The sequence below is a fragment of the Desulfobacter sp. genome (genome assembly GCA_028768545.1).
In the GTDB taxonomy this organism is placed as follows: domain Bacteria; phylum Desulfobacterota; class Desulfobacteria; order Desulfobacterales; family Desulfobacteraceae; genus Desulfobacter.
Window position 1 is genome coordinate 444,702 of the sequence record CP054838.1, and the last position, 113,155, is coordinate 557,856.

The following is a 113,155-nucleotide window of genomic DNA, read 5'->3' on the forward strand; positions in this document are numbered from 1 at the left end:
TCACCGCCCCCAAAGGCTCTCCCGGGGTGCCCATTATCCAGCACCCGGATATCCGGCGGATTTTGCTCAACATGAAATCCCATACCGAGGCCATGAGATCCATCCTCTATTATGTGGGATACATGGAAGACCGGCTCAAGGTGGCTGACAATGATGAAGACCGGGCCCGGTTCCAGGGCATCATTGATGTGCTCATCCCCGTGGCCAAGGGCTATATCACGGACCGGGCCTTTGAACTTTGCTCGGACGGGGTCCAGGTCTTCGGGGGATACGGATTTATCAAGGAATATCCCCAGGAGCAGATCCTGAGAGACTGCAAAATCACCCAGATTTACGAAGGCACCAACGGGATCCAGGCCATGGACCTTTTGGGCAGAAAACTGGGCCTGAACAAAGGAAAAGCCTTTACCGACCTTATCGGCGAAGTCTCCGCCACCATTGAAACCGCCAAAAACGTGGCGGGCCTATCCCCCCAGGCAGAACTTCTGGAATCCACCCTGACCCAACTCATGGAAACCGCCAAATCCCTTGGCAGCCTCATGGGAGAGGGTAAAATTGAGCAGGCATTTTCCCATGCCCATCCCTTTTTGGATGTAACAGGCGACGTGCTCATGGCCTGGATGCTCTTGTGGCGGGCCGTGATTGCCTCAGAAAAACTTGAGGCCAAACCCAAGAAAAAAGACAAGGCCTTTTACCAGGGAATCCTGGCCTCGGCCCAGTTTTTTACCGCATCAATACTGCCCGTGACCCAGGGCAAAATGGCGGCCATCCAGGCCTGCGACAATGCCGCCATGGAGATAGCAGACGAGGCGTTTGCATCAAAATAACTGAACTCAACCTAAATGAAGGAATACAAAAATGAAAGACGTTGTGATTGTATCGGCCTGCCGCACGGCCATCGGTGCCTTCGGCGGCACCCTCAAAAATCTGAACGGCGCCTATATCGCCAGTATCACCATGAAAGAAGCCATCAAACGGGCAGGCATTGACCCTGACATCATTGACGATGTCCGCTACGGCACCTGTGTAGAGCACCATGACACCCTCAACACCACACGGGTGGGGGCCCTAATGGCCGGCATCCCTGAATCCGTACCTGCCGTGACCATCAACCGGGTCTGCATCTCGGGCATGGAATCCGTACTCTCGGGCATGGCCATGATCCAGGCCGGCATGGCCGATGTCATCCTGGCCGGCGGGGTCGAGCATATGTCAGGGGTTCCCTATACCGTACCCAAGGCACGCTGGGGCTGCCGCCTCCAGGACACCCAGTTTGTGGACGCCATGATCCACGCCCTTCACTGCGGCTCCCATGTCATGCCCTTTGATGAGACCACCCCGCTCAACACGGCTGAAGCCCCGGCCTCTTATTTCATGGGCAAGCCCTATATCATGGGCCATACCGCAGAATTTGTGGCCCAGCATCTCAATATTTCCAGGCAGGAGATGGACGAGGTGGCCCTGCGCTCCCACAATAATGCGGAACGGGCCACCAATGACGGCTCTTTTGCCGATGAAATCGTTCCCATTGAAGTGCCCCAGCGGAAAAAAGATCCTTTGATCTTTGACAAGGACGAACATTTCAGACCCGGCATGACCATGGAAAAACTTGCAGCCCTGCCCCCGGCCTTTATCCCCAAAACCGGTAAAGTCACGGCAGGCAACTCCTCGGGCATCAATGACGGGTCCACAGGACTTGTGATCATGTCTGCTGACAAGGCAAAGGAACTGGGTCTTGCCCCCATTGCACGGATCAAAGCCTCTGGCATGGGCGCCTGCCATCCCACGGTCATGGGAATTTCCCCTGTGCCGGCCGTAAACAATCTTCTGGACAGATCCGGCCTTAAGATAAACGATTTCCAGCTCATGGAAGTCAACGAAGCCTTTGCCTCCCAGTATCTCGGGTGTGAAAAAGAACTCGGCCTGAACCGGGAAATCACCAATGTCAACGGCTCGGGCATCGGCCTTGGCCATCCTGTTGGCAGCACCGGCGCAAGGATCATCACCACCCTGATCTATGCCATGAAAAAACGGGGCGACTCCCTGGGCATGGCCACCCTCTGCGGCGGCGGCGGGGTTGCCATGGCCTGCGCCATTGAGATGCTTTAAATTGGTCCCATCCCTTATCCGCCCATAATCCAGGCCGGAATAAACACCTTGATCATCCCGGTCATCCGGACCGGGATGATCGGGCGCCACACGGCAGAGGAGACCTAAAATGACCGTTGCAGACATTATACAAAACCGCAGTTCGGTAAGGGCGTTCACAGATATAGCAGAGCAAACAATTACTTGAACAAGGATTTATACAACTTATATTTTCCCCATGAGATATTCATCAGATTTACGCAAACGCGTTATAGATTTTGTAGAAAATGGAGGAAGCAAGACGGAAGCTGCCAGTCAGTTTAATGTATCCCGTGGAAGTGTTCACAACTGGACGTCTGCCGAAGATGGTTTGTCATACAAGAAACCCGGTCCAAAAGGACCACGAAGTTTGGATCTGGAAGCTTTGCGCCTCCATGTGGAGACAAATGATGACATGACACAATCGGAAAGGGCGCAGCATTTCGGAGTATCCCGTGCCTGTATCTGGTATAATATGAAACAACTCGGAATCACTCGAAAAAAAAGATGAGGGAATGTTCAGAATTCTGTGTCACGGTTTCGGTTCCCGGATCTGCCTCAGCGCCAGCGGAAGTAAAAGTCAGGTCCGAGAATGGGCCTTCAATCAGCCACGTCGGAGGAGTTGACTTTTGCTGGAGTGGAGTTCCTGGAACCATCTTTTCCATCTGTAAATAAATCCCTATCAAATTCCCAGCTCTTTATCCAGCCGGCCTTCAAAGAAAATTGCCAACTGGGAAATTGTCAGTGACCAATTTTGAATCGGCATTGTCCATTTTTTACTGGCGTTCTGGATCCCCATGTAAAGCAGCTTTAACAGGCTGTCCTGGTTCGGGAATGATCCCTTTGTTTTGGTCAGTTTTCGAAACTGTCGATGCACAGCCTCAATGGTATTTGTGGTGTATATTATCCGTCGAATCTCTTCTGGATATTTAAAGAAATGACTGAGGCGTTCCCAGTTGTTCCGCCAGGATTTTATCACAATCGGGTATTTGTCATTCCATTTATTTTCCAAGATATCCAGTTCTTCTTCGGCCAGATCCTTATTGACCGCTTTATAAACACGTTTTAGATCTGCCATAAATTCCTTTTTATTTTTGGAACCAACGTATTTCAATGAATTTCGGATCTGGTGGACTACGCAGACTTGAACTTCTGTGTCCGGGAATATGGTCTCAATGGCCTCGGGAAAACCTTTTAGACCATCAACACAGGCAATCAGGATATCTTTTACCCCTCGGTTTGAAAGGTCTGTTAACACCTGCAGCCAGAAGTTCGCACCCTCATTCTCGGATATGTACAGCCCAAGAACCTCTTTGCGGCCCTCGATATTCACCCCAAGAATTGTGTAAACGGCTTTGCTGCCGACCTTTCCGTTTTCTCGTACTTTATAATGTATGGCATCAAGCCATACGATTGGGTACACATTTTCCAACGGCCTGGCCTGCCATTCTTTGACGGTATGGATGATTTTATCGGTAATGGTGCTCAGAGTGGCATTTGAAATCTCAAGTCCATAGATTTCCTGTAAATGGGAAGCCATATCATTATAACTCATGCCCAGGCCGTAAAGGGCTATTATCTTTCTTTCAATTTCATCGCTGAGCGTTGTCTGATGTTTTTTGACGATCTGTGGAGAGAAGGTTCCGGCCCTGTCACGCGGGGTTTTTAGCTCAAATTTACCATCCAGGGATTTAATGGTCTTTTTGCTTTTTCCATTACGGCGGTTGGCAGAAACTTCCTGCCCGAGATGGGACTCCAACTCTCCTTCAAGAGCAGCTTCAGCAAGATTTTTGATTAATGATGTAAGGACGCCGCCCTTACCTGTGAAGGGTTTACCTTCCTGGATGCCTTTAAGGGCTTTTTGAAAATCAAATTCGGTGTTTTCTTCGGTCATGTCAGTTCTCCTTATTTAGCTGAGTATATCAGCTTTCATTCAACTGACACAGAATTTTGAACGCCCTCGTCATGAAGGGGTCTGTCAAACATCATTTTGGCATAGAGTTTGGCATAGACCACCTTGGTCATCAGGTTTTTTCCTTTGGACAGATCAATGGCTTTTTCAAAATAAATTTTTCCCTGGTCTGGTTTTCCGCCTAACGCCGGAGGGAGAAAGGTGGACAAGGTGCCAAGATATAGATAGGCTGCCCCGTCCCTGAATGTTTCATCCACACGGATCACATGCGCCATGATGGCCTCGATACGTGATATTTCAGCCAGAGCATTAAAATCGTCTTTATTGGCCATAATCCATGAGGCCGCAGGCATGGTCATTGGCCTGACACATGGCATTCTGGGCATAGTTGTTTAAAATACTTTTGGAAAGATGGTGCATCATATTGGACTTGACTGAACAGCCCTGGGCAATGAAGGTGACCAGGAAAGGCAATATCCAGAGCAGGGGCACAAAATAAGCCCTTTTGTGAATCAACGTCCTGAACCTGAGCAGCATAAGAGATTTTGTCCTTAAAGAGTCTTCAGTTTAGATATTTTATGACCAACAATTTTAATTAATTAAGAATAAAAAATAGCCTGTTTTTTAAAAAAATGCAACTGGATTCACATGGCCCGGGCGTGGGTTTTTAAGATAAATGAATTTATTATGGGTTGAATTCAGCCCAATCATGATATAATGCCTATACAATAGTCCTTAACTAAAAATTTTTCAGTTTGGAAAAGACCGAAATCATGATGCCAAAACCCAATTTTTTTGCATTTTTGATCCTCACCCTGCTGGCGTCCAGTTTTTTGCCTGCAGCCGCCAGCCCCCCTGCTTCAAAGGTTTATATCATTCCGGTTTCCGGCATGGTAGAGCCGGGAATGGCCGCCTATGTCAAAAGGGCGATAGAGGAAGTTGAACATGATAAAAATGCCATTTTAGTGTTCAAGCTGGACACCTTTGGTGGGCGGGTGGATGCCGCGTTTGAGATTGTGGAGACCATATCTGCGGTGCCAAAGGAACGGACCATCGCCTATTTAGAAAAAAGGGCGATTTCCGCAGGCGCCCTGATTGCCCTGGCTTCAGGCACCCTGATCATGAAGGAGAACACCCTGATCGGTGACTGCGCTCCCATTATTCAGTCCAATGAAGGTCAAAAGGAGGCCGGGGAAAAGACCCAGACCGTTCTCAGAGCCCAGTTCCGGACGCTTGCAAAGAGGAACAACTATCCTGAGGTCCTGGCTGAGGCCATGGTGACCAAGTCAATGGAGGTCTATTCCCTTACCCTGGATAACACGACCCAATACATGGACAAAACAGCCTATGATGACCTGTCAGAGGCTGAAAAGAAAAAGGTGTCGGGAAAAAAGACCATTGTGGCCAAAGGCGAGCTTTTGACCATGGATGATACGGAAGCCAAGGATCTTGGGTTTTCTAAAACCAGTGTTAAAAATTTGGATCAGGCTCTGGCCTTTTTAGGGGTTCAGGCATACCAGCGAATTGAAATTTCAGAATCCTGGTCCGAGAACCTGGTCCGGGTGCTCCAGCCTTTTTTACCTTTGCTCATGCTTTTGGGGATCGGGGCGGTGTACACGGAAATCAAGGCGCCCGGGTTCGGCATCCCCGGCATCATTGGCATTTTTTGTCTGGGCCTGGTGTTTTTTAACCAATACCTGGTGGGGCTTGCCGATTATACTGAGCTGCTGGTTTTTTTCATCGGGTTTCTTCTGTTGGGGGTTGAGGTCTTTGTACTGCCCGGATTTGGTGTGGCCGGCATTTCCGCTCTCATGGTCATTGGTATTGGCCTGGTCCTTTCTTTTCAAAATTTTGTGTTTCCGGACCCTGCCCTGCCCTGGGAAGCCCGGCTCATGCTTAAAAATGTCTCTTTTGTCATGGGCAGTTTTCTCGGGGCCCTTGTGGTCTCTTTTTTGATGATCCGTTTTGTTTTGCCCCGAATATCAACCCTGATCAAAGGGCCGTATTTGTCTGCTACTCTGGAAGACGCCCGTGCAGATTCAGCACAATCTCTGGAGGTCAGCCCGGGGGAAGCCGGGATTGCTCTGACCCAGCTTCGGCCTTCGGGCAAGATCAGGATTAAAAACAAGAAAATAGATGCCATTACCCAGGGCGACTTTATTGATGCCAATGCGCGGGTCCGGGTGCTGGAAATTGTTCACAACCATGTGATTGTAGAAAAACAGGAGAACAAGGAAGATAAATGAAAGTTTATATACTGCCGGTTGTATTTCAGATATTCGGAGTTCTGGTTGTGGTGGCCGAGGTCTTTATTCCGTCCATGGGACTGCTTACGGCCATTGCCCTGGGACTTATCGGTTATTCCCTATATTTGGCCTTTACCACGATTTCTTCTGCCGCCTTTTTTGTTTTTCTCGGGGCTGACCTTGTGGTTCTGCCCCTGGTTTTGATATTGGGGTTGAAAATCTTAGCCATTTCCCCCCTTGCACTTAAGAAGAAGCTTTCATCCGGGGACGGGGTGGTGTCCCAGGCCCAGGGTCTGGAGAGGTATTTAAACAAAAAAGGCCGGTCCCTTACGGTGCTTCGGCCTTCGGGAACTGCCGTGATAGACGACGTCCGTCTGGATGTGGTGACGGATGGGGAGTATATTGAGGCTCAAGTACCGGTTCAGGTGACAGGGGTTACGGGAAACCAGGTGGTCGTGGCAAGAATCGGTTAGACAAAAGTTTACATAAAAGTTGATCAAGGCTTAGTCAATTATATTTAATATTTAAGGAGAGGTGGTTATGGATTTCATGTATATCCTGCTCATTGTTGCAGGTATTATCGGCCTGGTATTGGTGTATTTTGCATTTTCCTATATTGGGCTGTGGATTCAGGCCCTGGTATCCGGGGCTACGGTGGGCCTGTTCAATATTATTTTCATGCGGTTTCGGAAGGTGCCGCCCAAGCTTATTGTTGAATCTAAAATTATGGCGGTCAAGGCCGGTATTGAAATTGCCACGGACAGCCTGGAATCTCATTATCTGGCAGGCGGTAATGTCTCCCGGGTCATCCAGGCCCTGATTGCAGCGGACAAGGCCAATATCGAGCTGACCTTTAACCGGGCTTCTGCCATTGACCTGGCAGGGAGGGACGTGCTGGAGGCGGTGCAGATGTCGGTGAATCCCAAAGTGATCGAGACCCCTCTTGTGGCTGCCATGGCCAAGGACGGTATTCAGCTCAAGGCCATTTCCAGGGTCACCGTCAGGGCCAATATTGACCGCCTGGTTGGCGGGGCAGGTGCCGAGACCATCCTGGCCCGTGTGGGTGAGGGTATTGTTACCACCATTGGATCTGCCGTGACTCACAAGGAAGTTTTGGAAAATCCGGACACCATTTCAAAGACCGTTCTTTCCAAAGGCCTGGATGCGGGGACGGCCTATGAGATTCTCTCCATTGATATTGCAGATGTGGATGTGGGCAAGAATATCGGGGCAGAGCTTGAGACGGACAGGGCTGAGGCAGATAAAAAAATTGCCCAGGCCAAGGCCGAGGAAAAACGGGCCATGGCCTTTGCCCAGGAGCAGGAGATGAGAGCCAGGGTCCAGGAGATGCGGGCCAAGGTGGTGGAAGCTGAATCCAAGGTGCCCCTGGCCATGGCCGATGCCTTTAGAAGCGGGAACCTGGGGATCATGGATTATTATAAGATGCAAAATATTTCCGCAGACACCAAGATGAGGGACAAGATCGCCACTCCGGGATCCGGGCCTTCCCATGAAGAATAATCCAAGCTAAAACCCGTAAAAAATGGGGATAAGCTCTGATGGAGAATAGGGCTGTCCCCATAAAATAGGAGACGTCATGGAATTTGGCGACCTGGTGACCTATATTCTGCTTTTTTTGTTTTTTGTTCTTCCCTCTATTCTAAAGAAAAAGGGCAAGAAAAAAGCAGGGACACGTGAGACAAAGAAAAATGCCTCTGTTTTTGATAAATTGGGACAAACCATCCAGAAATTTGTCAGTGACCTGGAAGATCAAGCCAGACAAGCCCGGGCCAAGCAGGAAGAACAGGGATCGGCCTGGGATGACATTGATGATAGTGCGTCTGGAGTGTCAAGCGCCACCCAGAGGCATGGGGTAGAAGAGGAAACATTCATCCCCCATGAAATTACCCGGGAGAAAACGGAACACGCCCCTTCCCCCATACCGGCCCATTATGATCCTGACCATCCTTTTTTGGCACCGGAAAAAGTGCCAGTGACAAGGGAGCCCAGGTTAAAAAAAAAGAGGCCGGTTGTTGTCTGCTCCCCTGTTTTTCCTGGAATCGAGCCAGGAATGCTGGAAAATCCATTGCAGCAGGCCGTGGTCTGGTCGGAAATTTTAGGAAAACCCGTGGCCCTGAGGGACGAGTGATTTGTTATTTGAAATTGTTAAAGACTGATAGTCTCCCAATGCCTTGGCCCTGGGAGACTAATTTTTCATATAGGTGGTAAATATCTGTTCATGGGAAATGTATTTTTCCCTGTCAGGATCCACAAGATACATGCGGATGGCATTAACCCTTCGTAAAATTTCCTGTTCCGCCCTGTTCCGCCCTGTTCCGCCCTGTGTTTTTTTGTCTGGATAATCTCTTGTTTCAGATCCAGGGTGGGCTGGGTGGCATAGTATTTTTCCGTTTTGTATGCGATCCGTTTTTCTATGAGATTTTCGCGCATCTCATTGTGGTCATCGTCCAGAAACAGCACTTCAGGCATGAGATCGGCAAAATGGGTCACAGCAATGATATCCTTTTGTCTCTGCCAGTATCCAATGAGAAATTCAGGCTCTAAATCCTTGTAATTTTGCAGGGGCATATACATCCGCCGCAGATACAGCAAGACTTTTTCTGTTTTTTTTCTGTGCCCGCCGATGATGACAGATCCTCCGACCTCGTCTTTTCTCACCCCTTTGGTCCATGGGGCCCCGGTAATCCCGAAATCAATGCAGAGCGGAATTCGCAGCAGTGCGGACATGGTGTTCAGGGCCAGGGCATAGCCGGCAGAAGAGCCGCCCACATTGTAAGAGGCTGACAAAAGCTGATGATGGAGGGAGTAGCGTTTTAAAAAATCTCCAAACAGCCAGGGGATGCTGATATCAGGGGAGAGTTCCTGGATATAGTTTTTCACCATGGTCAACGCTTCCTGGGCAGACTGCCAGGGCTCACGCATGTAAATATTGTAAAGTGCCTATAGTTTTGATTGGTTCAAGTATCATCCAAACATAACTTCCTCCAGATATTTGATATCCATAGCAGCATTCAACCTTTTGGTTTTTACACTCCCTTTAAATGTCTTATTGTTCCGTAATAAATTTAATGCAATGTGCCGAATCGCTGCAAAATTCTCAGGAGAGTTCCCCTTTCTGACTCTGCTTTCGTCTTCACGGAACGCAATATCCAATGCACTGAATTTTCAATTCCCCAATGCCTCCTGACAGCATTACCAAAAATATTGGGGTCGCTATCCAGGCTCGATATATAATATCGCTTTTCATGACTGATCTGGCCGTCCATTTCCCGGGTGGATTCAATCATTCCAATACTTTTCAAACCTTTCCAACTTTTTTTATCTTCAAACCAATCAATATCAGAGGTTATCACAGCCCTGCGCGTTTCGACTCGACCGTGCCCTCCGTCAACACTGGTCTGTTCATTAAACTGGTACCCCTGATTTTTCATTTCTTCCATTTTATTGAAAAAAAGTACCGCTTCATCATGCAAGGTTTTATGATTTTCTTTCAGGGCAAGGACATAGTCACACCCTTTGTTTATTATGGTTTCAGCGATTTTCTTTTGAGTGCCCATGGCATCAATGGTTATAATGCAGCCCGAGATATCTAAAAGTTTTAAAAGATTTGGAATGGCCGTAATTTCATTTGATTTTTCTTCGGTTTTTAATTGCCCTAAAACCACTTTATTAGACGAAGCCCACGAACTGATCATATGAATGGCTTTCTTATCATTGGAGGTATCGTGTGAACGCCTTAGAGTTTTGCCGTCGATTGCAATGACTTGACCTTTGGTCATCTTTGCAACCGACTGAACCCAGTGCATAAAACTGCTCTGAAATTCATTCGGGTTCATCCTTTCAAAAATTCTGCCAAAGGTGTCATGGGAGGGTATCCCATGGGGAAGGCTTAGAAATTTTGACAACCACCTTTTTCTCTTTTTGCCAAAGTTTTCAATTTGCTCATAAGTGTCTGCGCCAGCAACTACCGCACAAATTGCGATGATGACGACATCAATTAAATTATGAAGCTTATTGTGGTGTCTGGGGTCCTGAATATTGTCAAAAAAAGTTTCAAGAGATTTTTTTTCGTTCATTGGCAACTCCTTGTGTTTATTGCCATATATATCGTATCTGTGCAGCGATGTCTAGGAAAATTTTGTTCGATGCTCATATACTATAGCAAGCCAGGAGAGCCAGGCTGGGATAGGGTGAAGGGGGTGGAGTGGCGTAAATGAGCGGCCCGCCAGGACGGCATAGGTCCGATCATTTCCGCTTCTTAAGCGGTCAGGACGACCGCTTAAGATTTAACGGAATCCCCCTCACCTATTCCAGCCGGGTAAGGACGAATCTTAATAAAAGTTACATGCGATGACCCTGCATCCTCGTCCACATTCGCCCGAACAGCCAGGAAGTTGGGCTGGGCAATGGTTTGGATTTTTTGGGGCTGATTGGGATAGGTGCCGGCCGGGATCAGATAAGGGCTCCAGAGATTGAGGCCGCCATCTGCCGCTGCCATCTGCTCGTCTGTAAAATTTAAAAAGGTCAGGTCCTTGCCCATGGTGGCGGCGGCCCGGGTCACAGCGCCTGTGGGCACTCCTGCCGGGGTGGAAATGGCGACCACCTGTCCGTTCTGAAGGGCATCGACGCTGGGTCCGTATCCCAGGTAGACCAGTTTAAAGTTCCGGTCCGGGTTAAAGCCGAGGTTGGAGAGTAAAAACGTGTTTGAGCCCAGGGTGCCGGAATTTTTTTTGCCCAGGGCCAGGTGCTTGCCCAGGGCTTGTTTGAGATCATCGATGGTGCCTGTTTGGGCATATTTAGACTGGATGGTGAACTGTTCTACATTCTGCCAGAGCATGGTAATGGATCTTAGATTTTTCTGGGGTCCGGCGGACTTGACCGCTCCGATACCGTTCCAGGCCCAGTAACCGTAAAGTCCTTGAAGAATAGCAAACTGGGCCTGGTTTTCCCTGAGCAGTTTGACATTTTCACCGGAGCCGGCTGAATTGATGGCGGACATGCCGATGTTGTGGCGGGGCTGAAGTTTGACCTTGATCAGGGTGGACAGGGCCACCCCGACCGGATAATAGGTTCCGCCGGTGCTGGCCGTGGTCAAAAGGTAATTGCGTTCAGCAGGTTCGGCCATGAGGGAAAATGGATGGGTGAACGCCGCCAGAAAAAGGAGGGTCATGGTCGCCAGAGAGATACGCATTCTTTTTTTCATGGGATTTCCTTGCACTCTTTATATTATAAATATTCAGCCTGGCCTTATCTTAGCAAGGAATGCCCCTGGGGTTAAGGTGTTTTTTTGTGCCCGGCAAAGGCTCTGGAAGAAAGATGAAACAGGTCATGGGCCATCTGCCTGATTTCAGGCGAGCAGTCCGCCCTGCGAAATTGCCTGTCCGAGGCAAAGGATTTCCAGAACGGGGGGAGCTGATCCATGCGGGTGACCATGCCGCCCTGCTCATCTTCTTCTACATAGAGCACGGTTTTAATTCCTGAATTGATGATTCGGGTCAAACACATGGGGCAGGGCTCCATTGAAGAGATCAGGACCAGATCGGGACAGTCCCTGGGATCGGCCCCGCTTTCAGGGGATCGTTTTTTTTTCATCCGGTTTTCGTACCGGTTGAGCAAATCCATTTCTCCGTGGAGATCGCTTCTGAAATACCCGTCATACTGTCGGTTTCTTCCGGTTTCCACCACCTGGCCGGTCTGTGCATTTACCAGGCAAACCCCTCTTTTGCCACGGCCAGAACCTCCGGCATCAGATGGATATCCGTGGGAAGGTCCAGATCCGGCTGGCTTTTTTTAAACATGGAGATCCATTGGTCCCGTGTGACCAAACGTTCCATGCCGTTTAACCCCTTTAAAAAGTCAAGATCCCCCGGGCCGGGATCGTGGATGCCGCAGTATCTACAGGACCATTTGGAGGCAATGGCCAGCCCCTTTAACCCGGAAAGATCCATGACCCCGGACAAAGGGATCATGGGGCCTGTGCCCACGATTATCGGGGTATAACCGGAATCTTTGACAAAGCTCAGGGCCTCATCCATGGCTGCTGACAGCAGATCATGGATATTCTGGAAAGAAAGGTCAAGGTGGCGGATGGTAAAGAACTGCTGAACATAGGAGAGACAGACCAGGGAGGGATCATAGTTCTGGATGAGGTCCATGGCCGTCTGGGTCACCCAGGTGTTGGCCAGAGGATCTGTATCCCCAGGATAGGGGTGGTCTGCCAATATCTTTTTGACCATGGGGGCCAGGCCATGGGTTTTTTCTGTTCTGGCACCGGTTTCAAGATCAAACTGGTTCTGCCATTCCCTGGCGTCAATGATGACCAGGCCGCCTGTTTTTTGTCGGTCCTTTTTCGGGTTTTTCGTCTCCGGTCCTTTCTGGGGGCAGGTTTCCGGGGGCTTTTTCTTCTGGTTGGCATTCCAGGGAACGCGGGTGCCCAGCAGACCAATGGGTTCATTGCAAACGGGACAAAGATTATCAGGGGCCAGAAATTCATCCAGCCGGTCCCCGGAGCATCCCAGGCTGAAGCGTTTGATCACGGTGTGTTTGCACGAGGGGCAGAGGGTATTGACCCAGTCGGATCCCACAAAGTTGTGGAAATAGACATAGGCCAGTTGGTCCCGGGCCGTTTCCAAGGCCTGGTTCATGGCCTGGATATCCGGGTATTGGGCATTTTTCATCATGTGTTCGGGCAGCAGGCGGAAGACATGCCAGGGAATCTGGGGATTAATATCCTTAATAAATCCTGAAATATCTGTGAATTCATGGTCATTGACATTCTGGATAATGGGTGAGGCAATTTCCACATGGCATTGCTTGGCAAAGGTTTCAATATTTCTCAGCACAGGGGCAACAGAGGGTACGCCCACATATTTTTGGTAAAATTGATCAGAAAAACCCTTGAGCCCGATGTGGACAAAGGAGAAAATTTGGGCCAGTATCCCGGTGGCCTCCGGGGTGGTATACCCGTTGGTGAGACATCCCATGGGAATGCCTGCCTTTTGGGCCGTTTGTTTTACCGCCATGAGGCTGGGCAGGGAGACCGTGGGCTCGTTTACATTAAAGACAATGTTGTGGCAGCCCAGTTTCTGGGCCATTTTGACCAGATTTTTGGGGGAAAAATCATAAAAATCGTCTTTGAGCTGTGCCGGATCCTGGCAGGCAATAAAGGCATTGGAGCAGTATTTGCACCTGAAATTGCATCCGGCCGAACCAATGATCATGGATCTGGACCCGGGATAGGCATGGTAAAAGGGGACCGATTCCACCCGGGAGGCAGAATAGGTGGACCATTGGTGGGCAAACAGCTGTTCAACCTTTCCATTTTTTTCATAAAACATACCGCAGATGCCTTTGCCTGAGCCAAGGTCGCATCGGTGTTCACAATAGGGGCAGATCATAAATTCTCCTTTTGGCCGGGTTTGGGGGTGACCACAAAGACCCCGGCCCTGGTATGGTCGCAATGAATTTCTTTTCCCAGGACCTGTTTGAGCACCGGGGGAGTCATCACCTTTGAAACAGGCCCCTGTGCCGCCACCCTGCCCTGGTGGATCATGATGGTCTCATGGCAGTAATAGTGGGTGAGGTTGGGGTCGTGCAGGGTGATGACCAGGCAGAAATTCTTTTTTTCAGCAAGGGTTTTCATCAGGCGCATGATCCTGTGCTGGTTGGGAAAATCCAAATGGGCTGTGGGTTCGTCCAGCAGCATGACCGGAGTCTTCTGGAATATGGCCCGGGCCAGCATCACCAGCTGGCGTTCCCCCCCGGACAGGGTGTTGAAAGACCGGCCGGCCAAATGGGAAATTCCCGTTTCCCCCAGGGCATCCAGGGCCTGGATCTCCATTTGTCTGTCCGGGCCGGCCCAGGGCCGTATCCGGGATGCCCTGGCCATGAGAACCATGTCCAGACAGGAAAAGTCAAAGGGGGTATGGCTGACCTGGGGAACCAGGCTTACGATTCTGGCGGCACTTTGCCTGGACAGTCCATGGATGTTTTTTTCAAGGATGGTCACCCGGCCTGAGAGGGGGGGCATAAGGCCTGCAATGCATTTGAGCAGGGTGGTCTTGCCGGAACCGTTCCTGCCCATAAGCCCGCAGACCTTTCCACAGGGCAGGTCCAGGCTGACCCCGGAGACCACCGGGGTTTTATTATAGCCAACACAAAGGCCTTCAAGCACCAGGGTCAAGCCGCCTCCTTTTTTTCCCGGCACGGATGACCAGAAACCCGAGAAAGGGCGCATCCACCAGGGAGGTGACAATGGAGATGGGAATTTCCGAAAGCATCAGGCTCCTGGCCAGGCTGTCCATGACCATGAGAAAGATGCCCCCGCCCAGGGCCGTGGCCGGGATGAGCCGCCGGTATTCAGGACCTGCCATGAGCCTTGCCATATGGGGGACGATGAGGCCCACCCAGGCAATGGTGCCCACAGAGGCCACGGCCGAGGCCACCATCAGGGTTGAAACCAGGATATAAAAAATTCTAAACCCCAGGGTGTTCATGCCCATGGTTCTGGCCTCGTCATCATCCAGGGTCATGAGGTTGAGCCGCCAGGCAAAAAGAATCATGAGAAACAGCCCGGGCAGAATAATATATGAAACCATTTCAAGCTTGGCCCAGGAGGCGGTATGAAAGCTGCCCATGGTCCAGAATACAATCTGGGTCAGCTGGTCATATGGATTGGCCAAGTACATGATAAACGAGAGTCCGGCCCGGAACAGGGCCGAGACCACGATGCCGGTGATGACCAGAACCATGGGTGAGGGATCCCGGCTTAAGCCTGCCAGGGCCTGGGCATGGACCACCCAGGCGGCCGGGGATAGCACCAGGATGGCCAGGGCGGCCAGGCAGCAGGCCGCGGCCAGCAGGTAAGAAATCCCCCGGCGCCGGATCATGGCAGTTTTCCTCCCATTTCTTCAAAGCTGTGGCCTAAAAAATTTTTATAAAAGGTATTGGCCAGGGTCAGGATGTCCACATCTTCAAACAGGTTCGGATACAAGGTCTTTGCCGACCAGACCACGCCCAGAACCGCGTGGGGCGCCGGATAATCCCACCACCCGATGTTGGAGGGAAAGGTATAAATTTGCCGTGTCTTAATGGCGGTTACTGTGGAAAAATGGGGATTGGCAAGGATTTGATCTTTGCCAAGGGTATTAAAGGTGGATCCCATGAAGATCACCTCCGGGTCCCAGGCCGCGATCTGTTCCGGGGAGACATCTGCCCAGAATCCCTTTACCCCCTTGGCCACATTCACAGCGCCGGCAGACTCCAGGATCTCCGTCTGGAGCATATGGCCGGTGGCAACGGAATAGATGCTTTTAGGCCCTGTAAACAGTACCCGAACCGGGGCTTTGCCGGTTCTGCCCTGATGGATCCTCTGGGCCACCATCTTTAAGAGGTCTTTGCAGGCCCGGATATAGTTTTCCCCCTTTTCTTGGCATTGGAGGACCTTGGCCATGAGGCGGACAGCCCCATAGCTTTGTTCAAAGGTTTCTCCTTTCACCCCGATCACCGGGATGCCGGCCCGGGTGTAAAGATCGATTTCCCCCTGGTCCCCGGAGGCGTACAAAAAGACCACCTGGGGTCCCCGGGAAATCAGCCCTTCCACATTGTGGGCATGGCCCTGGATGGATTCGGGCAGTTTAGCAAAGAGTTTATCCACCTTTGCCAGGGCCAGGGCTTTTTTGCCGTAGATGCTTTTTTCCACCAAAAAGGGGTCCTGTTTCAGGGCATAGGTGATCTTGCCCCCAAAGTGGTGAAGGGCGGCTATTTTTGTTATTCTGGCCGGCAGCCTTACCTTGCGGCCCAGCTGGTCTGTGACCATCCGGGAATGGGCTGATTGGGGCGGAGATGTGCCGCACCCCATGGCAATGGCCAGGACAAGCCCCCCTGTAAAAATCATTTTTGAAAACATTCGAATGCCCGGGCTTTTTGGGGGGGCGGGGTAAAGGCACCTCATTGGGAAACCTGCCAATGGACCAGGGCGGACCGGTTGCCCTGTGGCCAGACCCATTGATCTTGTTTTTGAATCAGGTGGGCGTCCAGAAGCCCGGACAGATAATCGTCATGACAAGGCTCGTCTTGTATGCCCAGCCGGTTTTTTACCTCTGCCAGGGCCAGGGCCAGGGTGTCATGGGACCAGACCTGCCAGGCGTCGGCATCCTCCATGATCACGTCAGGATAAATATCCATGGCCAAAAGGCAGTTATAGGCCACCTGGAAATTGGGGCTGTCATAGGGCTGACCCAGGACCCGGGTACTGGCCTGTGACATGAGAGAGTCTGCAAACGGGGCCCGCAAGACCAGGATGCATCCTTTTTTTGCACTTGTGTTCATCTGGGATACAAAGGCCTTGAAATCTCTTTGCCCGTACATGGAATGGGAGGCCAGTATCCAGTCATGGGCTTTGATTTTTGGATCCGGCCAGGTTGAATCCAGGATGCTGATATTGTCTGTGTTTTTAATTTTTTCCCTTAACACCGACTGCATGGCCTTTGAGGGTTCTAAGGCCGTGATTTGCCCGGCATAAGGGGCGGCCAGCAATGACCACTTGCCCGTGCCCGCCCCGATGTCCAGGAGACTGGATCCGGGATTGTTTTTAAGGGTGGTCACAAGAAAATCCCTTGAGGAATCCGGTTTTGCCCAGCGCTGGTCCACCATTTTATCAAAGGCCTTGGCCCGGTCTTTCCAGAAATCCTGGTCTTTGTCTTTTTTCTGCCTTGTAAAGGCAGCCGCCTGGATTTGGGACAACTCTTCCCATAGTTTAAACCAATTGGTGATTTTTTCCATAATTCTCCTTGAGCAAAGGGATACATATTTTTCTGTTGTCAAGCACCTTGACCACCTTGACATTGATGCCGTAAGCCGCCTTGAGCGTCTCATCGGTGAGCACCTGTGAGGGGGGACCGATCTCTTGGAATACCCCGGATTTGAGTATGGCGGCCTGGTCCGCGCTGATAAAGGCATGGTCAGGAAAATGGGTGGCCATGATAATGGTGATCTTGTCCCTGGAAAGTCCTGCCACGGTTTCTAAAATTTTGATCTGGTTCCCAAGATCCAGATGGGAGGTGGGTTCGTCCAGAAGCAGGATTTTGGGAGACTGGGTCAAGGCCCTTGCAATGAGGACCAGCTGCCATTCCCCCCCGGAAAGCCGGTTGCAGGGCCGGTTGGCCCTGCCCATGACCACAACATCTGCCACATAAAAGGGAAAGGCTGAGACCAGGTTCTGGGGGACAAACCCCAGGAGCATGGCAATGTTTTGGAAGGATAGGCCTGACAGGTTTTCCCCGTTGATTTTTACCTGGCCCGTGGTGGGGGGCAGCAGCCTTGCCACGGATTTGAGAAAGGTGGATTTGCCCGATCCGTTGGGGCCGAGCAGGCAGAAGACCTCTCCCTGGTCCAGGTCCAAATTTATCCCTTTGAATACAGGGGTGGCTGTGTGGTAGCCAAAGCTTAGGTTGCGGATACTTACCTGGGCTGCCATTATAGGGTTTCTCCTGGGTTTTGCTCAACAGCAGGGCAAAGACCGGGGCCCCGAATATGGCGGTAAGGATGCCGATGGGGATTTCCGTTACCAGGGCGGTCCTGGCAATGGTATCCACGGTGGTCAGGTAGGCTGCGCCGATCACCATGGATACGGGGAGCAGGTATTTATGATCCGGACCCACCAGGAGCCTGCCGATATGGGGGATCATGATACCGATCCAGCCGATGATGCCTGAGATGCATACGGCCGAAGCCGTGGCAATGGTGGCGGATACAATGATCAATGCCTTGAGCCGTTCCGTATTTACCCCAAGCGATTTTGCATCTTCCTCGCCCATGGCCAGAAGATTGATCCGCCACCGCACCGAGATGAGGATAAAAAGACAGAGGATAAAAATGGGGCCTGTCAGGGTCAGATCTTTGACCGATACATGGTTTAAGGAGCCTAGAAGCCAGAACACAATGGCCGGCATTTTGTTCATGGGGTCTGCAATGTATTTGAGAAACGAGGTCATGGCCGAAAATAAAGACCCGACCACAATGCCTGAAAGCACCAGCATGAGGATGGGGGTCATTTTATAGACCCTGGACAGGCCATAGGTCAGGCCCACAGCCAACAGGCCTGACAAAAATGAGATGAGATGGATGAGGATGAGGCTGCCCCGACCAGGATCCCTGCCATCACCCTTGGCAGGCGGACATCCATGACCACGGAATAGGCTGTCTGGGTCCAGTCCGGTTCCATGGGGATCAGGGAGGAAAAAAGTATTTTCATGACCTGGGTGACAGGAATGTCCACCCGGCCAAAGCTTAAGGCCGCAATGGCCGTGACCAGGAGCAAACCGGTCAAAAACCGGATTTTAGCCTCGGCAGAGAATCGTTTCTGATGTTCAGGACCATGGCCGGCCTTATTGACCATGCTTTATCCCCTTCATCATTTTAAACTCATAATGCCCCTTTAAAATATCCTCAGCCTGTTGGTCTGAGAGCTGAAAGTCCATGATTTCCCTGTAAAATTGTTTGACAATCCCCGGCAGGTCAACATCCTGGAATCGTTTTGGATAGGCAATGCTGGCCAGCCACAATGGGAAAATCACGGCGGACTCTGCCGTGGGCCGGTTAAAGATAAAGATTCTGGCTGGCTGGGCATGGATATGTTTTTCCCTGACCGCCCGGATATGGCGCCATTGGGGATCTGCGTAGACATCTTGGGGGCTGCCGAAGTTGATGATCAGGATATCCGGGTTCCAGTCCAGCACCTGTTCCATGGAAACCTCTCCCAGGCCTGAGTGGAGGCCTGTCCGTTTTCCAATGGTGGTCACGGATTTGGCTGCATTGAGGCAGCCGGCCATTTCTATGCGTTCCTGCATAAAGGTGTCCCCGCCCAGGGTGACCAGCCGGCTGGGGCTGTACCCCTGGAATACGGTTTTGCGTTTGTTGTCCGGGATATTTCCTGTGCGGTCCAGAACCAGGGCAAGGATTTTGTCGAGAAATTCAGTATAGGCCCTGGCCCGGTCCTCAGCCCTGAACAAATATCCGTAAAATTGGATTTCCCTTTTAATGTCTTTTACGCCCTCGCCCATGCTGTCGTCGAGAAAAGCCACGGGTATCCTTGTTTTTTCAAGGACGATTGAGCCGTCAATATCCCCTGTCACAACAATCTGGGGCCTTGACTGGATGAGTTCTTCAATATTGATATTGCCGGCGGTGGTTCTGGGTCCGGGCAGATCCGAGATGGGGGGATAAATTTCTTGGACCAGTTTGGACATTCTCAGGGTGTTGGTCATGGCGCACAGCCGGTCCTGAATTCCCAGAATAAAGGCCATCTGGCCTGTGGGCCCGCTCAAAAGTCCAATCCGGTCCAAGGGATCCTGGACCCGAAAGCATCTTTGCTTCATGTCCGTGATGCTGCGGGTTGATATGGGGGAGGCTTCAGGGAGTTCAGGTTTTGGGTAAAGCCAGTGTTTTGACACCAGGGCCAGGGCTGCGACAAGAATGATGCCCAGATATTTTTTTTTCATTGGTATATACCCCCGGGCAGGGCCCGGGGGGTCCTTGTTCCGGGTTAAAAATTAAAGGAAATGCCTGCCAGAAAATTTCTCCCGGGCATGGGGCCTGATCCCTCTTCATAATTTTCATCAAAGAGGTTTTTAACTTCAATGAAAATGTCCGAGGAGATTTTTTCCGTAAAGGAAAAAGCCTGGTTCAGCTTTGCATTGACCACTGTAAAGTCGCTGATGGTGTATTTGTCGCCTGAGTTTTCATACTCGTACTGCTCGCCGGTATAGACCAGTTGGAGAGCGGCGGTGAGGCCGAAATCGAAAAAATACCGGGCATCCAGGGTGAACTTGTGATCCGGGATGAATTCAGCATCTGTTTCTTCACTTGTGGCACTGTCCTTGTCTTTGGCCGTCATATAGGTGTACCCCAAACCCAGGTCCAGATTCCAGGGGGTCATGTACCGTAAGGTGGTTTCAAGCCCCTTGATATCGGTTTCCCCGACATTTTCATACTCCCGGCTGGCGTTTCTGATAATTCTGTCTTTACATCATTGAAAAATCCGGCGGCCGTCAGGGTCACAGAATCGCCAAACTGCTTGGACCCGCCGATCTCATAGGCAATGGTGGTCTGGGCATTGAGTTCGGAGTTACCCCCGGCAAGGTTGGAGTAGAGTTTCTGCATCTGGGGAAATCTTGTTTTTTTGCCCACGGATGCGTAGAGGTTGAACGCCTTTGAAAAATCATAGGCAATGCCTGCCTGGGGGTTCCATTCGCTGGTTTTGTCCCTTGTGACGCCGCCGTACGCCTTTTGGGGATCATGGGTGTCGTAGCTCACACCGGCTTTGAGGGTCAGTTTTTCAAAGAGACGGATTTCATCTTCAATCCCAAAGGAGTATACATTTGTCTCATACTCTTCTTCCGGCTCATAGCCTGTGTCCATCCAATAGTCGGTCTGTTTATTGTTATCTTTCATATAAGATGCGCCCAGCTTTAAAAGGCTGATGTCCCCGAAGTCAAGATAGGCGTGGAGCTCGCCGCCGACCGTGTAATCGTCATAGGAGCTTTCATCAAACCATCTGCCGGCCGGAAAATTATGGGCCGGGCGGTTGTCCCAGTTCAGGTCCTTGAGGGTGTCCTCGTGGTCTACATAATAGAGTCTTGCCTTCATGGTTAGGATTTCTGTGAAGTCATGCTCTCCCACCAGGCTGGCATTCCATTGTTTCCATTCGTCAAATTCCCAGTACCGCGGATAGTTGAACCGGCCCCCGCCTTCTGTGGGGCAGCCTTTTTCATTGTCATGGTAATCAAAGGAAAAGTAGATCTTTGAGTTGTCGTCAAAATCATACCCGAACTTGGTGTTGAGGGTGTTGTTGGTGTAATGGCTTAAATCCCTTGTGCCGCCGGCTTCATTGTATTCGCTGCCAATTCCGGTTCTGGGGTTGTTGGGATCAAAATCGCTGGAAAGCTCAAACCCGTCGCTGGTTCTATGACTGGCCGTTACCCAATAGTTGAATTTGCCCTTGGATCCCCCGTGGTTGAGAATATAATTCTGGGTGGCGTTCTGGCCAAAGGAGGTGGTCACCTGGGTATAGGGCTCTGCCCCGCCTTTTTTGGTGATGATATTGATCACGCCGCCCAAGGTGTTGGGGCCGTAGAGAACCGAAGATGCGCCCTTGATAACCTTGATCTGGGCAATGGCATCCACCGGGATCTGGCCCAGGTCAACGGATCCGTTATAGGATGAATGGGTAGGAACCCCGTCAATGAGAATTTTTACGTCCTGCTGGTCAAATCCCCGAAGTTTAATGCCGTATTGGCCTTTCCCGCCGATCTGCACATCCACCCCCGGGAAAAGGTCCAGGGCATCTGCCACATTCTGGGCACCCTGAAGCCGGATATCCTCGGCAGAGACCACATCGGTGGTGGTAATTTTGTCTGAACTCTGGGACTTGTCTATGACCAGCACCTGGCCCAGGTCAAAGACCTGATCTCCTGTTTTTTCTTCTGCCAGAACAGGCCCTGTTCCGGATAAAATAAAGAGCAGCGCAACGCATATGAACACATTACCAAGTTTCATCATCGCCTCCGTTATATTAAAATTAGCCTGCTTTATGGGAGCAGGTCGAAAAGTAGTTTATTATAAATATCGTTTATAATTGTCAATATTTGTAATAATTATTAATTAAATTATAGATTTAAATGTTTTAACGAACTGTTACAGACTATAAATAACCCTGTGATCGGGAATTCTTGTTTTGTTTTTCCTCTTTTTTTCCAACACCATTTTTAAGTTGCATCCCCGGGCCCGGATATTATATCCTTGCCCAGTTTATGCGGTTTAAATATCAAGGCGGAAAATACTAATAATGGAAGATCCAGCAAAGATAACCCTGGTGATCGGGGGGTGCCGGAGCGGCAAAAGCCGGTATGCCCTGGACATAGCCAATACAATGGCAAGGGATAAAAAAATTTATCTGGCCACCTCTGTTCCCGAGGACGATGAAATGGAAAAACGGGTGACCCGTCATCAGGCGGAAAGGGGAGCGGACTGGGAGACCATTGAAGAGCCTGTTCTGATCCACGAGGCCATTTTAGGGGCAGCAGACAGGGCCCAGGTTCTCCTGGTGGACTGCCTGACCCTGTGGACCTCAAATCTTTTGTTCAAAGGCGAGGATGAACACAGGATCATGGCAGGGGTGGACAAGCTTAATTCTACATTATACCAGTCGGCTTGCCCTGTGATTCTGGTCTCCAATGAAGTGGGATACGGGATTGTTCCTGAAAATACACTGGCCCGGCAGTTTCGGGATATGGTCGGCCTGGTCAACCAGAGGGTGGCAGCTGCGGCAGACCGGGTGATCCTGACCGTGGCGGGAATTGATGTGCAGATTAAACCCGGGCCTGGGGGGATGAAATGAAATACCGGCATTTGTTCGGGCCTGTGGCCTCCAGGCGTCTGGGGGTGTCTCTGGGGGTGGATCTGGTGGTTCACAAGGTCTGCAGCCTGAACTGCCTCTATTGCGAGTGCGGGAAGACCACGACCCCTACCATGGAAAGAAAGGACTGGGTCCCCTTTGACCGGGTGCAAAAAGAGTTGGATCATTATTGGGCCGCCAATGATGACCCGGATTATATTACCTTTTCAGGATCAGGGGAACCTTGCCTCAACATCCATCTGGGCCGGGTGATTGCCTATATTAAGGAGAAAAAACCCAATATCCGGGTGGCGGTGCTCACCAATGCCACCCTGCTCACGGATCCTGGGGTCAGGGCTGAATTGTTAAAGGCAGACCTGGTGGTGCCGTCCCTGGACGGGGTGTCAAAAGAGGTGTTTGACAGGATAAACCGGCCCTGTGTTCCCATGGACCCGTTAAAAATAGTTGAGTCCATCCAGGCCTTTGTCCGGATGTTTAAGGGTCAGGTCTTTTTAGAATTATTTATCCTGGCCGGGATCAACAACACCCCCGAGGAGCTTGCCCTGTTCAAGGATGCCATTGCCCGGATCCGGCCGGATCTGGTGCAGCTCAACTCTTTGGACCGGCCCGGGACCAGTCCTGATGCGGTTGCTGCCAAAAGGGCGGACCTTGAAAAAATCAAAGAAATTCTGGGTCCTGACCGGGTTGAGATCATTGCAAGAAAGCCCAAGACCACCCCGGCCGCCAATCCAAGGTCAGGGTCGGATCTGGCCTCTTTTGTGGTTGAGACCATTCATCGGCGGCCTTCCACCTGTGAAGATCTTTGCACCATGCTCGGGGCGGAGATGGAAGAGGTTCAGGCCATTTTGGATGATCTGGCTGAAAAAGGAGAGGTTGAATTTCAGACCCAGAACCGGGGCATTTTTTATCAGACCTGCAAGACAGGATCAAATTGTGGGGATACGCCTCAATGAACAAGAGACCCTCTTTTTTTTATGACCTAAAGGCCTGCCTGGCATTTATCACCATTTTGCCCACAGGAAAAGAGATTGCCTATTCTCCCATGGGCATGATTCGGTTTTTCCCGGTGGTCGGTCTGATCATCGGCCTGGCTTTGGTGCTGGCCGATCAAATTGCCTCTTTTTTCTGGCAGAGTCCTGTGGCCGCATTGATGGATCTTCTCTTTTTGATAGCCGTTACCGGGGCCTTTCATCTGGACGGGCTCGGTGATACGGCAGACGGAATGTTCAGTCATAGGGGCCGGGATCGGGCCCTGGAGATTATGAAAGATTCCAGAACCGGCATGATGGGCCTTGTGGCCGTGGTCATGGGCCTGGCCCTGAAACTGGCCGGGATATGGTCGGTGAAAGAGAGCTGTTCCCCTTTTCAGCTCATGGGTATTCTGGTTTTAGTGCCGGCCTATGCAAGGGTGTCCATGATATTCGGGATCAAGTTTTTAAACTACGGGAGAAAGGGCCATGGCACGGGCAAGGATCTTTTTGACGCCCCTGTGACGGTCAAGGATTTTGCCTATTGTCTGATTCCCCTGTTTTTATCCCTGTTTTTCGGGTATAAGGGCGTGATTTTAAACCTGGGATTTGGGTTGGGCACACTGGCCATTTTATGGTTTTATAAAAAAAATATGAACTGCATTACAGGAGACATGTTAGGCGCCATGACAGAATTGATGGAAGCGTTCTTATTTCTGGCTGCCGGCATGGTATGGATCTGATAACAGGAAAGAAAAAATGATTCTGGGACACGGGGGAAATAAACAGCAGCTGGCAGACCGTCTGGGATGCCCCACAGATGAGATCATTGACATGAGCTCCAACCTAAACCCTTTGGGCCCGCCTGAAATGATTCACGGACTGATCCGGGAAAAAATTCATAGCATCCATGCCCTGCCCGAACCTGCCGGAGATGCCATGGCAAAAGGGTTTGCCCGATACCACGGCATTGATCCGGGTCTTGTGATTCCGGGCAACGGCACCACTTTTTTTATTTACACCCTGCCCATGGCCCTGAATCCTGAAAAGGTTTTGATTTTAGGGCCTACCTATTCGGATTACCAGGATGCCTGCGCCATGCACGGCATTGAATATTCTCTATCTCCTGCAAAAAAGGAATCGGGTTTTCACCCGGACCTGGATCTTGTTTCAGCCCAGGCCGCCCAGGCAGACCTGGTCTTTGTCTGCAATCCCAACAATCCCACCGGGGCTTTGATTCAAAAACAGGATTTGCTGGCATTGATCAAGGCCCATACAGGGACCTGTTTTGTGGTGGATGAATCCTATCTGCCCTTTGTGGATGATGCCGATGCGCTCTCCTTTGTGAAAGATACCGAAATTGCCAATTTACTGGTGCTCTCTTCCATGTCCAAGATTTTTAGAATCCCCGGGCTGCGCACAGGATTTTTAAGCGGGGCCAAGCCCCTGGTTGACAAGGTCATGGCCTATTACCAGCCCTGGAGCGTCAATGCCCTGGCCCAGGAGGTGATCCAAAAGATTTTTAGCCGGCCCCAGGAGATTGACCCGTTCTACCAGAAGACCCGGGACTATATTAAAGAAGAAAAGGCAAAATTTATTGCCGCCCTGGCAAATGTCCCGGGCATCCGGGTATTTGATTCTCCCACCTATTTTGTTTTGGCAGAACTTGAAACCATGACTGCTAAACTATTTTGTGACCTTGTGGGCGAAGACAGGATACTCATCCGGGACTGTGGAAATTTTCAGGGACTTTCAGAGCGTTTTGTCCGGTTTTCCCTGAAAACCGAATCCATTAACCAGGCCCTGGTCTCCAGCATCAAAAAGGCATTGACCCATGATTAACCTGCTTTCTTGGAGACCTTGCTCCCATGTTTGAGATTTCATGGCCCGTGATCGCAGGGGCATTTATCCTGGATTTTTTGGCAGGGGATCCTAGAAACCTGCCCCATCCCATTGTGTGGATGGGAAATGCCATCTCTTTTTTTGAACCCCGTTTCAGGCGGTGGATCCGCTCTCCTTTTTGGGCCGGCCTGGTCTTTGCCCTGGTCCTTGTCTTTTTTACCTTTGCCATTGCCGGCCTGGTGGTTTATCTGGGGATCAGGATTCATCCTTTGGCCGGAACCGGGATCCAGGTGGTGATGCTCTATTATTGTTTTTCCGCCCAAAGCCTTTTCCGGGCCGCCATGGATGTGGCCCGCCCGCTTATGGCAGGGGATATTTCCAGGGCCAGGATGATGATGGGATATATCGTGGGCAGGGAAACCCGCACCCTTGACCGGGAAGGCATAGCACGTGCGGCCTGCGAAACCGTGGCTGAAAATTTTGTGGACGGGTTTTTATCTCCCTTGTTTTTTGCCCTGGTGCTCGGGGTGCCCGGGGCCATGGCCTACAAGATGATCAATACCCTGGATTCCATGGTGGGATACAAAAACAAGACCTATATCCTCTTTGGCAGGGCCGCTGCCCGGATAGATGATATGGCCAATTATATTCCGGCCCGGCTTTCAGTTCTGGTGATTTCCTTTTCCGCCGCCCTGTTCGGTCCCCTTCATGGGAAAACCGCATTTTTAACAGCCCTTTTCCAGGGGAAAAATCATAAGAGCCCCAATGCCGGATTTCCCGAGGCTGCATTTGCAGGCGCCATGCAGATGCGAATGGGCGGGCCCAATATCTACCACGGCCGCATGGTGGACAAACCCTATATCGGCTCAGAGTTTAAGGACCCCGCCCCGGACAGGATACAAAAGGCCTGCGAACTCATGATGATCTCAGCCCTTGTCTCTGTTGTTGCAGCCTCTTTAATCCTATGGGGCATCAAAGGTTAGTCCATGGAAAAAAATCTTAAGCCCAGGCCTTTTAAGCTGGGCACCACCTCTTTTATTTATCCGGGTCATATCATCCCCAATGTCAGGCAGATCGGTGCTTTTTTTGATGAAATCGAGCTTCTGGTTTTTGAAAGCCTGCCTGATGAGGTCCTGCCCTCAAAATCGGATGTCAGGGTGCTGGCAGAACTGGGGCAGGATCTGGATCTGAGCTATAATGTTCACCTGCCCACGGATGTCAGCTTGACCTGCGACTCCCGTGTGGAAAGGCAAAAGGGGGCTGATGTCCAGAAAAAAGTGGTGGAGCGGTTTGACCTGCTCTCTCCGTTTACCTTTACCCTTCATCTGGACATGGACCGAAACCTTTCAGGGCCTGAGCCGGTCAAGGCCTGGAAAGCGCAGGCAAGACAGGGTCTGGAACTTTGGGTCCCCGGCCTTGGGGATCCTTCGCGGGTTTCGGTTGAGACGCTGTGGTATTCGCCGGACCTGTTTTTTCCCCTGGTCCGGGAGTTTGGCCTCGGTGTATGCGCCGATGCAGGCCACCATTTTAAGTACGGGTATGACCTGGCCCATACCTTTGAGCGGTTTAAAGATGCCATCACCATTGTTCACCTTCACGGGGTGGATTTTTCAGGAAAGAATCCAAAGGACCATGTCGGCCTGGACCGTCTTCCCAAAGAGATGCTGGATCAGGCCATGACCCTTGTTGAATTTTTCCAAGGCACCCTTTGTCTTGAGGTCTTTAATTTGAATAATTTAACAGCCTCTTTGGCGACATTGTCCCGGTATTTTAAGGATATTCCTTTACCACGAACCATTCCTGGGAGTCTTGACAAACAACAGCCTTGATTTGCATCGTGCATTTGGCGACCCGTCAGACTGCATTTATCCCCCCAAAAAAAAATTGACAAAACAGAGTTTCATCTCTATATTGACTCGAAATTCAATATTTAACTTTAAAGTCATTGTTTGAGATTGATAGTCAAAAGCGCTGTTTCCTGTCCCCAAAATTGGGCGAAACTGGCAGGAGACCCTTATTAACACTGGGATTTATCAAATGAAGAAAATCAGCAAGAGAAAAGAACTCATGGACAGGCTGATAAAAGAAGAAGTGGTTAAAACCGTGATTGACCTGATCCAGAACGACCGCCAGGTGACCATGGACGAGGTTGCCCTTTGTTGCGGGGTGGCCAAGGGGACCCTTTACAATTATTTTAAGAACAAAAAAGGGCTGCTGGCCTTTGTCCATGAATCCATGATTCTGCCCATTAAAAAAAGTTCCCAAAAATTTTTTGAAGCACCCATCAGTCCCCGGAAAAAAATATACGCCTTTGTGGACAATGTCTTTGACTTTCATAGAGAGTACCCCCTTTATTTTAAGTTTATCCAGAGCGAGCGCTCTGGCGCGGAATTAATTGACGAACGGATGTCTTTGGCCATCCTCCCGTTGATCAAAGTCTGCCAGGAAGGAATTCAAACCGGCCAATTTCTGGATGCAGACCCTTCAGTCATGGCCAATATGATTTTCGGCACTGTGATCGGCACCATGGAATCCCTTCCCTACCGGGAGGCACCTATTTTAGATATGGAAGATCTTAAGCAGGACATTATCAAGCTTATAGACAGAATTATACTCAAGGAAAAAGAAAAATGAACATGAAACGCTTTTTGTCCGGATGTATTTGCGCAGCTTTTCTGGGCGGTATTTATTTTTATTTTACAGGCCAATTGCAATGGCCCCCGGCCCTGGCCCAGAACCAGGCATCCTCCCCGGAGCAAGATTCGGCAAAAAAACCATCCATGCCCTTGGCCCAGGTAACGGTCTATACGGTCAAAAGTCAGGACCTTGTATTTACAAAGGATCTCTCCGGAAGGACCTCTGCCTTTCAGGTGGCTGAAATCCGTCCCCAGGTGACCGGTATTATTTTCAAACGGCTGTTCAACGAAGGCAGTTTTGTGGAAAAAGGTCAGCAGCTCTATCAGATTGATCCGGCCACTTACCAGGCAGCCTATGCCTCTGCGGCTGCCAGGCTGAAAAAGGCCATGGCCGATGTCAAGGCCGTGGCGCCCAAGGTGAAACGGTATACCCGGCTGGTGAAAATGGGCGGGGTGAGCGGGCAGCAATACGATGACGCCCTGGCGTCCCTGGCCCAGGCAGAGGCCGGGATTGCCGTGGCCAAGGCCAATCTGGCCACGGCAAAAATTAATTTAGACTATACAAAGGTCATCTCCCCCATATCCGGCCGCATCGGCAGATCCGCCGTCACCAAAGGCGCACTTGTGACTGCCAACCAGCCGACAGCCCTGGCCGTTGTCCAGAATCTGGACCAGATTTATGTGGATGTGAATCAGTCCAGCCAAGATCTTATTGAGCTGCGCCGTCACATAAAAGACAGGTCTGCCCCTCCCATGGCCGCCCTGTTTATGGGCAAAGAGACCACCCCCTTTGGCCTTCAAGGGCAAATCCTTTTCTCGGATGTGACCGTGGACCAGGGCACGGGCATGGTGCAATTAAGGATATTGTTCCCCAACCCGGAAAAGGAACTGCTGCCAGGGCTTTTTGTACGGGCCCGGGTGGAGCAGTCCAGGCATGGCAACGCCATTACCATCCCCCAGCAGTCCGTGGTCCGCAGGGCTGACGGCTCTGTTTCAGCATGGGTAGTTGACAGCACAGATACGGTCATGCCCCGTGAGATCAAAGTATCCAAAGTGGTCGGGGACCAATGGCTTGTGACCTCCGGTCTTGCTCCCGGGGACCGGGTGGTGGTTGAAGGCCTCCAGAAAATCCGTCCCCAGGCAAAAGTGGCCACCGTTGAAATGACCTCTGCCAAGTCTTAAATGATACCTCTTATGATTCTTTGAACAAAATCCTGTCCATATGCAGGGCGCACCTTCAAGGTCTGCGCCGGGCAATGCAATACCGGAGCGTACCATAAGCCCGGATGATCGACTTTTGGCAGGGGTGTTCAGCAGCACAAAAGAGGGATGAGTTTTCATTTAATCAATAAATCAGGATAAAAACATGTCCAAATTTTTCATAGAACGACCCATTTTTGCGTGGGTCATTGCCATCGTTATCATGCTGGCCGGGCTCTTTGCCGTGCTCACCCTTCCGGTGGAGCAATACCCAAAAATTGCTCCACCCAGCGTGCAGATCTCCACAAGCTATCCCGGGGCCTCGGCCCAGGTGCTGGAGAACAGCGTCACCCAGGTGATCGAGCAGGCCCTCACCGGTATCGATCATTTAAGATATTTTTCCTCTGCCAGTGAATCCAGCGGCCAGCTGACCATTACCCTGACCTTTGAGCCGGAAGCAGATCCGGATATCGCCCAGGTCCAGACCCAGAACAAGGTGGCCACCATCACCAACCTTCTGCCCTCGGAGGTCCAGCAGCAGGGGATCACCGTGAAGAAAACCAGCAGCAGCTTTCTGCTTTTAGTGGGGCTGTACTCCAAAGACAATACCATGACAGACCTGGATATTTCCGATTATCTCAAGTCCAACATGGCCGATCCGCTTTCCCGGATTCAGGGGGTGGGGGATCTTGAGGTTTTCGGTGCCCAGCATGCCATGCGCATCTGGCTTTCCCCTGAAAAACTTCACTCATTTTCTCTCATGCCCGCAGATGTGATCAGATCGATCAAAGCCAGGAACGCGGACGTCACCTCCGGCCAGCTGGGCGGTGCCCCTGCGGTTCAGGGCCAGCAGCTCAACGCCGTGGTATCGGTTCAGTCCAAACTCAAGACGGTAAAAGATTTCCAGCAGATCCTGGTCAAGGTCAATTCCGACGGATCCCAGGTGCGGCTTAAGGATATTGCCCGGGTTGAACTGGGATCGGAAAATTACAGCATCCGTTCCCGGTACAACGGCAAACCTGCCGCGGCCATGGCCATCACCCTGGCCACCGGGGCCAATGCCCTGGATACGGCAGACCGGGTCAAGGCCAGGGTTGGCGAGCTGACCCAATTTCTGCCTGCAGGGCTTGGGGTGATTTTCCCCTACGATACCACCCCCTTTATAAGGCTATCCATTCACGAGGTGGTCAAAACCCTGGTGGAGGCCATTTTTCTGGTCTTTTTTGTGATGTATCTGTTTTTGCAGAATTTCAGGGCCACCCTCATCCCCACCATTGCCGTTCCGGTTGTGCTTCTGGGCACCTTTGGGGTGCTGTCGGCATTCGGGTTTTCCATCAATGTGCTCTCCATGTTCGCCATGGTCCTGGCCATCGGCCTTCTGGTGGACGATGCCATTGTTGTGGTGGAAAATGTGGAAAGGGTGATGACCGAAACAGGCCTTCCCCCCAAAGAAGCCACACAAGAGTCCATGGGACAGATCACAGGCGCCCTGGTGGGCATTGCCATGGTGCTTTCGGCTGTCTTTATCCCCATGGCCTTTTTCAGCGGATCAACCGGCGCCATCTATCAGCAGTTTTCTTTGACCATTGTATCGGCCATGGCCCTGTCCGTGGTGGTGGCCCTGGTTCTGACCCCGGCCCTATGCGCCACCATGCTCAAGCCTGTGGCCAAGGGGCATCACCACGGAAAAAAAGGGTTCTTCGGCTGGTTTAACCGCAGCTTTGATTCAGGCAGGTCCATCTACGGCAGCAGTGTGAAATACACCACGGCCCGGGTCTTTCGTTTTCTTCTCATTTATGCTTTGATCATTGGCGGCCTGGTTTATATGTTCAAAGGCATTCCCACAGGATTTCTGCCCGATGAAGACCAGGGCATGATGATGACCATGATTTCCGCCCCCCCCGGTGCGACCCTGGAACGGACCGGAGAATCCGTCAAAAAAATGGAAAATTATTTTTTAAACCAGGAATCTGAAAATCTGGAAAGCATGTTTACGGTGACCGGGTTCAGTTTTGCCGGCCGCGGACAGAACATGGGCATGGGATTTGTCAACCTAGAAGATTGGGATAAACGGGGACGGCCGGATCAGAAGGCCGCAGCCATTGCCCAGCGGGCCATGCAGCACTTATACGCTGTCAAGGATGCCTCTGTGTTTGCATTTATTCCCCCGCCCATCACTGAGCTTGGCAATGCAACCGGGTTTGATTTTCAGCTGGTGGACTCCGGGGGCCTGGGCCATGAAGCCCTGATGGCGGCCCGCAACCAGATGCTGGGCATGGCCTCCCAGAATCCTGAACTTGTGGGGGTCCGGCCCAACGGGCTCTCTGATTTACCCCAGTACAAGTTGAATATTGACTATGAAAAGGCCGAAGCCCTGGGGCTGTCCACCGACAATATCACAAGCGTCCTCCAGGCCGCCTGGGGATCTGTCTATGTCAATGACTTCATGGACAAAACCCGGGTTAAAAAGGTGTATATGCAGGGATCTGCCGATTCAAGAATGGTCCCCGCTGACATTGACCGGTGGTATGTACGGAACAATACCGGCGAAATGGTGCCCTTTTCTTCTTTTTCCGAAGGAGAATGGTCCTTTGGCTCCCCCCGGCTGGAACGGTACAACGGTATCTCATCCATGGAAATTTTAGGAGCACCTGCCCCGGGGGTCAGCTCGGGTGAGGCCATGGGCCTGGTTGAGGATATGGCAGCCAAGCTGCCCAAGGGCATCGGCATTGAATGGACCGGCCTTTCCTATGAGGAACGGGCTGCAGGGTCCCAGACCGGCCTGCTCTACTCCATCTCTCTGCTCTTTGTTTTTCTCTGCCTGGCCGCCCTGTACGAAAGCTGGTCCATCCCGTTTTCAGTCATGCTCATCGTGCCCCTGGGGGTCATCGGATCTGTGATTGCCACCCAATGGGCAGGATTGAACAATGACGTTTATTTTCAGATCGGCCTGCTGACCACCGTGGGGCTGGCTGCCAAAAATGCCATCCTTATTGTGGAATTTGCCAAAGACCTTTACGAAAAGGGAGAGGACCTTGTGACCGCCGCCGTAATTGCCTCGGAACAGCGGCTTCGGCCCATTCTCATGACCTCTTTTGCCTTTATTCTGGGGGTCACGCCCCTGGCCCTGTCCACGGGTGCCGGCTCAGCCAGCCAGAATGCCATCGGCATCAGTGTCATCGGGGGGATGGTGGCTGCCACATCCCTGGCCCTTATTTTTGTACCCCTGTTCTTTGTCCTCATTGAAAAAAGAAGCAAAAAGAAAAAACAAAGCCCCAGTGCCCAAGGAGAATTGGTCAATGTTCAGTAAATTATTCAATACGGTTGTTACGGCTGCCATTGCCGCCAGTCTGGTGCTCACCCAGGGCTGTTCTTTTATTCCCGAGTACCAGCGGCCGGATCTGCCCGTTGAAACGGCCTGGCCCAGTGAAGACCAGATCCGTGAAGGCCAGCCCAGTCAAGATCAGGTCCGTGACGATGGGGTCAAAGCCCCGGCCCAGAACGGCGCAATCCAAAAGGATCCGGTGTCAAGGGATCTGGCAGATAAGACCGCCCCAGCCGGATCCAAAGAAAAAGAGGCTCTCATGCCTGCAGCGAAGATTGGCTGGCAGGCCTATTTTCTGTCCACCAACCTGCGGCAGATCATTGCCCTGGCCCTGGACCACAACCGTGATCTTAAAATTGCCCTGCTCAATATTGAACGGGCAAGGGCTGCATACAGGATAGAAAAAGCCGATACCCTGCCCGTGATTGCGGGGAGCGCCGGTGCCTCCCGCCAGGGCGTGCCCGAAGACAGCAGTGCCGCCGGAACGGCCTATACCTCTGATACCACTCTGAGCGCCAACCTTGGGCTGACCGCCTATGAACTGGACTTTTTCGGCCGGGTAAAAAGCCTGAATGAAAAGGCATTGGAGGTCTTTCTGGCCTCTGAAGAGGCGGCTTTAAGCACCCGGATTGCCCTCATCGCCCAGACCTCCGATGCCTATGTCACCCTGCTGGCCGATCAAAAACTGCTGGTGCTTGCCAGGGATACATTCAAGGCCCAGAAAGAGACCTATGATGTGATTAAAAAACAGTTTGAGGTGGGCTCGGCCACCCGGCTGTCCCTGGCCCAGGCCGCAACTTCCGTTGAAAGTGCCCGGGTGTCCATTGCCCAGTACACACGGCTGGTAGCCCAGGCGGAAAATGCCCTTATTCTGTTGGCCGGGCCGCAGGTGAAAGATAAGATAACGCCCGAAGAGACCATTGATGATATCAGGTTTTTGGAAAACCTGCCCCCGGGAATGCCCTCCCAGGTCCTGCTGGCACGTCCCGATATCCGGGCGGCCGAACACAGGCTCAAGGCCTCAAATGCAGACATCGGAGCGGCACGGGCCGCCCTTTACCCGACCATCAGTTTGACCGGCACATTGGGATTTTCCAGCCAGAGCCTCGACGCTTTGTTTGATGTCTCCGACAGCCTTGCCTGGGGATTTGCCCCCTCTTTGTCCATTCCCATTTTCAACCGGGAGGGGCTGAATGCCAGCCTGGAATCTGCCCGGGTCAGTGAAAAGATTGCTGCTGCAGAGTATGAAGATGCTGTCCAGACCGCTTTCAGGGAAGTGGCAGACCAGCTTGCGGCCCGGAAAACATACAAGGATCAGCTTGACGCCCAGAATGCCTTGGTCTCGGCCACCCATGAGGCCTTTATTCTGTCCAAAGCCCGGTATGAAAACGGGGTGGACGACTTTTTGGCCGTCCTGGACTCCCAGCGTTCCCTGTTTGCAGCCCAGCAGGGGGCCATTGCGATCAGGCAGGCCTTTTTAAGTAATTTGATCCACCTTTACAAGGTCATGGGCGGAGGACAGATCGACGGCGGGGAGTAGCCCGAAATATCCGGGTTGACCAACGTGGGGCCGGCCAATTTCACCAGGGCGATTTTTATTTAAAAACATAGTAAAGTATTTTGTGAACCATACCGATTCTCTGATGTATATGCGTGTGTGGAAAAAGAGATCAAGGCATCGCTTTTTTTCAACTAAGGTCAGCCAGATCACCTCAAGGAGGATCAAATTAATGAAAATAAATACCTCTGAAGTTCATTATGATTCAATTTCACAATCCCGCCTCAGCCAAACCAGCCGGGCTTCGGCCTATTATCAGACCCGGGGTAAGGATACCGTGGAGATTCGGGATGAGGCCAGGTCAGAGTGGGGTTCCCGGACAAAAGTGCAGGGGACGGCGGTGGATCTGGACGATGATCTGGAAAAAAATATCTATTTAAGCTCTGTTTTTTCCTGGGCCGCCGATACCATTGATCTGCTGGTGTCGGAATTTCAAAGCCAGGGTCAGAAGGATCTGACCCCTTCTGGCTCCCGGCAGATGGGACCGGGTGAAAACCTAAATCCCGGCAATGCCACGGCAGACACGCTTGAGGATCAGCAGATTGACTTGTACCGGGAGATGGCTTTTCAATTCAGGAAAAAGGCAGATGCCCTGAGTCCTGTGGCACGGACGGATCAGGCCTCTAAGCTGAAAAGAACCTGGCAAACGGAAACTCAAAATACCCTTGTCCGGGCAAGGGGGGTGGTTGAAACCCAGGACGGCCAGACCCTCAATTTTTCTTTGGATGTGGCCATGGAAAGAGAGTCTGCTCGTTTTTCCTATGAGACCATTCAGATGGTTGATCCCCTGGTGATCAATTTTCAGGGAACGGCTGCGCAATTGAGCGACCAAAAAATGGAATTTGACCTGAACGGAGACGGAGAGAGACAAACCATTGCCCGGCTGAAATCCGGGAGCGGATTTTTGGCCCTGGACCTGAACAATGACAAACAGATCAACAACGGCAGGGAATTGTTCGGCCCGACCACAGGAGACGGGTTCCGGGAACTGTCTTTTTACGACCAGGACCAGAATCACTGGATTGATGAAAATGATGCGGTTTACGAACAATTGATGGTCTGGTCCATGGACGCCCATGGAGAAGATGTCCTGACCAAATTATCTGAGTCAGGCATTGGCGCCATTCACCTGGGAAACGTCTCTTCCGATTTTTTACTTACGGGCAGTGACAACAGCGCATTGGGACAGGTTTCTTCTTCGGGTGTCGCTCTCACAGAAGAGGGGGCTGTCAGGTCCGTCCAGCAGATTGATCTTGTGGTATAAGAGGCCATGAATTTAAAATCACAGCCTTTTTTATGACAGCTGTTTTCGTGCCCGCAGCTTGGCGTCGATCAAATCTTTGTGACCTAAACGAAGAAGGGTTGCAAGTTTATGGGCAAAGTGATCTTCATGGGCTTCAAGGTGATTGTTCAGTAAAATAATGCGCCAGACAGATTCCATGATGTCCATTTTTTGTTTTTCATTAAAATTGTCGTTTATAAAATGGGTATAGCGGAAAAGGTTTACGTACTCTTTGCGCTCTTTTCTGCTGTCGTTGATCAGGGTGTGAATGTCGTTTGGGGAGATATCAAAATTTGCCACAAGTGTTTCAGCAAGATGCTCTTTTTCTTGTTCACTGCACTCACCATCTGCATAGGCTGCCTCAAGCAGCAGTACGGTCAGGGCTAAATGGGCGGTCAGCGCATCCTCATCTGTGGCGGGTGTGCTGTCCTTGCCGGTGCTGATCATTTTTTTGATTAAATCAAACATCTTGTGTTCATATCCTTTTGAAAGGTTGAAAAATATCTTCTCTGTGATGGATTGTTTTTTACTATAAGTCCCCGGAAACAAGGGGTCAAGAGGTCTTTGGTTCGGTGCTGATCTGGCAAACTAAAATTTGCGTATTAACAATACTCCCGCCGTAATGAGTGCCACCCCGAGCAGGCGCGGCCAGTTAAACGGCTGAACCGGTATGCCAAAAGAGCCAAAGTGGTCCAGAATCAGCGCCATGACCAACTGGCCTGCCACGACAAGGCAGAAGGTCAAGGTTGACCCGAGCTTTGGGGTGAGTATGATGGTGGCGGTGACGTAAAATGCGCCGAGCAGGCCTGCAAACCACAGGGTCCAATGGACATGGGAGATCTCTCGGATGGCGTTAAATTCCATTCGGCAGACCAGGCCGTAAACCAAAAGGCCCATGGTGCCCACGGCAAAAGAGATCAGAGCGGCGTAAAAAGGGTCTCCAATGGCCCGTCCCATCCTGGTATTCATTCCAGCCTGCAGAGGGGCCAACATTCCGGCTGCAAATGCCAGCATCAGCAATAGTATTTTCATGGGATATGGCTCCTGTAAATAGGGTTGAAACTCAGTATCATATCGTTTTTGAGCGGTTGAGGCCATAAAAAAAAGATCAACCCGCCCAGGATTGTATTTCTGGGGAGGTGTATCATTTCTGTCCTGATATTTGAGGGTCTCCACTCCTTCTAGGATACAAAAGAGAAGCAAATCCATTCATAACAATCAAGATATCAGCTAAAGACAACCCATGCAATAAGGTCTTGCCCCCTCTTGATTTCAGGGGAGAGGATATATTATTGTAAGGATATATTTTTATAAAAAGGATTTCCATGGGATTATCATTGCAGGATCAGCTCCTCAAAGCCGGGATTGCTGATAAAAAACAGGCTAAAAAGGCCAAACATGAAAAACGGGTTAAGCGTAAGAAAAACAAGGGAAAGAAAATTTCCCCTGAAATAAACCAAACCCAAAAGGACCAGGCGGTCCAGGCCCGGCGAAGCCAGGAACTCAACCGTCAGCTCAACCGGGAAAAAGCCAGGCTTGAAAAACTATCTCAGGTAAGACAGCTCATTGAAACCAACCGGCTGAAACTGGATAAATACGAGGCCCCCTATTATTTTAAGGTGGGCAAAAAAATTAAAAAACTTTACGTTAACGAGGATATAACCAAGAAACTCAGTCGCGGAGATTTGGCCATTGTGAGCCTTCATGGGCTGTTTGAAATTGTCCCGGGTAAGGTGGCCCAGCAGATAGCAGAGCGTGATCAAGAGGCGGTGGTCGTCTTTTACCAGGAAGATCACTAAGCCTGGCTTGAATTGCCGGCACATCTTGTTAAACCCTTTTGTGACAGGGAGCCCATCTGATGGGGCTTGCTGTCTTGAAAAGCAGGGTATGAATATGGTATCCTAATACGATTGGACATTTTTTGCTTGGGCCGGGGCCATCCGGCACAGGCATTTTACGTTTTTATAACCCTTTAATTTGAAAAGGACAGCCATGGCATTGGTCAAAGAACGGCGAAGGACCCGGCAGATAAAGGTGGGATCCCAGGAGATCGGTTCTGATGCAAAGGTGTCGGTTCAGTCCATGACCAATACCCAGACCCAGGATGCAAAAGCCACGATTGGACAGATTCTGGCTCTGGAAAAGGCCGGGTGCGAAATTGTCCGGGTGGCAGTGCCGGATATGGATGCGGCCCGGGCCATCCGGCAGATCAAAGAGAGCATTCATATCCCTTTGATTGCCGATATCCATTTTGATTATCGACTGGCCCTGGCATCTGCGGAATCCGGGGTGGATGGGCTGAGGATCAACCCGGGAAATATCGGAGAAGAAAAAAAGATCAAGGCGGTGGTTGACTGTGCCAAAGCCCACGGCCTGCCCATCAGGGTGGGGGTGAATGCAGGTTCCCTGGAAAAGGAGATTGCCAAAAAATACGGGGCCACCCCAATGGCCATGAAGGAGAGTGCGCTTTCCAATATCCGGATTTTGGAAAATTTAGGGTTCTACGATATAAAGGTCTCTTTAAAGGCCTCGGATGTGGAGCGGACCGTGGAAGCCTATCGCCTGCTTGCTCCCCTGACCGATGTGCCCTTTCATGTGGGGGTAACCGAGGCCGGCGGCCTTTATGCCGGCATTACCAAGTCAGCCATCGGCATTGGTATACTCCTGTCCGAGGGGATCGGGGATACCATCCGGGTCTCTTTGACCCGGGACCCTGTGGAAGAGATCAGAACCGGGTTTGAAATTTTACGGGCCCTGGGTATTCGCCAGCGTGGGCCTGAGCTGATTTCCTGCCCCACCTGCGGCCGGTGTAAAATCGATCTGTTTAAAATTGCCGAACAAACAGAAAAAGCTTTACTTGAACGGTCTGCAAGGATTAAGGTTGCTATTATGGGCTGTGCCGTCAACGGCCCCGGGGAAGCCAAGGAAGCCGATATCGGCATTGCCGGGGGAGACGGCAAGGGGATATTGTTTAAAAAGGGAAAAGTGATCAGAAAAATTGACCAGGACTGCCTGGTGGACCAATTGCTTGAAGAAATTGATTTAATGACAAAAGATGCGGAGGATATAAATGGGTAAAAAAGTTAAAACAGCCATCACCCCCACCCGGGAAGAGGACTATCCCCAGTGGTACCAGGAGGTGGTAAAGGCCTCGGACATGGCCGAAAATTCACCGGTCCGGGGGTGCATGGTCATCAAACCCTGGGGGTTTGCCATCTGGGAAAATATCCAGCGCCAAATAGATGCCATGTTCAAGAAGACCGGGGTTAAAAATGCCTATTTTCCTCTGTTTATCCCTTTGAGCTACCTTGAAAAAGAGGCCGAGCATGTGGAAGGCTTTGCCAAGGAATGCGCCGTGGTCACCCACCACAAACTTGAACAATCTGAAGATGGCGGGCTGAAACCTGCCGGAGAACTGGCCGAGCCCCTGATTGTGCGCCCGACCTCCGAGACCATCATCGGAGAATCCATGTCCAAATGGACCTCTTCATACCGGGATCTGCCCATTCTGCTCAACCAATGGGCCAATGTGGTGCGCTGGGAAATGCGGACCCGGATGTTTTTGCGGACCTCTGAGTTTCTCTGGCAGGAAGGCCATACCGCCCATGCCACCAAAGAAGAAGCCATTGACAGGACCCTGCAGATGCTGGATGTTTATACGAAGTTTGTGGAAGAGCATTTGGCCATGCCCGTGATCAGGGGGCAAAAGTCGGAATCAGAACGCTTCCCAGGGGCGGATGACACCACCTGCATCGAAGCCATGATGCAGGATAAAAGGGCCCTGCAGGCCGGGACTTCCCATTTTCTCGGACAAAATTTTGCCAAAGGATCCAATATTACCTTCCAGAATGAAGCCGGGGAAGAGGCCCACGCCTGGACCACCTCCTGGGGCACTTCCACCCGGATGATCGGGGGGATGATCATGGTCCATTCGGATGATGACGGCCTGGTGGTCCCGCCCAGGGTCGCGCCCGCCCATGTGGTGATTTTGCCCATCCTGAAAAAGGGTGGGGACAATGACCAGACCTTAAAAAGCGCCCAGGCCTTAAAAGAGGCCCTTGGGGCCAAACTATACCACGGCCGGCCCGTGGAGGCGGAGATTGACAACCGGGATATCGGCGGTGCCCGCGGGTGGGAGTGGGTGAAAAAAGGGATTCCCATCCGGGTTGAAATCGGGCCCAGGGATATTGCAAACAACTCTGTTTTCATGGCCAGAAGAGATACCAATAAAAAGGCCGGCATGGACAGGGAGACCTTTGTGGACACCATTGGAGAGATTCTGGATGATATCCAGAGCACCTTGTTCCAAAGGGCACTTGCCTTTAGGGAGGAAAACACTTTTTCCATTGACGATAAAAAAGAATTTTACACCCTGTTTAAAAAGGCAAAAGGTTATAACAACGGGGCCTTTGTCATGTCCCACTGGTGCGGGTCAGGCCGGTGTGAAGAAAAGATTAAAAAAGAGCTGTCCGTGACCATTCGATGTATTCCCTTTGACAGCCCCAAACAAGAGGGAACCTGTATCTGTTGCGGAGAAAAAAGCGAGCAGCGGGTCTTGTTTGCCAAGGCATATTAAGGTGTGCCCCAGGAGATCGCCAATTAGATGATTCGAATCACCGACATATTGGATAAAATCTACGATTACAATCCAGATGCGGATGTCTCCCTGATTGACCGGGCATATATCTACTCTGCCAGGGTTCACGAGGGCCAGGTGAGACTCTCGGGTGAGCCCTATCTTTCCCACCCCCTGGAGGTGGCTGACATTCTGGCGGATATGAAGCTGGACGTTGAAAGTATTGCTGCAGCCCTGCTCCATGATGTTATTGAAGATACCCCTGCCACCAAGGAAGATATCCAGGACTTGTTCGGTAAAGGGGTGGCCCATATTGTGGAGGGGGTGACAAAACTGTCTGCCCTGCCTTCCACCACCAAGGCCGTTCAGCAGGCAGAGTCCCTGAGGAAAATGATTCTGGCCATGGCTGACGACATCCGGGTGGTTTTGATCAAGCTTGCAGATAGGCTTCACAATATGCGGACTTTGAAATACCACCGCAAACCTGAAAAACAGGCCGCCATTGCCCAGGAAACCCTGGATATCTATGCCCCCATTGCCGCCCGTCTGGGCATATTCTGGATCAAGCACGAGCTGGAAGAGATTGCCTTTTTTTATACCTTAAAAGAAGAGCATGACCGGATCGAAGCCCTGGTCAACCGGGCAAAGGACGAAAAAGAAAATTATATCAAAGAGGTGTCCACCTCTTTACACTATAAGATGGAGGAGATGGAGCTGCCCTGTGACATCAAGGGGCGGTACAAGGCCCATTACTCCATTTACCAGAAGATGATTGCCCAGAGCCTGGAGTTTGACGAGGTCTACGATGTGATCGCCTTCAGGATCATCCTGGAGACCGTTCCCCAGTGCTATGCTGCCATGGGTGCCATCCATTCCATGTGGAAGCCCATCTATTACAAGATCAAAGACTATATCGGCAACCCCAAGCCCAATATGTACCAGTCCATCCATACCACGGTGATCGGGCCTAAAGGGGAGCGGGTGGAAATTCAGATCCGCACCCAGGATATGGACCGGATTGCAGAATCCGGCATTGCTGCCCACTGGTCCTACAAGGAGGGGAGCAATATTGATGAAAACACAGGGGAGCTCTTTGCCTGGATCCGAAATCTGGTTGAAAACCAGGAAAATTACAATGATCCGGATGAGTTTCTGGAAAATGTCCGGATTGACCTTTATCCGGGGGAAATCTACGTGTTCTCACCTGCCGGTGAAATCAAGACCCTGCCCAAAAAAGCCACCCCGGTAGATTTTGCCTATCTGATCCATACCGAGGTCGGAGCCCAGTGCACCGGTGCCAAGGTCAACGGCAAGCTGGTTCCCCTGGCCCATGAACTCAAGACCGGTGACACCATAAAAATTATTACCACCAAGGGGCACCAGCCCAGCCGGGACTGGCTCAACTTTGTCAAGACCGTCAAGGCCAGGACCAAAATTAGGGCGGATATCAATGCCCGGGAAAGGGAAAAAAGCTTTTCTTTGGGCAGGGAAATCTGTGAAAAAACATTCAGGAAGCGGAATCATAACTTCAATGCGCTGATCAAATCAGGAGAGATCGGCAAGGTGGCGGAATCTTACGGGTTCAAAACCGTGGACGATCTTATTGCTCATGTGGGCTTTGGCAAGCTCACCCCCCTCCAGGTCCTCAACAAGATTTTGCCGGATATAGAGCGGGAACAAAAAGAAGAGGCAGACCTTAAGAAAATTGTCAGCCGGAATACGGGCAAAAGGGATAACGGTATCATTGTCAAAGGCTTAAATGATATTTTGGTCAAATTTTCCAAATGCTGCTCCCCCCTTCCCGGAGATCCGATAACCGGCTATATCACCCAGGGCCAGGGCGTGACCATCCATAGAAAAAATTGTGTCAACGTCATGAAAATGAGCAGTGAAAGAAAAATTGATGTCCAGTGGAGCCAGGATCTTAACGAATCCTATCCTGCCTCCATTCGGATCAAAACAGATGACCGCCATGGCCTTCTTGCCGACATTGCAGCGGTGATTTCCAAATCCAAGATCAACATTCTCAATGCCCAGACCGAAACCACTGAAGAGGGGATCGGGTTTTTCTATTTCACCATCATGGTGGAAAGTAGTGACCAGCTTAAAAAAATCATGTCTGAAATCAGGCGGGTTAAAAAAGTGACTGACGTAAAAAGAGTGGTTCGAATCGACTAAAAATACGATCGGTCATCATTTCCTAACCAAAGTATGTGTAAGATTCCTATAGATAGCCAATGAAAAATGATCTATGGTTACCATGGCCGGGTCTAAATTTGCGGCCGGGCCCGAACGTTAACCCCTCAACCTGGATATGTTATGGTAAAGATAAATTGTTTACCAGCCCCTGCCAGAAGACCGGAAATGAAAGGTCCGGTATCCCCCACGTCCACGCCTTTTATTTAAAAATCATCGACCCCGGTGATTTAAGTTTCCAGGAAAAAATACGCCTTTTTGTTTATTCTTTGGACCCGGACCGCCTCCCCGGAGGGTCAGGGGAAAATCCATGAAAAATGGAAAGGGTGTTTATATCCCGGATGCTGATACCAGTAATTTAATGCGGAGATTTGTATGAAAAAAATCTTTATTCTGGACACCAACGTAATTCTTCATGACAGTGCCTGCATTCATCAATTTAAGGATAATGATATTTATATCCCCATAACCGTGATCGAGGAACTGGATAAATTCAAGAAGGGGAACAACGTCATTAACTGCAATGCCCGGGATTTTTTAAGAACCCTGGATGCATTGTCCAGCGACAAGATGCTCAACGGCGGTGCGCCAATGGGCAAAGGAAAAGGGTGCATTGCCATACGGCTGGATAACACTTTGGAACCCATTATCAAAGAGAATTTCAGTGAGGTCACCCCGGATATCCGGATTTTGAACATTGCCTATTCCATTGCCAAGAAAAACAGGTTCAAGAATGTTGTTTTTGTGACCAAGGATGTGAATTTGAGGCTAAAGGCCCGATCCATCGGGTTGAAAACGGAAAATTATAACTCCCAGTTTATTGAAGATATTTCAGAGATGTATACGGGACTGCAGGTGGTTGAAAACATTAATTCCAACGTGTTGGACGCGCTTTACCAGAAGCCCTATGAAACACCGACCGCAAGCCTTGGAGATAAATTAAATTTTTATTCAAATGAAAATCTGGTGCTTAAAAACGGATCTAAATCTGCCCTGGCTGTTTTTGACGGGGCAAGTCAAACCGTAAAATTGATTCAATCCAGGGCCTGTTATGGGATCAAGCCGAGAAATTCTGAGCAGACCTTTGCCCTGAACGCCATGCTCAACCCGGATATTTCCCTGGTCACGGTTTCGGGCAAGGCCGGCACGGGAAAGACCCTGCTGGCCCTGGCAAAAAAGCAGTTTTACAGGCAGATATTCATTGCCAGACCCGTGGTTCCCTTGAGCAATAAGGATTTAGGCTTTTTACCCGGTGATGTGGCCTCCAAGCTTGATCCCTATATGCAGCCCTTGTACGATAATCTTTCTGTGATCCAGAATCATTTTAACGAGAATCATTCTGCCGGTAAAAAAATCAGGGAATTGATTGAAGAGGAAAAGATTGTGATCACCCCGATTTCCTATATCCGGGGGCGATCCATTGTCAGGGTCTTTTTTATTGTGGACGAGGCCCAGAACCTGACCCCCCATGAGGTAAAAACAATTATTACAAGGGCAGGAGAAGGAACGAAAATCATATTCACCGGAGATATTTTCCAGATTGATCATCCCTATCTGGACAGCCAGACCAACGGGCTAGCCTATATCATAGAAAAAATGAAAGGCCAGAAATTGTACGCCCATATTAACCTTGAAAAAGGAGAACGCTCAGAACTTGCGGAGCTGGCCTCCAAAATTTTGTAGTGCGCTAAAAAAAAGACAAAACAACAAAAGTTCCGTCATGTATGAATACATGACGGAACTCAATGTTTTGTCAATGCCGGCGATGCTGCCGGACCTGTATTGTCAGACCGCCCTAAGAGGCTTTAACGACTTTGCCTGCTTTGATACAGGAGGTGCATACGTCGATTTTTCTGACACAACCCGGTTTTACCACTGCGCGGACTCTCTGAAGGTTTGGGTTGAATCTTCTCTTATTCAGATTATGAGCATGGCTGACATTGTTGCCGACCATTGGTTTTTTTCCGCAAATTGCACATTCTTTTGACATTTTTTACACTCCTAAACAAAAACGCTTTATCAAAATAATAACCAAAGATAGATACAGCAGTCTGATTCAAAAGTAAAGGAAAATTATTCTTTTTCCGCCTCTTCAATCTCTTGTTTCTCTTCTGGCGCCTGGATATTTTCTGGTTCCTGGGGAATCTTTGCGAGAACCTTGGGTATTTTGTCCAGGGAAATTTCGCTCTGCTGGGTTCCTGGAAAATATTCCACAATGTACTCATACCGTTTCATGGCAGCCTTGTACTTTTTGGTTTTAAAATAATAGTCAGCCACATAGAGTTCATGGCCGGCAATGTTGTCAAGGCAGTCTTCAATATACCCTTGGGCCTTTTGGGTCAATTCATTCTTGGGAAACTGCTGAACCAGGCGCTGAAACTGGGCAACGGCATTTTTAGCCGGTCCCGGATCCCGGTCAACGGTATCCATCTGGTTGAACCAGCACAGCCCGGTCTGGTTGATGACATAAGGCACAGCCTCATTTCTGGGATGCATTTTTTCAAAGCCTTCATAGGCGACAATGGCTTCGTCATACTCTTCGAGTTTAAAATGGGCATCTGCTGTTTTCAGTTCTGCCAGGATGGCATATTTGCTGAACGGATACCAGTCCTTAAGATCGGTATAGGCCTTGACAGCCTCTTCATAGTCCTCGTTCATAAATGCTGCAGCACCTTCGGCAGCCAGCTGCTGGGCACTTTTATTCATCTGGCTGGATTCTTCAAAAAGCGAGCACCCGGAAAGAAAGATCACCAATACTCCGATAATAAGGCATTTTTTCATTTTATAAATTCTCGATATAGTGTTCAGCGGAAACCGCAGCAATGGCACCATCTCCAACCGCAGTCGAAACCTGGCGCAGGGGCGTATCTCTGACATCCCCCACGGCAAATACCCCAGGGACATTGGTCTGCATATTGGCATCGGCAACGATGAAGCCGCCCTCATCGGTTTCAACCGCCTCTTTTACAAATTCCGTGTTGGGCAGTATCCCGACCCAGATAAAGCAGCCCTCAGCTTTGATAACGGATTCTTCACTGGTTTTCAGGTTTTTAACCTTTACGCCTTCTATGCCGAAAAACCCTTCAACCCCTGTGGCAACAGAGTCCCAGACAAACTCGATCTTATCGTTGGCAAAGGCTCTTTCCTGGAGAATTTTAGTGGCCCGAAGTTCATCTCTCCTGTGGACCAGATAGACTTTTTTGGCAAACTTGGTCAGAAAAATAGATTCCTGAACCGCGGTATCTCCGCCGCCAATGGCCACAAGGGTTTTTTCCTTGAAAAAAGGGCCGTCACAGGTGGCACAAAAAGAGATCCCCTTTCCCATGTATTTGTCTTCTCCGATGCCAAGTTTACGAGGGGATGCACCCGAGGCAATAATCAGGGACTTTGCTGTTATGCTCTGGTCCTTTAAGATAATCTCTTTGGTGTCCATGCCAAGGTTGAGGCCGTGAACTTCAGCGGTCTTTATTTCCAGTCCCATTTCAACGGCCTGGTCTTTCATTTTTTCAGCCAGATCATACCCGCTGATACCCTGGGGAAATCCCGGATAGTTTTCAATCCAGTCTGTGATAAGAATCTGTCCGCCGGGCACCGCCTTTTCCAAAAGCAATACCTTCATTCTGGCGCGGGCAGCATAAAGGCCGGCCGTTAAACCGGCAGGGCCTGCTCCTATGATTACTAGATCATAATCACTCATCATGATCTCCTTAAAGAACGCCTTTGAGGGTCTCTTCAAGTTTTTCCTTGGCAACCATACCCGTGATCTGTTCGGCAACTTCTCCGTTTTTGAAGAAAATCAGGGTGGGGATGGCCTGGACCCCAAATTTGCTTGGGCTTATGGGGTTATCATCCACATTTACCTTGGCAAACGCCATTTTATCCCCAAACTCTTTGGCAAGGGATTCCACCGTAGGTGCAATGGCCTTGCACGGACCGCACCAAGGGGCCCAGAAGTCCACCATTACGGGCTTGTCTGATGTTTTGAGGAATTCTTCAAAAGAGTCGTCGTTGAGATCTATAATATTCTCTGCCATGTTTTTTTCCTATTTCAAATTAAAATTGCCTGTAAATATATGTTCATATTCAATTTTTGTCAATTCATTGGGCAATAGAAAAGGGTTCTTTTCCCGGATCATATCCAACAGGTGGAAACAGGGAAAAGAACCCTTTTGGGTTTGATTTAAAAGGCCTTGGCCTACCAGTTTTCTGCCAATAGTTCAAAGTGGGCCTGGGGATGGGCACAAGCCGGGCACATTTCAATGGCCTCTTCCCCCTCATGAACATAACCGCAGTTGCGGCAGCGCCAGGTCACAGATTCTTCTTTTTTAAAGACAGCGCCTGATTCCACATTGGCGGCCAGCTCTCTATAGCGTTTTTCATGCTGCTTTTCGGCAACGGCAACCATTTCAAAAACCATGGCAACAGCCTCAAACCCTTCTTCCCTGGCCTGGGCGGCAAACTCAGGATACATCTCTTCCCATTCACATTTTTCCCCGGCTGCCGCTTCTTTGAGGTTTTCCAGGGTCGTGCCGATGACACCGGCCGGAAAGGCTGCAACAACTTCAACCTCTCCGCCTTCCAGGAATTTGAAAAAGCGTTTGGCATGCTCTTTTTCCTGGTTGGCCGTTTCTGTAAAAATGTCTGAGATCTGGACAAAGCCTTCTTTTTTTGCCTTGCTTGCAAAATAGGTGTAACGATTCCGGGCCTGGGATTCACCGGCAAATGCGGTGAGCAGGTTTTTTTCTGTTTTGGTCCCTTTTAAACTTGCCATGCTTTAATTCTCCTTATCGTTGGGGGTGAATGATTGTGTTGAGGGGATAGTCCCTCATCCGGTTGATTTTTCAGCAGCCTTTTTTTGGGGGCTGCGGCATTGATCACAAAATCCCGTGAGACAGAGCCGTTTTCCAGTGATGGTAAATTTTTTTTCTATTTCAGGGGAAAGGGTTAGACAATCCAGGCTATTATCGTGGATATCAAAAATTTTACGGCAGGAAACACAATAAAAATGGTGGTGACTTTCCTGGTTGGGGTCATACCGTCTGGGGTCTCCATGCCCCTCGACCACATCAATCAAATTGGCCTTGGCAAAGGAGATCAGGGTTCTGTTGACCGTATCCAGGCTGATGTTGGGAAAGTCCTTTTTTAATTCCCTGTGGATCTGATCCGTGCTGGGGTGGGACAATGACGAGGACAACGCCTTGTATACCGCAACCCGCTGGGGGGTGATTTTTAAATGATTGGCTTTGCATTGCTCGTAAAAGGTGTTCAAAATAATTGCCTCAACTGTTTAGTTTTGGTTATTAAATAGGATTGCCTCCTATTTGTCAATGCTTTTTTGAGGATAGCGAAAATAAATGAACCAGGTATTCTGTTCCGGGGTGGTTTATATTATAAAGGGTTGGATTGCCCATATCCAAAAGGAGTGAATTCATATGAGACAGGTTGCCCTTATTGCGGGTTTGATATTTAGTCTTGTTCTGGGAAACGGACCGGGATTTTGCCAATGGGATGGGGATCCCGTGTCGGTGGAAAGGCTTATTCTTGACGCCCGTCAGGGGGATGTCCAGGCCATGTGCAAATTGGGGCTGTCCTATTATCATGGCCGGGGGGTGCTCAAGGATCCCTTTAAAGCCAAATGCTGGATAAAGCAGGCCCATGATCTGGGGGCAGAACGCGCTGAAAAAATATGGAACTCACTTGAACTCTGGCAATATTCAGGCAATTGTGACCTGGGATTTGATCTGCCGGTCCAGGCCGGGGCAAGACAGAAAAAAAACTATATTGAACCGGTCACAGGGATGGAATTTGTCTGGATTCCGGGAAAATGTTTTAAAATGGGCTGCCGCGATCAAGACTCCCATGGCTGTGACCGGGGCGAAAGCCCTGTGCATAAAGTTTGTCTGGACGGGTTCTGGATGGGAAAATATGAGGTGACTCAGGAACAATGGATTTCCCTGATGGATGTTAATCCCTCAAGGTTCAAAGGGGATCGCCTGCCCGTGGAACAGGTGTCGTATACGGCCTGTTGGGAATTCATCCAAAGGCTCAACAGGGAAACCGGCCTTGGATTTTCACTGCCCTCCGAGGCCCAATGGGAATTTGCCTGCACAAGCCGGGGCAAAAAATCAAGCTATGCCTGGGGCAGGGATGGGTTTCAGCCCCGGGCAAATTGCGGGGGGTGCAATTCAGGATCCTTTCGGGGGCGGACAGCCCCTGTGGGCAGTTTTTCTCCCAACAGGGCAGGCCTCTATGACATGGGCGGAAATGTCAGGGAGTGGTGCCGGGATATCTATGACCGGGATGCCTATAAAAACAAGGCCCATGGAAAAAAGGCATACAAGAGGGGTGATTTGGATGATGAGAACAAGGACCGTGGACAAAGCCATACCCCCCGGGTGGTCCGGGGGGGCTCTTTTGTGGATCCTGTGTCTTCATCCTGTTGCCGGGCAAGACAGAGCGCCCTGCCCGGCATTCACACGTATTTTATGGGCTTCAGACTGGTTGTCGACCGGGTTGATTAACCCCAGTTAAAACTTTTTTGCAGCGCTCGGGTAAATTGAGCCTAAAATATATTATATCCGCCTGTAAGAATCGTGTTGATCATATTAAAACATCAGTGATGTCCGGTTAGGTTTTTGCTTGCTCAATAATTTTTTGATCTTTGACAATATTGTCCCTGTTTGAACTATGAGAGCCCTGCTCCTCGCAGCCAAACAGGTCATTTAGAATGGCGGTTCGCAGCTGCCGAACTCTTTTGATCGTGACCTTTTCATTAAACTGTTTTTGGCAATGGATTGCCAGTAACAGGTAAGTGATAAGGCCGCCAAGAATCTGAACCATAAGGCCGTATTCACTGCGGGCAATGAGATGATATACCTTCAGATGTTCTTTCCACCATTTGAAAAAATCCTCAATGGTCCACCGGAGTTTATAAATTGTTGCTATTTGTTCCGCTGTTAAATCATGCCTGTCAGTTGCCACATAGTATTTGACGCCAGCAATTTTATAGCCAACAACCCGAACAGGTCTTTTCGTCTGGTTTTGATTCGGAGTACCAAGTTTAACCAGTGCATCATAAAAAATGTAGCTGTCGGAAGGGGTCTCGTGGTTATCAATAATCAGTAGTGTCCGGTTAGATTGTTGCATATAAAAAGCATCTAAAATCATTGAAAAAACAGTCTGTTTTGTGTTGACAAATGTGCGTAAAAAATTTTGTGCGCCTTGAAAACTTAACTCAAGGAGCTCAAATGACGCACATCTCAGTCCCTAAAAAACAACTACGGTCCCTGAACTTTGACAATTTCAGGTGCCCTCTGATAAAGTCACTTTCAAAAGCACCGGAATTACAATCTCGAGGAGACCGCCCTTTAAAAATGACATTCGAAGACCAGATAAATGCTTTGGTTTATTTCCATCTTCAGGAGCACAAGTCTGCCCGACATTTAATTCAGGATCTCAAGGAGAATGTTTTTGCTAAAGAAAATATTGCGCCAGACGGTGGTATCAGCCGTAGTAGTTTCTGTGAAGCCATCAATCACAGGGGACTCGAACAACTGCAATTTATCTTTGAGGATCTTTATAAACAGGCTCTTGAGTGTCATCCGGGTGAACACGCCGAGTTAGGAGAGTTGGTTTCCATTGACGGTAGTCTCATAAATGCAGTCCTTTCAATGCACTGGGCGAACTACAGAAAAGGAAGTAAAAAAGCCAAAGTACATTGCGGATTTGACATTAATCACGGAATCCCAAACAAAATCTTTTTGACTGAAGGCAACGGCGCTGAACGCACTTTTGTTCCCAAAATACTTTCCAAGGGGCAAACAGGTGTTATGGATCGTGGATATAGCAATGCCGATAATTATTTATACATCCTGATAATTTCATCAATCGTTTCGTTTTCATTGTATTCACGGATGGTTTTTAGGGCCGCAAAATCGTGTTCAATCGGATTGAGATCCGGTGTAATACGGGGGCAAAAACAAAAGAGCTGCACCAGTTCTTTCGATCAAATATTTGGTTTCTTCGCCCTTGTGGAAGGATGCGTTATCCATCACAACGACATGATTATCGTTCAGATGTGGACTCAACTGGTGTTCGATCCAAGCATTAAAGATATCCGCATTGCATGTTCCCTGAAACAAGGGAATGTTCAGAATTCTGTGTCACGGTTTCGGTTCCCGGATCTGCCTCAGCGCCAGCGGAAGTAAAAGTCAGGTCCGAGAATGGGCCTTCAATCAGCCACGTCGGAGGAGTTGACTTTTGCTGGAGTGGAGTTCCTGGAACCATCTTTTCCATCTGTAAATAAATCCCTATCAAATTCCCAGCTCTTTATCCAGCCGGCCTTCAAAGAAAATTGCCAACTGGGAAATTGTCAGTGACCAATTTTGAATCGGCATTGTCCATTTTTTACTGGCGTTCTGGATCCCCATGTAAAGCAGCTTTAACAGGCTGTCCTGGTTCGGGAATGATCCCTTTGTTTTGGTCAGTTTTCGAAACTGTCGATGCACAGCCTCAATGGTATTTGTGGTGTATATTATCCGTCGAATCTCTTCTGGATATTTAAAGAAATGACTGAGGCGTTCCCAGTTGTTCCGCCAGGATTTTATCACAATCGGGTATTTGTCATTCCATTTATTTTCCAAGATATCCAGTTCTTCTTCGGCCAGATCCTTATTGACCGCTTTATAAACACGTTTTAGATCTGCCATAAATTCCTTTTTATTTTTGGAACCAACGTATTTCAATGAATTTCGGATCTGGTGGACTACGCAGAGTTGAACTTCTGTGTCCGGGAATATGGTCTCAATGGCCTCGGGAAAACCTTTTAGACCATCAACACAGGCAATCAGGATATCTTTTACCCCTCGGTTTGAAAGGTCTGTTAACACCTGCAGCCAGAAGTTCGCACCCTCATTCTCGGATATGTACAGCCCAAGAACCTCTTTGCGGCCCTCGATATTCACCCCAAGAATTGTGTAAACGGCTTTGCTGCCGACCTTTCCGTTTTCTCGTACTTTATAATGTATGGCATCAAGCCATACGATTGGGTACACATTTTCCAACGGCCTGGCCTGCCATTCTTTGACGGTATGGATGATTTTATCGGTAATGGTGCTCAGAGTGGCATTTGAAATCTCAAGTCCATAGATTTCCTGTAAATGGGAAGCCATATCATTATAACTCATGCCCAGGCCGTAAAGGGCTATTATCTTTCTTTCAATTTCATCGCTGAGCGTTGTCTGATGTTTTTTGACGATCTGTGGAGAGAAGGTTCCGGCCCTGTCACGCGGGGTTTCCAGCTCAAATTTACCATCCAGGGATTTAATGGTCTTTTTGCTTTTTCCATTACGGCGGTTGGCAGAAACTTCCTGCCCGAGATGGGACTCCAACTCTCCTTCAAGAGCAGCTTCAGCAAGATTTTTGATTAATAATGTAAGGACGCCGCCCTTACCTGTGAAGGGTTTACCTTCCTGGATGCCTTTAAGGGCTTTTTGAAAATCAAATTCGGTGTTTTCTTCGGTCATGTCAGTTCTCCTTATTTAGCTGAGTATATCAGCTTTCATTCAACTGACACAGAATTTTGAACGCCCTCTGAAACAAAAATGGTTCTTCAAAACTATATTCGATGCGGGCAGCAATCAAAGACGTTCGAGGGTGCTTTGTTCCTGCAATCAAACCATGAACACGCTGCCCTTTGAGAGCATATCCATAGCGACGGGTTGTATAAGGCGAAAAGCCGCTTTCATCAACATAAACAAACGTTTTGCAACGACGTACATAACGTTCACGAAGACGAAGATATGCCTTTCTTTTGCTGTCGCTTCGCTCCCTGTATCCCGTCATCTTTTTTTTCGAGTGATTCCGAGTTGTTTCATATTATACCAGATACAGGCACGGGATACTCCGAAATGCTGCGCCCTTTCCGATTGTGTCATGTCATCATTTGTCTCCACATGGAGGCGCAAAGCTTCCAGATCCAAACTTCGTGGTCCTTTTGGACCGGGTTTCTTGTATGACAAACCATCTTCGGCAGACGTCCAGTTGTGAACACTTCCACGGGATACATTAAACTGACTGGCAGCTTCCGTCTTGCTTCCTCCATTTTCTACAAAATCTCAGTGATGTCCGGTTAGGTTTTTGCTTGCTCAATAATTTTTTGATCTTTGACAATATTGTCCCTGTTTGAACTATGAGAGCCCTGCTCCTCGCAGCCAAACAGGTCATTTAGAATGGCGGTTCGCAGCTGCCGAACTCTTTTGATCGTGACCTTTTCATTAAACTGTTTTTGGCAATGGATTGCCAGTAACAGGTAAGTGATAAGGCCGCCAAGAATCTGAACCATAAGGCCGTATTCACTGCGGGCAATGAGATGATATACCTTCAGATGTTCTTTCCACCATTTGAAAAAATCCTCAATGGTCCACCGGAGTTTATAAATTGTTGCTATTTGTTCCGCTGTTAAATCATGCCTGTCAGTTGCCACATAGTATTTGACGCCAGCAATTTTATAGCCAACAACCCGAACAGGCCTTTTCGTCTGGTTTTGATTCGGAGTACCAAGTTTAACCAGTGCATCATAAAAAATGTAGCTGTCGGAAGGGGTCTCGTGGTTATCAATAATTGTTCTTGTTGTCCTGGTTTTTATACGGCAGACAAAATGTTTGCCTTGCTCCTGAAGCAGGTCAAATTCTTTATGGGATTGATATCCACGATCCATAACACCTGTTTGCCCCTTGGAAAGTATTTTGGGAACAAAAGTGCGTTCAGCGCCGTTGCCTTCAGTCAAAAAGATTTTGTTTGGGATTCCGTGATTAATGTCAAATCCGCAATGTACTTTGGCTTTTTTACTTCCTTTTCTGTAGTTCGCCCAGTGCATTGAAAGGACTGCATTTATGAGACTACCGTCAATGGAAACCAACTCTCCTAACTCGGCGTGTTCACCCGGATGACACTCAAGAGCCTGTTTATAAAGATCCTCAAAGATAAATTGCAGTTGTTCGAGTCCCCTGTGATTGATGGCTTCACAGAAACTACTACGGCTGATACCACCGTCTGGCGCAATATTTTCTTTAGCAAAAACATTCTCCTTGAGATCCTGAATTAAATGTCGGGCAGACTTGTGGGTTCTGTTGCAAAAAATATTTCCAGGACAAAGAGATCGTTCAGGCGTAAAATTTACGCAGCATAAGAAAACAGATTTTCGACGAATTCTTTCTGCTTTAAAATTTCTCCCTTCCTAATATTTTTAACTTGTCCTTTTCTGATCATGTTCATAATTTCATAGCCTTTTAGCGTCCGCCAGGCAGAATGAAATGTCTTGAACCCCATACCAGCTCTGACAAGCTTTTTGATAAACCGGTGGTCTTGCTCAATAATATTGTTCAGATATTTATTCTGTCTTAGGATACAGTCCTTATTCAGAAGCTTTTTTTCTTTCAAAGCCTTTACTGCCGGAGGATATGCAGGATTTCCGTCAACACTCAGAACCCGAGGTCTGGAGCTATTGGAAGCTCGCAGCATCTTTTTAAAAAATCGTTTGGCAGATTCCATATTACGTCTGCTGCGAAGAAGAAAATCGATGGTATTTCCACGGGAATCGACCGCTCGGTAAAGATACTTCATTTTCCCCCGCACCTTGATATATGTTTCATCAATACGGTAAGAATCATTTGATTGCCGCAGATACTTCCTGCTTCGCTTTTCCATTTCAGGAGCATAGCGCTGAACCCATCGGTAAATGGTACTGTGATCCACAGACAAGCCCCGTTCTTGCATCATCTCTTCCAGATTCCTGTAACTCAGTTGATATCTCAGATACCAGCGAACATTCAACAGGATGATTTCTTTTTCATAATGACGCCACTTGAAAGGGTTTTCATTTTTCATACTATCTCTCTGCAAACAAATTAGTGCCAAAACGGACTTGTATCAGACATTAATAATTTTTTGCAACAGAACCTACTTTTTTCCAAGCAGGACTTGACTTGCATTCCGGCTTGCTTATCTTATTCGTCTTTTATATGATAGAGGCCGAATCTATTAAAATCACATTGAGTTAACCATAAAAACCAAATACGACCCTTCTAAACGGATGAGTATTTAATTTAAGGAGTAATGCTTATGAACAACGATCCTTCTCAATTCACCCTGTACAGCGGCGGCCACAGAGGTGCTGAAGCGGAATTCGGCAGACTGGCTGAAAAATACGGCGTCAAAGAGGTTAATTTTTCCTTTGACGGACATAAACTTGCACGGGATGCAGGCGTCCGGGTACTGACCCAAGAAGATTTGGAAAAGGGAAATATCTCCATGGATATCGTATCCACCCGCCTGGGGAGATCCTTTTCCAAGGGCAATAAAATCAGAAAAGTCATCCAGTCCATTTTCCACATGATCAACAGCGGGTATCAGATTTTTGTGGTCGGCTGGATCCTTCCGGACAAAACCGTTAAAGGCGGAACCGGCTGGGGGGTTGAACTGGGCAAGCTGTTCAACCGGCCAATCTTTGTCTATGAGCAGGATAGAAAAGCCTGGTTTTCCTGGGTTGACAATGACTGGCAGATGGTGACCCCGGTCATCCATCACAAAACCTTTTCAGGCACCGGCACCCGGAACCTTACCGAAGATGCCGTCATGGCCATGGAAAAATTGTTTGAACTCTCTTTTAAATCATAACGGCCTGGTTTCGCTGCAAAATCCTAAACAATGGTGACCCCCGCCGCTGCCATATTTTCCAAGGCAGCACGGGTGGTCTCAGGGTCGACGCCCCGGCACAGATCCTTGATCAACACCACCCCAAACCCCAAGGTTAATGCATCCATGGCCGTGGCCCTGGCACAATAATCCGTGGTCAGCCCGTAAATGATTAAATTTTGAATCCCCTGATTTTTAAGGGCATCAACCAGACCCGTACTTTTTTGACCGTCATCAAAAAAACCGGAATAGGAATCATAGGCTGGATCCATCCCCTTTTTGACGATCCGATCAAAGAGAGTGGTATCCACCAGCAGGTCTGCATTTTTTGTTTCCTGGACGCAATGGGGGGGCCAGAGAACCTGGACCCGGTCTTCAATCTTTATAGTCTCAAAAGGCGCTGTGCCTTTATGGTTGGAAAAAAATGAAATATGATCTTGGGGATGCCAGTCCTGGGTGGCAAATATTTTATACCCAGATTCCTTCAAGCCAAGGGTCTTTGCCCGGACCTGGTCGATATATGCCCGGTCTGTCCCCGCAACTGCCAGGCTACCCTGTTCGAGGTCTGTAAAGTCCCCCTGAACATCCACCACAATCACGGCTGTATTTTCTTGTTTTCTTATCATTTCATCCTCGTATCTCGTTTTTCACAAATTAAAACGGTTTTCTCAAGATTCAACCCCGGCCCGGATATTTCTTTCAATTTCCTATAATCGGCCCCCCATATTGACCCGGGGCGCATTCCCATTTTCCCGGTTTTAAAAAGGCCTGTCTTTTAGAGCAAAAAGAATGATATCCTCTGTTACGCTGAAATGAACATAAATGGATTGTGCTAATGAAGAAAGCTGAAGATTGTAATACTGTTGATGAAGTCCTTGCATGCCTCAAAGAACTGGAAGAAGATCCAAATCGCTTGGTTCGTAACGCTAACGAATTAGAACAGATGGAGCAGGAAATCCTTGAGTATACAAATCGGATAAGCGCCTTTTTTTTAAAAAAAAGATCCAGGCCTCAGTAGATTCCTCTGAACAGGTCGACCAAGAAAAAGAATTGATGTCCAATTGGCCGGGACGGATGAAAAGCGAAGGGCTTGAGACCGTTTGGATTCAGCTTTGTACAGATAGTTCGGTTGATATTCATGTTCGATACTATCGAAGGTCCTGTGACCGCCGAAAAGGAAAAAGATATAAAGGTGCATACGCTGGCTTAATCCTTCTTGGAATCCATGATCGCTGCTCGCCTGCTTTGGCTTCTATGGTGAGTTCTTGGTCAGCCTTATTAAGTTCTTTTGAAGAAGTCCGTCAAGTGCTTTGTGACCGTGGGATGACGTTGGGTATAAAGGTCATCCGTAAACTGACCTATCGGTACGCATAGCGGGCTCGAGCCGAACAACAAGCGGGCCGAATCCCATTAAATGATAGAGATTTACTTGAAGGGCGGCGAGTCGTTATCAGCACTGATGGTGGCCGCACTCGGCTCAGAGAGAAGAAAAGGGGACCAAAAACCCAAAAGGATAGAACCCGATTTCGTGGGGCATGGCGAGAACCCAAGCTTTTGATCATTTATGTAGTGGACGCCCATGGAAAACAAGAAAAAAGCTTTTCACCATTTATTGATGGCTGTTTCAATGGACCGGATGGTGTATTCCACTTGTTAAAGGGTTATTTGAACTCCCTTCATATTCAGAACTCAGACAAAATACTGTTTGTTGCAGATGGGGCACATTGGATTTGGAATCGAATCCCCGGACTGCTAAAAGCATTGGGTTTGGCTCCTGAGCGTGTGTATGAACTTCTCGATTTCTACCATGCAGTTGAGCATCTGGGTACAGTAGCAGGCTTAAGGAAGACCTGGTCATCCAAGGAACGCAAACGCTGGGTATCGAAGCAGCGAGGTCTTCTGCTGAAGGGAAAGGCGATTGAGGTGGTACAGGCCGTCCAGAAGCTTTGTAGAGGCAGAAACAGTAAGGCTATCAAGACGGAACGGGATTATTTTGTGCGCAATGAACTGAGGCTTAATTTCTCAACTGTAAAAGCGTTGAACTTACCTATTGGCAGCGGTGCTATTGAAAGTTCGATTCGGAGAGTCGTGAATTTACGTCTTAAAGGTCCATGCATCTTTTGGTATCGGGAGAATGCAGAAAAAATGATTATGCTGCGATCATTTTATAAAGCAGGGCGTTGGAACTGCCTGAAGCAGATGGCAAACATTCACAATCCAGTGCCAGCGGTATAACCGGGAAAATGGGAATGCGCCCTTGACCCGCCTGGATTGATACAAGGGATTTATCCGTATACAAATCTGATTTCACAAGATATATATTACCTATATCGAATGAAAAAGGCGAGCCCATGATTCAAAGTATACTTGACAATGATTTATACAAATTTACCATGCAGCAGGCCGTTCTGGACCTTTATCCCGAGGCCCGGGTGGCATACGAACTGACAAACAGGGGAGGGACCCCCTTTCCCCCAAAAATGGCCCGTGAAGTTCAAAAAAAAATCAACACCATGGCCAGCCTTTCTTTGACCCTGGACGAAAAAGCCTGGCTTGAAGATACATGCCCCTATTTTACCCCGGCATTTCTAAGGTTTTTATCTGAGTATCGATATGATCCTGAAGAGGTCAGCCTGTACCAGGAAAAAAGCCGCCTTTTTGCAACGATCAAAGGTCCCTGGTACCGGACCATTCTCTGGGAAGTTCCCCTCATGGCCATGATCAGCCAGACGTACTTTGAGATGACCGCCCCCAAAATCATGTCCAGAGACGACATTTGCCAAAGAAACCGAAGAAAAGCAAAAAAGCTGGCCTCTCACCAGGTCTCTTTTGTTGATTTCGGCACACGTCGCAGGTTTTCCTTTGCCAACCATGAAGACTTGATCAAAGAGATCACACGCCTGCCCGGCCACACGCTTTTGGGCACCTCCAATGTCCACCTGGCACAAAAATTCAACATTGCCCCAATCGGAACCCTGGCCCATGAATGGATCATGTTCCACTCCGGTTTAGGCAATTATAAAACAGCCAATGAAAGCGCATTGGAGGCCTGGGTCAAGGTATACCAGGGCAACCTGAGCATTGCCCTCACCGACACCTATACCACGGATGCCTTTTTAACCTGTTTTGAAAAACCCCGGGCAACGCTGTTTGACGGGGTCCGCCATGATTCAGGAGACCCCATTGAATTTGCCCGAAAAATCATCACCCACTACCAGGGCCTCGGCATTGACCCAAAGACAAAAACCATTGTGTTTTCAGACAGCCTGGATCCGGACAGGGCAATAGATATCCATCGATTCTGCAGGGGAAAATTCAAGGATATCTATGGTATTGGCACCAATCTAACCAATGATGTGGGAACAACGCCTTTGAATATTGTGATCAAGCTTTGCCAATGCAACGCCGGACCCGGCATGCCATTACGGCCCACGGTAAAGCTCTCCGATGATAAGGGCAAGCATACAGGGGATAAAACAGAACTGTTGCAATGTATGAAAACCCTGGGGATTTAGCCCCGGTTCAGCCAGTCTTCAAAATCCAGGGTCAGGGGCTCTGAGGGCCAGGGGACCTTGGGCACCTCTATTTTGGGTTCAGGCGGAGTCTCGTGAATCGGCCGGGCCTCACGGGCCAGAACTTTAATCTGAGCCATCTCTTCTAAAAGACGGTCCATCTTATTTTCAATCCCGGACAACCTCTTTTCAAGGGCTTCACGATCCTGGACAGCTTGATTTTCAAGGACAAGATTCGTTGCCGGCACAGGCTGGTCCGGAACCTGTGGTGCGGGCCGTCCCTGGGAGAGCATATCAAGGCATTGATCCCAAAAGGCCTCCACAGGCATATCCTCACCCGGATCTTTGACCAGTTTCAGGGCAATGGCACGGATACAGCGGGCCGCCATGGTATCCGGAAAAAGCATGAAAAACGGAATCTGGGAAACAACGGCAATGGGAACATTGGGATCCCGGGCCACAATCCCTAAAGGAGTGATCTTCAGGGATAAAAATTTATGGACCGTCTTTTTGAGTTTGGCATAGGCTTTTTTTGCCGCGGCTGCAGACTGAACCTGATTGATGACCACCCTTATCCTGGGAAGCCGGCCGCCCCGGGCCAATACCTTTAACAGGGAATAGGCGTCTGTCAGAGAGGTGGGTTCCGGCGTGGCCACCAGGATCATCTCATGACAGGCCCTGCAAAAGGAGAGCACCTGGGAGGAAATTCCGGCAGAGGTATCCAGGATAAAATAATCATAGGCAGATAATTCCAGGAATGCATTGATCAATCGCCCGGATTCGTCAGGGGTCAGGTCTGCCAGCTTGTCCACGCCTGAACTGCCCGGAATCATGTCAATTCCGTTGAAATCCTTGATCATGAAATCCTTGAGAGTTTTACGCCCCTCAATCACATCGGCAAGTCCATGGTCAGGATATAGCCCGGTCAGGATATTCACATTGGCAAGGCCGAGGTCGCCGTCAAAGAGACAGACCCGATACCCTGCCTTTGCCAGGGCCAACGATAGATTGAGGCTGATGCTGGTTTTACCCACCCCGCCTTTTCCCGATGCAATGGTCAGCACCTTGGCCATATTTACCTGCCTTCCTTTTTGGGCCGGGCCGTCACCAGAACCCCGGCCCCCTTTTTTTCAATAAAAACTCAACCGCAGAACACCCGAATCTTCGGGTAATTTTCCCATGGTTGATACGGATAAATTCAAAAAACGCCTGACCCCGGTCGATTTCTTTTACGGCAAGGGCCGTCTGGTTTTTTTCATACTCTTGGTAGAGGGTGTCAATGAGATTTTTGTCCTGTTCCGGTGACCGAACCTCAATGAAAATATCCATTCCCCTGTCCGGAGACGGACATGGGGTGCAGGAGAGAGGCAAGGACCAATTCTCATTGTAGAGCAGTTTATAAAACCAGGTAAACCCTGAAAACAAAATAAAAATCGGGGTAAACCGGTATTGGGGAAAGGTCTGATCCAGTTTCTTTATACAGATAAGATTTTCAGGGTCGGTGATCCCGACCATCACAGTATTGCCGGAAATCTGAAGGGGAATCATTTTATGCTCTGCTGCAAAGGCTTTTTGAATCACTCGGGATAATTTTTCCTTGCTGGTTTTATCAAAAACAATATCAGAAACCGACCGGAAAGGAATGTGAAACAGGTCAAAAAGAATTTGCTGAAGCCTGGGTTTGGGAACAACCTCCTCGTCCACAAGATAAGAGATCAACGGAATTGAACTGGTTTCAACCTTTGCTTCAATCTCCTTGATTCTGGACAAAGAGACCTGCTGGGTCTGAACAAGATAGGTTTTGATTGACACCAGTTTTTGATGCTTGTCCAGAATATAATAATGGTTCATCAGAAAATCGCGTACCTGGACTGAGAAACATCACTGGGAAGGCAATAACACAGTAAGGATTTTTATGCTTGAAATGATGGTGTGAACATGATCATGTTCTAATTTTTTTGTGTTATTCGCACAAAATCGGAGAATGAATTAATGTCCACAAGCTTCATATACCATGCCTTTGGCCTTCGTGACTACTTTTATAAAACAACACGTTTCATCGGTGGAATAATCACTTTTGAACTCATACCAAAACCGGAGGCGGTAAAATGCCCGGAATGTAATTCCAGGTCCGTCACCAGGAAAGGGATTGTGACAAGAGATCTCAGAACAATACCGGTAGGTTCAAAACCCGTGATTCTCAGGACGGCTATCCAGAGAATTTGGTGTTCGTTCTGTCAATTTGTCCGGCAAATCAAACTATCCTTTGCCCAGGAGGGGAAAAGCTATACCCGGGCTTTTGAACGGTATGTCTTGGAGTTGTCTCAGTTCATGACAATCAAAGATATTGCCATCCATTTAAGGATCAGCTGGGATACGATAAAGCAGATCCAGAAAGAAGACCTGCTGAGGCGTTATCGAAAAATCCCCCTTGAGAAAGTCCGGCAGATTGCCATAGATGAAATTTCCATAGGGAAAGGGCATAAATACTTGACCATCGTGATGGATCTGGAATCCGGTAGAATTCTGCACGTGGGAGAAGGAAAAGGTGGTGAAGCTTTGAAATCTTTTTGGACAAAAGTGAAAATATCGAAAGCAAAAATCAAAGCCGTCAGCATCGATATGTCCCCGGCATACTTGAGTGCTGTTATTGAAAATCTTTCTGGTTCAGCAATTGTCTTTGACAGATTTCATGTTGTTAAATTGTTCAATGAGAAACTGTCGGATTTCAGGCGAAAGCTCTACAACCTTCTTGCCAATACCGGGCAACAAAAACTTCTGAAGGGAGTCCGGTGGCTTTTGTTAAAAAATCCCGAAAACCTCAGTGATGACAAGAAGGAGGCCCAACGGTTAGAAGAAGCATTGAAAATAAATCAGCCGCTATTGGTAGTCTACTACATGAAAGAGGAACTCAGGCAAATATGGAATCAAAAGAAAAAAGAAACAGCTGAAAAGATAGTCAGCAATTGGATCAATCTGGCCAATATTTCCAAAATTTCAATGTTGATGAAATTTGCCAAGACCTTGGCTGTGCACAGGCAAAGAATCCTTTCATACTATGATTACAGGATATCTACAGGTCCTTTAGAAGGGACAAATAACAAGATAAAAACCATGAAACGGAAAGCTTATGGATACAGGGATTCGGAGTTTTTCAGGTTGAAACTTTTGGACCTTCACAATAAAAGGTACGCATTAATCGGATGAACCATAATAATTATCCGGTTCTGTTGCAAAAAATTATTAATGTCTGATACAAGTCCGTTTTGGCACTAATTTGTTTGCAGAGAGATAGTATGAAAAATGAAAACCCTTTCAAGTGGCGTCATTATGAAAAAGAAATCATCCTGTTGAATGTTCGCTGGTATCTGAGATATCAACTGAGTTACAGGAATCTGGAAGAGATGATGCAAGAACGGGGCTTGTCTGTGGATCACAGTACCATTTACCGATGGGTTCAGCGCTATGCTCCTGAAATGGAAAAGCGAAGCAGGAAGTATCTGCGGCAATCAAATGATTCTTACCGTATTGATGAAACATATATCAAGGTGCGGGGGAAAATGAAGTATCTTTACCGAGCGGTCGATTCCCGTGGAAATACCATCGATTTTCTTCTTCGCAGCAGACGTAATATGGAATCTGCCAAACGATTTTTTAAAAAGATGCTGCGAGCTTCCAATAGCTCCAGACCTCGGGTTCTGAGTGTTGACGGAAATCCTGCATATCCTCCGGCAGTAAAGGCTTTGAAAGAAAAAAAGCTTCTGAATAAGGACTGTATCCTAAGACAGAATAAATATCTGAACAATATTATTGAGCAAGACCACCGGTTTATCAAAAAGCTTGTCAGAGCTGGTATGGGGTTCAAGACATTTCATTCTGCCTGGCGGACGCTAAAAGGCTATGAAATTATGAACATGATCAGAAAAGGACAAGTTAAAAATATTAGGAAGGGAGAAATTTTAAAGCAGAAAGAATTCGTCGAAAATCTGTTTTCTTATGCTGCGTAAATTTTACGCCTGAACGATCTCTTTGTCCTGGAAATATTTTTTGCAACAGAACCGAAAAAACCATCCCGGGTCACTATGCCCCGGGAATTAAAAAATAACGGGATGAGAACGGGGTTTTAGTCTTTTCCGACGACAATGAAAATAAAATCTGGGTACCGGAACGAAAAGTCAAAGAATTGGTCACGCCCGGGTATTATCAATAAAAAATGCCGTGCCCAGGGGCACGGCATTTTTCCTGAATATCAAACCGGGGGTTAAGACTTCATTTCATAGGCATCAATCAGGGAGTATACATGGTCTTTGAGTACGGTATCAAACCTTGCCTGGTTGGGGGCCGGACGTTTGACCATTTTAAGACAGGCCTCCTGCTGCTTGTCGGTGCTGGCCGGTTTTGAATACAGATCCAGGCCGTATTCGGCAAAATCCCTGACCATGAAATCAAAAATCTGGTCTAAAAGACCGTCGTCAATATTCTCCATTGCCGCACTTTCAATGATGAGCTGGCCATAGGCTACCAGGGTAAAAATCTCCCCCACGGCGAGAAGATAGTCAAAGTCGTTCATCATCTGATTCTTGAGTTCCATACCCGAGACCATGAGAAACTCTTCATAGGCCTGAATCTGCTCTTTGAACAGGTTGATATTGGGCAGATCCTTGGAATCATAGGCCTTTTTATAATGATGAAACTGGATCTTGGCATATCCCCGGGTCGGACCCTGCTCAAAGAGATAATCGTCATTTTGAGCCCCGTTCAGCCGGGGAACTTCGTCAAATTCGCCGGGATTGAAAAAATATGAGGGAATAAGCTTGACGATAAGGGCCATGTTCACATGGCGGGTCCCCTCAAGTTTGGGAAAACCTCTCAATTCAATCACGGCCTGCTCAAAATAGGTATCCTTTTCAAACCCCCTGGCTGCAATAATATCCCATAGCAGCTCATGGACCTCTTCCCCCTGAAGGGCCACCTTCATTTTCATGATGGGGTTGTACAGCAGGTAGCGTTTGTCGTCGGCCGTTGCCGCCCTCATATAATCAGTGGCGCGCAGCCCAAAAAGCTTCATGGCGGCCAGGCGGGTGTATGAATCCACAAAAAGCTTTTTCACATGGGTGAACTTGGTGACGTATTTTCCGTAAAGGTTTCTTTTGGCGGCATGATTCAGGGCTTCGTAAAAGGAATGGGTCACAATGCCGGTGGCCCCGGACCCGATATTGAACTTGCAGATATTGATGGTGTTGAGCATGTCATCCCAGGCCTTTGACCCTTTGGAAAGAATCTGCTCTTCGGTAATCGGATAATCATGGAGATTAAACTCAGACACATAATTCTGGGCCCAGATCACGTTCTGAACGCATTCGTATTTTTCATGCTTTGAATCCACCACAAAAAATACATAGTCGTCACTGCCGTCAATTTTACCGAACACCGTGATGATGGAGGCTTCATTGCCGTTGCCGATATAATATTTGGAGCCTTTGGCAAGATAGGTGCCATCCTCCTGGGGATAGAGCGTCATGGAAGAAGAATAGATGTCGGCCCCGTGATCCTGTTCGGAAAGTCCGAATGCGCAGAGGGGATTTTCATCAAGCGTCTTAACAGCCTTGTGCTTATATTCCTCGTTGTCCCCGAGAAAAACAGGGTCCAGCCCCAGGGTGGACACATGGTACATATACCAATAGGCAGTGCCGTAAAACCCGCAGATCTCAGAAAATTCATACATGCGGTAGGTGGAGTAATACTGATCATCCTCCCCGTATCCCTTGGGCAAAAACAGGGTTTGGAAAATCTTTTCCTTTTTGATGAATTCGGCAAAGTCATAGGTAAACTCCCTTGACCTGTAATCCTCTTTCATCTGTTTCAATCCCTTGGATTCAAACCATTCAATGGTTTTGGTCATGATTTCCTTTGACCGTTCATCCGGGTAATTTCTGTCCTGATAATTTTTAGGGTTCAATAACAGCATGTCTGCCACCTCTTTTTCTTTATGTTAATGCGAATAATGTTTGCACACCAACCGACTATGGCCGAAAAATCTATTCATATATTAAATCCCGGAGAAACCGCTTGAGCAAAATTCGCTCTTCCGGATTAAACTCCGATAAAAGCCTTTCATTGGCCTCTTTTCTGACATCAATAAGCTGTGATTTCATCTGGTTTGCCTTGTCCGAAGGAAAGAGCCGGCTGACCCGTTTATCTTCGGGATCCTGCCTTTTGAGAATCCATCCGCCCTCCACCATCCGGTCAAGCACCCCGGACAGGGTTGCCTTGTCAAGGATCAGCACACGGCCAAGCTCCGATGCAGTCAGGCCCTGTTCATACCAGAGGCCTTCCAGCACCAGGTGCTGCATATTGGTCAGACCGAAAGGCTTGAGCTGCTTTTTAAAATCCCCATGGGCCTTCTGATACGCTTTTCCCAGAAGAAACACCGTGCAATCGGGCAAATCATTTGTTTTTACGGTCATCGTATAACTCCTCTGTATACGAACAATTAATATATTTATTTTTCAAAGTCAATCTCTTAATTTTCAGCCTTTGCTTGACAGAGCCAGGCTCTGAAAAATTGAATTCTTTTTAGAATAACGCCTCAAAAATGACAAAGGCTACAGCGTTGTGATTCTTGCAGCCTTGGGGTCAATAATCAGAATTTCAAATCCAAACACATTTTTTAGGAAAAGATCAGCGGATGGTTGTCTTTTAATGGGGCGGCGACAGTTCTATATAGTTAAGTTTTAAGGTTAATCATCCCTGCTGTCGTCGCCATCATGATCTCCTGAATTTCCAGCACCAAAACTGAACAGGCTGCCGGATTCTTCTTCATTTTTTTCCGCCCAGTATGAATCCTCTCTCAGTCTGGAATCCGCATCCGTGACCCGGCCTGATTTTCTGCCTCTCCACATGGCAAAGGCAATAAACAGCCCCATGAAAACAACACCACCTATGATTTCGCCCATATCACCCTCCCGTTTCGATTGAATATCCGGTCAATCTGATTTTCATTACTGAATCGTCCATCAAAATTAAGTCCCTACCCGGAAATGATTTTTTTTCATACCCTTTCCGCCTTTGGCCGTTATAAAAGAATTTTTTTCTTTATCCTTGATGTTCTGGATAAAACAGATCATTTCCCGATCTTCCATGCCAAAAGATTAAACCGGTACACGGAACAATTCCATGGATTTTTCCAGCCAATGGGATTAGGCTTGCACAATGATACCCCCTTGCTTGACCGTTGTTTTCTGCGCCCTGGCCGCCGGGGTCCACGGTGCCGTTGGCATCGGGTTTCCCATGGTGGCCACCCCCTTGCTGGCCATGGTCCTGGATGTCAAAACAGCGGTTCTGGTCTTGGTGCTGCCAACCGTGCTTATCAATACCATTAATATCCTCAAAGGCGGCAACTGGAAGAACAGTATTGCCCCATACTGGCCCCTGGCCCTTTACGGGATCGCCGGCAGTTTCCTGGGCACCCAACGCTTGTGACAGCACCAGCTGAATTTTTCCGTCCCCTGCTGGCCTGTATCCTCATTTTATATCTCAATGCCGAACGTTTGGGAGTGGGATTTTCCTGGATACCGGCCCATCCCAAAATGGCCACGGCCTTTTTCGGGACAGCTGCCGGGCTTTTAGGCGGCACAGTCAATGTGATGCTCCCGGCCCTGGTTATCCTTGCCCTTGAAATCAAAATGGATAAAACAGCCATGATCCAGGTCTTTAACCTATGTTTTCTTACGGGCAAACTGACCCAGGCGGCTGTCCTTTTAACCACGGGCCACTTCACCGCAAAAATCTTGCAAACCTCCCTTGTCCTGGCCCTGGTCTGCCCCCTGATCATGATTTTGGCCATGGGATTTCGGAACAGGATACGGGGAAAAACCCATCGCAAGTGGATGCGACGCCTGCTGGCCCTTATGTCCGGGGTTTTATTGATTCAGACGCTCATGGGTTGACCTGCCCGGGTTCAAGCAGAGTCAGAATCATCTTTTTTCTTCCAAAAGCCTGTCAAAAAAGGCTTTGGCTTCAGGAGCGAAAAGATGAAATGCTTGAAGTTTGTCACAGGGCTGTTCCCGGCAGGATGCGCAATTATCAAGTTTCTTGTCCATGCTGCATTGTCTTATTTTGCAGCTTCGGCAGTATGCAAACAGTCTTCCTGAATCACTTTTGCAGCCGTCGCAATTGACGTCTTCGGGCTTGACTGTCATGCCGAATTTTTTGGCATAAAAGGCGGCAGTCTGTTCCCTGGCCCGGTCATCATCATTCAATGTGGCCAGAAAACTTGGGCACTGGGTGCAGTTGAGTCCGCAAAAGGCGATCATTTCCGACATAAAACACCTCCTTTGTTCGATTTATAATTCTTTTAACCCGGATCTCGAGCATCTCCTGAATTTTTTCAACAAACGCCTTTGGCGCCTTGTAATCCTGGTGTGAGCGCACCAGGACCACTTCACGGAACAATGCTTTCATCTCTTTTTGCGCCAGCGCTGTTTTCCCTCTTATCTTCAAAGAGGCTCCAGACTCCGAAAATTATTCATCCATGGTTAAAGGCTGGCAGATTCTGAATATCACAGTTGCAAGAATTGGAAGATTTAAACCACCCACCGTTCTGAATTAAAAAGGTTGGGATCCGCCCCCCCAAATGTTAAATCCCGCGCTCTATAAGAATAGACGTGACAAACACCTGGATGTGACAATTTTCTTCACCTCTGTTCTGGGGCGGCAGAATCTCCCATTACCCTTTTTCTATTAAGGGCGGTTTTGAAGGACATGTCAAATGATTCTTTGGCAGAAACTTAATTTATTAAAAGACTTCTTTTTCCTTGCATCTCCGGAGGAGAAAAGTATATGTTCAATTATCTTTACAGCAGGGCGGCGGTTTTTTTCAAATAATATTAACGCCATACAGCTGATTCATGGATTGTCCAATGGAAATGCAATACAGAGTATTGATAAAAACTTATCTTTTCAAATCTCAAAATGCCCAGAAGCAGCCGACTGTAAATAAAGGGCGTATCCGGGGATATAAAAATGATAGGCCAATGCTCAACCCATGGCTTGTTCTGGATTTTAAACACCGCTCAAGGTGATGACGAGAGGAAAAAAAAGGGTTCTGTTGCAAAAAATTATTAATGTCTGATACAAGTCCGTTTTGGCACTAATTTGTTTGCAGAGAGATAGTATGAAAAATGAAAACCCTTTCAAATGAAAAAATCGTGTATCCTCATTGTTGATGACCGGCCTGAAAATCTTCTCACGCTTGAACAGGTGCTTGATTCTCCCGATCTGGATGTCATCCGGGCGGAATCCGGGCATGAAGCCTTAGAAAAGACATTGGACCATGAGTTTGCCCTTATCCTTTTAGATGTCCAGATGCCTGTGATGGACGGTTATGAAACCGCCACCCTGTTGCGGGGCAACAAGCGGACCAAAAACATCCCCATTATCTTTGTTACGGCAGTCAACAAGGAAGAGGCCCATGTCTTCAGGGGATATGGGTCAGGGGCAGTGGATTACCTGTTCAAGCCCCTGGCAACCGATGTATTGACGTCCAAGGTAAAAATTTTTATAGAACTTCACAACCAGCGCCAGCTTCTCGAAGAAAAAACAAAGGAATTGGATGCCCGGGTGGCAGAGCTTCAAGCCCTGAAATACGAGTTGGAAGAGTCCAATGAAAAACTGCGGCAGCTCTCGTCTCTGGACGGGCTCACCGATCTGCCCAACCGACGGTTTTTCGATGAGACCCTGGTCAGGGAGTGGCAGCGGGGACGGCGGCGCAAAACCCCCTTAACCCTTATCATTGCCGACATCGACCATTTCAAGGCCTATAACGATGCCTATGGTCATGTCATTGGGGATGATTGTCTTAAAAAAGTGGCCAAAGGCCTGGATAAAAGCATATTAAGGGATGTGGACACCATTGCCCGGTACGGGGGGGAGGAATTTGCCGCCATCCTGCCGGAAACAGACCAGAAGGGCGGGGTTCTCATTGCCAAACGGATGCTGACCACCATAGACAAAATGAACATCACCCATGAACATTCAGAGACAACCGACCATGTCACCATCAGCCTGGGGTTGGCCACGGTGATCCCGAACAAAAAGACCAATGCCACCCACTTGATCCAGTCGGCAGACCAGGCATTGTACCTTGCAAAGGCCTCGGGCCGGAACGCCTTTAAGGTCAACTAAGCCCCAAAGGCCCTGATCCCAATCAAGGCAGCAAAAAGTTAATACACCCGAGAATCATCTCTTGAAAAAAATGAATCACAGGGTTGAGCGCCCCCAGATACAACAGCCCGATAATCAGAAAAAATCCATACCGCTCAAGACGGAACAGATAATTTTGAATTCTCGGTGAAACAAACCCCATCAGAATTTTTGACCCGTCCAAAGGGGGCAGGGGAATCAAATTAAAGGCAGCCAGGATAATATTGATTCTGGCAAAATAATAAAAAAGCAGTTCCACCATACCCGAAGGGGCCAGCAGCCGATCTATAAAAAGCGCCATAAAGGCCAAGATCATATTTGCGATAATCCCTGCAGAAGCAACCGCAATCATCCCCATCTGCCTGTCACGCAATTGGTTGAAGTTCACCGGCACAGGCTTTGCCCAGCCAAATCCGAAAATAAAAAGCATGGTGGTGCCCACAGGGTCAAGGTGCTTGAGCGGGTTAAGGCTTAAGCGGCCCAGCCGCTTGGCTGTGGGATCACCCATGCGAAAAGCGACCCAGCCGTGGGCCAGCTCATGAAAAATAATGGCATACAAAAGCGGCACGGCAATAACAATAAAAGCCAACGGATCTTTAATCAGCAGGTTAAGCAGGCCCATTAATCTCTCCTCTACGGCAGTGTGCTAAAATGATTCCAGACATTCTCAATTGGCCTCGGCTTTTCTCTGATTGACCAGGCCGTCCCTTGCAAAAAGGTGAAAATAAATATCAGAAATGTACACAATGCCGATGGGTTCGCTATTCTCAATCACCGGGAGTCTGTGATATTTATGGTTCTGTTGCAAAAAATATTTCCAGGACAAAGAGATCGTTCAGGCGTAAAATTTACGCAGCATAAGAAAACAGATTTTCGACGAATTCTTTCTGCTTTAAAATTTCTCCCTTCCTAATATTTTTAACTTGTCCTTTTCTGATCATGTTCATAATTTCATAGCCTTTTAGCGTCCGCCAGGCAGAATGAAATGTCTTGAACCCCATACCAGCTCTGACAAGCTTTTTGATAAACCGGTGGTCTTGCTCAATAATATTGTTCAGATATTTATTCTGTCTTAGGATACAGTCCTTATTCAGAAGCTTTTTTTCTTTCAAAGCCTTTACTGCCGGAGGATATGCAGGATTTCCGTCAACACTCAGAACCCGAGGTCTGGAGCTATTGGAAGCTCGCAGCATCTTTTTAAAAAATCGTTTGGCAGATTCCATATTACGTCTGCTGCGAAGAAGAAAATCGATGGTATTTCCACGGGAATCGACCGCTCGGTAAAGATACTTCATTTTCCCCCGCACCTTGATATATGTTTCATCAATACGGTAAGAATCATTTGATTGCCGCAGATACTTCCTGCTTCGCTTTTCCATTTCAGGAGCATAGCGCTGAACCCATCGGTAAATGGTACTGTGATCCACAGACAAGCCCCGTTCTTGCATCATCTCTTCCAGATTCCTGTAACTCAGTTGATATCTCAGATACCAGCGAACATTCAACAGGATGATTTCTTTTTCATAATGACGCCACTTGAAAGGGTTTTCATTTTTCATACTATCTCTCTGCAAACAAATTAGTGCCAAAACGGACTTGTATCAGACATTAATAATTTTTTGCAACAGAACCCTTTATTTTTTCAAAAATTTGTTCCATGACCAATATTCAATAAGATTTTGTGTGAGTGTGTATAGCCTCTATAGGGTTTTTACTATGAAAAATCAATACTTTTGCCAAAAAAGGAAGTAATTTAACGATATTTAACCAAAAACCCATGGCTGGATCCCGAATATCAGCCGCCCGAGGACAGAGGGCTCATTTTAGCCGAATCTGTTTAGGGTCTTGGCAAAAAGGAAAAAACTTGATTTCAAGCCAGATATTTTCAATAAAAAGACAGAATTTTCCATTTTGCAAAGTTTGAGTTCAACCAAATCCAATGTTAAAATTTGCACTCCCATGCCTTAACCTGATATAGGATAATAAACACTCTTGCCATCATCAATAATTTAGGGACCTTTGCCATGTTTACCCTGAACGATCTCTTTGATATTGCCCTTAAGATGGAAGAAAACGGAAAAGCCGTGTATTGCCGGGCCATGAAAAAAACAGAAAAAAAAGACCTTCAAACCCTGCTCAAATGGATGGCCGATGAGGAAGACTCCCACCGGTCCTGGTTTCAGGATCAAAAAAGACGCCTGCCCAAAGATGGGGGAGACCTTGAGGTCATGCTTCCCGATGTATTAAAAGAGATGATGGGGGAAAATACCCTTTCCCTGGACGAGGTGGCTTTTTCAAAGATCAATACCCAGGCGCAGATGATCAAAACCTTTATTATGTTTGAAAATGACACCATCCTGTTTTACGAGTTTTTAGAGACCTTTATTGAGTCCGGCAGCAGCCGGGAAGGACTCAATAAAATTATCCAGGAAGAGACCGCCCATGTTGAAAAACTCAATACCATGATCGAGTCGGTTCAGGATCTCCCCATTGAAAACACATAGATGGATGCTTATAGTGTTAGGTAAACCTAAAATAAATTCGAGGAAATGCCATGACACCCCATCCCTTGCCCGTTTTTTTTCAAGGCTTAAATTTTGACAATTCCTTTACCCGCTCGCTGCCCCGGGACCCTGAGCCGAATAATTTCATCCGCCAGGTCAGGGGGGCATGTTATTCAAGCGTTCTGCCCAGCGCCGTAGAGTCTCCGGTTCTGGCGGCCGTTTCCAGGGAAGGGGCCGACCTCATCGACCTGGACAAGGTTGCCATAACATCCAAAGAGTTTACCCAAATATTTTCAGGAAACCGTGTCCTGCCCGGCATGGACCCCTTTGCCATGTGCTATGGCGGCCACCAATTCGGAAGCTGGGCAGGACAGCTGGGCGACGGCCGGGCCATCAACCTTGGAGAGGTTATAAACAGGGCAGGACAACGGTGGATGATCCAGCTCAAAGGGGCCGGGCCCACCCCCTATTCCAGGCGTGCCGACGGCCGGGCTGTGCTCAGGTCTTCGGTCAGGGAATTTTTATGTTCCGAGGCCATGTTTCACCTGGGGGTGCCCACCACCCGGGCCTTGAGCCTGGTCCTGACCGGACAAGCAGTGGAGCGGGACATGTTCTATGACGGCCATCCCAAACAGGAACCCGGAGCTGTGGTCACCAGATTATCCCCCTCGTTCACCCGTTTCGGCAATTTTGAAATCCTGGCATCCAGAGGGGAGTCTGACCTGCTCCGGCAATTCATGGATTATACCATTGAAATTGATTTTCCCCATCTTACTCCCAAAGATTATGACGCCTGGTTCAGGGAAATCTGCCACAGCACCATGAACATGGTTCTCCATTGGATGCGGGTGGGGTTTGTCCACGGGGTCATGAATACGGACAATATGTCTGTTCTGGGGTTGACCATTGACTACGGCCCTTACGGATGGCTGGAAAACTATGATCCGGACTGGACCCCCAACACCACAGATGCCCAGACCCGGCGGTACGCCTTTAAACACCAGCCCGGAATTGCCGTGTGGAACCTGATCCGCCTTGCCCAGGCCATTGCTTTGGTCATGGCGGACCCGGCCCCCTTGGAAGAGGCCCTTTCCGACCATTCCGCCTCTTTTACGAAAAAATGGCAAAAGATGATGGCAGAAAAATTAGGACTCCAATATGATCCCCATACAGATCCTGCCATGATCACGGCCCTGACAGACCTGCTCAAAAGTGTTGAAACCGACTACACCCTTTTTTTCCGGAACCTTGCCCGGTTTGACCCTGATAAAAAAAGTGACAAAGACCAGCTCCCCGGGTTTTGGCGTTCCAGCCTTTACCTGCCTGACCGGGCAGATAAACATTATCTGGAACAGGTTTTTGCCTGGTTAAAGATTTACGGACAGCGGCTGAAAAAAGAAAAGATCCCCCCAAAAATTCGGCAGAAAAAAATGAACCAAGTCAACCCCAAATATGTGCTTAGAAATTATCTGGCACAAACCGCCATTGACCGGGCTGAACAGGGCGATTTTTCCCGGGTAAAAAAATTGCTGGATATTCTCCGTCACCCCTATGACGAACAGGATAAAAACGAAAAATTTGCCGAAAAGAGGCCGGAATGGGCCCGGCACAGGCCCGGATGTTCCATGCTTTCCTGCAGTTCATGACCCGGGCAGAAAAAGGGCTTCTGCCTGAATCTGTCCCGGATATTTCACGGCAGATCTTTTTTATCAAGTCCATCAAGGGCCCGGCGAAGGGCCATGGCCATGTCCCTGAGGGCCACAGGTTTGGTTAAAAATGCTGCAAACCCCTTTTCCAAAGCCTTTTGCTCACAAATTTTTGGATTGAATCCCGTGGATAAAATAACCGGAATCTTGGGACAAATACCCATGATTTCCCTGGCCATTTTCTCTCCTGACATGCCAGGCATGGTCATGTCTGTGATCACCAGGTCATAATCCCCGGGACCCTGCCGGAATCGCTCAAGGGCCTGGACAGAATCTGTTTCAATGGTTACCCGGTACCCAAGCGCATTAAGCCGGCCCCGGGTGGCATCGGCCACGATAATCTCGTCATCCACCAGCAGCACATGTTCTGTTCCTCCGACAATTGGCTCAGCCCTTGTTTTTTCCTCAGGTTCAGCCGCGGTTTTAATAACCGGGAAATATGCCTTGAAAACAGTGCCTTTTCCCGGTCGGCTTTTCACCTGGATATCACCCCCATGATTTTTGACAATACCCTGGACGGTTCTGTTGCAAAAAATTATTAATGTCTGATACAAGTCCGTTTTGGCACTAATTTGTTTGCAGAGAGATAGTATGAAAAATGAAAACCCTTTCAAGTGGCGTCATTATGAAAAAGAAATCATCCTGTTGAATGTTCGCTGGTATCTGAGATATCAACTGAGTTACAGGAATCTGGAAGAGATGATGCAAGAACGGGGCTTGTCTGTGGATCACAGTACCATTTACCGATGGGTTCAGCGCTATGCTCCTGAAATGGAAAAGCGAAGCAGGAAGTATCTGCGGCAATCAAATGATTCTTACCGTATTGATGAAACATATATCAAGGTGCGGGGGAAAATGAAGTATCTTTACCGAGCGGTCGATTCCCGTGGAAATACCATCGATTTTCTTCTTCGCAGCAGACGTAATATGGAATCTGCCAAACGATTTTTTAAAAAGATGCTGCGAGCTTCCAATAGCTCCAGACCTCGGGTTCTGAGTGTTGACGGAAATCCTGCATATCCTCCGGCAGTAAAGGCTTTGAAAGAAAAAAAGCTTCTGAATAAGGACTGTATCCTAAGACAGAATAAATATCTGAACAATATTATTGAGCAAGACCACCGGTTTATCAAAAAGCTTGTCAGAGCTGGTATGGGGTTCAAGACATTTCATTCTGCCTGGCGGACGCTAAAAGGCTATGAAATTATGAACATGATCAGAAAAGGACAAGTTAAAAATATTAGGAAGGGAGAAATTTTAAAGCAGAAAGAATTCGTCGAAAATCTGTTTTCTTATGCTGCGTAAATTTTACGCCTGAACGATCTCTTTGTCCTGGAAATATTTTTTGCAACAGAACCCATCCCCAAGATCCAAGGTGGAATTAATGATAAACCCCACTTCAAGGGCCATGGCCATTTTACGCCGGTCCATCCGGCCCAATTGTGCTGACCGGCTGGCCTGAAGCGCCAGGGCCTGATCCAGCTGGTCCCGTGAAATCATCTCCATGCTGACCAAAAGGTCTCCTAAAAGGTGGGAACTCAGATTCATAGGCCTTTTCCTCTCTTTTGAGTTCAACCCCAAGCCAAGGGCTTAACCCGAATATTTCATAACCTGGAGGTCAGAAACTGACAAATCAATCCGTGAAATATGCGGCTTAATCGCCCATCCTTTGGAGAAAGTATTCATATAAGTCCTTGTAAAGTCAAGGGAATTACACAAATTTCGTTCAAATTGCCTGGTGAATCATCATCTGGGGAAAGGGAATATCCCAGCCATGTTGGGTGGCGGCGTCCACGCACCAGCGCTGGATGGCCCGGGACAATCGATTGTACAAGGGCGCCATATCCCCCTTGAAATCGGCAATCACCACCAGATCCAGGGACGAGGCGCCCGCCTCGGCAAACTCCACCCTCAGGTTGAGCAAATCCTTTTCATACCCTTCTGCCTCTATTTGTTTCTGGATATGGGCAGCCAGCAATTCAGGCACTTGAACTGTGGCCTCGGCCTGAAGGCCGTAAGAGATGCCAAAGGGTATTTTCAGCCTGAAGTTTACCGAAAGATTCAAAGGCGAAAGGGAAAGAAAATCCCCTGTCTGGTAGGTTTTACGGGCCCCGCCCCGCTGAACCAGCTCCACGGTTTCATGGGAAAGGCTGATGACGCCGCCCCGGGTTCCGTCGGCCAGGATCACCCAGTCATTTTTCCGGCAGGGAAACCAGGGTTCAGAGGGGTGAAACGCCCGGGAGGTTTTATCCATCAGCACTTCAATGGGAACCCGAAGCTGAATCCCAAGGGCAGGATTGACAAGAAGGGTATACAGATTGATCTGCTTGACCATCCAGGGAACCCCCTGATAGATCATCCGTTCGCCTTCCCTTACCGCTCCGATATTGAGCATCAGCCGGCTCTGGTTCACAAATTTGGGCAGGGTTTGCTTGGTGGCCCAGCCCACCCCCATGAGAAAAATAATGGCAAGGGAAAGCAGGACCCAGTCTTCAAAAAGATAAAAGACCATGATCACGGCCAGCAGTGCCATGCCCATGCTCATGACCCGGTATATGAGTTCCAGCATCCGGATGTGGAAGGGCCTGTATTTTGAACGGTAGCCGGGCACAAGCCGGATCAGGCTCAAAAATAAAAACCTTAAAAATAAAACCACCCCGATGCAGGCGGCCACAGCAATGAAAAGAAACAATCCCCGGGTTTTGAAAAACCGTTTTACAGAATCCTGGGTACTGTCAATGAGGGAGGTCTCTTCACGCTCGATCTCAGCCAGTTGGAGCCGGACCAGATCTAATTTGCTTTTGATTTGGGTTTCAACCCCTTTGTATTCCGGCAGCAGCTCTTTAAGATTTTTTTCCAGGACCGGGTCCTGGGCCCGCTCAATCAATGCCTCTATCCGGGTCCGGGCCTTTAACGCAACCGGCACAAGATCCTGGTAGGCTGATAATTCATCCTTGAGTTTGGTTTTATGCCGGGCTTTTACGGTAAGACGTTTTAATTCCATGATCCCGGGTTCAGCCAGAGAAAGAAGCTCATTTTTCCAGTTAAACTGCTCTGTTTTTTTCTGGGCAAACAGCCCGATCTCCACGCCTGTGGCAATCCGTTCAAAGTCCATGGCAGCGCCTGCCAATTGCTGATCCAGTTTTTTCAGCTCTGCTGACAGATAGCCTTTTTCCGTTTCAGAATCTGCCTGGCGGATGAGTTTCTTTTTTTCTACCATCCGCTCTCTTAGACTCTGTTTAAGCCGGACAATTGAATGAAGCATCTCCAAAGAGGTGCTCTCTTTCAGGGTCTCTTCCGAAGAGACAGCCACAGGCGGGGGGGGGGCACTCTCTTTTAAATCAAGGGGGTCTCCGGCATAGCCCGCCACTGCCTGAACCAAAATCAAAATCAGCGTCATTTCAATTATTTTTTTTAACACAACCTCTCCTGACCAGGACAAAAAAACGCCCTGTTGTTACGATACATTCTGTCCAAAGGACAATTCAGGCCACACTCTTTTCAGGATCATCGTCCTGTTTATATAAAAAAGGGTTCTGTTGCAAAAAATATTTCCAGGACAAAGAGATCGTTCAGGCGTAAAATTTACGCAGCATAAGAAAACAGATTTTCGACGAATTCTTTCTGCTTTAAAATTTCTCCCTTCCTAATATTTTTAACTTGTCCTTTTCTGATCATGTTCATAATTTGATAGCCTTTTAGCGTCCGCCAGGCAGAATGAAATGTCTTGAACCCCATACCAGCTCTGACAAGCTTTTTGATAAACCGGTGGTCTTGCTCAATAATATTGTTCAGATATTTATTCTGTCTTAGGATACAGTCCTTATTCAGAAGCTTTTTTTCTTTCAAAGCCTTTACTGCCGGAGGATATGCAGGATTTCCGTCAACACTCAGAACCCGAGGTCTGGAGCTATTGGAAGCTCGCAGCATCTTTTTAAAAAATCGTTTGGCAGATTCCATATTACGTCTGCTGCGAAGAAGAAAATCGATGGTATTTCCACGGGAATCGACCGCTCGGTAAAGATACTTCATTTTCCCCCGCACCTTGATATATGTTTCATCAATACGGTAAGAATCATTTGATTGCCGCAGATACTTCCTGCTTCGCTTTTCCATTTCAGGAGCATAGCGCTGAACCCATCGGTAAATGGTACTGTGATCCACAGACAAGCCCCGTTCTTGCATCATCTCTTCCAGATTCCTGTAACTCAGTTGATATCTCAGATACCAGCGAACATTCAACAGGATGATTTCTTTTTCATAATGACGCCACTTGAAAGGGTTTTCATTTTTCATACTATCTCTCTGCAAACAAATTAGTGCCAAAACGGACTTGTATCAGACATTAATAATTTTTTGCAACAGAACCATAAAAACTTACTGATCTGATCCCCTCTTGTCAAGAACAGGTCATGGACAACCCTGGCCTGTGCCGATGGAAAGGGAAAAATCTGCCTGGCGGCAAACGAGAATCTCAGACAAAGAGACGTTGCTAAAGGGCGGGATCGGCGCCGGTGCCCACACCTTTAGTCAGGGTTTTAAGGGTTGGGATAAATATTGCATACTACTAACCATTATAGGGCCGCAGATTTCAGGTTTTGATTCTAATGAATAAAAGGGAACCAACATATGGCAGTTGAAACCAAAATGAGCATTCAGGGCATCAGCCAGCTTAAATTCCAGGCTGAAGCCAAACAGCAAATTTCAACCCAAAGTTTTGCAGCCAGTCTGTCAAAAGAGATTCAGGCGTTTTCAAGGCCTGAAGCGTCCAAGGACCTTGAAAATGATGTGAACACCCTCAAAAAAGAAGGGTTTATCGGGTTTTTTAAAAAACTTCAGGAAGAGCGGATAAAAGAACTCAGAGAAGAGATTCTTATGGAAATGGGATTGACCGAAGAAGATCTGGGCCGGATGGATCCGGAACAGCGAAGTGTTGTTGAAAAAATGATTGCCAGGGAAATTCAACAACGGATGGCAGCCGGAACCGCCATGGACCAGGAGGATAACGACAATCCAACTCCAGGGCTGTTTTTCGGAGAACAGATCCTGGGAACAGCTTCCGGTCTGGGGACAGACGGGGGGGCCAGGCCATGGGGGCTGAATAACACCTCCCTTGAGCAGGGCCTTGTTGAGGCGGATTTTTATCTTTTGCAGGCAAAGGCCGTAACCCGGTGATGCCAGAGCCGTAAATCAGAATTTGCAAACCAGATCAAAAGGTGTCCATTTATGGCTTGCCACGGGCTTCCAGAATGCCCATAATAGCTGCCGGAAATATATTTTGATTCAGACATTAAATAGATATGGACGTGATGAAAGAAAAGATACCCGTGTTAAAAGAGATCTACCGCTCATTTGAAGAAAAGACCTTGGCCCTGAAACAGGGACAGGCCTGTACCCGGGGATGCGGGTTTTGCTGTAAAGAGGCCGGCCGAATTGATATTACCACCCTGGAAGGGCTCAGGATCCGAGCCGCCATGGAAAAATTGCCCAAGGCCCGCCAGAAAACCCTGACCCGGCTTTTTCGCCAGGAGATTAAACTCCGGGAAAACAATAAAACGGTTGCCTGCCCTTTTTTAATGAAAAATAATGCCTGTATGATCTATGAGGCCCGTCCCTTTTCCTGCCGCAGAATATATTCAGTTCATGTCTGTTCCAAAGATCATCCCCCCAGGGTCAGCCAAAAGGTCATGGCCCTGGCCGACGAGACCATCAAAGAACTCCAAACCCTGGACCATACCGGATATTCAGGGCATTTGTCCTATATTTTGTACATGCTTTCGGTCCCGGCCTTCAGAGAGACCTATCTAAAGGGGGAATTTAAGCCTGAACAGATTATGGAGTTTGGAAAATCCCATGGGATCATCATCAATAGGGGCTAACCCGAAAATTTCATGATAATTTCTCGCATCCATATGGTTTATCTGCTATGAAATAAATATGATGCGTTATTCTTATTTTGATTCCCCTGTGGGCCGCCTGCTTGTTTACGGTGAATCCTGCCTTGAAGGGATCGTCTTTCCAGAGGGAAAGACAAAAAAAGATCCTGACTGAGTATATGACACCGCTGGATTTGACTTGGCTAAAAAACAATTATACCGTTATTTCCAGGGTCAATTGACAACCTTTGATTTAAAATTACAACTAAGGGGGACCCCGTTTCAAACCCGGGTTTGGCAGGCACTGGCCCAGATTCCCTATGGAGAAACCCTAAGCTACGGACAGCTGGCCGCAAGGGTGGGCAATCCAAAGGCGGCAAGGGCTGTTGGCATGGCCAACAACAAAAACCCCATCCCCATTGTTCTGCCCTGCCACCGGGTGATCGGAAAAAACGGCAGTCTCACGGGCTTTGGGGGCGGTCTTGGGGTAAAACAATTTTTGCTGGATCTGGAGCAGGCCCATGGGTGAGAGAAAAAAAAGGGTTTTTTCGTGGATACTGGCATTGGTCTTTTGCTTTGTTTTGCCTGCATATTTGTCTGCCGGTCATGGCCAATTTTATTTTGTCCAGATCACAGACACCCATTTGGGCATAAAAGAAAATGGGGTCCGGACAAAAAAGGTGGTGGCCGCCATCAACCAGCTGCCCATGGAGATTGCCTGTGTGGTCCATACAGGGGATGTCTACGACCGGATTGTTCAAGGGGATGAAATTGCCGTGGCCGAGGCTGCAAAGATATTCAGGGCCTTGAAGCCGCCCGTCTATTTTCTGGCAGGCAATAATGAGATTAACCTGAACCAGCCCCTTAAAGGTAAAGAGGCCTGGACCCGGCATTTTGGCCCCCTGATCTCGGGGGTTGACCTTCACGGGGTGAGATTGGTGTTTGCCTATACAGACCCCCTTGAACAGGGAGTATCCTTAAATGGGTATGATCCCTTTGAGGCGGTCCAGGCCCAGCTGGAACAGGCCGGGACAAAGCCCGTGATTTTGTTTCATCATGCCCCCAGTGTGGCGGATTTTTATAAAAACTCATTTCATGAAGGGTGGACATCCGGTTTAAAGGCCCGCTGGCAGACCCTGCTGGATAACCATAAGGTTCAGGCCGTGATTGCCGGCCATTTTCACCGGGATGAGTTCCATTGGCTGGGAAAGATTCCCCTTTACGTGTCAGGGCCTGTGGTGGAAAAATACGGTCGTCAGGCCTGTTTTAGAATCTATGAGTATAATCAGGGCAGGCTGGGATACACTGCCCAATACCTGGAATAAAAAAAGGATTCCCATGCCCAAGGAGATCACCCATTTTGCCCTGGCCCGCTGCCTGGGAAGGGCTGTTCCTGAAACTTCTTTGTTCTACACCCCCATTAAAAACTATCCCCGGCTCTTTACCCTGGGGGCGGTGACCCCGGATATCCCTTTTTATTATCTGGCCGGTCCTGGCCGGGAACGAGTCCAGGCCTTGAGCCAGCCCTTTCACAGAACCTGTTCAAGGGCGCTTTTACCTGTGCTGAAATTTTTGAGCCGTAACAGGTCAGAACCGGCCCTGGCCCTGGCTGCCGGGGTGATCTGCCATCTTGTCTCAGATACCCAGTTCCATCCTTTGGTCTACTATTATGCAGGCATGGACGGGGTTCACAAGGGGGCAACCGCCAGACACAGGCTCTTTGAAACCGCCATGGACCTACATTTTTATCACCTTTACCCGGGGGAGACCCGGCTGGACCATGTGGTCAAATCAGTTGAAATTTCCAAACAGGCACTGGGGGGATACCTGGCCGGTCTTTTTGCCCTGGACTCCCTGCCGATAAAGGCTGTGGGTCATTCCCTGAACTGGCACAGGGGAATCCAATCCCTGTTTTTATCCCCGGGCATCAAAAAGTCCATGGCATGGTTCAGCCAAAAGGGGCGGCCTTTGCCGGATAAGATCACCAGTCTGGTTTATCCCTTCAGGGAGCCGGTCTGCCTGGATTTTTTCAGCCAAGAGATCCATTACCAGGATCCCTGCACCCGGGAAAAGGTCTCAACAACCCTGTTGACCATAGTGGATCAGACCCTTGAATCTGCCCTGACAATCCTGTCCATGGTCTCAAATGTTATGGCGCTTTCCAAAAATCAAAGACATTCCCTTGAAGGCCTGGTCTCAGATCCGACTCTTCCCCGGATCCGTCCCGGTCTCCCTGTAAGCACATTTACCACCTGGCTCGGTACCTCTGATTTAAGACCCGTTTTATACCCGGGGTCTGTGTTACCCTTTTAACCTTAAGGAGAATCAACTGAGATGAACAGCAACCGGACAAGCAAAAAGCAGATTTTCGGATGGGTGATGTATGATTTTGCCAATTCAGCCTACACCACCCTGGTGGTGACCTTTATTTACGGGACCTATTTTGTTTCTGCCATTGCCCCGGATAAAATTTACGGGACCGCCCTCTGGTCCCGGGGGGTGACCATCACAGCCCTTTTGGTGGCCTTTTTATCCCCTTTTTTAGGTGCCATTGCCGACCAGGGGCATCTGCGAAAAGCCTTTTTGTTTGTCTCTACCCTGGTTTGTGTTGCAGGCACCTGCCTGCTTTATTTTGTCATGCCCGGCCAGGTCTATTGGGCATTGACCTGGTTTATTCTGTCCAATGTGGCCTTTGAGCTGGGCATGGTGTTTTACAATGCGTTTTTACCGGAGGTCTCCACCCCAAAGACCATTGGCCGGGTTTCCGGGGTCGGTTGGGGCATCGGCTATATCGGGGGGATGGCCGCCATGTTTATTGCCATGGCAGGCTTTGTCAGTCCTGAAGTGCCCTGGTTTGGGTTTTCCAAGGCAGCAGGAGAAAATATCAGGGCCACCAATCTGCTGGTGGGCGTCTGGTTTGCCGTTTTTGCCCTTCCCCTGTTTGTCTTTGTCAAATCCAGACCGGCCCTGTCCAAGGCAAGAGGGACCTTGAGCCTGGTCCGGGCAAGTTTCCAGGATATCAAAACCACCTTCCATGATATCCAAGACTACAAAGAGATTGTCACCCTGCTCATCGCCCGGATGATATACAATGACGGCCTGGTCACCATTTTTGCCTTTGGCGGAATCTATGCGGCAGGCACCTTTGGGTTTTCCTTTCAGGAGATCATGATTTTCGGCATTGCCCTGAATGTTGCGGCCGGGATCGGTGCGCTGATCATGGGGGTGTTTGACGATAAGCTGGGGGGAAAGAAAACCATTCAGATTTCTAATATTGTCCTGGCCCTTGCCGCCCTTCTGGCTGTGGTGGCCCCGGGTAAATCCTTGTTCTGGGTAGCGGGTATGGTGGTGGGGTTTTTTGCAGGGCCCAACCAGAGTGCCTCCAGGTCTTTGCTGGGCAGGTTCGTGCCCAGGGACAAAGAAAATCAGTTTTTCGGATTTTTTGCCTTTTCCGGAAAATTGACCGCCTTTTTAGGGCCCCTGCTTCTCGGGGTGCTGACCCAGGCCTTTGATTCCCAGCGGGCAGGCATTGCCGTGGTGGTTCTGTTTTTTATCATCGGCGGTATTATTTTGGTTTTTGTGGATGAAGAAAAAGGCATGGCCGCGGCCAGAAAAGAGTAACCCGGATATGTTACCACCCGAGACGGCAGCCTGAAAATAACTATTCATGCACCAAAGAATTTTACGGTTTAGGACATTTTGGGGCGTGGAAAAAGGAGGTCACTATGTTTGTACTGGGCATCCAGGGCAGCCCCCGGAAAAACGGGAACAGCCAATTTTTACTCTCATCCTTTTTAAAGGCGTGTGAGGCCCTTGGGGCAAAGACCCATGTGATCCATACCCCGGGCCTTGACATCAGCCCGTGCAAAGAGTTGCTTGTCTGTGAAAAAAAAGGGTTTTGTCCCTTAAAGGACAAGATGGAAATCCTTGGGTATCAGATGATAAAAAAGGCGGATGTGGTGGTACTGGCCTCTCCTGTTTTTTTTTACAATGTCTCGGCCCAGGCAAAAATCTTTATTGACCGGTGCCAGATGTTCTGGGGCAGAAAATACAAGCTTGGTCTCAAGGATCCCGACCGGTTCAGCCGCCAGGGGTTTTTGCTCTCTGTGGCGGCCTCCGGGGGAAAGCGGCTTTTTGAAGGGGTGGAACTGACAGCCAAGTATTTTTTTGATGCTGTTTCAGCTGATTTTACAGGCTCTTTGACCTATAAAAAGGTGGAAGATGCCGGAGATATTATTGTCAGGCCCGAGCTTGACCAGGAAATCCAGGAGGCTGCCGCCCATGTGCTGTCCCAAGAGATGGATAAAAAACAGCTGTTTTTTGTCTCCGACCATGGCCGGAGCCGCAGCCTGATGGCTGCAGCCTTTGCAAAGGAAGAGGCCCAGGGCCGAATCCGGGTCTCTGCTGCAGGACTTACGGCGGGAGAACCGCCAAAACAAGAGATGATCAAGGCCATGGCAGACTGCGGCCTGGATCTCAAATACGGGTCTGTTCTTTTTCCGGAAGATTTTGCCCAGGCCTTTGAGAAATTAAGCCCCCATGACCGGGTTGTCTATATTGGAACAAAAAATCAGCGGCCAACGGATTTTGGCCTGCCGGAAAGGACAATCATCTGGGAGATTCCGGAGCCTGAACCGGGGAATTATAAATTCGTTCTGGACGCAAGAAAGCGGATCCAGGCCAAGGTGAAGTCTCTGGGTGGATTTTAACCCGGATAATTCATGGCCGTTTAAATGGTTTGCCTATTCTTTTACAGTAACAGGCGCGCCCTTTGTGCCGGCATAAAAAACAATGATGTCCGCATCTGTTTTGCCGGTGTTTTTACCGTAATGCCAGGTGTCCACCACTTCAACAATGGGGTCACCGGCTTTCATGACCAGGGTTTTGCCCGACCGGGTGGTTACGGTGAGTTCGCCTGAGATCAATACCCCTGCATTGATCACAGGGTGGGGGTGCCAGGGCAGGGTGGTGTTGGCGGGGATTTTGATGCGTAAAATGGTGATTTCAGGGACGCCCCGGGGGTACCCAGGCAGGTCCGCGCCATTCCAGGTCTGGCTGGTCTTTGTCAAAAGCATTGCCTTGGTTTCATTGGCCAACACGGGCTGGGACAGGCTGAAACAGATCAGACAAAGGAGAAACACCCTCAAACAAGCCGTGAACGTATTGATGGTCAGATATTTTTTCATGAAAATTTTCCTTTAAACGGCCTTTGCCGACGGTTTTTGTCCGCCCTTTTCAAAAAGGTCGCAATCTATTGTATAGGCAGGGGTTGTATACTATAAAAAACAGCCCTGTCAAGCGTGGGATGACCGGCGGGATACAGGGTGCAGATAAGCATTGAGTTTTTCAAAGGTCTTTTTTAGGTTCTGTTGCAAAAAATTATTAATGTCTGATACAAGTCCGTTTTGGCACTAATTTGTTTGCAGAGAGATAGTATGAAAAATGAAAACCCTTTCAAGTGGCGTCATTATGAAAAAGAAATCATCCTGTTGAATGTTCGCTGGTATCTGAGATATCAACTGAGTTACAGGAATCTGGAAGAGATGATGCAAGAACGGGGCTTGTCTGTGGATCACAGTACCATTTACCGATGGGTTCAGCGCTATGCTCCTGAAATGGAAAAGCGAAGCAGGAAGTATCTGCGGCAATCAAATGATTCTTACCGTATTGATGAAACATATATCAAGGTGCGGGGGAAAATGAAGTATCTTTACCGAGCGGTCGATTCCCGTGGAAATACCATCGATTTTCTTCTTCGCAGCAGACGTAATATGGAATCTGCCAAACGATTTTTTAAAAAGATGCTGCGAGCTTCCAATAGCTCCAGACCTCGGGTTCTGAGTGTTGACGGAAATCCTGCATATCCTCCGGCAGTAAAGGCTTTGAAAGAAAAAAAGCTTCTGAATAAGGACTGTATCCTAAGACAGAATAAATATCTGAACAATATTATTGAGCAAGACCACCGGTTTATCAAAAAGCTTGTCAGAGCTGGTATGGGGTTCAAGACATTTCATTCTGCCTGGCGGACGCTAAAAGGCTATGAAATTATGAACATGATCAGAAAAGGACAAGTTAAAAATATTAGGAAGGGAGAAATTTTAAAGCAGAAAGAATTCGTCGAAAATCTGTTTTCTTATGCTGCGTAAATTTTACGCCTGAACGATCTCTTTGTCCTGGAAATATTTTTTTGCAACAGAACCTCCACCCGGACCGGGGCAAGATGGCGCACCCGGTTCATGCCGTAGTAAATGCCCATGACCGCGCCCTTGGGCACCACCATCACCCGTTCATGAAAATGGGTGAGCAAGGAAAGAATCAGCCCGCTCTGGGCCACGGTGGTTCCGAAAAAGCCCTGACTGGCCGCCTCCTCATCCACATGGGACCAGTGGTTGTCCAGGGTGCACCGGGCAAATTTATTGATTCGCTCCTGGTCAATGGGGAACCATTGGGACAGGCCGATCTCTTTGCCCAGCTTTTTTTCCATCTCTTTTAAGGATAACACCTGCATATGGTCCCCTTTTTCTTTTGCCTGAGCAGATCCTGATACTGCACGGGCGCATAATAAAACAACCAAAATCGCGCTCATCTCAACAACTTGCATTTATGGATCATCACCAGACAACCACCCAAATTGTCATGAAATTAAATCCCCTTGAATACCGGTGACCGCTTTTCCTTAAAAGCCTTTGACCCTTCCTGGGCGTCCTGGCTTAAAAACACGGGCACAGCCAGGTCAAACTCATTTTTAAGGCCCTCTTCAATGGAAAGCCCGACATTGGTCATCACGGCTTTTTTGATGGCTGTCACGGCAAGGGGGGCGTTTTTAACAATGATCTTTGCCAGGCGTTCGCACTCTTCCATGACCTTGTCCCTGGGGACCAGACGGTTGATCAGCCCCATGTCCAAGGCCTCTTGTCCTTCAATCAGCTCTCCTGTGAGCATCATTTCCATGGCCCGGGCATAGGGGATCTGCCGGGGCAGTTTGACACTGGACCCCCCTGCAGGAAACACCCCCCATTTAACTTCCTGAAGCCCGAATCTGGAACCTTCTGCTGCAATGCGGATGTCTGTGCCGTAGAGAAGCTCCAGGCCGCCTGCAATGGCATGGCCGTTGATGCCCGCAATCACAGGTTTATAAATGTTAAGATCCCTGAGCCAGGCCTTCTGGACCATGAGGGGATCTGCCTGGACCCGTTTTTCAGCTTCGGTCTCAGGGGTTTTGGTCCCGGTGAAAAGGGGGATGAGATTGGCAAGATCAGCGCCTGCGCAAAAGGTATGATCGCCTGTGCCCGTGATAATGGCGCAGCGAAGATCATCATCGTCCCGATAGTTTTTCCAGGCATCAATGAGCTGGACAAGGGTTTCAGAATCCAGTGCATTGTGGGCCTCGGGCCGGTTTAAGGTGATATAGGCGATTTTATCTTTTTTTTCGTAAATAATGGACATGAATTTTCTCCGAAAATCGGGGTCCCGGCCAAACGGATGTATGGGCCGGAACCTGGGTTAGGGTTGCAGGTTCGTTGGTTTAAAATGATCAATATCCAGGATGGTGGCCGTGGTCTTGTCGCTAAACACCGGTTCCACCTCCATCCCCTGAATCTCCTGGTCCGGGTCTATTTCCTCCAGAATATGCACCAGGGGGGTATCTGTGCCCTCCAACAGAATCATGGCCAGAATATAGGGTGGCGTTCTGGGCAGGTGGCGGTCTTGATAGTTCACCACGGTGTGGTTGACCACCGTTCCTTTGCCGGACAGATCCACCCAGTTGTCAGAAATGTCGGCCATGCAGAGATGGCAGGTCTGCCTCGGGGGAACGTACACCTTTTTGCAGTCAGGGCATTTCACCCCTTTGACGGCCCTGTGGTCCCGGATCTGGGTTAAAAAGAAACTGCCGGTCCGGCCTGCAAAATAGGTGTAGGGCAGGGCCAGTTTTCCCTGGATCACATATGCGTCTTTGGATTCTTGTGGTTTCATTTTTCCCCCGTTATTCATCAATCTCAAAATATTGAATATCCTCTATGGATCCGGTCCTGTGATCCGCCCACACCGGTCTTAACCGCGTGCCGGGAATAATCTTTTCCCCGAGCACAATCCCCATTTTCACCTGGTCAAGCTGGTCCGGGCGCAAAAGATGCCAGAACACCTCTTCATCTTTGCACCCGTCCAAAAGAATGCCCACAGAACCGTAGGGGGCCTGTCTGGCCTCCCCGGTCAAAGGATCGGGACTTGAGTAATAGCAGTATTCCAGCATCCGCATCTCACCCCGGGGACCGATGTTTACCCAGTGGTCATTTCTGACCCTGCAGACGGCGCAGACCTCCCGGGGCGGGGACTGAAGCCTGCCGCATTCAGGGCATTTGATGGCAAGGATGGTTTTGTCCTTTAAAACCTTTAAAAATTTGCCCATCACAGGACCTGTGGAAAATTTCTGGTCCACTGAAATGATTTTTTTCAGCACGATAAGTTCCTGGTCATTGTCGGCCTCATCGCCCCCCGGAATGATCTTTTTAAACATTCCGGGCAGCCTTGAAAAGGCCTGCATATCTCCTTTAACAATAAGTTTACGGGAGGTAATGGCCTCCATGGTATCCACGGAGCCTGTGTTCAGGCCGATGAAAATATCCTTGTCTGCCCGAATCTTTACATCACAGTCTACGGCCAAATCAGATCTCAGGCGCATTTTACCCCGGTCAATTTCAAGGGTCCAGGCGCCTGTGTCTTTGATCTCGTATCCAAACGAGGCGGATATGCCCTCTGCCCCTTCTGGGCGGAACCGTTCTGCCATGGTATTAAAAATATCTGCCACCCTGATCTTATTTTCCATTTGAGGCTCCTTAGAAGTTGAGTTCCTTTTCAAGCATAAACAAGATGGTCCACATGGTGCCCCCGAAAGAGGAGGCAATGGCATGGTCCACATCCCTTTGAATCTTGTGGGGACCTGCATCCCCCCGGATCTGCCTGGCGGCCTGGGCCACCCGGACCATGGCCGTGGCCCCGATGGGATTGGCAGCCAGCACCCCGCCCGAAGGATTAATGGGCATGGATCCGTCCAGCATGATCTCCTTGTCTTCTATGAGCTTTAAATGTTCATCCCCCTCAAGCAGGAAAAAATCCCGGATCCAGTCCGCCCCCCACCAGGCCGAAGGATCGTACATTTCAAACACATCAAAGTAGTTGAGCGGATCTGTAATCCCATTTCTTTCATACAGGGTCTTGGCCGCAAACCTGTGGGTGGTTTCATTGGGGTAATAATTAACACAGAGATTCAAGGTCTCCTCCCGGTGAACCGTGACATGGTCCCGGATCCATACCGGATTTCGGGTGATCTTGCGGGCCTTTTCTTCAGAGGCAAAAATCATCACACAGGCCCCGTCCGACTGGGAGAACATGTGGATGAGCCGCAGATCCCCGATCAGGGGGGGAGAATTTTCCATGAGATCTTCCATCTGATCCCAGTCCAGACCGAATGCCCTGTGAGAGTTGGGATTCAGGCAGGCATGCTTGTCCATGATGATTCTATAGGTCATGGCCGCCCGCCGGGCCCGATCTTCCCCGAACTCTGAAATGGCCTTGACCGCAGCCGAATCGGTAAGCGCCCCGGATTGGAGCTTTCTGGCCCAGAGGGGATCGGCCATATTAGTGATGCCCCCTGTGGTATGGCCCTCCTGGAGCTTTTCAAACCCCACGGCCAGAACCGTGTCATACATGCCCGACGCAATGAGATTGTCTGCGGCAGCCACCAAAGTGCCGCCGGTGGTCCCCCCGGTGGTCAGCCGAAAGGAATCCCTGCCCGCAGCCCCTGTGCCCAGGGTATGCCAGAGATCGGGCTGGTGAACCATTTCAAAGAGTTCCATATTGCCGTGGACCACGCAGTCAATATCGTCCATGGTCATGGAGGCATCGTCCAGGGCCGCCCTGACCGCCTCATGGATCATTTCCGGCTGGTTCACATCCTCCCAGTGGCTGGAAAATTTGGTTTCCCCGATGCCCACGATTCCCACATGTCTGTTTTTTTTATTCATTGGTCTGCCTTTATTTTTCAAGGATTAACACGGCATGGTGCTGGCCTGCAGGGCCGGTGGTCCCGTGGGCCAAAGCCCTTTGCGGCGATTCCACCTGATTTTCTCCTGCCTCGCCTCTCAGCTGGGACACGGCATAGGCCGCTCTTGCAAGGCCTCCGAGCATCAAAGGATTGCCGTTGAGCATTCCGCCGGACAAATTCACGCAAGACCTATCCATCCCGCCCTGATCCATCCAAATTTTACCCCGGCAGGGTTCTGCAAGCCCTGCCCCCTCTGCCCAGAGGGGCAGCTGGTATGCATAGGCATCGTTGAGTTCCACAATATCCAGCTGGGCCGCAGGATCATCGATCCCGGCCATGGCATAGGCCCGGGCAGCGGCATGTTTCAATGGGGCATTGGCCACAAGATCCCGGTCTCCTAAAAAAAAATGGTCCATACCCGACCCAAAGCCTGTGAGCCATACCGGGGTGTCCGTAAACTCATGGGCCCGTTCTTCACAGCAGAGCAAAAATCCTGCGGCCCAGTCGGTCACAGGGTATTGGTGCAGACGGCGGATGGGGTCTGCGGCCATGGGAGATTCCAGGACCTGGTCCATGGAGACCATATCGTTGGGTCTGGCATATGCGGTTTTGGCCCCGTTTTGCCTGGATCTGACCACAATCCGGGCCAGATCCTCATCATCAAGGCCTGAGGCCTGCATATAGGCCCGGGCCTGGAACCCTGAAGCACTCAGATAATCCATGCCCAAGGCCCGGGTGTAAAAAGGATCAAAGGCCAGGTTGGTGCACATGTTCCGGCTCTCGCTCTGGGATTCCTTGCAATGGGCCAGAACCAGAATAAGATCATCATGGCCTGAAAGAATGCAGGCCATTGCGTATCCCAGGGCGGAAATCCCGTCCTGGGCCACTTTTTCCTCCCCCCGGTAATGGGCGCCCACCGCATCGGTGATAGCCTCGTCTGATATGGTCCTGGCGTCAAACACATCATCGGAACAGGTCACCACGTTTCTGATGCCCTTTTCCATGTCAAAGGTGACATGGGTCTCGTGGATAATGGACTCAAAACAGTCCATGAGCATGCCCTGGTATCTTAAATGCCTGTAATCGGACTGGTTGTTGATCTGCGCCATTGCACAGACGGCCACTTTGCGGGTCATGGTCTCTCCTTTTTAGTTTGCATCAGCATACATGGACTCCACCAGATCTTCGTACATGGTCATCACCACATTCCGCTTGAGCTTCAAAGATGCGGTCAGCTCTCCTGTCTCAGAGGAAAAGGCCTGTATGAGAATCCTGTATTTTTTAATGGTTTCGTACCGGGCCAGCTGACTGTTCCGCTCTGCCACATGATCTGCCACAATCTTAAGAAACGCTTTGTTGTCCAGAAGGTCGTCAGGGTCCTCGAAGGCAATCCCCTGTTTTTGGGCTAAAAGCACTGCCTGGTCCGGGTTGAGATTGAACATGGCCGTGAGGTATTTTCTCCGTTCTCCGATGACGATCACATGCTCGAACAGCGGATCAAACTTAAATACCCCTTCAATTTTCTGGGGGGGGGGATATTCTTGCCCCCGGAGGTGATGATCAGATCCTTTTTCCGGTCCGTGATCGTTAAAAAGCCCTGGTCCAGCTCCCCGATATCACCCGAGCAAAGATAGCCCTCCTCGTTAAAGGCCTCTTTTGTCTTTTCTTCCATTTTCCAGTATCCCTCAGTGATGTCCGGTTAGGTTTTTGCTTGCTCAATAATTTTTTGATCTTTGACAATATTGTCCCTGTTTGAACTATGAGAGCCCTGCTCCTCGCAGCCAAACAGGTCATTTAGAATGGCGGTTCGCAGCTGCCGAACTCTTTTGATCGTGACCTTTTCATTAAACTGTTTTTGGCAATGGATTGCCAGTAACAGGTAAGTGATAAGGCCGCCAAGAATCTGAACCATAAGGCCGTATTCACTGCGGGCAATGAGATGATATACCTTCAGATGTTCTTTCCACCATTTGAAAAAATCCTCAATGGTCCACCGGAGTTTATAAATTGTTGCTATTTGTTCCGCTGTTAAATCATGCCTGTCAGTTGCCACATAGTATTTGACGCCAGCAATTTTATAGCCAACAACCCGAACAGGCCTTTTCGTCTGGTTTTGATTCGGAGTACCAAGTTTAACCAGTGCATCATAAAAAATGTAGCTGTCGGAAGAGGTCTCGTGGTTATCAATAATTGTTCTTGTTGTCCTGGTTTTTATACGGCAGACAAAATGTTTGCCTTGCTCCTGAAGCAGGTCAAATTCTTTATGGGATTGATATCCACGATCCATAACACCTGTTTGCCCCTTGGAAAGTATTTTGGGAACAAAAGTGCGTTCAGCGCCGTTGCCTTCAGTCAAAAAGATTTTGTTTGGGATTCCGTGATTAATGTCAAATCCGCAATGTACTTTGGCTTTTTTACTTCCTTTTCTGTAGTTCGCCCAGTGCATTGAAAGGACTGCATTTATGAGACTACCGTCAATGGAAACCAACTCTCCTAACTCGGCGTGTTCACCCGGATGACACTCAAGAGCCTGTTTATAAAGATCCTCAAAGATAAATTGCAGTTGTTCGAGTCCCCTGTGATTGATGGCTTCACAGAAACTACTACGGCTGATACCACCGTTTGGCGCAATATTTTCTTTAGCAAAAACATTCTCCTTGAGATCCTGAATTAAATGTCGGGCAGACTTGTGCTCCTGAAGATGGAAATAAACTAAAGCATTTATCTGGTCTTCGAATGTCATTTTTAAAGGGCGGTCTCCTCGAGATTGTAATTCCGGTGCTTTTGAAAGTGACTTTATCAGAGGGCACCTGAAATTGTCAAAGTTCAGGGACCGTAGTTGTTTTTTAGGGACTGAGATGTGCGTCATTTGAGCTCCTTGAGTTAAATTTTCAAGGCGCACAAAAATTTTTACGCACATTTGTCAACACAAAACAGACTGTTTTTTCAATGATTTTAGATGCTTTTTATATGCAACAACCTAACCGGACACTACTGAATATCCCTCAAAGACATTGTCCCCTTTGATCAATATCTCACCATCTTGGGCAATCTTGATCTCAACGCCGGGGATCGGGTTGCCCACGGTACCGATACGATAGTTGTCCAGCCGGCTCATGGTGGCAGGGGCGCAGCATTCGGTCATGCCGTAGCCCTCGACCACGGTAATGCCTGCGGCATTGAAAAAAAGAATGATATCCCGGGATGTGGGCGCGCCCGAGGCCGTCATCCACCTTACCCGGCCCCCTAAAGCCTCGGCCAGTTTCTTGAACACCAGGACATAGGCCAGCTTGTATTTTAAATTCAGGAAAATAGAGACGGGCTTATGCTGCTCACGGCGGGAGCAGCATAAGCCCGATCTTATGGCCCCAGGAAAATACTTTTTGCTTCCAAGGGGGCTGGTCTTCCACCTTTTCAAGGATCTTGTGGTAGACCTTTTCACAGACCCTGGGCACAGCCTGGATCACATGGGGTTTTTTCTCTTTCACATCCCTTGCAAAGAGCAGAATGCTTTCGGCATAGGAGGCGGTCCCCCCGACGTACATGCCGAAAAAATGGTCGGTGAGCCTGCCGAAGACGTGGGAAAGGGGCAGAAAAGGCACCACCTGGTCCGTATCAAAACAATAGGTCGGCTTAACAGAGGCAAGGCTTTTAAGTATGGCCATGATATTTTTATGGGAGATCATCACCCCCTTGGGCCGGGCCGTGGTGCCCGAGGTATAGACAATGGTGGCAAGATCTTGGGGCTCCACCTCCCGTGCAAGGCGTTCAAAACTATCCTTGTCTTTTAAGTGGAGTTGTTCACCCAGGGCGGCAAATTCCTCATACCCCACCACAATATCCTCGGCATCCGCGGGAACCCTGCCCTCAATTAAGATGATTTTTTTGAGTTCAGGCAGATCTTTGAGGCAGGCCAGCACCTTTTCCATCTGGTCGGAATCTTCCACAAACACAGCCTTGGCCCCTGAATTTTCAAGGATATACCCCACCTCTTCTGCGAGCAGGGTGGTGTACACCGGCACCACTGCCCCGCCAATGCCAAGGGTGCCAAGGGTGCCAAGATCGGCATAGAGCCATTCCAGACGGTTTTCACTCAAGATAGAAACCCGGTCCCCCTTTTCTACCCCAACCGATCTCAACGCAAGGCCCGCCTCTCTTGCCGCATCATAGTATTGGGCCCAGGAGGCGGATTCCCAGGCCCCGTTTAGCTTTTTTTCAACAGCAATCCTGTCCTGGTATTTGTCTGTCCTTTTTTTAAAGACCTCATTAATTGTTTTTTCCATATGCATGCATCCTCAAATGGGGCTAATCCGAATTTTTCATAACCTGAAGGTCAAAAACTGACAATTTAAACAAACTGGCTACTAATTTCTTTAAATACAACGCCTTATAATTACTTGCCAAATTAATTCCAAGGGTAAAAATTGTCACTCTTCGGGCGAACCGATTTCACCTCATCTGCGGCGTTGCAGCCCGTTCGCAGTAACGTCACTGCGGCTTCACGGCCTGGCGCCTTACAGCTTAAGCAAAATCGATTCGTGAAATATTCGGGCTGCGATTAATATCCAAATTGAGCCGATACTGCTTCACGAGTCGAATTCAGCGGGCCGCAGAAGACTAAGCCTGCAGCCTTGGAGTTTAGATAAAATCAGACCACAAATGCGGATATGATCTCCTTCATGATCTCGGTGGTGCCCCCGCCAATGGAGAGAATCCGGTTGTCCCGGTACAGCCTTTCCACCAGGTATTCCCGGCAAAACCCGTATCCCCCGAAAATCTGGACCGCGTCATAGGTGACCTTGTCGCTGACCTGGCAGGCAAAATTCTTGGCCATGGACACCTCTTTGAGCTGGTCAATGCCCGCACCGATTTTAGCGGCCACCCGATAGGTGAATTCCGTGCTGGCCTCCAGCAAGGTGGCCATGTCCACAAGCTTGTGCCGGGTGACCTGAAAGCCGTTAATGGATTTGCCGAATGCCTTGCGCTCCTTGGCATAGGCCACGGATTCCTCCAGGGCCATCCGGGATGTCATATTGGCAATCACGGCAATGGCCAGCCGCTCCTTTTGAAAATTGCCCATGATGGCGGCAAACCCCTGATTTTCCCTGCCGATCAAATTGGCTTTCGGCACCCGGCAGTTGTCCAGAAAAATTTCAGCCGTATCAGAACACCACCACCCGGTTTTTTTAATCTTCTGTGAGACGGAATACCCCGGGGTATCAGATTCAATGACCAACAGGCTGATACCCGAAGCCCCGTCATCCCCGGTGCGCACGGCGCAGGTGAGCTGATCCGCCCGAATTCCGCTGGTGATAAAGGTCTTGGACCCGTTGACAATATAGTCGTCCCCGTCCGGAACAGCCGTGGTCCCAAGATTGGCCACATCGGATCCGCCTCCGGGCTCGGTGATCCCCAGGGCGGCGATCCGCTCGCCTGCCAGCACGGGCACGACAAATTTTTCCTTTTGGGCCGGGGTGCCCAATGCCACAATGGGGGGCAGGGCAATGTTCAAAGAGCCGATCCCTGATGTGAATCCCCCTGAACCTGACCGCATCAGCTCCTCTGATACCGCCACCATGTAAAAAATATCCCCGGGGGTTCCCCCCAGCTCCTCGGGAAACCCCATGCCCAGGATCCCGAGATCCCCGGCCTTTTTATACAATTTTCTGGGGAACTCCCCCGCCTCTTCCCAGTCGTTGATAAAGGGTGTCACCTCTTTTTTAATAAACTCCCTGACGGCCTTGCGGACCTGGTCATGGGATTTTGAAAAATACGGCTGAACCTGAGTACTTGTCTTGAACCCGTCTGACATGGGTCTCTCCTTTTAGAATTCCTGGATCATTAACCCTAACCCGCAAAGTTTACTGGGCCGGCGGCGGAATGACCAGGGCCTGGCCCGTGGCCACAACCTCCATCTTCTGGTTGGTAAAGGTCAGTCCCATTTTCACCCATTGGCGCTCGTCAAGTTTTTCAATCACCTCGCCTGTGGCCGTGATCGTATCCCCGAAATAGGTGGGGGCCTTGAACCGGGTGGTAATCTCAAGGGCAATGGTGCCAAGGCCTGGCAGCTTCATGCCCAGCACCGGGGCAATCAAACACTGGGGAAGGGCGCCGTGGGCAATCCTTGTCCCCATGGGGGTGGTTTTTGCAAATTCCTCGTTTAAATGCATAGGGTTAAAATCCCCTGAGATGCCGGCAAAAAGGTAGACATCGGTCTCGGAAATGGTCTTGGTAAACGAGGCGAACATCCCGATTTCCAGTTGATCATAGGGGTATCCCAGCTCAAACTTGGGCCCTTGATCGATTGGCCTGAAATGGTCGATATCCATGATCGTGCCCGTGGTCTTTTTGGCAAACATAGCTTCCACACGCAGCCCTTTTTTCATCTGGGACAAAGGCATACCTTTGACAATATGGGCAAAAGAGGTGTCTGCCCCGTCCAATTTAATCAGAGCGGTGATATAGGGCGGTTTGACAGGCTGGTGGGGTTCTTCGTACCGAACTATGGTAAATCCCTCCACCACCCCTGTATTGGACAATTCCACCCAGTTTTCAGAAATATCTTCAAAACAAACCTCACAGCTGGACCTGGGCGGCACAAACACCTTGTCGCAAGTATTGCATTTGAGCCCCATGATCTTTTTGTCATCCCGGATGGAAATGATGAACCGGGAGCTGGTGCGCCCGGCAAAATACTGATAGGGCAGGGCCAGTTTTCCGTCAATGGTAAAGCAGTCTTCTGTGGTTGTTGTCATGGTCTTTCCCCCATCAGTCATCAATGATTTCAAAATATTTGATATCCGTTACCGTGCCCACCCGGACATCGTTCCACACCGGTCTGACCCTCACCCCTCTTTTGGCCCTGGGAATATCTTCAGCCTTGAGCTCATGCCACATGGTCTCGTGATCGCGGCAGCCGTCCAAAAGAAAATGGCAGGAGCAATAGGGGTTTTCCCGGGTTTCCCCGGTCAAAGGATCCGGGCTGGCATAATAGGCCACATCCGGGGTTGAAATAATCCCTTCAGGCCCGATCTCAACAAATTCCTCGCAGGAGACCACGCACTCGGCACAGACCTCCCTAGGCGGAATCTGGAGCCTGTTGCAGGAGGGACACTTGTTTGCCAGGATCTTCTTCTCTTTAAGGGCATTGAGAAACCGGCCCATGACAGGTCCTGTGGAAAAGGTCTGGGGAATGGAAAACACCTGTTTGAGCACCAAAAGCTCTTCCCCATCTTCCTGTGCCCCCGGAGGGCTGTATTTTTGAAAAAACCGGGCAGCTTTGGTCAAAATGTCCAGGTCGCCTTCCACCTTAAGCTTGCCCGAGGAAAAGGCCGTCATCCCGTCCAGCTTGCCCAGGGTAATGTCGATCCAGTCCGTATCGGCACAGGTGGTGGTGACATGGGGATCCACAATCCCCTCAACCACCCTTACTTCGCCGTTGTTCACGCAGACCGTCCACTTGCCCCCGTTCTCTCCTGTAATAACATATCCGAAATTGGCGCTTATCCCTGCAACCCCCTCGGGAATGACCCGATCTTCCATGGTGGCAAAAATATCAGCAACCCGATTGTCCCTTGTTTCTTCACTCATAAATTCTCTCCTGTCTGTAAATGGACCTGGAATCTTTTATTGGTGTACACGTTTCAGGTTGAATCCTCAGCCCGGCTATTTCACGCCTTAAGCCCGATCTTCAGCCCGGCCAGTTCTCGGCATCTCCTGGTTAAAGCCTGGGAGCGTCTTTGGTCAGCAGAACCAGCACCGTCCACATGGTGCCGCCAAACCCCGAAGCCAATGCCGTGTTCACCTCTTTGGCCACCTGGTGTTCCTTGGCCCTGCCCATGATCTGCATGGCCGCCTCAGCCACCCTGACCATGGCCGTGGCCCCGATGGGATTGGAGGCAATCACCCCGCCGGAAGGGTTGACGGGAAACTCCCCGTCAATGGCAATCTCTCCGTTTTCAACCATTTTCAGGTGCTCGTCCCCTTCTAAAAGGAGAAACTCCCTGAGCCAGTCCAGGCCCCACCATGAAAAAGGGTCATACATCTCCATCATGTCGATCTCTTGTCTCGGATCTTTGATGCCATTTCTGTTGAACAGCTTTTCTGCGTCCACTCTATGGGTCATGGTCACGGGGGCATCACCGAAAATCGCAAAATTTTCCTCCCGGTGAACGGTGACATGATCCTTGATCCAGGCGGGCTGGTCGCAGTGTTCAAGGGCTTTTTTTTCCGAGGCAAAAATCATGACACAGGCCCCGTCGCTCTGGGAGCACATGTGGATGAGCCTCAGTTCACCCACAAGCGCCGGAGAGTTTGCAGCCATATCATCGGCCTGGTCAAATTCAAGGCCCAGCCTGCGGTGGGCTTTTTCATTTTTCATGGCATGCTTGTCCATGGTGATCCGATATTTCATGGAGGCTTTTTTGGCCCGTTCCTCGCCAAACTCCTCAATGATCTGGGTGGCGGTCATCCCGGTCAAGGCGCCTGTCTGGAGTTTCCGGGTCCACAAGGGATCTGCCATGTTGGTGATCCCGCCCGTGGTATGGCCCTCCTGGAGTTTTTCAAATCCAATGGCCATGACCACATCGTGAAGGCCCGAAGCCACCAGGGAATCCACCGCACAGACCAAAGTAGCCCCGGTGGTGCCGCCGGTGGTGACCCTGAGGCTTTCCCTGCCCAGGGTTCCTGTGCCCAGGGTGTGCCAGAGGTCGGGCTGGTGGACCATTTCAAAAAGCTCCATATTGCCGTGGACCACGCAGTCAATGTCCGCCATGGTCATGCCGGCATCGTCCAGGGCCTCAACCACGGCCTCGTGGATCATTTCCGGCTGGTTCACCTCTTCCCTGTGGCTGGAGTAAACCGACTGCCCCACCCCGATAATGCCTACGTTTCTATTTTTTTTAATCTCTTTCATCGTCTAATCCCTTTCAAGTGTTACCACGGAATGAAATTGGCCGGCTGGTCCCATAACCCCATGGGCAAGGGCGGTTCTCGGATCATCTGCCTGGATATCCCCTGCCTTGCCCATGAGCTGGAGGGCGGCATCCGCAGCTCTGACAAATCCGCCGAGCATCAGGGGGTTGCCCGCCAGCATACCGCCGGAAAGATTGACCTGGGCCTTTTCCCAGCCCCTTTGTTCCACCCAGCGGGCGCCGGCACCTCGATCACAAAGACCGAGTCCCTCCATCCACATGGGCAGTTGAAAGGCGTATTGGTCGCAGAGTTCCACCAGATCAAATGCAGACCCGGGATCTGTGATCCCGGCCCGTTTATAGGCCCTTTGGGCTGCGGCCTTAAGGGCGGCATTGGCGGTCAGATCCCGGTCCCCCAGAAAAAAGGAATCCATGGAGTTGCCCACCCCTGTAATCCATACCGGGGTATCGCAAAATTCATGCACCCTCTCTTCTGCGGCCAGGATCATGCCCACGGCACCGTCGGACACGGGATAGGCATGAAGTTTTCTAATGGGGTCAGCCAGAAAATCTGATCCCATGACCTCTTGTTTTGTGACCGGTGCAACTTCAGGCTGGTTTGGATTTTTAGCGGCCATCTCTCTGGCCCTGACCACAATATCAGCCAGATGGTCATCGGTCAGCCCAGTCTTTTCCCCGTATGCCTGGGCCTGAAGCCCGGCTGCCACACAGAAATCCAGACCCACCGGCCGGGTGAAGTAAGGATCAAAGGCCATATGGGTGACCATGTTCCGGCTTTGACCCTGGGATTCCTTGCAATGGCCCAAAAGCAGGACCACATCCTCCTGGCCGGACTGGATGGCGGCAAGGCCGTAATAAAGGGCCTGGATCCCTTCCTGGGCGATTTTTTCCTCGCACCCGAAATGACCGCCCAGAACATCGGTGAGCCCGTTGTCTGAAATGGTTCTGGCATCAAAAATATCGTCTGAACAGGAAATACTCATCCCGATTCCCTTTTCATCGTCAAAATCCACACCGGTCTGGGAGCGAAGATCGTCCAGGACCTCAACTACCATATTCTGAAACCGCTGCTCCCAGTTGTTCCGCTGGAACGGGGTTTGGGCAACCGCACAAATACCGACTCTTCTAGTCATTACACTTACCTCCTTAAGGTCTTCTCAAAACAATGGTTCAACTCTTTTCACAGGCCGAGTTGTTCAGGAAAAACAAATTGGGTCAGCCCGCATATTTCATGAATCACGTCTGCCTGAAATCGGGTTGCCCCATTGGCTTGTTCCGGATATAGCAATTCCAGAAATCCCCGGCTTTTATGGCCTTGAGTATCTTATCCCGGTCCCTGGGGGCATCCATCTCTATCCAGGCCCGGCCGCATCATAGACGGTTGTGAGAATCATCCGTGGCCACCTTGGGAAAGGGAAGCTGATCGGTTTCATACTCAGGAAAACGAAACCCCTTGGATGTGACTTCCACGGCATCTATGGGATGGGTTTGGACCAGCCCCGTGATCCGTTCAATCACCCGGCCCAGGGGCAGGTCCAGTTCCGAAGGATGGTTGAAAATATTCAGGGTTTCTTTGGGGCCGCTGATCTGGTTGATGTGGACATACCCCTTGTCAAACACGGTTTTTTCAACACCGCAAAAAACGATCATGTCGGTTTTAACGGCAGCCACATCTTTGTAACACTCTTTTTTCATGAGAAAATCATGGTCGGTCAGGGCGATAAAATCAAATCCCAGCCGCTCGTATACCCGAATGGCCTGGACAATGGTCAGCTCCCCGTCCGAACAGGTGGTATGGATATGCAGGCCGCCTTTTAAATGCACGGCCTGGACCCCATACCTGGATCTGCAGAATCTAAATTAAGGAAAAAAAAGATCATTTACCAATGCCCATGATCTCACGGGCCTGGTCAGGCGTGGCCACGGGCCGTCCTAAAAGACCTGCCACCTTGGCCGCACATTCCACCAGTTCATAGTTGCCCTTGGCCAATTCACCGTCAGGCATGCGCACATTGTCCTCAAGCCCCACCCGCATATGGCCGCCGAGCATGCAAGACTGCATGATGCAGGGAAATTCTGCCGTGCCCACCCCGCAGGTGGTAAAATTACAATTGTCCGGCAGGGCATGGTAAAGGGCCATAAAGGCATCGGGCCTGAACGCCTGGCCCCCGGCCACGCCCCAGACAAAGTTAAAATTCATGGGGTTGGAAAAAATCCCCTGCCGGCCAATGAGAAGGGTATTGTCCAGCCCGCCCATGTCGTAAATTTCAATTTCAGGGGTGACATTATTTTCCGCCATGGCCTTGCCGAAATCCTGGAGCATGGTAAAGGTATTTTCAAACACATAGTCCACCAGGATCTGCCTGCTCTTGCGGTCCAGCAGCCCGAAATTCATGGTATTGGTGTTTAAGGAAGCCATTTCCGGCCGGATCTCTATAATCTGGGTGATCCGCTGTTCAGCCGTCTTGCCCATGCCCACGGCAGAGCTTAAATTGACGATGAGTTCCGGGGTCCTCTCCTTGATGGCGTCATGGGTTTCTTTGATCAAGGCCACCTCATGGGTGGGCATCCCGTCTTCCTGCCGGGCATGGACATGGACCATGGCAGCCCCGGCCTCGTAGCACTTGGCCGCTTCTTGAGCAAATTCTTCCGGTGTATACGGCACTGCAGGATTATTGTTCTTAAAGGTGCCGGCACCTGAGAGGGCCGCGGTAATGATTACGTTTTCAGCCATGGGTTCTCTCCTTGTCTTAAATTTACAATGCTTATGCGTTCTTTACGTTTTGATCTGATGACAAACTTAAAAGCAACATTCATGCCAGGAACAGCTTGATGAATTTTATTCTTTAATTTTAAGTATTTATACAAAAGCCGTAAAAAAACAGTCACCGAACAAGATATCAATATATTGATAATTCACAGCATTCTGTGGTGAAACACCCAAAGGCATCCATCTCCTGGATTTGCCCAAACCCGGCCTAGTCGGGCCGGGACGGATCTTTCCCGGTTTTGGTATGGACCTTGCTATTATCTGAGCAGACCCAAGACATTTTTAAACCAATTGCTTTGAGCCCATAGGGAGAAAATTAAAATGGCCCAGGAACTTGCAGACAGACGGGATGTGGACTTTGTTCTTTTTGAACAGCTTGAAACCGAAAAAATACTCACCCATGACAAATTCAAGGGCATCAATAAAAAAGCCCTGGACATGGCCGTTTCAGAGGCAAGAAAACTGGCTGTCAAAGAGATCCTGCCCACCAATGTGCCCAGAGACCGGGAAGGGGTCAGGCTTGAAAACGGGCAGGTCAAAGTGCCCAAGTCCTTTCACAAGGCCTATAAACTCTATTGCGATGGGGAGTGGATCGCCTTTATGGACGATGAAAACGTAGGGGGACAGGGGATGCCTTCCAGCGTATGGGCTGCGGTCAGTGAATACTTTGTCTCGGCCAACCTGGCCTTTGCCATGTATCCCGGTCTTTGCCACGGCATCGGCAAGGTGATTGAACTCTACGGCACCCAGGACCAGAAAGAGATCTACCTTTCAAAACTCTACACCGGCCAATGGGGCGGGGCCATGCTCCTGACCGAACCCCAGGCCGGGTCCGACGTGGGAGAGCTGACCACCACGGCTGAAAAAACAGACAACAACACCTATGCCATCTCAGGATCCAAGATATTTATCACCGGCGGGGACCAGGACCTTACGGAAAATATCATCCACCTGGTTCTGGCCCGGATCAAGGGCGCCCCTGCCGGCACCAAAGGGATTTCTTTGTTTATCGTGCCCAAGATCAGGATCAATGCCGATGGAACGCCGGGCAGACCCAATGACGTAATCTGCACCGGGATCGAGGAAAAAATGGGGATCCACGGCTCTGCCACCTGCAGCCTATGTCCAGGCCCTGAACCATGCACGAGAACGGTGCCAGGGAAAAAACCTGCTCCAGGTCTTTGATCCCGGGGCGGGCCAGGCCCCGAGGGCGCATTCCTATTTTCCCGGTTTTAAAAAGGCCTGTCTTTTAGAGCAAAAAGAATGATATCCTCTGTTACGCTGAAATGAACATAAATGGATTGTGCTAATGAAGAAAGCTGAAGATTGTAATACTGTTGATGAAGTCCTTGCATGCCTCAAAAAACTGAAAGAAGATCCAAATCGCTTGGTTCGTAACGCTAACGAATTAGAACAGATGGAGCAGGAAATCCTTGAGTATACAAATCGGATAAGCGCCTTTTTTTTAAAAAAAAGATCCAGGCCTCAGTAGATTCCTCTGAACAGGTCGACCAAGAAAAAGAATTGATGTCCAATTGGCCGGGACGGATGAAAAGCGAAGGGCTTGAGACCGTTTGGATTCAGCTTTGTACAGATAGTTCGGTTGATATTCATGTTCGATACTATCGAAGGTCCTGTGACCGCCGAAAAGGAAAAAGATATAAAGGTGCATACGCTGGCTTAATCCTTCTTGGAATCCATGATCGCTGCTCGCCTGCTTTGGCTTCTATGGTGAGTTCTTGGTCAGCCTTATTAAGTTCTTTTGAAGAAGTCCGTCAAGTGCTTTGTGACCGTGGGATGACGTTGGGTATAAAGGTCATCCGTAAACTGACCTATCGGTACGCAGAGCGGGCTCGAGCCGAACAACAAGCGGGCCGAATCCCATTAAATGATAGAGATTTACTTGAAGGGCGGCGAGTCGTTATCAGCACTGATGGTGGCCGCACTCGGCTCAGAGAGAAGAAAAGGGGACCAAAAACCCAAAAGGATAGAACCCGATTTCGTGGGGCATGGCGAGAACCCAAGCTTTTGATCATTTATGTAGTGGACGCCCATGGAAAACAAGAAAAAAGCTTTTCACCATTTATTGATGGCTGTTTCAATGGACCGGATGGTGTATTCCACTTGTTAAAGGGTTATTTGAACTCCCTTCATATTCAGAACTCAGACAAAATACTGTTTGTTGCAGATGGGGCACATTGGATTTGGAATCGAATCCCCGGACTGCTAAAAGCATTGGGTTTGGCTCCTGAGCGTGTGTATGAACTTCTCGATTTCTACCATGCAGTTGAGCATCTGGGTACAGTAGCAGGCTTAAGGAAGACCTGGTCATCCAAGGAACGCAAACGCTGGGTATCGAAGCAGCGAGGTCTTCTGCTGAAGGGAAAGGCGATTGAGGTGGTACAGGCCGTCCAGAAGCTTTGTAGAGGCAGAAACAGTAAGGCTATCAAGACGGAACGGGATTATTTTGTGCGCAATGAACTGAGGCTTAATTTCTCAACTGTAAAAGCGTTGAACTTACCTATTGGCAGCGGTGCTATTGAAAGTTCGATTCGGAGAGTCGTGAATTTACGTCTTAAAGGTCCATGCATCTTTTGGTATCGGGAGAATGCAGAAAAAATGATTATGCTGCGATCATTTTATAAAGCAGGGCGTTGGAACTGCCTGAAGCAGATGGCAAACATGCACAATCCAGTGCCAGCGGTATAACCGGGAAAATGGGAATGCGCCCGGCCCCGATTATCCAGCACCCGGATGTCCGCCGGATGCTCATCTGGATGAAAGCCTATGTAGAGGGCATGCGCAGCCTGATCTATTATACGGCCATGGGCCTGGACAAATCAGAACTCAGCAAAACCCAAGAGACCAGGGACAAAAACAAGGGGATGGTTGAAATACTCACCCTCATTCTTAAATGCTATTGCTCTGAAAAAAGCTTTGAGGTCTGCACCCAGGCCCTCCAGGTCTTCGGGGGGTACGGATTTACCACAGATTATCCCATGGAACCGTTTTTACGGGATGCCAAGATCACCTCGATCTATGAAGGCACCTCAGGCATCCAGGCCATGGATCTTCTGGGCCGGAAACTGGGCATGAAAAAAGGACAATACTTCACAGACCTTTTGGGCGAGATCAATCAGACCGTTGAATCATCCGGAAAAATCAAGCCCATCGCCCCCCTGGCCGATGCCCTTGACCGGGCCGCAAGCCGGGCAGAGGAAACAGCCGTTCACCTGGGCACCCTGGCCATGGGGGATCTGCTGATCGGATGGATGATGCTCCAGCGGGCTGAAAAAGCCGCTGTCCAGCTGGAAAAAATCCTGGACGGCCTGGATGAAAAACAAAAACAAAACAAAATTTCTACCCATAAAAAGGCGGCCTTTTACCAGGGCCAGATCTCCACGGCCGAATTTTTCATCCACGGGGAACTTTCCGTAACCCTGGGCAAATTTGACGCCATCTGCGCAACCTGCGATGCCGCCGTAACAATCCCTGAAATGGCATTCGGCGCCTGACTAAAATTGCGATCCGGGGATTTAATTTACAGGCGGCAAAAGCCATTAAGGTCCCAGCTTCAAGGCAGAAAGGTTACCGCTGTAGTCGTCTACCGCAAAACCTTGATAACGAAGAAGATGGTTCCTTAATGGCTTTCCCAAAGGGTAAAAATTTAAAAAAATGATCCCAACACCACCAAAGACTCGGTCATCATTGCCGCCCAATGATTACAACCAATACTAAAGCCTGTTCATTTTTTTCAAAATTTTTATGCAACCCTGAAAGAAAATCTGCTATGGTTATTTTTTCAGATGCCTCAAAAAATCAAAGGCAGGCGTTAACCTTAATTGCCCAAGGAGTATATTTACCGTGGAAGAAAATAATATCATTCGATTTGCAGGCCGCATGGATCAGCTGCCCCCCTATTTGTTCGGCATGATCAACAAGATGAAAATGGACAAACGGCGGAACGGGGATGATGTCATTGACCTTGGCATGGGAAACCCCATGGACCCCACCCCGGATGCGGTAATTGAAAAACTGGTGGAAGTGGCCAAGGACCCCAAGTCCCACCGGTATCCGGAAAGCTCGGGCATGCCCCATCTGAAAAAAGAAATCTCCAAATATTACAACCGCCATTATCATATTGACCTGGATGCGGAAAAAGAGACCTATTTCACCATTGGCTCCAAAGAGGGAATCTCCCATCTCTGCCTGGCCATCATGGGCCCTGGGGATTCTGTCCTGGTACCGGCCCCGGCCTTTCCCATCCATATCTATGCCGCCGTCATCGCAGGGGCCAATGTCATGCGCATCCCCCTTGACCCGGAAAAAGGATTTTTAGACCGAATCGCCAATATCTGCGAGTCCTGCTACCCCAGCCCCAAAGTGCTGATGCTCAACTATCCCCACAACCCCACCGGCGTGGTCACGGACAAAAACTTTTTCAAAGAGATTGTCAAACTTGCCAAACGGTTCAACTTTATGGTCATCAATGATTTTGCCTATGCCAAGATCACCTATGACGGGTATGAGGCCCCCAGCTTCCTGGAAGTCGAAGGTGCCAAGGATGTGGGGGTGGAGTTTGGCTCCTTTTCCAAATCCTATAACATGGCCGGCTGGAGAATCGGCTATTGCGTGGGCAATGAAAAAATTGTGGCGGCTCTCGGCAAAATAAAAGGCTATTTTGACTACGGGATATTTTCCGCCATCCAGGTGGCCGGGATCATAGCGCTCCGGGACTGCGACGATACCATCCCCGAGCTGTGTAAAACCTATGAAACAAGACGGGACATCCTCTGCTCAGGCCTTGAACGCCAGGGCTGGGAAATTGAAAAACCCAAGGCCGGCATGTTTGTCTGGGCCAAGATCCCCGAGCCCTTTGCCCAAATGGGCTCCATGGAATTTGCCATCCAGCTCATGAACCGCGGCAATGTGGCCGTGGCCCCGGGAATCGGGTTTTCCGAAGAAGGGGAAGGCTATGTCCGCCTGGCCCTGGTGGAAAACGAGGAACGGTTGCGCCAGGCCGTACGCCAGATGAAAAAGGCCATGGAACAGATGGCGGTATAGACAAAAGGAGTAAGACAACCGTGCGTAAAGGAATCATTCTGGCCGGGGGTTCCGGCACCCGGCTCTACCCCCTCACCCTGTCGGTGAGCAAGCAGCTCATGCCGGTCTATGACAAGCCCATGATCTATTATCCTTTGACCACCCTGATGCTGGCCGGCATCCATGACATTCTGGTCATTACCACCCCCCACGATGTTGAGCAGTTTAAACGGGTGTTAAAAGACGGGTCCCAATGGGGCATCCGCATCCAATATGCGGTTCAGCCCTCCCCGGACGGCCTGGCCCAGGCCTTTATCATCGGAGAGGACTTTATCGGAGATGATCCCGTAACCCTGGTGCTGGGGGATAATATTTTCTACGGCCAGGGCTTGTCCGGCCGCCTCCAGGAGATTGCTTCAAGGGAAAAAGGGGCCACCATTTTCGGATACTATGTCAAAGATCCCCAGCGGTACGGGGTGATTGAATTTGACGACCAGGACCAAGTGGTGAGTGTTGAAGAGGTTCTGTTGCAAAAAAGATTTCCAGGACAAAGAGATCGTTCAGGCGTAAAATTTACGCAGCATAAGAAAACAGATTTTCGACGAATTCTTTCTGCTTTAAAATTTCTCCCTTCCTAATATTTTTAACTTGTCCTTTTCTGATCATGTTCATAATTTCATAGCCTTTTAGCGTCCGCCAGGCAGAATGAAATGTCTTGAACCCCATACCAGCTCTGACAAGCTTTTTGATAAACCGGTGGTCTTGCTCAATAATATTGTTCAGATATTTATTCTGTCTTAGGATACAGTCCTTATTCAGAAGCTTTTTTTCTTTCAAAGCCTTTACTGCCGGAGGATATGCAGGATTTCCGTCAACACTCAGAACCCGAGGTCTGATACGGTAAGAATCATTTGATTGCCGCAGATACTTCCTGCTTCGCTTTTCCATTTCAGGAGCATAGCGCTGAACCCATCGGTAAATGGTACTGTGATCCACAGACAAGCCCCGTTCTTGCATCATCTCTTCCAGATTCCTGTAACTCAGTTGATATCTCAGATACCAGCGAACATTCAATAGGATGATTTCTTTTTCATAATGACGCCACTTGAAAGGGTTTTCATTTTTCATACTATCTCTCTGCAAACAAATTAGTGCCAAAACGGACTTGTATCAGACATTAATAATTTTTTGCAACAGAACCAAAAAAAGTCTGAAGAAATTTTCAGAAGTATTATCTTTTAATTATCCTGCTATTGGCTGGTATTTTTCTTCTGAGGAAATGGAAGATTCCTTTATTTTTAGAAAGAATAAATGGGTATGTATGTTTATGTATCTGAAGATGATGATGATAAAAAATAAAAAAATCCGGTTCTCGGATGATAATGATAAAGCCTGCACAGGTCCCACAGAATACTTTGGTTTTTCTGAACTTGAGGATGATGGAGGTGTTTTTCTCGCTGAAGTAGAAAGATTTTGTAAGAATATTGAAATTTCAAAAGAATATACCAGGTGGTCAGCAACCCTTATTCACCCGCCAAAAGGCAAATATCTGTACATGGAAAAACTTGAGAATATTGATGATAGCAGAGAGATTGAGGTTGCTAATCTTTTCCCAGCAAATATGACCAGCCTGGCAAAGCTGGTAACCCTGTCAAGTTACGATAGGATGGCAAATACGGATAATGTATTGATACCTGATGCTTCAGGTTGTCAGTCTATCTTTACAACTCCCTATCATGAAAAATTTCAAGAAAATCCAAAATGTATTATTGTGCTAATGGATACGATGGCCAGAAATTTTGTCCCCGAAGATATGATTTTATTTTCAATGCCAACCAACAGATTTGTGGAAATGGCGAATAATATTGAAGGCAGCTTTCTTGATAATAATTTTAAAAATCCGACAGGTTTTTAATCTTGATTATTACGTATTGAGAAGTACGGACAATAATCATGGAAGCAAATAGCAAAAGCGTAATTAAATGCATGCTATTGGGATTGGCCAAAAAAATTCATTCCATAAAAAAAGGATGCTTCCAACGCCTGCATCACATCACTTCCAACGCCTGCATCACATCACTTTCTCCGCCGCTTCGTTCGCTACGCTCACTTCGCTCTGGGCTGAGCGGCTTTTTGCCTGGCTGCAAAATTTCAGACGATTGGTTATAAGGTATGAATATCATGCTGAAAATTTTCTATCCATGGTTCAACTTGGTTGCGCCATAATATTGTTACGTTTTTTTTAAGATGACTTGTAATCGTTTCGTGGACGTCCTCGGGATATCACTATCTTATTACAGATTCTGGTCTCTCAAAGTACCACTGCCACATGAGGCCAAAACCCATCCCAAAGGCATCATCTGTGCCACACACAGGGACCTGCAACAGATGGTCCTTGAAAAATCCTTTAGAGAAGATTTGTGGTTCCGGCTCAACGTGTTTCCAATAACGATCCCGCCGTTGCGACATCGAAAAGCGGATATCCCTGATCTGGTCAAGCACTTCGTCCAAAAGAAATGCCAAGAGATTAGAATTCCAGCCCATCCGACGATCTCGTCGATTCAAATAAAAAAGCTAATAGAACATGATTGGCCCGGGAATGTGAGGGAGTTGGAAAATTCAGTTGAGAGAGCGCTTATACACGCCTTAGCCGGCACGCCTAATGGAGGACTAATTTTTGATGGTATCGGCAGGCCGAACCTGCAATCCCATCCCCTATGCCCCAGTCTCGAACAAGAGGTATTAACCCTGGATGAGGTGATGCAAAATCATATCGAAAATGTTCTCTTGTTGTGTAACAACAGAATCAATGGCCCAAATGGGGCTGCCTGCCGTTTGGGTGTAAACCCCAGTACACTCAGGCACCGCATGCGTAAACTTGGCATCAGGTTTGGAAAAAAAAGAGAAAAAGTACCCTGAACCCGGCCGTAACGGCAAGGCCTTCCGGGCTTCCCCAAAAAACAGAGCCTAATATCAACTCTTTACCAGGAGAATTCTAATCCACCACACCCGTACCAAGGCAAGGCAGGGCCATGGCCTTTTGCAGTTCCTGGGCCGAGGCATTGCCCCCGCTCATCTGGACGGCCACCTTTTTACCCCCCAGCTGCTCCCGGATCTTAATGGCTGCCCGCAAGCATGCTCCGCCAGCGCCTTCGGCCAGATTTCTGGTATGGTGGGCGGCAAGGGCAATGCCCTGGTAAAGTTCTTCTTCGGTGAGCAGGACAAAATCTTCCAGCCCCTCTTTGTAGAGTGAAAAGGGCAGTTCATAGGCGATGCCGGTGGCCACACCCCCGGCAAAGGTGGTATTGGGGGCCTCAACAATTTTTTGATGGGTCCAGGATTGATAGGCAGCGCTTGCAGCCGCAGCCTGAACCCCGACAATTTTAATGTCAGGACGGATCTGTTTGAGCACGGTCATGGCGGCGGCCGCCTCACTGCCCGCACCAATGGGAATGATCATCACATCCAGATCCGGCACCTTTTCAAGGATTTCCAAAAATTCCGTGGCCACCCCGTTGATGATATGGGGCTCGTTGGCAGGATGAACAAAATACAGACCCTGCTCTTCCACAAGCTCAGCCACCCGCCGGCCGGCAGCCTCAAAATCCTTTCCATGCTCAATGAGTGTTGCCCCGGCATCTTTGATGCTCCGGACTTTCAAGGGATTTGAATTTTCCGGCACCACCACAATGGATTCAAGGCCAAACTCTCTGGCAGAGGCGGCAACCGAGGTGCCGTGATTTCCCGTGGAATAGGTGACCACCCCTTTAACCCCTTTTTGGGCCAGTGCATGCATGAGATGAAGCCCCCCTCTGATTTTAAAGCTGCCTGTGGGGTTATGGTTCTCATGCTTCACAAAAATCGTACCCCCCACAAGGCGATCAAGGGTGGGATAATGAATCAAAGGCGCGGGACTGAGCAAGGGCTTTAAAATACCTTGGGCGCCAATGGCCCTGGATAAAGAGATGGAATCATGACTCATTTTTGCTCTCCTTTTTCATCAATGGTTTGTATCCTCAGGTCATTTTTCATACCCTACCCCAAGAAACGCCCCTGGAACAGATACAGTCATTCAAAATTTTAAGCATAACAGTTTAGCAAGAAACCAAGCAGCCGTGCCCATGTATTGTCCCCAGGGTTGCCCGCCCCTGATCCACCATCAAAATACCATCTTCTTCGTTGCCTGGGTTTGCTCCTCCCTTCGGAGTATGACTTATACACCTCACTCGTCGCTCGCTTGGCGCCTAAAATATGGTACCTTGCTGATGGCCAGGAAAGCACAGAACATCCCAATATTTAAACAAATATGAAATTAGGCGGTGGATTTGGGCCGCTTACGCCCATTGCATTTGCAGGCAAAACTATATACCCTTAACGCCATTGTCCCTTTAACCGGTTTGATTGATCTTTGTATGGAAAAGAATAAAAAAACCATAAGGCCCTATATTGTGGATGTGGAAGCCTCGGGATTCGGCAGTCAATCCTACCCCATTGAAATCGGCCTGGCTTTAGGGCCGGACACACGGTATTGCAGCCTGATTATTCCCTCTCCCCAATGGACCCACTGGGACAAGGCTGCGGAAAAAACCCATGCCATCTCCAGAGACCTTCTGGCCCGGTTCTGTTGCAAAAAATATTTCCAGGACAAAGAGATCGTTCAGGCGTAAAATTTACGCAGCATAAGAAAACAGATTTTCGACGAATTCTTTCTGCTTTAAAATTTCTCCCTTCCTGATATTTTTAACTTGTCCTTTTCTGATCATGTTCATAATTTCATAGCCTTTTAGCGTCCGCCAGGCAGAATGAAATGTCTTGAACCCCATACCAGCTCTGACAAGCTTTTTGATAAACCGGTGGTCTTGCTCAATAATATTGTTCAGATATTTATTCTGTCTTAGGATACAGTCCTTATTCAGAAGCTTTTTTTCTTTCAAAGCCTTTACTGCCGGAGGATAGGGCGCATTCCCATTTTCCCGGTTATACCGCTGGCACTGGATTGTGCATGTTTGCCATCTGCTTCAGGCAGTTCCAACGCCCTGCTTTATAAAATGATCGCAGCATAATCATTTTTTCTGCATTCTCCCGATACCAAAAGATGCATGGACCTTTAAGACGTAAATTCACGACTCTCCGAATCGAACTTTCAATAGCACCGCTGCCAATAGGTAAGTTCAACGCTTTTACAGTTGAGAAATTAAGCCTCAGTTCATTGCGCACAAAATAATCCCGTTCCGTCTTGATAGCCTTACTGTTTCTGCCTCTACAAAGCTTCTGGACGGCCTGTACCACCTCAATCGCCTTTCCCTTCAGCAGAAGACCTCGCTGCTTCGATACCCAGCGTTTGCGTTCCTTGGATGACCAGGTCTTCCTTAAGCCTGCTACTGTACCCAGATGCTCAACTGCATGGTAGAAATCGAGAAGTTCATACACACGCTCAGGAGCCAAACCCAATGCTTTTAGCAGTCCGGGGATTCGATTCCAAATCCAATGTGCCCCATCTGCAACAAACAGTATTTTGTCTGAGTTCTGAATATGAAGGGAGTTCAAATAACCCTTTAACAAGTGGAATACACCATCCGGTCCATTGAAACAGCCATCAATAAATGGTGAAAAGCTTTTTTCTTGTTTTCCATGGGCGTCCACTACATAAATGATCAAAAGCTTGGGTTCTCGCCATGCCCCACGAAATCGGGTTCTATCCTTTTGGGTTTTTGGTCCCCTTTTCTTCTCTCTGAGCCGAGTGCGGCCACCATCAGTGCTGATAACGACTCGCCGCCCTTCAAGTAAATCTCCATCATTTAATGGGATTCGGCCCGCTTGTTGTTCGGCTCGAGCCCGCTCTGCGTACCGATAGGTCAGTTTACGGATGACCTTTATACCCAACGTCATCCCACGGTCACAAAGCACTTGACGGACTTCTTCAAAAGAACTTAATAAGGCTGACCAAGAACTCACCATAGAAGCCAAAGCAGGCGAGCAGCGATCATGGATTCCAAGAAGGATTAAACCAGCGTATGCACCTTTATATCTTTTTCCTTTTCGGCGGTCACAGGACCTTCGATAGTATCGAACATGAATATCAACCGAACTATCTGTACAAAGCTGAATCCAAACTGTCTCAAGCCCTTCGCTTTTCATCCGTCCCGGCCAATTGGACATCAATTCTTTTTCTTGGTCGACCTGTTCAGAGGAATCTACTGAGGCCTGGATCTTTTTTTTAAAAAAAAGGCGCTTATCCGATTTGTATACTCAAGGATTTCCTGCTCCATCTGTTCTAATTCGTTAGCGTTACGAACCAAGCGATTTGGATCTTCTTCCAGTTTTTTGAGGCATGCAAGGACTTCATCAACAGTATTACAATCTTCAGCTTTCTTCATTAGCACAATCCATTTATGTTCATTTCAGCGTAACAGAGGATATCATTCTTTTTGCTCTAAAAGACAGGCCTTTTTAAAACCGGGAAAATAGGAATGCGCCCGGAGGATATGCAGAATTTCCGTCAACACTCAGAACCCGAGGTCTGGAGCTATTGGAAGCTCGCAGCATCTTTTTAAAAAATCGTTTGGCAGATTCCATATTACGTCTGCTGCGAAGAAGAAAATCGATGGTATTTCCACGGGAATCGACCGCTCGGTAAAGATACTTCATTTTCCCCCGCACCTTGATATATGTTTCATCAATACGGTAAGAATCATTTGATTGCCGCAGATACTTCCTGCTTCGCTTTTCCATTTCAGGAGCATAGCGCTGAACCCATCGGTAAATGGTACTGTGATCCACAGACAAGCCCCGTTCTTGCATCATCTCTTCCAGATTCCTGTAACTCAGTTGATATCTCAGATACCAGCGAACATTCAACAGGATGATTTCTTTTTCATAATGACGCCACTTGAAAGGGTTTTCATTTTTCATACTATCTCTCTGCAAACAAATTAGTGCCAAAACGGACTTGTATCAGACATTAATAATTTTTTGCAACAGAACCGGGATAACCGTCCTGACCCATGGTTGCCAGCACCCCTTCTTTTCCTGAATTTAAAATATCAATCACCTCTTGGCCGGAGATTTTTTTATCTTTTCGTCTCATCTTCCTGAACATGGATTTTCCTTTCTGCCTGGTTTAATTGGACACTTTAGCAAGCGCCTATCATACCAGGGAATGGGTTCGGTTAAAAGAGAGACAACCCCATGTTTCCCTGTTTTTTTTCTTGGGGCTGTGCTATTTTTTTATAAATTCTTTTACCTAATTCATTGGGAGATAAACATGACCAGACAAACATTGATTATCATCGGCATCTGCACCCTGGTTGCCACGACATTGGGATTTTCCGGACAGGGCAGAGAAATCATGACCCTGGACGGAGGAAAAACCGGTTCAGTTGAATTCAAGCACCACCTTCACCAGAGTGTTGTCGGCGACTGCCAGGTCTGCCATTCAAGTTTTCCCCAGAAAGAAGGGGCCCTTGCAGCGGCCAAGGAGGCTAGCAAACTGAAAAAAAAGCAGGTCATGAACAAAACCTGCATCAAATGCCACAGGGCCGAGAAAAAAGCCGAAAACGCATCAGGACCTGTC

120 protein-coding genes and 10 pseudogenes (2 of these 130 only partly in view) are annotated in these 113,155 nt (G+C 49.0%); 58 read left to right on the forward strand and 72 right to left on the reverse strand.

Going from position 1 to position 113,155, the window contains the following annotated elements; translation table 11 throughout:
* The 3 genes from HUN05_02080 to HUN05_02090 all read left to right on the forward strand — a co-directional run.
* Positions 1-827 carry the end of an acyl-CoA dehydrogenase gene (locus tag HUN05_02080; protein ID WDP84097.1) on the forward strand. It extends 985 nt beyond the left edge of the window, so the window shows 827 of its 1,812 coding nt (coding positions 986-1,812); its start codon lies beyond the left edge, outside the window; the stop codon is at positions 825-827.
* Between the two features lie 31 nt (positions 828-858).
* On the forward strand, positions 859-2,109 hold the full coding sequence (locus HUN05_02085) for an acetyl-CoA C-acyltransferase (GenBank protein WDP84098.1): 1,251 nt from the start codon (positions 859-861) through the stop codon (positions 2,107-2,109).
* 217 nt (positions 2,110-2,326) lie between these two features.
* Positions 2,327-2,638 carry a hypothetical protein gene (locus tag HUN05_02090; GenBank protein WDP84099.1) on the forward strand — a complete coding sequence of 104 codons (312 nt, stop codon included), beginning with the start codon at positions 2,327-2,329 and terminating at the stop codon, positions 2,636-2,638.
* Between the two features lie 171 nt (positions 2,639-2,809).
* On the opposite strand, the gene HUN05_02095 is transcribed toward HUN05_02090, so the two are convergent.
* The 3 genes from HUN05_02095 to HUN05_02105 are packed head-to-tail and all read right to left on the reverse strand — an operon-like array spanning position 2,810 to position 4,576.
* The gene (locus HUN05_02095) at positions 2,810-4,021 is read right to left on the reverse strand and encodes an IS256 family transposase (GenBank protein ID WDP84100.1); all 1,212 of its coding nucleotides are present in this window, start codon (positions 4,019-4,021) and stop codon (positions 2,810-2,812) included.
* 35 nt (positions 4,022-4,056) lie between these two features.
* Positions 4,057-4,425: a hypothetical protein gene (locus HUN05_02100; GenBank protein WDP84101.1), complete on the reverse strand. Its 369-nt coding sequence runs from the start codon at positions 4,423-4,425 to the stop codon at positions 4,057-4,059.
* Complete coding sequence (locus HUN05_02105) at positions 4,361-4,576, reverse strand: hypothetical protein (protein WDP84102.1); 216 nt, start codon at positions 4,574-4,576, stop codon at positions 4,361-4,363. Before HUN05_02105 ends, HUN05_02100 begins: the two co-directional genes overlap by 65 nt.
* A gap of 236 nt (positions 4,577-4,812) precedes the next feature.
* Between HUN05_02105 and HUN05_02110 the strand changes: the two genes are divergently transcribed.
* From HUN05_02110 to HUN05_02125, 4 genes are all read left to right on the forward strand, one after another.
* Positions 4,813-6,285, forward strand: a complete 1,473-nt coding sequence (locus HUN05_02110) for a serine protease (GenBank protein WDP84103.1) — start codon at positions 4,813-4,815, stop codon at positions 6,283-6,285.
* The gene (locus tag HUN05_02115; protein WDP84104.1) at positions 6,282-6,758 is read left to right on the forward strand and encodes a serine protease; all 477 of its coding nucleotides are present in this window, start codon (positions 6,282-6,284) and stop codon (positions 6,756-6,758) included. The genes HUN05_02110 and HUN05_02115 overlap by 4 nt, the downstream gene beginning before the upstream one ends.
* A 67-nt stretch (positions 6,759-6,825) precedes the next feature.
* Positions 6,826-7,806, forward strand: a complete 981-nt coding sequence (gene floA, locus HUN05_02120) for a flotillin-like protein FloA (protein WDP84105.1) — start codon at positions 6,826-6,828, stop codon at positions 7,804-7,806.
* 76 nt (positions 7,807-7,882) lie between these two features.
* Complete coding sequence (locus HUN05_02125; GenBank protein WDP84106.1) at positions 7,883-8,434, forward strand: hypothetical protein; 552 nt, start codon at positions 7,883-7,885, stop codon at positions 8,432-8,434.
* 57 nt (positions 8,435-8,491) lie between these two features.
* Here the strand turns inward: HUN05_02125 and HUN05_02130 are convergent.
* The 14 genes and pseudogenes from HUN05_02130 to HUN05_02195 all read right to left on the reverse strand — a co-directional run bounded on the left by HUN05_02130 (position 8,492) and on the right by HUN05_02195 (position 21,864).
* Positions 8,492-9,213: pseudogene (locus HUN05_02130) on the reverse strand (AAA family ATPase).
* A gap of 57 nt (positions 9,214-9,270) precedes the next feature.
* Positions 9,271-10,382 (reverse strand): annotated as a pseudogene (locus tag HUN05_02135) (ISAs1 family transposase).
* A gap of 203 nt (positions 10,383-10,585) precedes the next feature.
* Entirely contained in the window at positions 10,586-11,509 is a 924-nt protein-coding gene (locus tag HUN05_02140) for a TAXI family TRAP transporter solute-binding subunit (GenBank protein ID WDP84107.1), read from the reverse strand.
* Between the two features lie 71 nt (positions 11,510-11,580).
* A complete protein-coding gene (locus HUN05_02145) occupies positions 11,581-12,015 on the reverse strand; it encodes a hypothetical protein (GenBank protein WDP87886.1) in 435 nt (144 codons plus the stop codon).
* Entirely contained in the window at positions 12,009-13,703 is a 1,695-nt protein-coding gene (locus tag HUN05_02150; GenBank protein ID WDP84108.1) for a radical SAM protein, read from the reverse strand. Before HUN05_02150 ends, HUN05_02145 begins: the two co-directional genes overlap by 7 nt.
* Complete coding sequence (locus HUN05_02155) at positions 13,700-14,542, reverse strand: ABC transporter ATP-binding protein (GenBank protein WDP84109.1); 843 nt, start codon at positions 14,540-14,542, stop codon at positions 13,700-13,702. Before HUN05_02155 ends, HUN05_02150 begins: the two co-directional genes overlap by 4 nt.
* A complete protein-coding gene (locus HUN05_02160; GenBank protein ID WDP84110.1) occupies positions 14,472-15,194 on the reverse strand; it encodes an iron ABC transporter permease in 723 nt (240 codons plus the stop codon). The genes HUN05_02155 and HUN05_02160 overlap by 71 nt, the downstream gene beginning before the upstream one ends.
* Entirely contained in the window at positions 15,191-16,213 is a 1,023-nt protein-coding gene (locus tag HUN05_02165; GenBank protein ID WDP84111.1) for an ABC transporter substrate-binding protein, read from the reverse strand. Before HUN05_02165 ends, HUN05_02160 begins: the two co-directional genes overlap by 4 nt.
* A gap of 41 nt (positions 16,214-16,254) precedes the next feature.
* Positions 16,255-17,088: a methyltransferase domain-containing protein gene (locus HUN05_02170; GenBank protein ID WDP84112.1), complete on the reverse strand. Its 834-nt coding sequence runs from the start codon at positions 17,086-17,088 to the stop codon at positions 16,255-16,257.
* On the reverse strand, positions 17,063-17,782 hold the full coding sequence (locus HUN05_02175) for an ABC transporter ATP-binding protein (protein ID WDP84113.1): 720 nt from the start codon (positions 17,780-17,782) through the stop codon (positions 17,063-17,065). The genes HUN05_02170 and HUN05_02175 overlap by 26 nt, the downstream gene beginning before the upstream one ends.
* Before the next feature lie 10 nt (positions 17,783-17,792).
* Positions 17,793-18,703: pseudogene (locus tag HUN05_02180) on the reverse strand (iron ABC transporter permease).
* Positions 18,693-19,805 carry an ABC transporter substrate-binding protein gene (locus HUN05_02185; GenBank protein ID WDP84114.1) on the reverse strand — a complete coding sequence of 371 codons (1,113 nt, stop codon included), beginning with the start codon at positions 19,803-19,805 and terminating at the stop codon, positions 18,693-18,695. The pseudogene HUN05_02180 and the gene HUN05_02185 overlap by 11 nt, the downstream one beginning before the upstream one ends.
* 44 nt (positions 19,806-19,849) lie before the next feature.
* Entirely contained in the window at positions 19,850-20,320 is a 471-nt protein-coding gene (locus HUN05_02190) for a TonB-dependent receptor (protein WDP87887.1), read from the reverse strand.
* Positions 20,239-21,864 carry a TonB-dependent receptor gene (locus HUN05_02195; protein ID WDP84115.1) on the reverse strand — a complete coding sequence of 542 codons (1,626 nt, stop codon included), beginning with the start codon at positions 21,862-21,864 and terminating at the stop codon, positions 20,239-20,241. The genes HUN05_02190 and HUN05_02195 overlap by 82 nt, the downstream gene beginning before the upstream one ends.
* Before the next feature lie 286 nt (positions 21,865-22,150).
* Here HUN05_02195 and cobU point away from each other — a divergent pair, with 286 nt between their 5' ends.
* The 11 genes from cobU to HUN05_02250 all read left to right on the forward strand — a co-directional run bounded on the left by cobU (position 22,151) and on the right by HUN05_02250 (position 35,513).
* Positions 22,151-22,702 (forward strand): bifunctional adenosylcobinamide kinase/adenosylcobinamide-phosphate guanylyltransferase, encoded by a 552-nt coding sequence (cobU, locus tag HUN05_02200; protein ID WDP84116.1) that lies wholly within the window; start codon positions 22,151-22,153, stop codon positions 22,700-22,702.
* Positions 22,699-23,673, forward strand: coding sequence for a radical SAM protein (locus tag HUN05_02205; GenBank protein ID WDP84117.1), 975 nt, complete (start codon positions 22,699-22,701; stop codon positions 23,671-23,673). Before cobU ends, HUN05_02205 begins: the two co-directional genes overlap by 4 nt.
* The gene (locus tag HUN05_02210; protein WDP84118.1) at positions 23,670-24,431 is read left to right on the forward strand and encodes an adenosylcobinamide-GDP ribazoletransferase; all 762 of its coding nucleotides are present in this window, start codon (positions 23,670-23,672) and stop codon (positions 24,429-24,431) included. Before HUN05_02205 ends, HUN05_02210 begins: the two co-directional genes overlap by 4 nt.
* Positions 24,432-24,447: 16 nt before the next feature.
* Complete coding sequence (locus tag HUN05_02215) at positions 24,448-25,530, forward strand: pyridoxal phosphate-dependent class II aminotransferase (protein ID WDP84119.1); 1,083 nt, start codon at positions 24,448-24,450, stop codon at positions 25,528-25,530.
* 26 nt (positions 25,531-25,556) lie between these two features.
* A complete protein-coding gene (gene cobD, locus HUN05_02220) occupies positions 25,557-26,513 on the forward strand; it encodes a cobalamin biosynthesis protein CobD (GenBank protein WDP84120.1) in 957 nt (318 codons plus the stop codon).
* A gap of 3 nt (positions 26,514-26,516) precedes the next feature.
* Entirely contained in the window at positions 26,517-27,359 is an 843-nt protein-coding gene (locus tag HUN05_02225; protein ID WDP84121.1) for a sugar phosphate isomerase/epimerase, read from the forward strand.
* A 208-nt stretch (positions 27,360-27,567) separates the two neighbouring features.
* Positions 27,568-28,164 (forward strand): TetR/AcrR family transcriptional regulator, encoded by a 597-nt coding sequence (locus tag HUN05_02230; GenBank protein WDP84122.1) that lies wholly within the window; start codon positions 27,568-27,570, stop codon positions 28,162-28,164.
* Positions 28,165-28,166: 2 nt separating this feature from the next.
* A complete protein-coding gene (locus tag HUN05_02235) occupies positions 28,167-29,348 on the forward strand; it encodes an efflux RND transporter periplasmic adaptor subunit (protein ID WDP87888.1) in 1,182 nt (393 codons plus the stop codon).
* Positions 29,349-29,532: 184 nt separating this feature from the next.
* On the forward strand, positions 29,533-32,676 hold the full coding sequence (locus HUN05_02240; protein ID WDP84123.1) for an efflux RND transporter permease subunit: 3,144 nt from the start codon (positions 29,533-29,535) through the stop codon (positions 32,674-32,676).
* The gene (locus HUN05_02245) at positions 32,666-34,231 is read left to right on the forward strand and encodes an efflux transporter outer membrane subunit (GenBank protein ID WDP84124.1); all 1,566 of its coding nucleotides are present in this window, start codon (positions 32,666-32,668) and stop codon (positions 34,229-34,231) included. The genes HUN05_02240 and HUN05_02245 overlap by 11 nt, the downstream gene beginning before the upstream one ends.
* A gap of 190 nt (positions 34,232-34,421) precedes the next feature.
* Positions 34,422-35,513, forward strand: coding sequence for a hypothetical protein (locus HUN05_02250; protein ID WDP84125.1), 1,092 nt, complete (start codon positions 34,422-34,424; stop codon positions 35,511-35,513).
* A gap of 30 nt (positions 35,514-35,543) precedes the next feature.
* Here the strand turns inward: HUN05_02250 and HUN05_02255 are convergent, their stop codons facing one another.
* Positions 35,544-35,999, reverse strand: coding sequence for a TerB family tellurite resistance protein (locus HUN05_02255; protein WDP84126.1), 456 nt, complete (start codon positions 35,997-35,999; stop codon positions 35,544-35,546).
* Positions 36,000-36,119: 120 nt separating this feature from the next.
* Positions 36,120-36,563: a DMT family transporter gene (locus tag HUN05_02260; protein WDP84127.1), complete on the reverse strand. Its 444-nt coding sequence runs from the start codon at positions 36,561-36,563 to the stop codon at positions 36,120-36,122.
* A gap of 293 nt (positions 36,564-36,856) precedes the next feature.
* Between HUN05_02260 and HUN05_02265 the strand changes: the two genes are divergently transcribed.
* The 5 genes from HUN05_02265 to HUN05_02285 all read left to right on the forward strand — a co-directional run bounded on the left by HUN05_02265 (position 36,857) and on the right by HUN05_02285 (position 43,986).
* Positions 36,857-37,330 (forward strand): DUF2058 family protein, encoded by a 474-nt coding sequence (locus tag HUN05_02265; GenBank protein WDP84128.1) that lies wholly within the window; start codon positions 36,857-36,859, stop codon positions 37,328-37,330.
* Positions 37,331-37,523: 193 nt separating this feature from the next.
* Positions 37,524-38,609, forward strand: coding sequence for a flavodoxin-dependent (E)-4-hydroxy-3-methylbut-2-enyl-diphosphate synthase (ispG, locus tag HUN05_02270; GenBank protein ID WDP84129.1), 1,086 nt, complete (start codon positions 37,524-37,526; stop codon positions 38,607-38,609).
* Positions 38,602-40,107, forward strand: a complete 1,506-nt coding sequence (locus HUN05_02275) for a proline--tRNA ligase (protein WDP84130.1) — start codon at positions 38,602-38,604, stop codon at positions 40,105-40,107. The genes ispG and HUN05_02275 overlap by 8 nt, the downstream gene beginning before the upstream one ends.
* Positions 40,108-40,134: 27 nt before the next feature.
* Positions 40,135-42,285, forward strand: coding sequence for a bifunctional (p)ppGpp synthetase/guanosine-3',5'-bis(diphosphate) 3'-pyrophosphohydrolase (locus tag HUN05_02280; GenBank protein WDP84131.1), 2,151 nt, complete (start codon positions 40,135-40,137; stop codon positions 42,283-42,285).
* 393 nt (positions 42,286-42,678) lie between these two features.
* Positions 42,679-43,986 (forward strand): PhoH family protein, encoded by a 1,308-nt coding sequence (locus HUN05_02285; protein ID WDP84132.1) that lies wholly within the window; start codon positions 42,679-42,681, stop codon positions 43,984-43,986.
* 112 nt (positions 43,987-44,098) lie between these two features.
* On the opposite strand, the gene HUN05_02290 is transcribed toward HUN05_02285, so the two are convergent.
* From HUN05_02290 to HUN05_02315, 6 genes are all read right to left on the reverse strand, one after another.
* Complete coding sequence (locus tag HUN05_02290; protein ID WDP84133.1) at positions 44,099-44,293, reverse strand: 50S ribosomal protein L28; 195 nt, start codon at positions 44,291-44,293, stop codon at positions 44,099-44,101.
* A gap of 83 nt (positions 44,294-44,376) precedes the next feature.
* On the reverse strand, positions 44,377-45,084 hold the full coding sequence (locus HUN05_02295) for an outer membrane protein assembly factor BamD (protein WDP84134.1): 708 nt from the start codon (positions 45,082-45,084) through the stop codon (positions 44,377-44,379).
* Position 45,085: 1 nt separating this feature from the next.
* Positions 45,086-46,000 carry a thioredoxin-disulfide reductase gene (gene trxB, locus HUN05_02300; protein ID WDP87889.1) on the reverse strand — a complete coding sequence of 305 codons (915 nt, stop codon included), beginning with the start codon at positions 45,998-46,000 and terminating at the stop codon, positions 45,086-45,088.
* Positions 46,001-46,010: 10 nt separating this feature from the next.
* Entirely contained in the window at positions 46,011-46,337 is a 327-nt protein-coding gene (trxA, locus tag HUN05_02305) for a thioredoxin (GenBank protein ID WDP84135.1), read from the reverse strand.
* Between the two features lie 161 nt (positions 46,338-46,498).
* Positions 46,499-47,074, reverse strand: a complete 576-nt coding sequence (locus tag HUN05_02310) for a rubrerythrin family protein (protein WDP84136.1) — start codon at positions 47,072-47,074, stop codon at positions 46,499-46,501.
* A 54-nt stretch (positions 47,075-47,128) separates the two neighbouring features.
* Entirely contained in the window at positions 47,129-47,572 is a 444-nt protein-coding gene (locus tag HUN05_02315) for a transcriptional repressor (GenBank protein ID WDP84137.1), read from the reverse strand.
* A gap of 163 nt (positions 47,573-47,735) precedes the next feature.
* Between HUN05_02315 and HUN05_02320 the strand changes: the two genes are divergently transcribed.
* Positions 47,736-48,824: an SUMF1/EgtB/PvdO family nonheme iron enzyme gene (locus tag HUN05_02320; GenBank protein ID WDP84138.1), complete on the forward strand. Its 1,089-nt coding sequence runs from the start codon at positions 47,736-47,738 to the stop codon at positions 48,822-48,824.
* Positions 48,825-48,930: 106 nt separating this feature from the next.
* On the opposite strand, the pseudogene HUN05_02325 reads toward HUN05_02320, so the two are convergent.
* Positions 48,931-49,395: pseudogene (locus HUN05_02325) on the reverse strand (transposase).
* A gap of 155 nt (positions 49,396-49,550) precedes the next feature.
* Between HUN05_02325 and HUN05_02330 the strand changes: the two are divergent.
* A pseudogene (locus HUN05_02330) lies at positions 49,551-50,147 on the forward strand (IS4 family transposase).
* Positions 50,148-50,243: 96 nt separating this feature from the next.
* On the opposite strand, the gene HUN05_02335 reads toward HUN05_02330, so the two are convergent.
* The 6 genes and pseudogenes from HUN05_02335 to HUN05_02360 all read right to left on the reverse strand — a co-directional run bounded on the left by HUN05_02335 (position 50,244) and on the right by HUN05_02360 (position 54,189).
* On the reverse strand, positions 50,244-50,459 hold the full coding sequence (locus tag HUN05_02335; protein WDP87890.1) for a transposase: 216 nt from the start codon (positions 50,457-50,459) through the stop codon (positions 50,244-50,246).
* A gap of 156 nt (positions 50,460-50,615) precedes the next feature.
* Positions 50,616-51,827, reverse strand: a complete 1,212-nt coding sequence (locus HUN05_02340; GenBank protein ID WDP84139.1) for an IS256 family transposase — start codon at positions 51,825-51,827, stop codon at positions 50,616-50,618.
* A gap of 28 nt (positions 51,828-51,855) precedes the next feature.
* A complete protein-coding gene (locus tag HUN05_02345; GenBank protein ID WDP84140.1) occupies positions 51,856-52,146 on the reverse strand; it encodes a hypothetical protein in 291 nt (96 codons plus the stop codon).
* A pseudogene (locus HUN05_02350) lies at positions 52,143-52,415 on the reverse strand (IS630 family transposase). Before HUN05_02350 ends, HUN05_02345 begins: the two are co-directional and overlap by 4 nt.
* A 17-nt stretch (positions 52,416-52,432) precedes the next feature.
* Positions 52,433-53,425 (reverse strand): annotated as a pseudogene (locus tag HUN05_02355) (IS4 family transposase).
* Between the two features lie 53 nt (positions 53,426-53,478).
* Entirely contained in the window at positions 53,479-54,189 is a 711-nt protein-coding gene (locus HUN05_02360; protein WDP84141.1) for an IS6 family transposase, read from the reverse strand.
* Positions 54,190-54,423: 234 nt separating this feature from the next.
* Between HUN05_02360 and HUN05_02365 the strand changes: the two genes are divergently transcribed.
* Positions 54,424-54,978 (forward strand): hypothetical protein, encoded by a 555-nt coding sequence (locus HUN05_02365; GenBank protein ID WDP84142.1) that lies wholly within the window; start codon positions 54,424-54,426, stop codon positions 54,976-54,978.
* A gap of 23 nt (positions 54,979-55,001) precedes the next feature.
* On the opposite strand, the gene HUN05_02370 is transcribed toward HUN05_02365, so the two are convergent.
* Positions 55,002-55,622, reverse strand: coding sequence for an isochorismatase family protein (locus HUN05_02370; GenBank protein ID WDP84143.1), 621 nt, complete (start codon positions 55,620-55,622; stop codon positions 55,002-55,004).
* A 209-nt stretch (positions 55,623-55,831) separates the two neighbouring features.
* On the opposite strand from HUN05_02370, the gene HUN05_02375 reads away from it, so the two are divergent.
* The 4 genes from HUN05_02375 to pncB all read left to right on the forward strand — a co-directional run bounded on the left by HUN05_02375 (position 55,832) and on the right by pncB (position 58,511).
* Positions 55,832-56,014 (forward strand): hypothetical protein, encoded by a 183-nt coding sequence (locus HUN05_02375; GenBank protein WDP84144.1) that lies wholly within the window; start codon positions 55,832-55,834, stop codon positions 56,012-56,014.
* Between the two features lie 56 nt (positions 56,015-56,070).
* Positions 56,071-56,370: a hypothetical protein gene (locus tag HUN05_02380; protein ID WDP84145.1), complete on the forward strand. Its 300-nt coding sequence runs from the start codon at positions 56,071-56,073 to the stop codon at positions 56,368-56,370.
* Between the two features lie 180 nt (positions 56,371-56,550).
* The gene (locus HUN05_02385) at positions 56,551-57,231 is read left to right on the forward strand and encodes a hypothetical protein (GenBank protein ID WDP84146.1); all 681 of its coding nucleotides are present in this window, start codon (positions 56,551-56,553) and stop codon (positions 57,229-57,231) included.
* Positions 57,232-57,347: 116 nt separating this feature from the next.
* Complete coding sequence (pncB, locus tag HUN05_02390; GenBank protein ID WDP84147.1) at positions 57,348-58,511, forward strand: nicotinate phosphoribosyltransferase; 1,164 nt, start codon at positions 57,348-57,350, stop codon at positions 58,509-58,511.
* Here pncB and HUN05_02395 read toward each other — a convergent pair.
* Together HUN05_02395 and HUN05_02400 are read right to left on the reverse strand one after the other, a co-directional pair.
* Positions 58,508-59,581: a MinD/ParA family protein gene (locus HUN05_02395; GenBank protein ID WDP84148.1), complete on the reverse strand. Its 1,074-nt coding sequence runs from the start codon at positions 59,579-59,581 to the stop codon at positions 58,508-58,510. The genes pncB and HUN05_02395 overlap by 4 nt on opposite strands.
* Before the next feature lie 31 nt (positions 59,582-59,612).
* Positions 59,613-60,359: a hypothetical protein gene (locus tag HUN05_02400; GenBank protein WDP84149.1), complete on the reverse strand. Its 747-nt coding sequence runs from the start codon at positions 60,357-60,359 to the stop codon at positions 59,613-59,615.
* A 141-nt stretch (positions 60,360-60,500) separates the two neighbouring features.
* Here HUN05_02400 and HUN05_02405 point away from each other — a divergent pair, with 141 nt between their 5' ends.
* From HUN05_02405 to HUN05_02415, 3 genes and pseudogenes are all read left to right on the forward strand, one after another.
* Positions 60,501-61,715, forward strand: a complete 1,215-nt coding sequence (locus HUN05_02405) for an ISL3 family transposase (protein ID WDP84150.1) — start codon at positions 60,501-60,503, stop codon at positions 61,713-61,715.
* 89 nt (positions 61,716-61,804) lie between these two features.
* On the forward strand, positions 61,805-62,515 hold the full coding sequence (locus HUN05_02410; GenBank protein ID WDP84151.1) for an IS6 family transposase: 711 nt from the start codon (positions 61,805-61,807) through the stop codon (positions 62,513-62,515).
* A gap of 113 nt (positions 62,516-62,628) precedes the next feature.
* Positions 62,629-62,718: pseudogene (locus HUN05_02415) on the forward strand (hypothetical protein).
* A gap of 51 nt (positions 62,719-62,769) precedes the next feature.
* Here HUN05_02415 and HUN05_02420 read toward each other — a convergent pair.
* The 3 genes from HUN05_02420 to HUN05_02430 all read right to left on the reverse strand — a co-directional run bounded on the left by HUN05_02420 (position 62,770) and on the right by HUN05_02430 (position 65,464).
* Entirely contained in the window at positions 62,770-64,476 is a 1,707-nt protein-coding gene (locus HUN05_02420) for an acyl-CoA/acyl-ACP dehydrogenase (protein WDP84152.1), read from the reverse strand.
* Between the two features lie 70 nt (positions 64,477-64,546).
* Positions 64,547-64,975: a MarR family transcriptional regulator gene (locus HUN05_02425; protein WDP84153.1), complete on the reverse strand. Its 429-nt coding sequence runs from the start codon at positions 64,973-64,975 to the stop codon at positions 64,547-64,549.
* Between the two features lie 273 nt (positions 64,976-65,248).
* Positions 65,249-65,464, reverse strand: coding sequence for a hypothetical protein (locus tag HUN05_02430; GenBank protein ID WDP84154.1), 216 nt, complete (start codon positions 65,462-65,464; stop codon positions 65,249-65,251).
* Positions 65,465-65,720: 256 nt separating this feature from the next.
* Here HUN05_02430 and HUN05_02435 point away from each other — a divergent pair, with 256 nt between their 5' ends.
* Together HUN05_02435 and HUN05_02440 are read left to right on the forward strand one after the other, a co-directional pair.
* Positions 65,721-65,990: a hypothetical protein gene (locus tag HUN05_02435; GenBank protein WDP84155.1), complete on the forward strand. Its 270-nt coding sequence runs from the start codon at positions 65,721-65,723 to the stop codon at positions 65,988-65,990.
* On the forward strand, positions 65,987-66,457 hold the full coding sequence (locus HUN05_02440; GenBank protein WDP84156.1) for a hypothetical protein: 471 nt from the start codon (positions 65,987-65,989) through the stop codon (positions 66,455-66,457). The genes HUN05_02435 and HUN05_02440 overlap by 4 nt, the downstream gene beginning before the upstream one ends.
* Positions 66,458-66,484: 27 nt before the next feature.
* Here the strand turns inward: HUN05_02440 and HUN05_02445 are convergent, their stop codons facing one another.
* Entirely contained in the window at positions 66,485-66,832 is a 348-nt protein-coding gene (locus HUN05_02445; protein ID WDP84157.1) for a DUF3795 domain-containing protein, read from the reverse strand.
* Between the two features lie 446 nt (positions 66,833-67,278).
* Between HUN05_02445 and HUN05_02450 the strand changes: the two genes are divergently transcribed.
* Positions 67,279-67,509 carry a hypothetical protein gene (locus HUN05_02450; protein ID WDP84158.1) on the forward strand — a complete coding sequence of 77 codons (231 nt, stop codon included), beginning with the start codon at positions 67,279-67,281 and terminating at the stop codon, positions 67,507-67,509.
* A gap of 197 nt (positions 67,510-67,706) precedes the next feature.
* Entirely contained in the window at positions 67,707-68,693 is a 987-nt protein-coding gene (locus tag HUN05_02455) for a diguanylate cyclase (GenBank protein WDP84159.1), read from the forward strand.
* 22 nt (positions 68,694-68,715) lie between these two features.
* Here HUN05_02455 and HUN05_02460 read toward each other — a convergent pair whose 3' ends face one another.
* From HUN05_02460 to HUN05_02470, 3 genes are read right to left on the reverse strand one after another with little or no spacing between them, the layout of a single operon-like run.
* The gene (locus tag HUN05_02460; protein WDP84160.1) at positions 68,716-69,333 is read right to left on the reverse strand and encodes a site-2 protease family protein; all 618 of its coding nucleotides are present in this window, start codon (positions 69,331-69,333) and stop codon (positions 68,716-68,718) included.
* 45 nt (positions 69,334-69,378) lie between these two features.
* The gene (locus HUN05_02465) at positions 69,379-69,519 is read right to left on the reverse strand and encodes a CBS domain-containing protein (protein WDP84161.1); all 141 of its coding nucleotides are present in this window, start codon (positions 69,517-69,519) and stop codon (positions 69,379-69,381) included.
* Positions 69,520-69,559: 40 nt separating this feature from the next.
* Positions 69,560-70,270 carry an IS6 family transposase gene (locus HUN05_02470; protein ID WDP84162.1) on the reverse strand — a complete coding sequence of 237 codons (711 nt, stop codon included), beginning with the start codon at positions 70,268-70,270 and terminating at the stop codon, positions 69,560-69,562.
* A gap of 465 nt (positions 70,271-70,735) precedes the next feature.
* Between HUN05_02470 and HUN05_02475 the strand changes: the two genes are divergently transcribed.
* Both HUN05_02475 and HUN05_02480 read left to right on the forward strand, forming a co-directional pair.
* Positions 70,736-71,215: a ferritin family protein gene (locus tag HUN05_02475; GenBank protein WDP84163.1), complete on the forward strand. Its 480-nt coding sequence runs from the start codon at positions 70,736-70,738 to the stop codon at positions 71,213-71,215.
* Between the two features lie 50 nt (positions 71,216-71,265).
* Complete coding sequence (locus HUN05_02480) at positions 71,266-72,861, forward strand: YdiU family protein (GenBank protein ID WDP84164.1); 1,596 nt, start codon at positions 71,266-71,268, stop codon at positions 72,859-72,861.
* Positions 72,862-72,905: 44 nt separating this feature from the next.
* Here the strand turns inward: HUN05_02480 and HUN05_02485 are convergent, their stop codons facing one another.
* Entirely contained in the window at positions 72,906-73,400 is a 495-nt protein-coding gene (locus HUN05_02485; protein WDP84165.1) for a response regulator, read from the reverse strand.
* Positions 73,401-73,512: 112 nt separating this feature from the next.
* Here HUN05_02485 and HUN05_02490 point away from each other — a divergent pair, with 112 nt between their 5' ends.
* The gene (locus tag HUN05_02490) at positions 73,513-74,223 is read left to right on the forward strand and encodes an IS6 family transposase (GenBank protein WDP84166.1); all 711 of its coding nucleotides are present in this window, start codon (positions 73,513-73,515) and stop codon (positions 74,221-74,223) included.
* Between the two features lie 3 nt (positions 74,224-74,226).
* Here HUN05_02490 and HUN05_02495 read toward each other — a convergent pair whose 3' ends face one another.
* The 3 genes from HUN05_02495 to HUN05_02505 form a co-directional block, all read right to left on the reverse strand.
* The gene (locus HUN05_02495; GenBank protein WDP84167.1) at positions 74,227-74,466 is read right to left on the reverse strand and encodes a hypothetical protein; all 240 of its coding nucleotides are present in this window, start codon (positions 74,464-74,466) and stop codon (positions 74,227-74,229) included.
* Between the two features lie 178 nt (positions 74,467-74,644).
* Positions 74,645-76,318, reverse strand: a complete 1,674-nt coding sequence (locus tag HUN05_02500; protein ID WDP87891.1) for a hypothetical protein — start codon at positions 76,316-76,318, stop codon at positions 74,645-74,647.
* 185 nt (positions 76,319-76,503) lie between these two features.
* Positions 76,504-77,214, reverse strand: coding sequence for an IS6 family transposase (locus HUN05_02505; GenBank protein ID WDP84168.1), 711 nt, complete (start codon positions 77,212-77,214; stop codon positions 76,504-76,506).
* A gap of 333 nt (positions 77,215-77,547) precedes the next feature.
* Here HUN05_02505 and HUN05_02510 point away from each other — a divergent pair, with 333 nt between their 5' ends.
* The 7 genes and pseudogenes from HUN05_02510 to HUN05_02540 all read left to right on the forward strand — a co-directional run bounded on the left by HUN05_02510 (position 77,548) and on the right by HUN05_02540 (position 83,503).
* Positions 77,548-78,093 (forward strand): hypothetical protein, encoded by a 546-nt coding sequence (locus HUN05_02510; GenBank protein ID WDP84169.1) that lies wholly within the window; start codon positions 77,548-77,550, stop codon positions 78,091-78,093.
* Between the two features lie 134 nt (positions 78,094-78,227).
* Complete coding sequence (locus HUN05_02515; GenBank protein ID WDP84170.1) at positions 78,228-78,797, forward strand: YkgJ family cysteine cluster protein; 570 nt, start codon at positions 78,228-78,230, stop codon at positions 78,795-78,797.
* A 58-nt stretch (positions 78,798-78,855) separates the two neighbouring features.
* Positions 78,856-79,323: pseudogene (locus HUN05_02520) on the forward strand (methylated-DNA--[protein]-cysteine S-methyltransferase).
* The gene (locus tag HUN05_02525; protein WDP84171.1) at positions 79,316-80,119 is read left to right on the forward strand and encodes a metallophosphoesterase; all 804 of its coding nucleotides are present in this window, start codon (positions 79,316-79,318) and stop codon (positions 80,117-80,119) included. Before HUN05_02520 ends, HUN05_02525 begins: the two are co-directional and overlap by 8 nt.
* Positions 80,070-81,107 carry a zinc dependent phospholipase C family protein gene (locus tag HUN05_02530; GenBank protein ID WDP84172.1) on the forward strand — a complete coding sequence of 346 codons (1,038 nt, stop codon included), beginning with the start codon at positions 80,070-80,072 and terminating at the stop codon, positions 81,105-81,107. The genes HUN05_02525 and HUN05_02530 overlap by 50 nt, the downstream gene beginning before the upstream one ends.
* A 21-nt stretch (positions 81,108-81,128) precedes the next feature.
* Positions 81,129-82,415, forward strand: coding sequence for an MFS transporter (locus HUN05_02535; protein WDP84173.1), 1,287 nt, complete (start codon positions 81,129-81,131; stop codon positions 82,413-82,415).
* A gap of 104 nt (positions 82,416-82,519) precedes the next feature.
* Entirely contained in the window at positions 82,520-83,503 is a 984-nt protein-coding gene (locus HUN05_02540; GenBank protein WDP84174.1) for an NAD(P)H-dependent oxidoreductase, read from the forward strand.
* Between the two features lie 33 nt (positions 83,504-83,536).
* Here the strand turns inward: HUN05_02540 and HUN05_02545 are convergent, their stop codons facing one another.
* Positions 83,537-83,980 carry a cupin domain-containing protein gene (locus HUN05_02545; GenBank protein WDP84175.1) on the reverse strand — a complete coding sequence of 148 codons (444 nt, stop codon included), beginning with the start codon at positions 83,978-83,980 and terminating at the stop codon, positions 83,537-83,539.
* Between the two features lie 249 nt (positions 83,981-84,229).
* On the opposite strand from HUN05_02545, the gene HUN05_02550 reads away from it, so the two are divergent.
* On the forward strand, positions 84,230-84,940 hold the full coding sequence (locus HUN05_02550) for an IS6 family transposase (protein ID WDP84176.1): 711 nt from the start codon (positions 84,230-84,232) through the stop codon (positions 84,938-84,940).
* Here HUN05_02550 and HUN05_02555 read toward each other — a convergent pair.
* The 18 genes from HUN05_02555 to HUN05_02640 form a co-directional block, all read right to left on the reverse strand.
* Positions 84,928-85,302, reverse strand: a complete 375-nt coding sequence (locus HUN05_02555) for a MaoC family dehydratase (protein ID WDP84177.1) — start codon at positions 85,300-85,302, stop codon at positions 84,928-84,930. The genes HUN05_02550 and HUN05_02555 overlap by 13 nt on opposite strands.
* A gap of 134 nt (positions 85,303-85,436) precedes the next feature.
* Complete coding sequence (locus tag HUN05_02560) at positions 85,437-86,240, reverse strand: enoyl-CoA hydratase/isomerase family protein (protein WDP84178.1); 804 nt, start codon at positions 86,238-86,240, stop codon at positions 85,437-85,439.
* Between the two features lie 57 nt (positions 86,241-86,297).
* Positions 86,298-86,768 (reverse strand): Zn-ribbon domain-containing OB-fold protein, encoded by a 471-nt coding sequence (locus HUN05_02565; protein ID WDP84179.1) that lies wholly within the window; start codon positions 86,766-86,768, stop codon positions 86,298-86,300.
* A 10-nt stretch (positions 86,769-86,778) separates the two neighbouring features.
* Positions 86,779-87,618, reverse strand: a complete 840-nt coding sequence (locus tag HUN05_02570) for an SCP2 sterol-binding domain-containing protein (protein ID WDP84180.1) — start codon at positions 87,616-87,618, stop codon at positions 86,779-86,781.
* A 10-nt stretch (positions 87,619-87,628) separates the two neighbouring features.
* Entirely contained in the window at positions 87,629-88,816 is a 1,188-nt protein-coding gene (locus tag HUN05_02575; protein ID WDP84181.1) for a hypothetical protein, read from the reverse strand.
* A 10-nt stretch (positions 88,817-88,826) separates the two neighbouring features.
* Complete coding sequence (locus HUN05_02580; GenBank protein ID WDP84182.1) at positions 88,827-89,972, reverse strand: thiolase family protein; 1,146 nt, start codon at positions 89,970-89,972, stop codon at positions 88,827-88,829.
* A gap of 12 nt (positions 89,973-89,984) precedes the next feature.
* Positions 89,985-90,317: a hypothetical protein gene (locus HUN05_02585; protein ID WDP84183.1), complete on the reverse strand. Its 333-nt coding sequence runs from the start codon at positions 90,315-90,317 to the stop codon at positions 89,985-89,987.
* Positions 90,314-90,508, reverse strand: coding sequence for an AMP-binding protein (locus HUN05_02590; protein WDP84184.1), 195 nt, complete (start codon positions 90,506-90,508; stop codon positions 90,314-90,316). Before HUN05_02590 ends, HUN05_02585 begins: the two co-directional genes overlap by 4 nt.
* 27 nt (positions 90,509-90,535) lie before the next feature.
* On the reverse strand, positions 90,536-91,705 hold the full coding sequence (locus HUN05_02595) for an IS4 family transposase (GenBank protein WDP87892.1): 1,170 nt from the start codon (positions 91,703-91,705) through the stop codon (positions 90,536-90,538).
* A gap of 111 nt (positions 91,706-91,816) precedes the next feature.
* Positions 91,817-92,065: an AMP-binding protein gene (locus HUN05_02600; GenBank protein WDP87893.1), complete on the reverse strand. Its 249-nt coding sequence runs from the start codon at positions 92,063-92,065 to the stop codon at positions 91,817-91,819.
* Positions 92,066-92,168: 103 nt separating this feature from the next.
* Positions 92,169-93,119 (reverse strand): AMP-binding protein, encoded by a 951-nt coding sequence (locus HUN05_02605; protein WDP84185.1) that lies wholly within the window; start codon positions 93,117-93,119, stop codon positions 92,169-92,171.
* A gap of 365 nt (positions 93,120-93,484) precedes the next feature.
* Entirely contained in the window at positions 93,485-94,648 is a 1,164-nt protein-coding gene (locus HUN05_02610; GenBank protein WDP84186.1) for an acyl-CoA dehydrogenase family protein, read from the reverse strand.
* A gap of 49 nt (positions 94,649-94,697) precedes the next feature.
* Positions 94,698-95,591, reverse strand: coding sequence for an OB-fold domain-containing protein (locus tag HUN05_02615; protein WDP84187.1), 894 nt, complete (start codon positions 95,589-95,591; stop codon positions 94,698-94,700).
* A 13-nt stretch (positions 95,592-95,604) separates the two neighbouring features.
* A complete protein-coding gene (locus HUN05_02620) occupies positions 95,605-96,426 on the reverse strand; it encodes an SCP2 sterol-binding domain-containing protein (GenBank protein ID WDP84188.1) in 822 nt (273 codons plus the stop codon).
* Positions 96,427-96,556: 130 nt separating this feature from the next.
* A complete protein-coding gene (locus HUN05_02625; GenBank protein ID WDP84189.1) occupies positions 96,557-97,750 on the reverse strand; it encodes a hypothetical protein in 1,194 nt (397 codons plus the stop codon).
* 3 nt (positions 97,751-97,753) lie between these two features.
* Positions 97,754-98,902 (reverse strand): hypothetical protein, encoded by a 1,149-nt coding sequence (locus HUN05_02630; GenBank protein ID WDP84190.1) that lies wholly within the window; start codon positions 98,900-98,902, stop codon positions 97,754-97,756.
* A gap of 238 nt (positions 98,903-99,140) precedes the next feature.
* Complete coding sequence (locus HUN05_02635) at positions 99,141-99,593, reverse strand: PHP domain-containing protein (protein WDP84191.1); 453 nt, start codon at positions 99,591-99,593, stop codon at positions 99,141-99,143.
* Positions 99,594-99,645: 52 nt separating this feature from the next.
* Positions 99,646-100,503 (reverse strand): 3-keto-5-aminohexanoate cleavage protein, encoded by an 858-nt coding sequence (locus HUN05_02640; GenBank protein ID WDP84192.1) that lies wholly within the window; start codon positions 100,501-100,503, stop codon positions 99,646-99,648.
* 357 nt (positions 100,504-100,860) lie between these two features.
* Here HUN05_02640 and HUN05_02645 point away from each other — a divergent pair, with 357 nt between their 5' ends.
* The 6 genes and pseudogenes from HUN05_02645 to HUN05_02670 all read left to right on the forward strand — a co-directional run bounded on the left by HUN05_02645 (position 100,861) and on the right by HUN05_02670 (position 106,103).
* Complete coding sequence (locus HUN05_02645) at positions 100,861-101,724, forward strand: acyl-CoA dehydrogenase family protein (GenBank protein ID WDP84193.1); 864 nt, start codon at positions 100,861-100,863, stop codon at positions 101,722-101,724.
* A 124-nt stretch (positions 101,725-101,848) separates the two neighbouring features.
* A complete protein-coding gene (locus HUN05_02650; protein ID WDP84194.1) occupies positions 101,849-102,031 on the forward strand; it encodes a hypothetical protein in 183 nt (60 codons plus the stop codon).
* Between the two features lie 56 nt (positions 102,032-102,087).
* Positions 102,088-103,248 (forward strand): hypothetical protein, encoded by a 1,161-nt coding sequence (locus HUN05_02655; GenBank protein ID WDP84195.1) that lies wholly within the window; start codon positions 102,088-102,090, stop codon positions 103,246-103,248.
* 14 nt (positions 103,249-103,262) lie between these two features.
* On the forward strand, positions 103,263-104,054 hold the full coding sequence (locus HUN05_02660) for an acyl-CoA dehydrogenase (protein WDP84196.1): 792 nt from the start codon (positions 103,263-103,265) through the stop codon (positions 104,052-104,054).
* 349 nt (positions 104,055-104,403) lie between these two features.
* Positions 104,404-105,603: an aminotransferase class I/II-fold pyridoxal phosphate-dependent enzyme gene (locus HUN05_02665; protein WDP84197.1), complete on the forward strand. Its 1,200-nt coding sequence runs from the start codon at positions 104,404-104,406 to the stop codon at positions 105,601-105,603.
* 20 nt (positions 105,604-105,623) lie between these two features.
* Positions 105,624-106,103 (forward strand): annotated as a pseudogene (locus HUN05_02670) (NTP transferase domain-containing protein).
* A gap of 52 nt (positions 106,104-106,155) precedes the next feature.
* Here HUN05_02670 and HUN05_02675 read toward each other — a convergent pair.
* The gene (locus HUN05_02675) at positions 106,156-106,710 is read right to left on the reverse strand and encodes an IS6 family transposase (protein WDP84198.1); all 555 of its coding nucleotides are present in this window, start codon (positions 106,708-106,710) and stop codon (positions 106,156-106,158) included.
* A 37-nt stretch (positions 106,711-106,747) separates the two neighbouring features.
* Here HUN05_02675 and HUN05_02680 point away from each other — a divergent pair, with 37 nt between their 5' ends.
* Positions 106,748-107,497, forward strand: a complete 750-nt coding sequence (locus HUN05_02680) for a DUF169 domain-containing protein (protein ID WDP84199.1) — start codon at positions 106,748-106,750, stop codon at positions 107,495-107,497.
* 473 nt (positions 107,498-107,970) lie between these two features.
* A complete protein-coding gene (locus tag HUN05_02685) occupies positions 107,971-108,501 on the forward strand; it encodes a hypothetical protein (protein WDP84200.1) in 531 nt (176 codons plus the stop codon).
* A 76-nt stretch (positions 108,502-108,577) separates the two neighbouring features.
* Here HUN05_02685 and HUN05_02690 read toward each other — a convergent pair whose 3' ends face one another.
* Positions 108,578-109,564, reverse strand: a complete 987-nt coding sequence (locus tag HUN05_02690) for a threonine/serine dehydratase (GenBank protein ID WDP84201.1) — start codon at positions 109,562-109,564, stop codon at positions 108,578-108,580.
* A 367-nt stretch (positions 109,565-109,931) separates the two neighbouring features.
* Between HUN05_02690 and HUN05_02695 the strand changes: the two genes are divergently transcribed.
* The gene (locus HUN05_02695; GenBank protein WDP84202.1) at positions 109,932-110,249 is read left to right on the forward strand and encodes a hypothetical protein; all 318 of its coding nucleotides are present in this window, start codon (positions 109,932-109,934) and stop codon (positions 110,247-110,249) included.
* A gap of 3 nt (positions 110,250-110,252) precedes the next feature.
* On the opposite strand, the gene HUN05_02700 is transcribed toward HUN05_02695, so the two are convergent.
* From HUN05_02700 to HUN05_02720, 5 genes are all read right to left on the reverse strand, one after another.
* The gene (locus tag HUN05_02700) at positions 110,253-110,516 is read right to left on the reverse strand and encodes a DDE-type integrase/transposase/recombinase (GenBank protein WDP84203.1); all 264 of its coding nucleotides are present in this window, start codon (positions 110,514-110,516) and stop codon (positions 110,253-110,255) included.
* A gap of 43 nt (positions 110,517-110,559) precedes the next feature.
* Entirely contained in the window at positions 110,560-111,720 is a 1,161-nt protein-coding gene (locus tag HUN05_02705) for a hypothetical protein (GenBank protein ID WDP84204.1), read from the reverse strand.
* A gap of 56 nt (positions 111,721-111,776) precedes the next feature.
* A complete protein-coding gene (locus HUN05_02710) occupies positions 111,777-111,959 on the reverse strand; it encodes a hypothetical protein (GenBank protein ID WDP84205.1) in 183 nt (60 codons plus the stop codon).
* A gap of 73 nt (positions 111,960-112,032) precedes the next feature.
* Positions 112,033-112,494: an IS6 family transposase gene (locus tag HUN05_02715; protein WDP84206.1), complete on the reverse strand. Its 462-nt coding sequence runs from the start codon at positions 112,492-112,494 to the stop codon at positions 112,033-112,035.
* 49 nt (positions 112,495-112,543) lie between these two features.
* Entirely contained in the window at positions 112,544-112,681 is a 138-nt protein-coding gene (locus tag HUN05_02720) for a hypothetical protein (GenBank protein WDP84207.1), read from the reverse strand.
* A 165-nt stretch (positions 112,682-112,846) separates the two neighbouring features.
* Between HUN05_02720 and HUN05_02725 the strand changes: the two genes are divergently transcribed.
* On the forward strand, positions 112,847-113,155 hold the 5' portion of the coding sequence (locus HUN05_02725) for a cytochrome c3 family protein (GenBank protein WDP84208.1). Its footprint extends 27 nt past the window's final position; the window shows 309 of its 336 coding nt (coding positions 1-309); the start codon lies at positions 112,847-112,849; the stop codon falls past the right edge of the window.

Excerpts from the sequence above, each read along its gene's own strand:
- HUN05_02085 (WDP84098.1), top strand. The coding sequence starts at position 859 with ATGAAAGACGTTGTGATTGTATCGGCCTGCCGCACGGCCATCGGTGCC.
- HUN05_02090 (WDP84099.1), top strand. The coding sequence starts at position 2,327 with ATGAGATATTCATCAGATTTACGCAAACGCGTTATAGATTTTGTAGAA.
- HUN05_02095 (WDP84100.1), bottom strand. The coding sequence starts at position 4,021 with ATGACCGAAGAAAACACCGAATTTGATTTTCAAAAAGCCCTTAAAGGC.
- HUN05_02100 (WDP84101.1), bottom strand. The coding sequence starts at position 4,425 with ATGCCCAGAATGCCATGTGTCAGGCCAATGACCATGCCTGCGGCCTCA.
- HUN05_02105 (WDP84102.1), bottom strand. The coding sequence starts at position 4,576 with ATGCTGCTCAGGTTCAGGACGTTGATTCACAAAAGGGCTTATTTTGTG.
- HUN05_02110 (WDP84103.1), top strand. The coding sequence starts at position 4,813 with ATGATGCCAAAACCCAATTTTTTTGCATTTTTGATCCTCACCCTGCTG.
- HUN05_02115 (WDP84104.1), top strand. The coding sequence starts at position 6,282 with ATGAAAGTTTATATACTGCCGGTTGTATTTCAGATATTCGGAGTTCTG.
- floA (WDP84105.1), top strand. The coding sequence starts at position 6,826 with ATGGATTTCATGTATATCCTGCTCATTGTTGCAGGTATTATCGGCCTG.
- HUN05_02125 (WDP84106.1), top strand. The coding sequence starts at position 7,883 with ATGGAATTTGGCGACCTGGTGACCTATATTCTGCTTTTTTTGTTTTTT.
- HUN05_02140 (WDP84107.1), bottom strand. The coding sequence starts at position 11,509 with ATGAAAAAAAGAATGCGTATCTCTCTGGCGACCATGACCCTCCTTTTT.
- HUN05_02150 (WDP84108.1), bottom strand. The coding sequence starts at position 13,703 with ATGATCTGCCCCTATTGTGAACACCGATGCGACCTTGGCTCAGGCAAA.
- HUN05_02155 (WDP84109.1), bottom strand. The coding sequence starts at position 14,542 with ATGCGCCCTTTCTCGGGTTTCTGGTCATCCGTGCCGGGAAAAAAAGGA.
- HUN05_02160 (WDP84110.1), bottom strand. The coding sequence starts at position 15,194 with ATGATCCGGCGCCGGGGGATTTCTTACCTGCTGGCCGCGGCCTGCTGC.
- HUN05_02165 (WDP84111.1), bottom strand. The coding sequence starts at position 16,213 with ATGTTTTCAAAAATGATTTTTACAGGGGGGCTTGTCCTGGCCATTGCC.
- HUN05_02170 (WDP84112.1), bottom strand. The coding sequence starts at position 17,088 with ATGGAAAAAATCACCAATTGGTTTAAACTATGGGAAGAGTTGTCCCAA.
- HUN05_02175 (WDP84113.1), bottom strand. The coding sequence starts at position 17,782 with ATGGCAGCCCAGGTAAGTATCCGCAACCTAAGCTTTGGCTACCACACA.
- HUN05_02185 (WDP84114.1), bottom strand. The coding sequence starts at position 19,805 with ATGAAAAAAAAATATCTGGGCATCATTCTTGTCGCAGCCCTGGCCCTG.
- HUN05_02195 (WDP84115.1), bottom strand. The coding sequence starts at position 21,864 with ATGATGAAACTTGGTAATGTGTTCATATGCGTTGCGCTGCTCTTTATT.
- cobU (WDP84116.1), top strand. The coding sequence starts at position 22,151 with ATGGAAGATCCAGCAAAGATAACCCTGGTGATCGGGGGGTGCCGGAGC.
- HUN05_02205 (WDP84117.1), top strand. The coding sequence starts at position 22,699 with ATGAAATACCGGCATTTGTTCGGGCCTGTGGCCTCCAGGCGTCTGGGG.
- HUN05_02210 (WDP84118.1), top strand. The coding sequence starts at position 23,670 with ATGAACAAGAGACCCTCTTTTTTTTATGACCTAAAGGCCTGCCTGGCA.
- HUN05_02215 (WDP84119.1), top strand. The coding sequence starts at position 24,448 with ATGATTCTGGGACACGGGGGAAATAAACAGCAGCTGGCAGACCGTCTG.
- cobD (WDP84120.1), top strand. The coding sequence starts at position 25,557 with ATGTTTGAGATTTCATGGCCCGTGATCGCAGGGGCATTTATCCTGGAT.
- HUN05_02225 (WDP84121.1), top strand. The coding sequence starts at position 26,517 with ATGGAAAAAAATCTTAAGCCCAGGCCTTTTAAGCTGGGCACCACCTCT.
- HUN05_02230 (WDP84122.1), top strand. The coding sequence starts at position 27,568 with ATGAAGAAAATCAGCAAGAGAAAAGAACTCATGGACAGGCTGATAAAA.
- HUN05_02235 (WDP87888.1), top strand. The coding sequence starts at position 28,167 with ATGAAACGCTTTTTGTCCGGATGTATTTGCGCAGCTTTTCTGGGCGGT.
- HUN05_02240 (WDP84123.1), top strand. The coding sequence starts at position 29,533 with ATGTCCAAATTTTTCATAGAACGACCCATTTTTGCGTGGGTCATTGCC.
- HUN05_02245 (WDP84124.1), top strand. The coding sequence starts at position 32,666 with ATGTTCAGTAAATTATTCAATACGGTTGTTACGGCTGCCATTGCCGCC.
- HUN05_02250 (WDP84125.1), top strand. The coding sequence starts at position 34,422 with ATGAAAATAAATACCTCTGAAGTTCATTATGATTCAATTTCACAATCC.
- HUN05_02255 (WDP84126.1), bottom strand. The coding sequence starts at position 35,999 with ATGTTTGATTTAATCAAAAAAATGATCAGCACCGGCAAGGACAGCACA.
- HUN05_02260 (WDP84127.1), bottom strand. The coding sequence starts at position 36,563 with ATGAAAATACTATTGCTGATGCTGGCATTTGCAGCCGGAATGTTGGCC.
- HUN05_02265 (WDP84128.1), top strand. The coding sequence starts at position 36,857 with ATGGGATTATCATTGCAGGATCAGCTCCTCAAAGCCGGGATTGCTGAT.
- ispG (WDP84129.1), top strand. The coding sequence starts at position 37,524 with ATGGCATTGGTCAAAGAACGGCGAAGGACCCGGCAGATAAAGGTGGGA.
- HUN05_02275 (WDP84130.1), top strand. The coding sequence starts at position 38,602 with ATGGGTAAAAAAGTTAAAACAGCCATCACCCCCACCCGGGAAGAGGAC.
- HUN05_02280 (WDP84131.1), top strand. The coding sequence starts at position 40,135 with ATGATTCGAATCACCGACATATTGGATAAAATCTACGATTACAATCCA.
- HUN05_02285 (WDP84132.1), top strand. The coding sequence starts at position 42,679 with ATGAAAAAAATCTTTATTCTGGACACCAACGTAATTCTTCATGACAGT.
- HUN05_02290 (WDP84133.1), bottom strand. The coding sequence starts at position 44,293 with ATGTCAAAAGAATGTGCAATTTGCGGAAAAAAACCAATGGTCGGCAAC.
- HUN05_02295 (WDP84134.1), bottom strand. The coding sequence starts at position 45,084 with ATGAAAAAATGCCTTATTATCGGAGTATTGGTGATCTTTCTTTCCGGG.
- trxB (WDP87889.1), bottom strand. The coding sequence starts at position 46,000 with ATGAGTGATTATGATCTAGTAATCATAGGAGCAGGCCCTGCCGGTTTA.
- trxA (WDP84135.1), bottom strand. The coding sequence starts at position 46,337 with ATGGCAGAGAATATTATAGATCTCAACGACGACTCTTTTGAAGAATTC.
- HUN05_02310 (WDP84136.1), bottom strand. The coding sequence starts at position 47,074 with ATGGCAAGTTTAAAAGGGACCAAAACAGAAAAAAACCTGCTCACCGCA.
- HUN05_02320 (WDP84138.1), top strand. The coding sequence starts at position 47,736 with ATGAGACAGGTTGCCCTTATTGCGGGTTTGATATTTAGTCTTGTTCTG.
- HUN05_02340 (WDP84139.1), bottom strand. The coding sequence starts at position 51,827 with ATGACCGAAGAAAACACCGAATTTGATTTTCAAAAAGCCCTTAAAGGC.
- HUN05_02345 (WDP84140.1), bottom strand. The coding sequence starts at position 52,146 with ATGACGGGATACAGGGAGCGAAGCGACAGCAAAAGAAAGGCATATCTT.
- HUN05_02360 (WDP84141.1), bottom strand. The coding sequence starts at position 54,189 with ATGAAAAATGAAAACCCTTTCAAGTGGCGTCATTATGAAAAAGAAATC.
- HUN05_02365 (WDP84142.1), top strand. The coding sequence starts at position 54,424 with ATGAACAACGATCCTTCTCAATTCACCCTGTACAGCGGCGGCCACAGA.
- HUN05_02370 (WDP84143.1), bottom strand. The coding sequence starts at position 55,622 with ATGATAAGAAAACAAGAAAATACAGCCGTGATTGTGGTGGATGTTCAG.
- HUN05_02375 (WDP84144.1), top strand. The coding sequence starts at position 55,832 with ATGAAGAAAGCTGAAGATTGTAATACTGTTGATGAAGTCCTTGCATGC.
- HUN05_02380 (WDP84145.1), top strand. The coding sequence starts at position 56,071 with ATGAAAAGCGAAGGGCTTGAGACCGTTTGGATTCAGCTTTGTACAGAT.
- pncB (WDP84147.1), top strand. The coding sequence starts at position 57,348 with ATGATTCAAAGTATACTTGACAATGATTTATACAAATTTACCATGCAG.
- HUN05_02395 (WDP84148.1), bottom strand. The coding sequence starts at position 59,581 with ATGGCCAAGGTGCTGACCATTGCATCGGGAAAAGGCGGGGTGGGTAAA.
- HUN05_02400 (WDP84149.1), bottom strand. The coding sequence starts at position 60,359 with ATGAACCATTATTATATTCTGGACAAGCATCAAAAACTGGTGTCAATC.
- HUN05_02405 (WDP84150.1), top strand. The coding sequence starts at position 60,501 with ATGTCCACAAGCTTCATATACCATGCCTTTGGCCTTCGTGACTACTTT.
- HUN05_02410 (WDP84151.1), top strand. The coding sequence starts at position 61,805 with ATGAAAAATGAAAACCCTTTCAAGTGGCGTCATTATGAAAAAGAAATC.
- HUN05_02420 (WDP84152.1), bottom strand. The coding sequence starts at position 64,476 with ATGCTGTTATTGAACCCTAAAAATTATCAGGACAGAAATTACCCGGAT.
- HUN05_02425 (WDP84153.1), bottom strand. The coding sequence starts at position 64,975 with ATGACCGTAAAAACAAATGATTTGCCCGATTGCACGGTGTTTCTTCTG.
- HUN05_02430 (WDP84154.1), bottom strand. The coding sequence starts at position 65,464 with ATGGGCGAAATCATAGGTGGTGTTGTTTTCATGGGGCTGTTTATTGCC.
- HUN05_02435 (WDP84155.1), top strand. The coding sequence starts at position 65,721 with ATGATACCCCCTTGCTTGACCGTTGTTTTCTGCGCCCTGGCCGCCGGG.
- HUN05_02445 (WDP84157.1), bottom strand. The coding sequence starts at position 66,832 with ATGTCGGAAATGATCGCCTTTTGCGGACTCAACTGCACCCAGTGCCCA.
- HUN05_02450 (WDP84158.1), top strand. The coding sequence starts at position 67,279 with ATGATTCTTTGGCAGAAACTTAATTTATTAAAAGACTTCTTTTTCCTT.
- HUN05_02455 (WDP84159.1), top strand. The coding sequence starts at position 67,707 with ATGAAAAAATCGTGTATCCTCATTGTTGATGACCGGCCTGAAAATCTT.
- HUN05_02460 (WDP84160.1), bottom strand. The coding sequence starts at position 69,333 with ATGGGCCTGCTTAACCTGCTGATTAAAGATCCGTTGGCTTTTATTGTT.
- HUN05_02470 (WDP84162.1), bottom strand. The coding sequence starts at position 70,270 with ATGAAAAATGAAAACCCTTTCAAGTGGCGTCATTATGAAAAAGAAATC.
- HUN05_02475 (WDP84163.1), top strand. The coding sequence starts at position 70,736 with ATGTTTACCCTGAACGATCTCTTTGATATTGCCCTTAAGATGGAAGAA.
- HUN05_02480 (WDP84164.1), top strand. The coding sequence starts at position 71,266 with ATGACACCCCATCCCTTGCCCGTTTTTTTTCAAGGCTTAAATTTTGAC.
- HUN05_02490 (WDP84166.1), top strand. The coding sequence starts at position 73,513 with ATGAAAAATGAAAACCCTTTCAAGTGGCGTCATTATGAAAAAGAAATC.
- HUN05_02495 (WDP84167.1), bottom strand. The coding sequence starts at position 74,466 with ATGAATCTGAGTTCCCACCTTTTAGGAGACCTTTTGGTCAGCATGGAG.
- HUN05_02500 (WDP87891.1), bottom strand. The coding sequence starts at position 76,318 with ATGACGCTGATTTTGATTTTGGTTCAGGCAGTGGCGGGCTATGCCGGA.
- HUN05_02505 (WDP84168.1), bottom strand. The coding sequence starts at position 77,214 with ATGAAAAATGAAAACCCTTTCAAGTGGCGTCATTATGAAAAAGAAATC.
- HUN05_02510 (WDP84169.1), top strand. The coding sequence starts at position 77,548 with ATGGCAGTTGAAACCAAAATGAGCATTCAGGGCATCAGCCAGCTTAAA.
- HUN05_02515 (WDP84170.1), top strand. The coding sequence starts at position 78,228 with ATGAAAGAAAAGATACCCGTGTTAAAAGAGATCTACCGCTCATTTGAA.
- HUN05_02525 (WDP84171.1), top strand. The coding sequence starts at position 79,316 with ATGGGTGAGAGAAAAAAAAGGGTTTTTTCGTGGATACTGGCATTGGTC.
- HUN05_02530 (WDP84172.1), top strand. The coding sequence starts at position 80,070 with ATGAGTATAATCAGGGCAGGCTGGGATACACTGCCCAATACCTGGAAT.
- HUN05_02535 (WDP84173.1), top strand. The coding sequence starts at position 81,129 with ATGAACAGCAACCGGACAAGCAAAAAGCAGATTTTCGGATGGGTGATG.
- HUN05_02540 (WDP84174.1), top strand. The coding sequence starts at position 82,520 with ATGTTTGTACTGGGCATCCAGGGCAGCCCCCGGAAAAACGGGAACAGC.
- HUN05_02545 (WDP84175.1), bottom strand. The coding sequence starts at position 83,980 with ATGAAAAAATATCTGACCATCAATACGTTCACGGCTTGTTTGAGGGTG.
- HUN05_02550 (WDP84176.1), top strand. The coding sequence starts at position 84,230 with ATGAAAAATGAAAACCCTTTCAAGTGGCGTCATTATGAAAAAGAAATC.
- HUN05_02555 (WDP84177.1), bottom strand. The coding sequence starts at position 85,302 with ATGCAGGTGTTATCCTTAAAAGAGATGGAAAAAAAGCTGGGCAAAGAG.
- HUN05_02560 (WDP84178.1), bottom strand. The coding sequence starts at position 86,240 with ATGTCCATTATTTACGAAAAAAAAGATAAAATCGCCTATATCACCTTA.
- HUN05_02565 (WDP84179.1), bottom strand. The coding sequence starts at position 86,768 with ATGAAACCACAAGAATCCAAAGACGCATATGTGATCCAGGGAAAACTG.
- HUN05_02570 (WDP84180.1), bottom strand. The coding sequence starts at position 87,618 with ATGGAAAATAAGATCAGGGTGGCAGATATTTTTAATACCATGGCAGAA.
- HUN05_02575 (WDP84181.1), bottom strand. The coding sequence starts at position 88,816 with ATGAATAAAAAAAACAGACATGTGGGAATCGTGGGCATCGGGGAAACC.
- HUN05_02580 (WDP84182.1), bottom strand. The coding sequence starts at position 89,972 with ATGACCCGCAAAGTGGCCGTCTGTGCAATGGCGCAGATCAACAACCAG.
- HUN05_02590 (WDP84184.1), bottom strand. The coding sequence starts at position 90,508 with ATGGAAGAAAAGACAAAAGAGGCCTTTAACGAGGAGGGCTATCTTTGC.
- HUN05_02595 (WDP87892.1), bottom strand. The coding sequence starts at position 91,705 with ATGACGCACATCTCAGTCCCTAAAAAACAACTACGGTCCCTGAACTTT.
- HUN05_02600 (WDP87893.1), bottom strand. The coding sequence starts at position 92,065 with ATGACGGCCTCGGGCGCGCCCACATCCCGGGATATCATTCTTTTTTTC.
- HUN05_02605 (WDP84185.1), bottom strand. The coding sequence starts at position 93,119 with ATGGAAAAAACAATTAATGAGGTCTTTAAAAAAAGGACAGACAAATAC.
- HUN05_02610 (WDP84186.1), bottom strand. The coding sequence starts at position 94,648 with ATGTCAGACGGGTTCAAGACAAGTACTCAGGTTCAGCCGTATTTTTCA.
- HUN05_02615 (WDP84187.1), bottom strand. The coding sequence starts at position 95,591 with ATGACAACAACCACAGAAGACTGCTTTACCATTGACGGAAAACTGGCC.
- HUN05_02620 (WDP84188.1), bottom strand. The coding sequence starts at position 96,426 with ATGAGTGAAGAAACAAGGGACAATCGGGTTGCTGATATTTTTGCCACC.
- HUN05_02625 (WDP84189.1), bottom strand. The coding sequence starts at position 97,750 with ATGAAAGAGATTAAAAAAAATAGAAACGTAGGCATTATCGGGGTGGGG.
- HUN05_02630 (WDP84190.1), bottom strand. The coding sequence starts at position 98,902 with ATGACTAGAAGAGTCGGTATTTGTGCGGTTGCCCAAACCCCGTTCCAG.
- HUN05_02640 (WDP84192.1), bottom strand. The coding sequence starts at position 100,503 with ATGGCTGAAAACGTAATCATTACCGCGGCCCTCTCAGGTGCCGGCACC.
- HUN05_02645 (WDP84193.1), top strand. The coding sequence starts at position 100,861 with ATGGCCCAGGAACTTGCAGACAGACGGGATGTGGACTTTGTTCTTTTT.
- HUN05_02650 (WDP84194.1), top strand. The coding sequence starts at position 101,849 with ATGAAGAAAGCTGAAGATTGTAATACTGTTGATGAAGTCCTTGCATGC.
- HUN05_02655 (WDP84195.1), top strand. The coding sequence starts at position 102,088 with ATGAAAAGCGAAGGGCTTGAGACCGTTTGGATTCAGCTTTGTACAGAT.
- HUN05_02660 (WDP84196.1), top strand. The coding sequence starts at position 103,263 with ATGCGCCCGGCCCCGATTATCCAGCACCCGGATGTCCGCCGGATGCTC.
- HUN05_02675 (WDP84198.1), bottom strand. The coding sequence starts at position 106,710 with ATGAAAAATGAAAACCCTTTCAAGTGGCGTCATTATGAAAAAGAAATC.
- HUN05_02685 (WDP84200.1), top strand. The coding sequence starts at position 107,971 with ATGGTCCTTGAAAAATCCTTTAGAGAAGATTTGTGGTTCCGGCTCAAC.
- HUN05_02690 (WDP84201.1), bottom strand. The coding sequence starts at position 109,564 with ATGAGTCATGATTCCATCTCTTTATCCAGGGCCATTGGCGCCCAAGGT.
- HUN05_02705 (WDP84204.1), bottom strand. The coding sequence starts at position 111,720 with ATGAAAAGCGAAGGGCTTGAGACAGTTTGGATTCAGCTTTGTACAGAT.
- HUN05_02710 (WDP84205.1), bottom strand. The coding sequence starts at position 111,959 with ATGAAGAAAGCTGAAGATTGTAATACTGTTGATGAAGTCCTTGCATGC.
- HUN05_02715 (WDP84206.1), bottom strand. The coding sequence starts at position 112,494 with ATGAAAAATGAAAACCCTTTCAAGTGGCGTCATTATGAAAAAGAAATC.
- HUN05_02720 (WDP84207.1), bottom strand. The coding sequence starts at position 112,681 with ATGTTCAGGAAGATGAGACGAAAAGATAAAAAAATCTCCGGCCAAGAG.